The sequence below is a fragment of the Hellea balneolensis DSM 19091 genome, assembly GCF_000428525.1.
Lineage (GTDB): Bacteria > Pseudomonadota > Alphaproteobacteria > Caulobacterales > Maricaulaceae > Hellea > Hellea balneolensis.
This window is the reverse complement of record NZ_AUAC01000009.1, coordinates 1-96,720: the sequence shown is the minus strand read 5'-3', so window position 1 is coordinate 96,720 and position 96,720 is coordinate 1. Positions and strand designations below refer to the sequence as shown.

Genomic DNA, 96,720 nt, shown 5'->3' with positions numbered 1-96,720 from the left:
CGCTTGGGAACGAGCCTGTCGTCCTAAATTGTGTAAGCTGCACGTAGCGCCTTCCTCAGGCAGACTGTTGCCCGTAAACTGCAAAAGAAATGGTCACCGCAGCAGATAGCAGGATGGTTAAAGAGAACGTATCCAGGAGAGACGCCAAAGCACGTATCGCATGAGACTATATATCGAAGTCTATATGTACAGGCACGCGGTGTACTAAAGAAAGAACTCATGGCTCACTTACGCGCTAGCCGCCGGACCATCAGGCGTTCACGCCACGCCAGCCTCAAGCGAGATAGCTTAGGCCAGATAACCGAAGCTGTCTCCATACGTGAACGGCCAGCAGAAGTAGAAGGCCGAACTGTTCCAGGGCATTGGGAAGGCGACCTGATTGCAGGGTCAAAACAGAACTTTATCGCGACACTTGTAGAGCGTCATTCTCGCTATGTCATGCTCGTTAAAGTCCCAGGCAAAGAAACAGCCAAGGTGACTGCGGCCCTCACCAAGCACGCAAAGAAATCACCCAAGGAACTCTACAAATCACTGACATGGGATCGAGGCATGGAGATGTCTTCCCATAAAGTGTTTACGGTAGCGACAGATATCTACCTCTTCTTTTGCGATCCATATAGTCCGTGGCAACGTGGTGGCAATGAGAACACCAATCGCCTCATCAGACAATACCTTCTCAAAGGCATCGATCTCTCCGTCTATAGCCAAGCTAAATTAAATGGGATAGCTAGAGCTCTCAACGAGCGTCCCCGAAAGACCCTCGACTACGAAACACCGGCCGAGCGGTTTGGCCAATGTGTTGCGGCGACCCGTTGAACTCACAGGGCAAACTGCAGAAGCGTCCTTTAACGCCACATTGGTTTGGGTGGGTAAATTAAAGGCATGCCGCCCCGACTTTTTCTAATTTACCCCGAAGGCAATTTTATAGAAGCCGAAACGGACACGCCCTTTTTCCAAATCGGTGAAACCAAATATGGGCGTCCTATATTAGTGCGTGCCCAAGACCCCGAAATGAGTTTTGAGGATGCGGTTAAGTTGTTGTTGGTCTCATTTGACTCTACGATTAAAGCCAATTTGTCAGTGGGCTTACCGCTCGACCTTATGGTTTATGAAACAGACAGTCTTAAAATCGGGCATAAGCAGAGGATCAAGCGCGATGATAAATATTTTCGGCATATTTCCACAGGATGGGGAAAGGCCCTGAAAAAAGCGTTTAAGGCTTTGCCCGATTACACATTTGGCTCTAATTAAAGCCAGAAATTAAGCACTCTCTAAAACGGGTCGTCCTGCTCAGGGAGGAAAATTTCGCGCTTGCCGCCTGACATGGCTTCACCAATCATACCTTCTGTTTCCATGCGTTCAATCAAATCCGCCGCGCGGTTATAGCCGATGCTTAGCTTGCGCTGAATATAGCTGGTGGAAGCTTTACGGTCTCTGGCCACAATAGCGACGGCCTGATCAAAGAGAGAGTTGCCCTCGCTTCCGCCGCCCGCTTTTGTGGGATCGCTTGGGCCTTCTTCGCGTTCCGTTGTGATGTCCTCAAGGTAACTTGGCGCGCCTTGGGCTTTGACAAAGTTTGCAATTTGCTCAACTTCGCCGTCACTGACAAATGGCCCGTGGAGGCGGCGCGGTCGGCCCGTACCCATAAAGAGCATATCACCATTTCCGAGCAATTGCTCTGCGCCTTGTTCGCCCAAAATGGTGCGGCTATCTATTTTTGAACCAACACGGAATGAGATACGGGTGGGGAAATTGGCTTTGATCGTACCTGTAATCACATCCACAGAGGGGCGCTGAGTCGCCATAATCATGTGAATACCAGCGGCCCGCGCCATTTGCGCAAGGCGCTGTACGCTGCCTTCAATATCTTTTTTCGCGACCATCATCAGATCAGCCATCTCGTCAATAATGACGACGATAAAGGGCATCGGTTCAAAGTTTAACTCTTCGGTCTCATATTCCGGCTCACCTGTTTCTTTATTATAACCCGTCATGACAGTCCGCGTCATGACCTCGCCGCTTGCTTTGGCCTCAGCAACCTTTTCATTATAACCGGCCATATTGCGAACGCCCATTTTAGACATTTTCCGGTAGCGGTCTTCCATCTCGCGCACCGTCCATTTCAGGGCCACAACCGCTTTTTTAGGCTCGGTAACAACAGGCGCGAGCAAATGCGGCGCGCCATCATAAACTGACAGCTCAAGCATTTTCGGATCAATCATGATGAACTTACACTGCTCCGGCGTGAGAGTGTACATGAGCGAGAGGATCATTGCATTCACACCGACCGACTTACCCGAGCCCGTCGTACCCGCAATCAGCAAGTGGGGCATTTTTGATAGATCTGTGATGAACGGAGCACCGCCAATATCTTCTCCGAGGATAAGCGGCAGAGCCATATCAGTTGTTTTGAACAATTCTGAATCAAGCATGTCCCGTAGCCAGACGGTTTCGCGGCGCCGATTTGGCATTTCTACGCCCATGGCATTCCGCCCCGGTACGACAGCGATACGGGCGGATTGTGCGGACATATTGCGCGCGATATCATCGGACAGATTGATCACACGTTGGGATTTAACACCGGGAGCAGGTTCAAATTCAAAAAGCGTTACAACGGGTCCCGGACGCACGGCGCCCATTTCGCCTTCAATGCCGTAATCCGCCATGACCTTGTGAAGTTGATCAGAGGAGCGGCGCAGGGCACCTTCATCAGTTATCGCCGAGCGGGGCGGCGGGACCTTTAACAGACCAAGGCCTGGCAACACAAAGTCAGAGCCTTCGGGGAAATTAAATTGCGGCTTTTTGGGTTTGGCTTTCGGCTTTGGTTTAGCCGAGGCTTTAGCTTTTGTGGGTTGAGGCGCAACGGTTTTAGCTTTGCGGACGCGTTTTGTTTTGGGCTTCGCCGCTTGGGGCGTGTCGGGAATCGTTCTGTAAAGATTATCAATAGAGTCAGACGCTCCCAGAGGTTCAACATAATTTTTCTTAAATAATTTGGTCACGAATAGCGCCATCTTATCGATACCTATCCGAATATAGGCCCAGACCAATCCTGCGGCGTCCCAAATATCTATGAGGTCTTTGGCGACGATATTGAGAAACCGTCCCAGACAAAATCCAGCGGCCATAAATGTCAGAAAAGCAACGACGAGTCCTGAGATCGGAAGATTGAAATGATCCAAAACACCTTTGATATTGAGATAAATGCTATCACCGACCCAACCGCCCAAACCTCCGGCCATGGGCCAGCTTTGCGGGATTGGAAAAGCTGATAAGGTTGCCGTACCGAAGATCACAGCGCCCAGGAAAAGAAAGCTATTCCGTGCTGTCTCTAATTTGGTTATTTGTGTTTTAGGACGGAAAATTCCGCGAATACCAGCAAAAAGCGTCAGCACGGCTGCCAATATGCTACCCCATCCTAATATCTGTAAAAGGATATTGGATAGCTTTGCGCCCGGTCCGCCCAAAAGGTTTTGCACGCGGCCAATACCTGCTGTGTCACCTGTTGAATCAAAAGGGTTATAGGACAAAATAGCGAGTAAGACAGTTCCCCCGACAGCGCAGAGCAAGAGAGCGATTATAGCGCGCTTAAATGCACTGCCCGTTGACATGTTCAGGTCTTCCATCAGTTGATGGGCATATCCTGCGTCATAATCAGTTGCGCTAGCGCTTGGCGGCATTGTTAAACCTCTTTAAATTTATCCTAACAAAGTCTGAAGGCGGGACGTAAATATGAGGTTAAGAAGGGAAGGGTTTTGTGTGGCGGGGTGGGTGCTTTATCCTGAAAGGGGGTATTGGTAAAAGCTACTAATCCCTGATTTTTTTTGTATCGTTGACAATATTCATACCTGCCATGGCACCGTGACCGAGTTCGATAGACGCGAAGGGGCCACCATGACAATAATCCCCAACATCCAGCGAGTTGAGCGGAGGATTGGACGCATAAACCTCTTTGGCAAATTGTTCGGCGTTATCTTTGGGACGGTAGCCCAAATGGCTTGCCTTGGCATTATCCACTGGCGTGCGGTCATTGTTGGAAACACCGTAAATAATGCTAAACCCTGTCACAGGTGTGGTGATAGATTTTTCGACAAGCTGGATTAGATCATCATATGATAGCCATGAGCCGACTGCACGCGGGTTGGTGACTTGGGCGCAAGACAGAATGCGCATATGCACGCTTTCAAGCCCGCGCTTATCCCAATACAGACTTCCTAAATCTTCGGCGAAACATTTTGCCAATCCATAAAAAGTATCAGGGCGATGAGGCACGTCAGTGCCAATAAACTCATTTTTGGGATACATGCCAACGGCGTGGATCGAGCTGGCGTAAACCACGCGCTTCAACCCATTTTGAAAAGCTGCTTCCCAGATATTATAGGCCCCGATGAAATTCGGGCCGAGTAATTTTTCAAATGGACCTTCGTCAACATAAGCGCCGAAATGAACGACTATATCTGCGTCTTTAAGCAGGGGCATGATATCATCCATCTCAGCCACATCAGCCTTTTGATATCGTTCATTAGGATAGAGGCTGCCGATATCATCAACGATATCCGAAGAGATTAGTTCCGCTGCTAATTGACTTAGGGGTTCACGCAAATAAGATCCAAGGCGTCCGGCGGCTCCCGTTAAAACTATACGTTTCATAATATTCTCATCTATGCGATTTGAGCCTCAAATAACGGCTTTTTCAATTATTGGCGTGTTAGTTGAAATACGGTTATAATTAAAAGGCGATAAATCCAAACTCTTATATTCGCCATAAATCAGCATCTCTGCGCTCCCACGCCCCATTGCCGGCGATTGCTGTAAGCCATGTCCAGAAAAACCATTGAGGAAATAGAAATTCGTAATGTTATTATGCGGCCCCATAATAGCATTATGGTCAAATGTATTATAGGCGTAATGTCCCGCCCATTCACTTTGGATTTTTATCGCTTCAAATTGCGGAATACGCGTGGCGAGGATGGGCCAGACATGGCTTTCCCAAATGTCGAAATCCATCGTAAAGTCATCATAGGCAACGGCAGGGTCAATGTCAGAATGCGCACCACATTGATACGTCCCGCCGCCATTTTCGCGCACATGTACGCCTGACGGATCAATGGTTAGTGGTAGGTCTTGGTCGAGTGGTTGTTCAGCGGCGAATATCCAGCTGTAACGCTTACGGGGCTCAACGGGGACTTCGATACCGGCCATTTTGGCTGTACGAGCCGCGCGCGGGCCAGAGGCATTAAGCATCTTGCCACAGGCTATGACCTCACCGGATTTAAGGGTGACGCTTTCCACTTTCGTGCCATTTGCACTTTTCGTCATGCTGACAACTTCATTTGCGATATACTCGACACCAGCTTTGCGTGATTGACGCCGCCACGCATCAAAGACTGCCGTGCCGTCCCAATACCCTTCATCACGTAAATTGATTGAACCAAGAACAATATCATCAACATTATAAAATGGATATTTTAGTTTAATTTGGTCAGGGCTTAAAAGTTGCGTTTCAGCACCTGCATTGAGTTGAACTTGCTGGCTCTCTCGCAAGACATCGGCAAAGTTGTCATTGTCAGCAAGATACATATAACCAAAGTTTTGAATAGAAAGTTCAGGCACCAGATCATCTGCGTCCATGTGGTCTCTGATATTTTTGACAAAATCCGCAGCAAATTGTGAAATGTGAACATTCAGCTCTGTAGAAAACTGCTGCCGCATGCAAGAATTCGTGTGCATAGTCGAAGAATTTACATAAGTCGGGTCGCGCTCAACAACTAAGACAGAGCCTCTAAAGTCCTTATTCTTAGACAAAAACCAGGCTGTGGATGCGCCCATAATTGCCCCGCCTATGATGATAATGTCATAGCTCTTATGCTGTGGGTTCTGTAACTCTAATGTCATAACCAAGTCAGATATTCTTTAATTAAAATACTACAAAATTAAATCGACATCATAACACATACTTATTTTAATTTCCGCTATCCCCATTCCTCCCCTTAGCCAAAACGCCCCATAGCAAAAGCTTCTGCTCCGCGTTAAGTTCACCTTATGAATGCTGATTTTGACATTATTGTTGTCGGCGCGGGTCTCGTTGGGCTTAGCTCTGCTTTGGCCTGTGCGCATAAAGGCGCGAAGGTTTGCCTTCTGGATGCGGCTTCGCCTGAAACATCACAGGACGAACGGGCCTCTGCTGTTGCGGCGAGTAGTTTTGCTATGTTTGAGCATTTGGGTATTGCTGAAACGCTTGGCGGCTATGTTCAGCCCATTTCGGATATGTTGATTGCAGACGGTGCTGTGGGTGAGGTCTCGCCTTTGACTCTGCACTTTGACAGTACGGATGTGGGCGGCCCTACAGGTCATATGGTGGAGAATAACCGCTTAAGACCGGCTCTCTTGCGAAAGGTTCAAGATAGCAAAAATATTAGGCTGCTTGCCCCCGTAGAAATTCTTAAAACAGTGCGAACCCCTAAAGGCGTAACGGTTACGCTGAAAGACAAAACTAACTTCACTGCATCTTTGCTTGTTGCGGCGGACGGACGTAACTCGAATCTTCGCCAACAAGCGGGGATTGATGTGCAGCGTTTTGCCTATGAGCAGAAAGCAATTGTCACAACGTTCAAGCATGAGCTGACGCATGATGGCGTGGCGCATCAGATTTTTTTCGCGGGAGGCCCTTTGGCGCTATTACCGTTGACGGGACAGCGCTGTTCAATCGTTTGGTCAGATGCAGCGCGGGCTGTAGATGCGGCTATGGGGTTGGACGAAGCTGCTTTTACGGCGGAGCTGGCGAGGCGTATTGGTGGCTTTCTAGGGGAGATAAAGCTCTCTGCGCCGCGGCAGGCTTTTCCGCTCAGCTTGCAGATGGCGGAGCGTTACACGGATGAGCGTCTTGTGTTAGTTGGGGACGCGGCCCATTCCATCCATCCGATAGCCGGGCAGGGCCTGAATATGGGATTGCGCGACGCGGCGGCGCTAGCCGATGTTGTTGAGAGCAGTTTATCAACAGGTCTTGACTTGGGCGGCGCAGCCATTGGCGATTATGAAGCGTGGCGAAATTTTGACAATAAAATGCTGGGTATGACGACGGATATGCTCAACCGTCTCTTTACAAGCCGCTTGGGGCCGCTGCGTCATGCAAGGCGTGTGGGTCTGGCGGCGGTGAACCGTTTTAAACCGGCTCAGGCCTTTTTCATGAAAGAAGCGGCAGGACAATCAGGAGATTTGCCGAGTTTGTTACAGCGTTGATTATTCCGCCGGATCCAAGACAGTGTCTTTGGGCTGAGGATGTTTGCGCACGACAGGCCAAATGAGTTGCTCCAACAGCGATGTTTCTGGCAGGTTTTCAACGCCATATTCGGGCGGGTAACGACGCGTGATTTTGGCGGTGCCAAAGATGATATCCCAGAGAAACAGCATATTGCCAAAGTTACCTTTATAATGGGTCACGCCATCAGCTTTGTGGCGGCCGTGATGGGCGTGATGCGTGGCAGGAGTGCTGATGGTGCGCTCAACGACCCACATAAGAGGCGAGAGCCATTTTGACTTATATAGAGCTTTGTCCCATGGCAGATCTGAATGAGCGCCAAAAATAATTGTCATTTTCATTATTATGTAAACGGCATAAACCCACCCCAGTCCAAGATAGATCAAAGCGCCTGAAAACCATAATCCCGGCATCATGGCATAGTAAAACGTATTATTCCGATAGACGAGACGAATGCTCATATACTCCGCATTATGATGCGGACGGTGTAGTTTATAAAGCCACGGAACAGAATGCGAGAGGCGGTGCCACCAATATTGTGTTAGATCGTCAAAGATCAGGAATAAGCCAAACCCTGCAAGAAAATGCAAGCCGGATAGCTTGTCTTGAAGTTCCGGAAAAAACATCAGGCCAAGGGCATAGCTGGTTCCCATGATTAAAGGCTGGGTCAGGAGGAGAAGCGTACCCGTGCTGAAAAACTCCACAGCGCCATCACTAGACTTCTGGTCCTTTTTCTTAAAGAAATTGGTAAACAAAATTTCAGCGACAATAAATGCTAAAAAAATTCCCAATATTGCAACTATTTCTGGTTTCATAGCGTTCTCCCTAGGTAAGTTTAATGCAAATGACCCTTAGGGGAAAGGTTGAAAACGTATGAACAGAGTTATGTGAGTGCCGTGAAAATAGGTACGAAAAATTTGTTCAAGATACATTCATGTAGCGAGGCATAGTAACCTGCTACGCATTGGAATACTGAACACTAGGGCTCTGGGGGCTCTATTTCGGTACCGGACATTGCGCCCCGTTTCGGTATCGTCGGTCCGTTACTTTCGAGTAACGGACCATTTCTATTTTAGGGGCCTGTTTTTTCAGACACGGACCCTTCGCGCACTTCGAACATTTGGGCGCGGCCATTAAACGCCTCGAAAAGCGACGCATCCGTCCCCGTCATAAATATTTGCGTGCCCAGCGCGATAAGCTCTTCAATCAGCGCGGCGCGGCGGTCTATGTCCAGATGCGCGGCGACTTCATCTAGCAGCAGAATAGGTTTTTTATCCGATTGCGCGCGGGCATGGGCGAGGGTCAGGCCAATCAGCAGCGCTTTCTGCTCCCCCGTCGAGCAATCCTCGGCAGGCATATTTTTCTCAGCATGACGTACCCGCAAGTCTGATTTATGCACCCCGCGCAAGGTCCGCCCCGCGCGTTGATCAAGGGGACGGTCAGCAGCAAGCGTTTCGCAGATATAGTTTTCCACATCCTCAAAGCTCAGGCCGCTTTGAAACTGCTCTTCGGCTTCGCCTTCTAGCGCGAGGATGGCCTTTGGGAAGACGTCATCTTCTTTCGCGGCAGCACGCGCTTCGATTTCGTCCACGAGCCGCGTGACCGTCATCGCGCGGGCCTGAGCGACATGCGCGCCTTGTGTGGCCATGTCGGCTTCAAGGGCTTCATACCATCCTCTGTCAGTGATGCCGTCCGAAAGCAGGCGGTTACGTTCAGAGCGCGTCTTCTCATATCGCAGGCTCGCCATGCCATGAGAGGGGGCATGCACCAGAGAGAAACGGTCCATGAATTTGCGGCGATCCGACGCCGGTCCGGTAAAGAGCCTGTCTTGGGCAGGGGTGAGCCACATCAGCGTTAAGAGCTGTGCAAGCTGTGTTCCGCTCGCATTTTTTCCGTCGAGCCGTACAATGCGCCGCTTGGGATATTCCGGGACTTGCCCGACTGAGACGCGCGTATCATCGACCTCAGCATTTATCCCCCAAGCCGCGGCGGCAGTGTCTCCAGACCTCCGCGCAAGGTCTTCCATCTTGGCGCGGCGTAATCCACGTCCGGGCGAGAGGAAAGAGACGGCCTCTAAAAGGTTTGTTTTCCCCGCGCCGTTCGGGCCGTATAGCACAACGGGTGCGCCCGAAAGCGCAATATCAAGCGAGGCGTAAGAGCGAAAATCCGTCAGGCGCAGTGAGGCTATATGGGACACACCACGCCCGAATTTTAGACGCGCAGCGGCATCAGCACAAAGAGCGCGCCGGGATCTTCTGCGTCTTTGACCAAAGCGGGAGAGGCGGGACTATCAAGGAAGAAGGTCGCGTCGCGACCCTCAATCTGGTTCGCTACATCGAGCAAATATTTCGCGTTAAAGCCAATCTCTAGCGGGTCGGCGCTGTAATCCACCATCAATTCTTCATGGGCGTTTCCGCTCTCAGGATTATTCACCGTCAGCGCCAAATTATCTTGGGACAGCGTGACTTTGACCGAGCGAGATTTCTCGGCGGAAATCGTGGCCACGCGGTCCACCGCATCGGCAAAGACTTTGTTGTCGATGGTTAGCTCTTTCTCATTTCCTTTAGGAATGACGCGCTCATAATCGGGGAAGGTTCCGTCAATCAGCTTGGAAGTCAGCACCGCTGAGCCATAATGGAAACGAATTTTCGCCTCAGAAACAGAAATCGCAACATCAGCCTCACCGCCATCGATTAAGCGGCGAATTTCCGCCACAGTTTTACGCGGGATAATCACGCCGGGCAGGCCTTCGGCCCCCGCAGGGAGGTCCATCTCGGCCAGCGCCAAGCGGTGCCCATCTGTGGCAACCGCGCGCAACGCCCCATCATGGGCATGGCAATAAATTCCGTTCAAATAATAGCGCGTTTCCTCGGTCGAAATTGCAAAGCGGGTTTTGTCGATTAAGCGGCGCAGCTCTGGCGCTTTCAGCACGAAATTATGCGTAAAACCATCCGCTGTCATTTTCGGAAAATCCCCAGACGGCAGTAGCGGGAGCGTAAAATGCGAGCGGCCCGCATCGACATCCAAGCGGTCATCGGCGTTAATCTGCAAAGACACTTGCGCCCCATCGGGGAGCTTTCGCGCAATATCATAAAGCGTATGAGCGGGGGCCGTAATCTGCCCCGGCGCGCCGACATCTGCGGCGGTGTCTTCGGATATTTCAATATCCAAATCCGTTGCGACCAAAGTGACCTTGCCGCCCTCGGCACTCATCAACACATTGGACAGGATCGGAATCGTATTGCGGCGCTCCACAACATTTTGCACATGTCCGAGCGCTTTTAAAAGCGCGGCGCGTTCAATAGAAAGTCTCATCTTTTCAGCCTGCTTATAATCTGTAGAAAAAGGCCCCTCACGCGGAGCGGCCAGTTTGAACGCATAACATAACGTAATCGGGGTAAATGCCAAGGCCTATTCAACCCATAGAGAGCCTCTGATTTTGGGGCGCGAAATGCCCGTAATCAATGCAGAGCCTCGATTGCAATGAAGTACCGACCAAACGACGTGAGTGAGGGTCGTGCATATTTGCTTTTGTCCCACGCGAATGTTGCGGCTGCCCATCGAGGGGTCAGCTAAGTCTAACCTGCCACAAAATGTGGGACGGTCCGCGCGGCTTTGACGGCGAAGGAAAAACCTCAGACGTCAAAAATATATGTTTTACGCGGCCAAAAACCGCGCGGCGATGTCTTTATGCGAAGGGCCGAGCGGACCATAGTCCCGCAGCTCACCTTCGGCAGGCTGTCCTAGGGCGTTACGCCTAGAACGTTATGTATTCTGCCATAGGCAAAACACAAACCTACAAACACCGTCCTCTCCCAAGCCAGCCAACGTACGCTTGCCTGTCCCAAGAAGAGGAACGAGTCTGAATATAGGGGCAAAGCGGGAGGGGGAGCATACATCTCTGACGATTGCAGTAATCGTGGAGGTTTTGGGGGTTATTCTTTAGGATTGACCTCCCTTCTCATCATTCCCGCCTTCTTCTCCATTCATCCCCGCCGAGCGTTTTGAAAAAACGCATTAGCGGGGACCCAGCAGTGAACGAACTTATCGAGGAACAGCCGTAGCCAGGGCATTATCCCAAATCTCAGGATAAACCCGCTTGTCAGGCAAAGGCCACATCGGACATAGCCCCAAATCCAACCACAAAGGATTAACCGCCTCTATCATGGATAGCTTCCACGCCCGCTCCCATTTCTTAATCCGCCGCTCACGGATAAAGGCGGCTTGGCGCGTAGGGTGCTCTTCATACCAAACCAGATAGATACAATGATGCTCTTGCGGGAACCCCGGAAATATCCCCAAGCGATGTTCTTCGGCACGGCGGCAAATATCATTCGTCTGCCCCGTATAGAGGGTGCCATTACGTTTGCTGGCGACAATGTAGGTGTAGAACATTAAGTGAACATATATTGCAATAATCGCGATTACAAGCCCCCCTTTCTCCCGTCATCCCCGCCCCTCCTTCTCCTATCACCCCCGCTTCTTTTTCTCCTATCATCCCCGCGTAGGCGGGGACCCAGCAGAGAACCAACCTCCCGCCACAGAGCTGTAAAAACCAAAGGCCATGACCATCGCAATGACAAGCTCTCCCCCGATAAGAAAGCCCATAACTGGGTCCCCGCCTACGCGGGGATGATTGGGGAGGGGGAGGCTTTAGAAAATGAGAGCCAGTAATCTGGCTCTCAAAATTAATTAAGATGAGTGCATTAGCGTTCTTAAATCTAATGAAGTTTCACTGCGATTGTTTGCAAGTATAATTTGTTTTTGGCTATCTGGCTCTGATTTTAGTTCCGCATTTGCGAGTGCGAATATATAGTAACAGATCGGATGGACGATATCTGGATCGTCGCTGTAGGCTGAAATGACTTGCTGATAAAATGGATGGTCTTCATTCCAGATAATAACAACCGTTTTCCCGTCAACCGTGCAGTCATAAAGCGGTGCAAAGTCACTATTATTCTCAGTCTCGAATCGAACCGCTTTCGCTTTAACTGTTGCGTCCGATTCTGATGGTGGCCATGTAATTAAGTTACCCCGCTTTTCGATATTTTTTCCAGCCTTGGAAAAATGACCTACATCTGCTCGGTTTTTACGGCGTTTAAGTTTTGCCTTTTTTTTCAATGAATTAAGTTGAGGGTTGAGGAATTTTTTGATTTTATCACTGAGACTTTGATCACCAATTGCCTCTATACGTTGCTTTGTAAAACCTGAATTGAAAAATTCATCTAAAGAACCTGGATATGAGAACTCTGCACGAAAACGGTTATAATCATTGTGCTTAGCGAATAGTTTCAAGTGAACACCTGCTGCGATTTCACGGTTGTTACGGAGCACATAAAAGCCTTGATTGGGAATATTTAATTGGCGGTCTCTGTTCCCTGTTCGACCATAGTCTTCCAACTCAAAAAGCCGCATGGTTACTTCCTCCCCATGGACTTCAAAGGTTTCCTCATCGAGAAGTTGAGGGTTGTGGTCGAAAATTGGGTCAATAGGCACGATCAATTCGCCGTTAACGTAAATTTTTACGCGAGCTTCATTTCCACCTTGAATAAATTTGCGGAAAGTTTGCCCAAGGACTTTTACAAGATTATCTTCACTTGCACTAAGGCGTGTCCATGCCCAGCGGTCAACCTTATCAATGGTAACGATAGTACCTGATTCAGCATCGGGGAAAGCGTTATGAAAGTCATCAAGAAATTCTTTAGCGTTTGTTCCGCGAATTACTTTCAATGGAATAACAAACTTATTGCTTTCCAAAACGGCTTCATAGTCAAGAATTGCCTGATGTATAGTTTCGTTCTGCAGCGATTCAACTGTCAACTCACGTCCAATTGACAATGGGGCCGTTATCATGCCCATACCATAACGACCAAGATACATGTGATGGTCATGATCTTTTTCGGAGGCTGAGCCTAATTTCATAGATTCAGCTAATTTAGGTCCAGACATCCCCGAGCCATTATCAGCAACTTGAATTTGACATATATTAGTTTTGCCTTCAGCAAATACATCTACATGTATGGATGAAGCTCCCGCATCAATTGAATTATCTACCAAATCGCAGATTGCTGTGGTGCTAGTGTAATCCAACTGTCGCAACGAGCTATAAAGCTTAGCGGCATTAGGAGTAATGTCTGCCGATTTAGTCGGCATAGTGGTTTCAGTGTTAGTCATTTTGATTTTTCCTCAAAAAAGTTTTAAGTAAATCAAATCGACACTACTGGTGCAGTAGGCACTAATTTATCAATGTAACTGCAGACCAATAGGATCGATTTGCGTAATCAATATAGAAACCCTCAAAATCAAATACAAGTGCCTCGGGTGAAAATTTTGAACTACTCATATTGGTTTCTCATAAATTGGCGCAACAAACCCACCCCATTGACCCCACCCGCCGCACCGACTACATCCCGCGCATAAACTCAATGCGGATATTCCCATGCCCAACGACACATATATGAGCGCGAAAGCTTGGCCTTTTGAACAGGCGCGGCAGATTCTCAAACGGCTCGATATTGAGAAGAAACGCGGCATAGAGCGCGGGGAGGCTCCTGTGGTGTTTGAGACGGGTTATGGGCCGTCGGGCTTGCCGCATATTGGCACCTTTGGCGAGGTGGTGCGCACGACGATGGTGATGAATGCCTTTATCGCCCTGACCGAGGGGAAAGTGCCGACCAAACTTATCTGTGTGTCCGATGATATGGACGGGATGCGCAAAGTGCCGCCGACTGTGCCCAACCCTGAGAGCCTTGAGGAATATCTGCAAAAGCCGCTCACCGATGTGCCCGACCCTTTTGGCACACACGCAAGTTACGGCGCGCATATGAATGCACGGCTCTGTGCCTTTTTGGATAGTTTCGGTTTTGATTATGAATTTGCCTCGGCGACGGAGCTTTACCGCTCGGGGCGTTATGATCCGTGGCTCTTAAAGGCGCTGGAGACATTTGATGACATCATGGCGGTGATGCTCCCGACACTCGGTGAGGAACGCCGCGCGACTTACTCGCCATTTTTGCCGATCTCGCCAAGCTCTGGCCGGGTGCTTTATGTGCCGATGACATCCGTTGATGCTAAGGCCGGGACGATTACATTTGATGATGAGGATGGCTCCGAGGTCACGCTCCCCGTCACGGGCGGACATGTGAAGCTGCAATGGAAGCCGGATTTTGGCATGCGCTGGGCAGCCCTCGGTGTGGACTTTGAAATGTTTGGCAAAGACCATCAGGACAATGCGCCGATCTATTCGCGGATTTGTAAGATTTTGGGCGGGCAACAACCTGTGCAATATGTCTATGAGCTGTTCCTCGATGAAAAAGGCGAGAAGATTTCTAAGTCCAAAGGCAATGGGATTGCGGTGGAAGATTGGCTGAAATACGCCCCGCAAGAGAGCTTATCGCTGTTTAATTTCGCCAAGCCTCGCGCGGCCAAGAAGCTCTATTTCGATGTCATTCCGAAAAATGTCGATGAGTATTTTCAGCATCTCGCGGCGTGGGACAAACAGGACGAGAAAGCGCGGGCCAATAATCCCGTTTGGCATATCCATAATGGTAACCCGCCGAGCTTTATTCCGCCTGTGTCCTTTGCGCTGCTGCTGAATTTGGTGAGCGCGGCCAATGCGTCGGATAAGGATATTCTCTGGGGCTTTATTCAGCGCTATGCGCCTGAGGCGAACCCTGCGGATAATCCAGCGCTAGATGATTTGGCGGGCTATGCCGTGCGCTATTATCAGGACTTTGTGAAACCTAATAAGGAGTATCGCGAGCCAACCGATCAGGAACGCGCGGCGCTGACCGATTTGGTCGGGCGGTTGAAAGCGGTGGACGACGCCGAGAAAGCGGATGGCGAAGCGCTGCAAACGCTGATTTTCTCAGTCGGTAAAGACCACGAATTTGAGAACCTACGCAATTGGTTCAAAGCGATTTACGAGGTCTGTTTGGGCCAAAGCCAAGGCCCGCGCTTCGGGTCATTCGTCGCCATTTACGGGCCCGACGAAACGGCGGCACTGATTGAAGACGCGCTTGACGGGAATATGGGTTAGCGGGCTCTCCTAATTGTTGTCATCACCGCACTTATTGCGGTGACCCATGTGACAGCGGTGCAACATTTTAAGGCTTTCACATGGGTAACCCGGACAAGCCGGGTGATAATAATTCTGTGCATGTCATTTTAATTTCCCGAAACCGCGTCATGTGATACACTTTGCCTATGTGGAAAGCGTTTCTCATTGCGGCCCTGTTATTCGCGTCTCCCGCTTGGGGTAATTCCGCCGACGAAGTGCGCGATCTTATCACTGCGGGTGACTATGAAACCGCCCGCCAAATCGCGCAAAACCTCGATACGGCGGAAGGCTATGCCCTCGCGGCGGAAAGCCTCTCGGCGCAAATCCTCTTGGGGGAAGTCAGTAAATTAAATAAAAAGTCCAAAGAGGCGCGGGAGCTGTCAGAGAAGGCCCTCGCGCTCGACCCGTCGCTTTATAATGCGAAATTGCAATATGCGCTCGCCGATGGGTTTGTGACGCGCACCAGCGGGGATATCACGGCGTGGCGTAAGAAGCTGCCGAGCAAAACCCTCGCTAAGATACAAGGCTTTCGCGCAGCCTATCCTGAAGACCCGAAGGGCTTAGCGCTGGAGGGTGCATGGCATCTGGGCGTTATCCGAAAGACGGGCGAAAAGAATGGCGGTAAATGGTTCGGCGCGTCTCTGGCGGAAGGCGAACGGCTCTATGCCGAGGCTCGGGCGGCGGCCCCCAATGATGTGCTGATTGAGACGAATTACGCGCTCTCACTCTTAGTCCTCGACGTGGAGGCTTATGGCCCGCAGGTGGCGCCGATATTAGAAGCGGTCGCCACCATGCCCGCTAATGATGACCTCTACCGTAAGGTACAAAGCAAAGCCGCAAAAGTGCTAGCAGCCTATGTTGATGATAAGCGGGTGAAGAAATTAGCGGAGTGGTTTCTGGATGGGGAACCGTTGGAGTGACGGCTATTCCTTATCCCTCCATTCATCCCCGCGCAGGCGGGGACCCAGTTAAAAACTGCAAGCTTTTACGATTTGCTTTAATTGCAAATGGTTATGACCCTAGCCAATTTCAGTTTGTCCCTCATTAACTCTTTCTCCACTGGGTCCCCGCCTACGCGGGGATGAACGGGTTTGGGGGAGGTAGCCAGTAGTATGACAATCAATGGAGTGAGGTGTTAGGGGCCGTTAAATGAACCGCCCTCAAAGGAGCCATCTGTAATATCGAGTTGAAAATCATGATGGCAGTCATCTATTGGAGAATAGGACGCCCCATGAATTTTCTTTCCATCAAAGGAGAGGTCAGTAAAACCATCCCACGAAATTCGGTCTGAAACCCAAATACGTCCATTTTTATCAATCGCCTCAAAATCAACACCATGGGAAATCACCAAGATTGATTGATTTGGGATAGCTAAGCACCAATCAATAGCGGCTCCAGTTTCATCCAAGCATTTTCTTGAGTTGATATCTATTGTGTAACCAGTGCCACCCGCTACGACGAATACGATGCCGTCTCCTAATTCGCCAAATGTATCACAATAAGAGGTGAAGCCTTTTTGAAAGTTGCCGACCCAACTATTCCCCTCTTGGTCTTTGAACTCAACTACATAACCTTCTTTATGATGTCCATCTCCATCTGATGGAAAAGGAACAGCAGAAGGGCTATAAGATGGAAGATGCGGCAATACTTTAAAGATGAAAAATCCCCCTACTGCGACACCCAAACAATTCGTGCCATCCAATGCACATCCTTCTTCGATAGCACCCTGTCATCATATTCAGGATTAAGCGAGATGAGTTCAATCTTATGCGCGGTCTGTTTATAGAGCTCTTTGGCCATGACTTCGCCGTCAATAGTCTTGACGACGACGCGGTCGCCTTTACGCACAGACTCGTTTGGTGCGACTAAGATGCGGTCGCCTGCGCGCAGGACAGGGGCCATGCTATCGCCGGCTATTTGCAGGGCATAGACGCCGCCGCTTTGCAGGCCCGGCACACGCACATCATCCCATCCGCCGCCTTTGGGAAAGCCGCTATCGTCAAAGAAGCCTTCATCCCCCGCTTGTGCCAAACCGATGACGGGAATGGCGGGGCCATTATTGGGCGCGTTATCGGCAAAGCGGGCAAAGTCTTCAAAACTCATCCCGACAACGCCGAGGACTTTGGACAGGCTCTCGGTTGAAGGCCAGCGATCTTTGGAACCTGATGTGCGTTTGGACTTATTAAAGGTCGTCGGGTCAAGTCCCGCTTGTTTGGCGAGGCCCGAGGGTGAAGTGGACAAATGCACAGCCAAGCGGTCCAATGCGGCCCAGATATCTCGATGCGAAAACATGTTGGAAATTACTTAGGTAAATATTCCTAATGCGTCAAATGAAATGTTCTCAGAATTTGGCGGTGCCAAATATCCGGGATCTCCCGCGTTTAAGAGCAAGTGTGCCGTAGGAGATCCCGGATAAGCCTTAGGCTTTCCGGGAACACCTCATCTAATTATAAGCGCTTTCACCGTGAAGGCTGATGTCGAGACCTTCATATTCCTGCTCTTCAGTGACGCGTAGGCCGAGCGTGAATTTTAGAATGGCAAGAATGATCGCACTGGCAATAGCTGACCATGCGACAACTGCGGCTGTGCCTGTGAGCTGAACCATAAAGTCGCCATCACCCGTTCCGCCAAGCGCAGTGCTGGATAGAAATGGCAACAGCAAAATGCCGAGAATGCCGCCCACGCCGTGGACTGCAAAGACGTCAAGACTGTCATCAATTTTCAGCTTCACACGGATAAGGTGAACGGCTGCATAGCATAGCACGCCGCCGGCAAAGCCGATAAGCAAGGCACCGCCGGGGCCGAGCACGCCTGCCGCAGGGGTTACAGTCGCAAGGCCCGCAATCGTGCCTGTAGCTGCGCCAACAAGTGTCGGTTTCTTATTCGTGATCGCTTCAATAGCGACCCAGACTAATGTGCCGACTGAGGCTGAAATATGCGTGACAAGCAGCGCCATGCCCGCCCCGCCATCAGCTGCGAGCTGTGAGCCGCCATTAAAGCCGAACCACCCGACCCAGAGCATAGAGGCACCAATCATGACGACAGCCGGACGGTGAGGCACGGCGAGCTCATGTGGAAAGCCTTTGCGTTTGCCAAGCATGATAACATAGACCAGCGCTGAAATACCGGCTGTGGCGTGAACGACCAGGCCGCCCGCGAAGTCTACAAGGCCTTTTTCAGCAAGCCATCCGCCGCCCCAAATCCAATTTGTAACAGGCGCATAGACAATTAACAGCCAAAGCGCCGTAAATAACAGTACGGGCAGAAATTTCACGCGCTCAACAAAAGCCCCAACAATAAGGCCCGGCGTGATCACCGCAAATGTCATTTGAAAGGCGAGGAAAACGGATTCAGGAATTGTGCCGCTAACTGCGTCGCGTCCGAGGCTTTTGAGGAACAGATTATCCAATCCGCCCCACCAGCCATTTCCTGACCCGAAGGCGATAGAATAGCCTGCAATGACCCAAATGATCGAGGCAAGTGCTGCAATGGCGTAGATTTTCATCAATACAGAAAGATAGTTTTTGGCGCGTACAAGACCGCCATAAAATAGAGCCAAACCAGGCAGAGACATGAACAGCACAAGGGCTGTGGCGGTTAAAATCCAAGCTGTGTCGCCTGAGTTAACAGCTGCGTCTTGCGCAAAGGCTGTGGATGATGCGGCCATGGCCGCTGTTAAGCCGAATACGGCTCTAGATAGTCTTTTCATAGCGATTCCCCTCGCGATTATTTATGTGCATCGCGCTAATACATGGGGGGCAGAGGCGGGAGTCAGCGTTGTATTGCATTTGGGGATGAATAAGCCGCGCCTAAATATTGAACGAAAAAACCCCGACTTTGCACATATGATGTGCATCGCCGGGGGAGTTATTCGCATCTATCCGCGTTTGTTTTATTCAAAACAGAACGCTCTAAGCGCGAGGGGAAAGATTGTGCGGTGGGCGCTTTTTAGCGCCTCACCAAATCTTGTCGTGTACGGCTTAGCCGTTCACAAATTCTGGGTAAGACGCGATGCCAACTTCGTGGCTATCCAATCCGTCATATTCTTCTTCGTCACTGACGCGGATGCCCATTATAACTTTCAGAGCTGTCCAAATAATCGCCGAGACAACTGAGACAAAGACACCGACCATAATAACGCCGACTAGCTGCCCAACGAATGACGCATCGCCATTTGTCGCCGGAACAATCAAGGTGCCGAAGATACCGGCGACCAAGTGAACTGGAATTGCGCCAACCACGTCATCGATCTTAAGCTTGTCAAGAAGCGGTACGGTTAAGCAAGCCAGAAGTGACCCTGCGCCGCCAATCAGAAGGGCTGCGGGTACGCTAGGCGTTAGGGGCTCGGCCGTGATAGCGACGAGGCCAGCAAGTGCGCCGTTAAGCGCCATCGTCAGATCAATCTTCTTGTAACGTAGCTGTGTGTAAATGATGGCAACCAAGACACCAGCGACAGCCGCCATATTTGTGTTTACAAAGATTTTTGCAATAGAGTCTGAGTCAGCAATTGTACCCATAGCGAGTTGTGACGCGCCGTTAAAGCCGAACCAACCAAGCCATAGAATAAAGACGCCGAGCGTTGCCAAAGGCATATTTGAACCTGGGATAGGATTCACTTTGCCGTCTACATATTTGCCTTTACGAGCTCTGAGGATGATAGCGCCAATTAAAGCCGCCCAACCCCCTGTTGAGTGAACGAGTGTTGATCCCGCAAAATCAGAGAAGCCCCATTTGCTGTCGAGATAGCCGCCGCCCCATTCCCATGAGCCGACGATAGGATAGATAATACCTGTCAAAAAGACCGTGAAGATGATGAAAGGCCAGAATTTAATACGCTCAGCCACCGTACCGGATACGATAGAGGCTGTTGTGGCACAGAAGACCATTTGGAAGAACCAATCAGAATAGGATGAGTATCCTGTTGCAGCATCTTCTGGAGTGAAGCTCATGACGCTAATGGTTCCGAAGAATGTTCCGCCGCCATACATTAGATTATAACCGACAACCCAAAACATGAGGCCCGCTACTGAATAAAGGCTGATATTCTTAAGACACTGCATGGACACATTTTTAGTGCGCACGAGACCTGCTTCGAGCATGGCAAAGCCGGCGGCCATCCACATGACCAAAAATCCGCCTATTAAAAAGAGCAGTGTATTAAAGACAAAGGCGTCATTAGCTGCCAAACTTTCAAGCGTAGGGGCATCTTGTCCCCAAGCCATCATTGGGAGTGCACTCAAAAGTGCCGCTCCGCCCATTATTTTTGCGATTTTACGCATAGGATTTCCCTTCCTTAAATTATTCGTATGGGTGTATTGAGAGCACGGCCAATTTTCCGCGAGTCGGGAGAGGGCTTGTTCGTAAAAACATGGGGTAAAGGTCATTTTATGTGCGCGATAAAATCGAATCTGCTCTATTGTTGTGCAATAGGTTAAAAGATGAGAACAAGATGCAAGACGTCATAATTTATAAAGTACTGCGCCAGTCCGAATGGGCCCAGCTTCAGCAGGACGGTCATTTTAATGGAAGCGTTCATGACCAACGCGACGGATTTATCCATATGTCTACCGCAGATCAATTACAGGGCACGCTGAACAAACATTATACACAGGGTGATGTTGTCATATTGGCGGCTATAAAATTGGCGCATATATCCGATAATGTGAAATGGGAAGTCTCCCGAGGGGGCGCGGAGTTCCCCCATATTTACGGGACGCTGCCGCTCAGCGCAGTGGCGCAACACTGGCTCTTGTCACCAGATGCCAACGGACGATATGCGGTAGCAGATTTAATAACGGAATAAGGCCAGCCCTTTCATGTCACTTTTTTACAAAATGGGAACAGCCGGGATGCGCATGCTTCCCGCCGAAGCCGCGCATAAAACAACGATTAAAGCGCTAAGGGCCGGATTGGGGCCTGTTGCTGTTAAGACGGCCTCACCTGCCTTAATTACCCATGTGGGTGGCCTCACCTTACCCAACCCTGTAGGTCTGGCCGCAGGATTTGATAAGGATTGCCATGTGCCGGATGCGATGCTCGCGGCAGGATTTGGATATGTTGAATGCGGGACAGTCACGCCGCGCCCTCAAACGGGGAACCCCAAACCGCGTCTCTTTCGCCTCACGGAAGACGCCGCTGTGATAAATCGTATGGGCTTTAATAATGGCGGCTTGGATGATTTTAAATCGCGCCTGACCGCAAGGCAGGGTAAAACGGGTATTGTCGGCGCTAATTTGGGCGCAAATAAGGATAGTGCTGACCGTGTTGAAGATTACGTGAAAGGTCTAAAGGCGCTCTGGGGTTTATCTGATTATTTCACGATTAATATTAGCTCGCCAAACACACCGGGACTGCGGGATCTCCAAAATGAAAGTGCCATGGATGAGCTTTTGGGCCGCATTGCCGAAGCGCGGGCGGAGCTGACAGGGGATAAACCTAGCTATCCGATATTTCTGAAAGTTGCCCCCGATGTTGATATGGGCGAGATCGAGCGCATCGTCGAGCAAGCGCGGACATACGGTATGAATGCGATTATCGTCTCGAACACAACATTGGCCCGTCCTGAAAGCCTTACAAGCCTACATAAAACTGAAACAGGCGGTTTATCTGGCGCCCCGCTTTTCGAAAAATCCACCGAAGTACTGAAAGAGTTTTACGGGGCAGCGGAAGGGAAAATCGATCTTATCGGCGTCGGCGGGATCAGTAATGGGGCGCAGGCCTATGCTAAAATCCGCGCTGGAGCTAAAGCGGTTCAACTCTATTCTGCGCTCATTTTTCAAGGGCCGGGATTAGTGACCGAGATAAACCGGGATTTGAAAGCGCGTTTGAAGGCGGATGGGTTTGCATCTATTGGCGATGCCGTTGGGCAGGGCTAAGTGATTAAATCTCTTTCGTCATGAAGACGGAATATTCGCTGTCTTCATAATTACCGAACGGGCCGCATTCTTCGAACCCGAAGCGTTCATAGAGCTTAATCGCGGGTGTGAAATATTGCCCGGGATGCGTCTCAAGAGACAAGCGTTCATAGCCGCGTTGCTCAGCATATTTTGTTATGTGATATAATAAAGCGGCGCTGACGCCTCGGCGGCGAAAGCGGCGATCTGTATGCATGGATTTGATTTCGCCATGAGTCGCGTCGAGTTCCCGAACGGCGCCGCAACCTGTCAAAGTTTCACCTTCCCAAACGGAAAAGAATGTTACGTCTTCACTTTGAAGCCCTTCTAGATCCAGGGCGTTGGAAAGATTTATGTTATCATTCGCCACCATTTCATTATGGTGGGTCACGACAAGCGCGCGCACATCGGGATGTGTCAGATTATCAACTTTAATATCCATTTTCGTCGTCCATCTGCTTTCGAATCTTCGGAACGTATAAACAAAGTGTTACAGCTCTTGCTATATAATAAGTTAAGAAAGCAATCCAAATACCATCTTTATCAAATTTTGGTGTGAATAAGTGATGGGCGGCGATGTAGATAGCCACAGCCGCTATGCCCGCATTGCGCATTTCCCGTGTATGTGTCGTGCCAATAAAAATTCCATCGAGCTGCCAAGCTGCGAAACCAACGATAGGCGCGAGGGCGCAATAGGGTAGATATCGTGTCGCGCTGGCGATGACATCGGGGTCTTTGGAAAGCATGGATATGAAGAATGGTCCTCCAAAGAAGATGAGCGCTCCGATCATAACAGCAAATATGGCAGAGAACTCCGTTGTTAATTTTACGGCTTTGTCAAAGCGCGCTCTATTCTTTGCCCCGTAAGCCGCGCCTGTTACCGCTTCTGCGGTATGTGCAAAAGCATCCAGAACCAGCGCAACCATGGTGATGAATTGCATGAGAATGTGATATCCTGCCAAGAAGATGACGCCCTCAGCGGCGGCGGCATTGCCAAAGAAACTAAAGCCCAGGGTCAAGCACAGGGTGCGGATAAAAATATTGCTGTTTGTAATACCAAGTTTTCGCAGGGCAGACGGGTCTAGCAGGGCGGATTTTGATAGAGCTTTGCGCTGTAAGCCTCCCCGCTGCTTGATGGCAGAAAAGGCGAGATAAAGCCCTGCTGCTAAGCCGCCCCATTCAGCAAGAGCTGAGGCTATCCCCACGCCCCAAAGTCCCCATCCAAACTGAATAACAAAAAGCGGAGATAAAATAATATTGATAAAATTCAGAACAATTTGCATTTTCAGGGCAAGGCCCGAACGGCTAATTCCGACAAACCATCCCATTAAAGCGATAGAGGCCAGTGTTGCAGGCAGGCCCCAAAGCCTTGCACCGATATAGGTCGCCGCCGCGCTTTCGACATCGGGCGTGCCCGTGAAGACTTTAAACGCCCCTGCCAAAAGTGGAATCTGTGCGCTGAAAATAAATAGGCCTATGAAAAACCCTAGGGGAACTGCGCGGGCTAAATGAGCCTGCACACCGCCTTCATTTTGCGCCCCGTCACTTTGTGCGGCCAGGCCCGCCGTGCTCATGCGCAGAAAGCCAAAGCCCCAATAGGCAATGGCATATATTACAGCGCCTAGACCTATTCCGGCCAGAGCTGTTGTCGTCGCGAAACGTCCAATAACAAAGGTATCGACAAGACCGACAATAGGTGCCGCCGCATTTGCGAGCATAATTGGCCAGCTTTGAGAAAATATATTTTTACGGGAGAGGACCAGCCCCCCAGCAGCGCCGCCGGCGGAAGACATCAGCCTTTTTTAGCCATTAAATAATGACCATGCATAGCGGCTATGGGTTTTTCATAATCCTCTTGCCAAGCTCGGACACGAACGTTGGCCACACGGCTGCCCTGCTTGAAAATGATAGCGCGGGCATAGGTGTCTTTGGGATTACCCTTGCGCAAGTAATCAACATTTATACCGATAGGTTTGGGAAGCTTACCGCCGTCTTGTTCTTTCATTAGTTGAACGATAGCCGCAATTTCCATTAGCCCGCTAATAGAGCCGCCATGCAGAGCGGGGAGCATAGGATTACCAATATTGCTTTCTATATACGGCATAATGAGCGTGAGTTCGTCGCCTATAAACAGGTGCTTCACACCTAATGTTTGGGCGTATGGAATTCGGGCAATGGCCTTTTCGATGTTTTCATGGCTTACCATGACATGCTTTCTACATTGCGAAGGCCTGTCGCCATGAATGTTGCTTGTGCTGTCGCGATAGGGTCTGTTTCGTCCCCATCATGTGCGACAGCGCGCAAAAAAGCGACGTGCTTGGTCGCTTTATAACAATGGGCTTGGGCAATGATAGTTTCTCCCGGTGTGGCCGCCCGCATGTAATCAATCGATAAGTTGAGCGTTGCGCAAGCGCTCGGCTCACTAAAACCTGCAATTGCCGCGAGGCCGCAAGCTTGGTCTAGCAATGTTGTGACCGCGCCGCCATGAAGAACTCTTGTATCAGGGTCGCCAATAAGCTCTGGATTATATGGTAAGCTCATTGTTGCGCGGCCTTTATCAACAGCCACAAATTTAATACCAAGTTTTTTGCCATGAGGCGTATGCTCGGCAAGGGTGGGGCCCAATTCCCAAAGTTTTTGTATGAAATCACTATTCGGCATGACGTGTCCTTAAAGGCAATTATAAAGCGCGTCTATGAGGCGTCTTGGCCGCTTATCCCCCAAAAGCGTATTGTCTTGCCGGTTCATGACATAAGCGCCGTGCAGCCCGCTTATGGGGTCGGCAAAAACGCAGGATCCGCCCCAACCACTATGACCGACTGTTTCGGCATTCGGTCCGTAAAAATAATTAGGGGCATTACGCATAACGCCTGCTGCGAAATCAATGTCAAAAGGAAGAACCAAATTTGGCCCTAAAATACGCGATTCGCGTAAGCTCAAGACAATATCCTCTGATAAATATTTGGTTTGTCCAATATTGCCGTTCACGGCCATCTGCATAACACGCGCCAATCCTTTGGCCGTGGCTTGACAATTACTGCCGGCAAATTCAGCTTTCCGCCAGTCGCTCTCAGGCCGCCCGCCCGGTGCCGCGCTCTTGCTCATAAAGGCGGCTTTAGTCGCCGCATTCATCTCTCCGAGATCTGCCATGGCTTTGGGTTTTATCATCGAGGCACAGCGAGCATGCTCGGATTCAGGCAGGCCAATCCAGACATCAATATTTTGGGGGCTGCAAATATCTTCGCGCAGAATACGCCCTAAACTTCGCATGTCCTTATCCGTGCGGCGTGCGATCTCGCCCGCTAAAAATCCATAAGTCACAGGGTGATAGCCACTGGCTGAAGCGGGCGAGAAAATTGGCTTTTGCGCGGCAAGTACAGCGCAGGTTTTATCCCAATCATACCAATCTTCTTTAGTCCAATCAGGGTGCGTAATCCCTGAAAGCCCGGCTTGATGGGACATGATCTGCGCGACTGAGAGATCGCCTTTGCCGTTTGCAGCGAATTCTGGCCAAATCGTCGCCACAAGCTGATTATAGCCTAATCGGTCTTGATCGGCGAGATGGGCAATCACCATAGCCGCCATAGCTTTGCCTGAGGAGTAAACCGAGAATAGCGTGTCGCCGCTCACGGCTTGTGTTTTTTTACGGTCTGTCCAACCGCCTTTCAAATCCAGAATAAGTTCGCCATTGCGGTAGGCACAAAATTGCGCGCCATATTCTAGGCCGTCTTGGAAGTTGGCTTTAAAGGCATCAGCAACGGGCTCTAAGCCAGAGGCTACGAAAATATCAAAAGGTATAGAGGTCATAAAATATTTATCGGTAAAGGTTTGGCAATAATCAGCGCGTCTTGCTCTTTAACAAGGGGGAGCTCTGAACAGTTTTCAGAGACAGCGGTGGATAAAATACTAAAAACACTGGCCACGGATTTAGCCAGCGCATCACGCCTCAGGTCTCCAAGGAGAATGTGGGCTAGAAAGGTCCCCGCAAGACTGTCCCCGCCGCCATGGGGAACAGAAGGAAAAATATCATGATAGACGAAGTAACGCGCTGTGCCGTCAACAAAAAGGGCTCCGATTTTATCTTTTTGCGGGACAGAGGTCACAAGGCAAGCCGCAGGAATATCAGCAGCATGATCCAATATGACCTCTACGGATCCTGCGGGATGGCCTGTGATATAAGACATCTCCCAGATATTCGGGGTTATAAGGGTCGCGATTGAAAATAAATGCTGTTTAATAGCTTTAGCCCGGCTAGCAGGAATGTATAAGGCGCCATTGTCTCCCATCACGGGATCTACCAATATAATCGCATCGGAATTGATACTCTTGACATCTTTTATAATGTCAGCCGCAATCTCTATATGCGCGTCATCCGCGAAATAGCCTGTCATCACAGCATCAAATTTTATATTTTGGGCTTTTATAGCGCTCCACATATCGCGCAAATGTTCTGCGGGCAGGGCGCTTCCGCCCGGCGGCCCCCATCCAGGATGACGTCCTAAGACTGTTGTGGGAATCACGACCGTTTCTATGCCTAACCTACGCAAGCAAAAGGCACTTGCCGTCGCGCCGACTTGGCTAGAGGCGACTAGTGAGGATATGACCAAGGCGGTTTTCATATGAGTTATGTGACGATATAGACCGCTCAAATCAATCGGAGTTTCCTATGTCTTTGAAAATTTATCACAATCCACGCTGTTCAAAGTCTCGCCAGACCTTGAATATGATTGAAGAGGCAGGATCTCCTGTTGAAGTTAGATTATATCTCGATGAGCCTCTCTCCGCCGCCGAGATAAAAGAATTGCTCGAAAAATTGAACCTAACGGATGCTCGGGCGCTGATGAGACGAACAGAAGCTATATATAAAGAGCTCGGCCTTAAATCAGAGACGGATCAAGCCGCCTTGATTAAAGCCATGGCGAAGCACCCCAAACTTATAGAGCGCCCCATTGTGGTTAAAGGAAATGCCGCAATTTTGGGCCGACCCCCCGAAAATGTGCAAAAATTCCTCTAAATCTTAAAAAAAACCAACATATAAACACCTTGTTAAGCAAACCGCGTCATTCCTCTCGTTAACCATAGTTTTCCTGTGTTTTGCAGGATGGCTTTATCGGAGGGACGAGATGCGCTTAGCTGTGTGCACTTTATCGGCGGTATTATTATCAGGCTGTTCTTGGCTTGGGGGCGCTGGCAATGTCTTTAATGGTGGCCAAGGCCACCATGCCAAATCTTCTCAGTATCAATATGGCGGTGGTCATCATGGTCAGCACCAATATCAAGCTCAGCGTGACCCTTGCCAGGTTTTCTCTCCCAAAGCGCCAATTCCGCGGGGTTGTCATCCGTCACAAGTGACGCTTGGAACGGCTGGCGGTTTCCCACAGCAGCCTAATTTCGGCGCTCCATCACATGGTAATAGTCAATATGCTAACCAAGGATATGGCTCTCATGCCGGCGTTGCGCACAAACAAGCTGCAAATTACGGACCGCGTAAAAGCAAAAAGCGTAAGCCGCGTTTTCGTGGGGCTCTATCTTTAGGGGCAGAGAAAAGCATCTCGGGTGCTCTTTTAGATTATACGAAGCTCCCGACCATTGATCCTGTTGCTGGATATAACCCTCAGGACTACCGCGAAATGAGAACAACCGGAAGTGAGGCCAGCGGGAACATTACAGATGTCACTTGGACGGCTAACCAGCAGGATTTATCAGGAACAGCCGTCTTAACGCCTCCGGGCGCAGGCTTTTTGGGTTATGAAAGATCAAATAATCCTGAGATCTCCTTTGATGACGTTTACAGTACACCTACCCGCATCGCGGGCGGATTTGAATATATTGTAAATCCAAAAACAACCTTCTTTGCTAATGCGGGATATTCTCAAGCCGAGGGCAAGAGCGGGCAAGTTGCCTCAATTGACGCAACACTTTACCGTTTGACGGAGTCGCAAGATTATCAGCCAGAAGACCCAGGCGTGGATGCCATGGGTAATGCTAATCCCGCGACTGGAAATTTTGTAACCGCCGGCGCTTTGCAACGATCAACGTCCTTCATTCCTAATGAGGAAATTGCGCGGTTTAATTACGACTTTACTGATATGAAGCGACTCGATCTAGAAGCCGGAGGGCGCTATTATTTTAATCCGGTTGTCAAAAGCCAAGGTTATAAAACTCTAACGCCTTTCGTTGGGGCTGCGGTTGGTGCGTCTCATTATAATGCGGTTTCATACGATTCGACTCAAACACAGCGTTTTTACGAGCGTGCCTTTGAGGACGGCGAAAATGACTATTACGAAATCGTTGGACCCAACACACGTGTTGACCTTTATGACAGCCAATGGGTTCCATCCGGTCAGTTAAATGCCGGCATGGAGTGGCAAGTAACTCCCAAAACGGCTCTCGCATTTGAAACCGGCGTCCGCGTAGAAGGCGCCCGCAAATATAGCAACGGTGAAAAAGGCGATAACAATATAGCAATTCCGATGACGATCAGAGGAAGTTACAACTTTTAACTAAATATCTGGAAAACTTAAGGTTTTGTTTCCGATTTAGAAACGAAATTTTAAGCATACAGTGTTTTAAATTGAGACAGTTAGTCTTTTAACGAAGAAAAGGGAGGCCGATATGCGGCTTGCAGTTTGCGCTTTATCAGCGGTTTTGTTGTCAGGATGTTCCTGGCTAGGTATGGGCGGACACGGATCTGCAGGCGGAGCGTATGGTGTTAACTGTGCTCCTACAGGAACAGGATATTACGCTGGCGGCGGAAGCGCTGGTGCATGTGGTGTTGGCGGCGGATATGGTGTCGCCGGGAATGGATATGGCGCAGGCTACGGTGCCGGACAAGGCGCAGGATTTGGTGCAGCTGGTTACGGCTCAAGCGCAGGATATGGCGCTGCAGGGTATGGTACAGGCGCGGGCTACGGTTCGAGTGCGGGATATGTCGCCGCCGGAAATGGGTATGGCGCAGGTGCCGGTTACGGAGCTGCAGGCTTCGGAGCTACAGGTTACGGATCAGGCGCGTATGGCGGTGCTGCTGGTATGGGCGGTGTAGGCGCTGGCCTCGCAGCAAATGGCGTTGGTACGGGGTATAATGGGTATACACTCCAGGGTTTCCAAGGAGCTTATGGCGCTGGCGGCGGCGTTACAACTTTAGGCTCAAATGCAGCTTATGGCTCAGCGGTTTACGGACAAAACGTAGTCGGGACGCAATATGCTAATGGTCAATATGTCCAAGGCGCAGGCGTACAAACAATTCAAGGCGCACCTTATTATGTTCCGCAGCCTTATCCGGCATATTACGGCGTTCCGCAATTACGCGGTGTCGGCGCCGCTTTACCTTTCGCGATCGAAACAGGTGTCGGTACAGAATTTGATATTGGCGGCGATGTCTTTGGCGGCAAAGAGGAAAGCCCGAACGGCGCTGACTTTGCAAGTTCAACAGCCCGCATTGGCGAGCTGGACTCCATTAGCTACGATGATGCCTTCAAAAAAGGCGTCAGCCTAGGCGGAAACCTCGCTTATGATGTGTCTCGTAATACAACATTGATTGGCGGCCTAGGTTACTCCAAGCGTAATGGCCAAACCCTTGAAAACGGGACATTCGAGCCAGGCACATATGACTCTGCAGGTAACTTCACATCCAGCGGTCCTGTTGAAACAGTGACCGCGGAATATTCAGATCTCGAAGAGTGGAGACTGGAGGGCGGCTTGCGTCAATATATGGGTCACAATCAAGTGTTCCGTCCTTATGTCGGCGCAACAGGCGGCTTTACACATAATAACAGCGTAGATGTGACGCAAACATCATCTGGTGGCTCGCTTACAGCGGCTGCGAATACGCAAGAATTCATTGATGCAGGTTGGCGTCCAACAGCGTCAGGTGTTATCGGTGCGGAAATGGCCGTCGGGCCACGCGCAGCTCTAGGCGTTGAGACAGGTATTCGCTGGCGCGATAATCTGGATACAAATACCAAGTCCGAAGACCGTTGGTCTATCCCGGTCTCACTCCGTGGACGTGTCGCCTTTTAATTAACCCGATACTAACCATGAATACAAAAGCCTGGGTCAATCACCTGGGCTTTTTGCATTTTCTTTAAGACTCTTCCTTAGAGAGCCCTCCCATAAATATGAATTGGCCTTTTCTTTGCAACGTTTCGTTTCAAATCTGAAGTTCAAGGCAATTGTGCCAATTCGTAACAACAGGGAATGGATTTATGCGTATTTTTTTAGCAGGTGCGGCAGCTATCGCACTTTCAGGGTGTTCTTTTTTAGGCTTGGGCGGAAATAAAGACTACAAAGATTATGGTTACAATGCACAGACAGGCAATTATGGCTATCAAGCTGACAAAGCTGCGCCCAAAGCATGTCACAGTGGCCAATGTTTGAGCCGTTGGAACCTCGAAGGCGCCATCGGGCCATCATTTGCCGTAGGCGGCACAGCTGTCACAGGCGATAAAATGAATGCGGCGCCGCGTACTTCAGTGCGTAACCTCGACAATAGTGATATCTTTGATACCGGTTACCGCGCAGAACTCGGTGGATCTTATGCTTTAAATCCAAACCGTAAGATCACGGGTAACGCCTTCGTAGAACATGCAAATGGCGGTGATGTTGCTGATTGGGGCACGCTTAACGGCGCATCACTCCAAGGCGGATTGTCTGACTACCAAACATATGGTGCTGAAATTGGCCTTCGTCAGTATTTTGCTCCGCGTAAAGGTCTTATCCTGAAATCTGTTCGTCCTTATGTCGAAGGAAAACTTGGTGCGGCACATTTGGATGATATCACATTGAATAATGTGACCACGTCAGCCGGCACAACAGTCAATAATGTTGCCGACCTTCCCTTTTATGAAGGCGGCTGGGTTCCAACAGCGGCAGGTATGATCGGATTTGAAACGCCTGTGGCTAAATACACAACTATCGGCCTTGAAACTGGTCTGCGTTACACGGGCGTTCCGAAAACAGATAAGTCTGCTATTCGTCCGGGTACAGCCCTGTCCGGGGCCAATAATGGCGGTGCCCGTTATTCTATTCCTGTCATGCTTCGCGGCAGATACCGCTTCTAGTTAGCCTAAGGGTAATTGCGAAGGCATAGTCTTCGCAATGGGGCACAACCCCGGCAGGAAGCTGCCGGGGTTCTGTTGTTTTGGTTTAATCTTCTTCTGGGCGAGATTTTTCTGCAAATATCCAGCGGTCGATTTTACGTTCCAACACGTCAAGTGGCATGCCGCCATCCAGTAAAATGGCATCGTGGAATTTACGGATATCAAACGCCTCACCTAATTGAGTTTCGGCGCGCTTACGCAGTTCTAATATTTTCAGCTCCCCGATTTTATAGGCGAGCGCTTGGCCGGGCCAACTAATATAGCGGTCCACTTCGGTTTTAATATTATGCGGGGCGAGCGCAGAGTTTTCAAAAAAACAATTTTCAGCCTGTTCACGTGTCCAGCCTTTCCAATGCATGCCTGTATCTACAACAAGGCGGCAAGCCCGCCACATCTCATAAGTAAGGCGGCCAAAATTCTCATAAGGCGTTTTGTAAAGCCCCATTTCCTTGGCGAGCTTTTCTGAATAGAGGCCCCAACCTTCCCCGAAAGCATTTGGGTAAAGGCTCTGGCGGAAGGGCGGAACATCTTCAAGCTCCTGTCCTAAGGCTATTTGATGATGGTGACCGGGAACGCCTTCATGAGCTGTCAGGGCCGGGAGATTGTATAGCGGACGCTGTTTCAGGTCATAAGTATTGACAACATAGTTTCCTGCACGATGCTGTTCAGGATTACCGCCCCAATAGCGCCCGGTCGTATAATTGGGCGCGATTTCTGCTGGAACGGGGATAACGCCATAAGATAAGCGCGGCAGAGTTTCGAAAAATTCCGGCATTTTCCCGTCGAGTTGTTTGGCCATCCATGCGGCCTCTTTTAAGAGCTGGTCTTCTGAGGTCGCGTAAAATTGCGGGTCCGTTCGCAAGAAATTCAGGAACTCCGCAAAGCTACCTTTAAAGTCAAGGTCTTCGATAATGGTGTCCATTTCAGCGCGGATGCGGGCGACTTCTTTTAGTCCGATTTCATGGACCTCATCGGGGCTCATATCGAGCGTCGTAAAGTAACGCACAAGAGCGCGGTAATATTCCCGTCCTTCTTCGGTCGTTCCAATTCCCACGACAGAGCGAGCTTTGGGTAAATATTCTTCTTCCAAAAACTCCGCAAGATCACGATAGGCGGGCATGACCGCGTTCATAATAGCAGCTTCTCCCAATGAGGTCAGGCGGGCTTGTTCCTCCTCCGGGATTGTATCGGGATAAACGGTGAAAGGCTTGAAGAAGCTGTGCTCCTTGGTATTACCCTCTCCCAGATTTTGAACCATCTTAATAATGCCGGGCATTATGTCTGCGGCGGCTGTCATATTGGTTTGAATGCCGCGCCGTAGATTGGCTTTGTGTTGTCCGAAATAGCGCGGGATTTCTGTAAGCCGTGCCGCATAGGCTTCATAATCATCTATTTTAGCAAAGGTTGTCTGCCGCGATATATAGCTCATTTGGTTGAAAAATCCGCTATCATTCGTGAAAGGAATACGCGCTTGATCAAAGGGTATCAGGCGTTGACGCTGTTCCAAAACAAAGCCAAGCAAGTCGTAATTAAGGCGTTTTTCCTGTGACATTGGCCGAACTGAGAGAGCGGCATGGCGCTTAATAAACTCTGTCGTGATGCGTTTGTAATTTTCGGCAGCTTCGGGACTGACATCGGGAAGTTTGCGCAAGGCCTCACGGTCTCCCTCTTGCCCTGCGGCTATGGGGTTACCGGTGATTTCCATTTTTTCAAAGTCAGCGATTAGTGTCTCAAGACTGTCATTAATGCGACATTCTCTGAGACCATCGACAATAATGACAGTTCCGCCTTTGCAAAATTCTGCAGGCTGACTTGCCGGGGGTGTTGAGGCGTTACTGGTGACTTGTGCCATGGCCGATATCGGCAAAGCTGTGGAAATTGCCAAAATGGCTAAGCGGGAGATCATTGTCATTTTTTCACCTAAATACGCAATGCTGTGTGCTTTAGTCCTCGAAAGCGATAACAACAAGCTTAATTCGCAAAGGCCTCTAAGCGTTACGAAGAGTTCACAAAAGGCGCAACGCTCTCTTAGGACTTATAGGTTAGGGCGAAGTCATGTTTTTACGGGCGGCCATTACTGTATTTCTAATTATTGGGGTGTCTGCTTGCGGTTCAACACCCCTGCCGCCCGGCGCAGAGAGAGCGGCTTCAAGCCTTCCGCAAATGACGCCTATTCCCAAAGGTAGTCTTGCATTGCCGGACAGAGCGGCCTTTTTGCAAAAAGATCCCCGTTGGGGTCAACAACGCCTTGGAAATACATCTGATTCAATGGCCAGTGATGGCTGCCTTGTGACTGCGGCGGCTATGGCGCTCGCAAATCTCGGATTTGCAACAGATCCGTCAGATTTAAATGCAAGGCTTACATCGACGCAAAGTTTCACGCCGCGGGGATGGCTTATATGGGACGGTATTCGCAAAGTTACCGAAGGCCGCGCTCAAGCTATATACCATGATAAAGTTTCAGAAGAGATCATTGATAGCTGTATGTTGGACGGACAATATCCGCTTGTGCAGTTCTATCTTAAAAACGGGCGTTCCCATTGGGCTATGATCGTAAAACATGATGCAAGGGGATACCATATGCGCGATCCTCTAAGGCCATCAAAAAGCCCGCTCATTTTCCCGCGCAGCAGCGAGTCTTTCAGAGCTGTGAGATGTATCGGTCTGAACGACTAAATTTAAGTTCTTGATTTGTTCTAATTCTTCGTGATAGATAAATTTATCTTGGAGGGTATTATGGTTGCGCGTATTTACACGGTTGCATTTGAAGGCGCAGAAGCGCGCCGTGTTGATGTGCAGGTCCAGGTCACGTCATCTGGTAAGAATATTTTCAACATAGTGGGACTTGCCGATAAAGCCGTAGCCGAATCGCGCGAGCGGGTTCGGGCTGCTTTTGCTTCACTGGGGATTGCTTTGCCGGGAAAGCGTATCATTATCAATCTTGCCCCTGCGGATTTACCCAAAGAAGGAGCGCATTATGATCTGCCCATTGCGCTTGGGCTTATGGCTGCGATCGGCGTTATTCCCGTTGATGCAATTGAGAGCTTTGCGGCGATCGGGGAATTATCATTGGACGGCACAATCTCTGCGGTTCCAGGAGCTTTACCGGCCGCAGTCTTGGCAAATTCAGAAGGGTTGGGCCTGATCTGTCCGCAGCCTAATGGCGCTGAGGCCGCTTGGGCAGGGGATTTACCCTTGCTTGCACCGCAAAACCTTATTCAGTTGATGAACCACTTTAAAGGCAGTCAAATATTAGCGCGTCCTGAACCTGGCCAGATGATTGAGGATAAGAGTTCAATCGATTTGCGGGATGTTCGGGGACAGGAAACGGCTAAACGGGCCTTGGAGGTAGCTGCGGCCGGAGGACATAATCTGCTAATGGTCGGGCCGCCGGGGTCGGGTAAATCCATGCTCGCGGCACGAATGGCGGGATTACTACCTCCGCTGACGGCTAAAGAATTGCTTGACGTATCTATGGTTCATTCTGTTGCAGGGCTGCTTGAGCGCGGACAACTCTCGCGCGTGCGCCCCTTTCGAGCGCCCCATCATTCGGCTTCAATGGCGGCTATGGTGGGCGGAGGCACGAAGGCCAAACCCGGCGAAGCGTCACTGGCGCATCGCGGCGTGTTATTCCTAGATGAACTGCCCGAATTTACGCCGCAAGTGCTGGATAGCCTGCGCCAACCCCTAGAGACCGGGGAAATTGCCGTTGCCCGTGTTAATGCTCATGTCACCTATCCGGCGCGTTTCCAGCTTATTGCCGCCATGAATCCTTGCCGCTGCGGAAGCGGAGGAGCAGATGGAATAGCCTGCCGCCGTGGTGAGCGCTGCGCTGCGGATTATCAAGCTCGTGTTTCAGGACCATTTATGGACAGGCTGGATATCCAAATTGATGTCCCGGCGGTAACGCCCGCTGATCTTGCGCTACCGCCTAGCAAAGAAGGCACAGCAGACGTTGCTGCAAGAGTCGCGCGTGCCAGGGCTTTGCAGCTAGAGCGCAATGGCGGACGCACGAATGCCGAGCTCTCGCAAGATATGCTTGATCATGTTGCCGCGCCCGATAAGGACGGCCAAAAACTGTTAATACAGGCCGCTGAAACTTTGGGCTTAACAGCGCGGGGGTATCACCGCGTTCTGAAAGTAGCGCGAACACTGGCTGATTTAGCCGGATCCGATAGCATACACAGATTACATATTGCGGAAAGTTTATCCCATCGCCGTGCACGTAAGGGAATCGCGCAACATAAAAAGCTGCACGCTTCACCCCGGCAACGTCAATATTAGCCCTTATATTAGGCTTAACAGATAAAGCTTAAGCGCGAAGTTTTTAAAAAATAAATCTAATAAACTCAGATTTTTGCCGTTTTGGTAAGACATTTTTTAGATTAAGTGTTCACAAACAAGGTTAAGATTCACCCGATTGCGGGATTTGAGGGGATATGCATGTCACCTGACGACATTTTTGCGGCACAGATATGGCCATGGCCAGATCCCGCGCTCAAGCGTGACCCTATGGGTCGCGTGCTTTTTGTCAATGCGGCTTTCCTTCAAATGTATGGCGGACAAGTTGATGATTGGCGCGGAAATGCCGTTACAGGTTGGCCCGCTCCGCAGCCTCCAGGTTTACCTTATCGGTTTGAGACGCGTTTGCCTTCAGATGATGGAGAACAAGTCTTTGATTGGATGGAATATACAATGGCTGACGGCAATGCCTTTGCCATGGCGAGAAACGTGACCTATCTTACCCAAACGCCTGACCCGGATCCTGGGACCATGCAGCAACCAGCTGAAACTCATACTGCGCCGGCCGAGAGCCATGAGAACAGCTTCATGCCCACGACGCAAAGTCAGGCGGGAGACGCTCCGCTTCCGGCCTTTGCTCAAAATACAGAAGTAGCTCCTGCGGCTCCGCTCGCCGCGCCACCGAGTTATCAACAACAACCGTCCCAAGAGCAGGCTGCTGAGACGGCAAATGTTGAGTCTTATGTTTCCGAAAGTCATCAAGCCGCAGAGTCTATCATTGCAGATGTGGCAACAGATCCGGCATTTGAATCGTCCTCTTATGATAACCTAACAGGCGTGCAGCCGGCTGACGATCAAGAGCCGCCCGCATCAGAGCCTGAACCCGCCTTAACACATGAAGCGCCGCCCGCCGTACAAGCGGCTGAGCCTCAAGAGCGCGAGTATGAACGCCGCGCTTTACCGCTAGAAAATGAAAATGCTGTTCTAGGAAATAATTGGCGGGATGCGGTTATAGCGAAAGCCGTCGGAGCAGAAGTCGAAGAAGAAGCTCCACAGGTTGAAACTGTTGAACCGTCCGTAGAAAATCAAGTTTCAGGCGATGGGCCGATAAGAATTTTACTTGCAGAAGATAATGCCATCAACGCTTTATTGACTCGCACGCTTTTAGAAGCGGAAGGCCATACTGTTGAAACTGTCGAAGACGGGGCGTTAGCTGTAGAGGCTATGAAGTCATCTTCATATGATTTGATCTTTATGGATATGAGAATGCCGAATATGGACGGCCTCGAAGCCACGCGTAAAATACGTGCTATGGGTAATGTGTCCAAGGGTCTGCCCATTATTGCGCTCACGGCAAATGCTTTTGATGATGATCGTAATGCCTGTTTTGATAGTGGCATGAATGACTTCATGACTAAGCCAGTCTCGGCGGAAGAACTCTCTGAGATGGTACGGACCTGGACAAAAAATAAGGCTCAGCGCGACGCCGCATAAAGACCTTGCTTTTGCCATGAAAAAGCACTGAAAGATTTGCCCTATATATTTACACAGGGCCCCAAATCAGCGCACGGTGTTTTCATATGAGCGATATCAAAACAGAAAAGACACTTATCCAAAAACTGGATGATGCTTTTTTGATTTCAGAAATTTTTGCGAGCCGCAAAATGGCAGCGATGCTGGCCTTGGGGTTTAGCGCGGGTCTGCCTATCATGTTGGTCTACACAACGCTTTCGGCATGGCTTCGTGAGGTCGGTGTAGATCGCGCCACAATTGGTTTCTTTATTTGGGCAAGTTTTGCTTATTCCCTGAAGTTTCTTTGGGCGCCACTTACAGACCGCATAAAAATTCCGGTGCTAGCGAATAAAATCGGCAATCGCTTGGCTTGGACATTTCTGGCTATTATAGGGGTCACAGGTGCAATGATTGCGATGGGTTTCCAAGACCCTGCAGAAAACCTGCGTAATGTTGCCATCTGCGCTGTCATGATTGGTTTTTTCTCAGCTACACTTGATATTTGTGTTGATGCATGGCGCATTGATGCATCTGACGATAAAGAACAAGCCATGATGGCGGCCGTTTATCAGCTAGGCTATCGCTTCGGGATGATCATCGCGATTTCAGGTGTTCTTTGGGTGGCTGAATTAAGTTCATGGCCAATTGCTTATTGGACTGTTGCCTTTATTGCCTTTTTGGGCGCCATCACGCCATTTTGGGCAAGCCGTCCTGTTGAGGCAAAACCCAAGCCGGTCTCGGAAATAAAGTGGTCGCGATTTATGTTTATCGTGCCCATTATCGCTCTTGTTGTGGGGTTTAAAAAATATGGGGGTGTCGGTGAGCTGTTCTATATTATTTTATTTATTTTATCTCTCCCCTATTTATTTGCCCTCGGGCTACTAACCTTGGGCCGCGAGACGTTACAGGGGCATGCCATTTATGATATTCCTATTGTCGGTGATTTTGCAGATATTGTCCGCCGCTTTGGATGGCTTTCATTGCTGCTCCTCCTTATCGTTATGACCTATCGATTTAGTGATTATACAATGGGCGTTATGGCTATGCCGCTTTATATTGATTTAGGATATAGTAAGGGCACGATAGGACTCGTCAAAGGCGCTTTTGGAGTGACCATGCTATTAGTTGGCTCTTTCGCGGGCGGATGGTCTGCACTTAAATTTGGTCTTCCCAAGACACTTATCGTAGGCGCAATATTGACGATTATTACAAATATGGCTTTTGCTTGGCTCGCTCAAGTCGAGGCGCCTTTGGCTCAATATTTATTTGTAACCATTGGTGCGGATAATTTGGCGGCAGGGTTTGCGGGCACCGCAATCATCGCGTTTATGTCGCTACTGGTGAACAAGGCGTTTACAGCAACCCAATACGCATTATTTTCTTCAATCGTTGCGTTTTCAGGGAAATCCATTGCAGGGTTTTCCGGTGTTTTAGCTGACATGATTGATTATCAAAACTTCTTTATCGTCACGGCTCTTTTTGGTATTCCGCCCCTTTTGGCAGTGATTGTCAGTTGGAAGATAAAATTGCTCGAAAGAGGAAAAACTAAAACCATATAGGATTAAAGTAGTTAAAGCTTGCGACTCGCTACCTTTTTCGCCAATTTGCGTCCCTGATGAACGCCCCTGTTAATACCGATAAAAAGGCCCATAAGGTGACGCCGATGATGGCGCAGTTTTTGGGAATTAAGGCCGAAGCTGGGCCTGATGTCTTGTTGTTTTACCGCATGGGCGATTTCTATGAGCTGTTCTTTGAGGATGCCGTAAAGGCGGCTGAGGCGCTTGATATTGCGCTCACCAAACGCGGCAAACATAAGGGCGAGGATATCGCGATGTGCGGCGTTCCCGTCCATTCCTCAGAAACTTATTTACAACGGTTGATCAAAAAAGGGTTTCGCGTCGCGGTGTGCGAGCAAACAGAAAGCCCTGCCGAAGCGAAAAAGCGGGGTTACAAATCTGTCGTCAACCGCGCCATTGTCCGAGTCGTTACGCCCGGAACTCTGACTGAGGATACATTGCTGGATGCCAGAGGCCGAAACCTTATTCTTGCGATATCCAAAACACTGGCCGGAGATTATGCGCTCGCTTGGGCTGATATCTCTGATGGACTATTTCATGTTTGCGATGTCCCCGAGACTCGTCTCGCCAGTGAGGTGTCAGCCCTATCTCCGCGCGAGATTGTCTTGCCTGAAAGCCTCTATCAATTGCCGGAGTTTATGGCGGGATTGCCCTTATCAGGCACCGCTTTGACGCCGCAGCCATCAACTAAATTTGATGTGCGTTCCGGTGAGCGCCGTTTGAAAGACCGTTTTGATGTCAAAAGCCTGGACGGGTTTGGCCATTTTTCAAAAGCCGAGATTTCTGCAGCGGGCGCACTGCTTGATTATCTGGAGCTCACCCAAGCGGGTAACCCTGTTCAGCTCTCCCCGCCGCAGCGCCGCGTGGCAAGTGGTTTCATGGCGATTGACCCTGCAACGCGGATGAGCCTCGAAATTGACCGCACGCAAAAAGGTAAAAAGGCGGGATCGCTGCTCTCTGTGATCGATAAAACTGTAACAGGTCCTGGCGCAAGGCTACTTTCAGACCGTCTGGCCCGTCCTCTTGTTGACGTAATTGAGATAAACCGACGGCTTGAGGCTGTCAGCTTTTTTGAAACCGAGACTGAACTGCGCTCACAATTAAGGCGGCACCTTAAAGAAATTGGTGATATGGCCCGGGCCATAAGCCGCATTGCGCTAGGACGCGGCGGACCAAGAGATCTATCAACATTGGGCCGTGGATTAAAACAAGGGGAACAGCTTTGTGCTGTTTTTGCCCGTTCTCCTGATTTGGATATCCCGCGCAATGTGAGCCTAGCTTTAAAGCAGCTCAGCCTTTCGGATAAAGGTGATCTTGCAAGCTTTGCATCTGATATTTCCAAAGCCTTTCTGCCGGACGTCCCAATGATGGCGCGTGATGGTAATTTTATTGCGGCGGGCTGGCGAGCAGATTTGGACGAACTAAAAAAGCTACGTGATGATAGCCGCCGCATAGTGGCAGGCCTCCAAGCCGAATATTCGAAAGCCGCTGATGTTCCGACACTGAAAATAAAACATAATAATGTGCTCGGTTATTTTGTCGAAGTGACGCCTAAACATGCTGATACTGTTTTAAGTCAGGGGGCTGAAAGCCAATTCATTCACCGCCAAACATTGGGTAGCTGCGTTAGGTTTACCACCACTGAGCTTGCGGAGTTGGACGCTAAAATTTCGGGGGCGGGTGATAAGGCGCTCGCTCTGGAGCTAGAGATATTTGCCGAATTTGCTGTCCGTGCGAGCGCTTTTTCAGAAGCCATTCGCGCGGCGGCGAGCGCTTTGGCCCAATTAGATGTGCAAACGGGGCTAGGGGAATGGGCTGCGCAGTATCAAGCCGTAAGGCCTCTTGTCGATGATAGTCTGGCCTTTGATATTAAAGGCGGACGTCATCCTGTTGTGGAAGCGGCGCTTAAAAAAGCGGGCGATGCCGGATTTACGGCAAATGATTGTAGCTTGGATGCGAGCCTTAAATCCGCGCCGCGTTTGACCTTAATCACTGGCCCGAACATGGCGGGTAAATCAACCTATCTTCGCCAAAATGCGCTGATGTTTATTTTGGCTCAAGCGGGTAGTTTTGTACCTGCGGAGTCTGCGCACATAGGCGCGGCTGATAGTCTCTTCTCGCGGGTCGGAGCGTCTGATGATCTGTCCCAAGGCCGTTCAACCTTTATGATAGAAATGATCGAAACCGCGGCCATATTGAACCAAGCGACAGAGCGCACATTTGTCATTCTGGATGAGATCGGACGCGGCACAGCAACCTTTGACGGTTTGTCAATTGCCTGGGCCGCGGCTGAGCATCTACATGCGGTCAATAAATCACGCGCGCTTTTCGCAACGCATTATCATGAGCTTACGGATTTGATCGAAAACCTTGATGGGGCAAGTAACGCCAGTCTACGGGCAAAAGAATGGGACGGGGATTTAGTCTTCTTGCATGATGTGCGGCCTGGCGCTGCCGATAAATCTTATGGCGTTCAAGTTGCCAAGCTTGCGGGACTACCTCCCGCCGCTGTGGCGCGAGCGCGTGAGGTGCTTAATAAATTAGAAGCCGACCATGATGGCCAGAAAGACAGCTTGGGCGCCTTGCCTTTATTCACAGCGGCTTCTGCGCCTAGTAAAGCCAAGCCTTCAGAGGTGGAATTAGCGATTAAAGCGCTTAATGCCGATGAGCTTTCCCCGCGTGCGGCGCTTGACCTTATTTACGATCTAAAAGCAAAGCTGACCTAGATGGCCCGTAGATCCAAAGTTATAGAGATACCAGCCCGCCGGCAATCACCGGACAGTAAAATTGATGGTCAGTCATTAAAGGCGAAATTAACGAACGCGGCTGAAAGTGCCAAAGATATTCGGCCCGCTATTCTGGACATCCTAAAATCAACCTTAGAGGCCGCGAAACAATCGGCTCAAGATCATTTTGAGGCCGGGCGGCTGGGCGGTCTTGAAACGGCGCGGCTGATCGCCTCCATTCATGATGATATTATTGTTGGCCTTTTTGACTTCACAACTACCCATATTGTTCGCTCTTCAAATCCGACAAAATCTGAACGCATATCCTTATGTGCTGTAGGCGGATATGGACGCGGCGAAATGGCGCCTCAGTCAGATGTGGATTTGCTCTTTTTAACCGCGGATAAAAAAGGCTCACCCTTTGTCGAGCAGGTTACGGAATATATGCTTTATATGCTCTGGGACCTTGGCTTGAAAGTTGGTCATTCTGTCAGAACTTCTGAACAATCGATTAAGCTGGCAAAAGAGGATCAGACAATCCTGACGTCATTGCTCGACCTGCGTTATTTGTGCGGTGATAAATCTCTTGCAAATGATCTTTATACGAGGTTCCGCAAAGATATCACAAAGGGAAAAGGGCGAGCCTATATTGCAGCAAAATTGGCGGAACGGGATGCCCGGCATGAACGTGAGGGGAACTCCCGATACGTCATTGAACCCAATGTGAAAGAGGGTAAAGGTGGCCTTCGGGATCTGCATGCGCTTTATTGGATTGCTCGTTTTCTGGATAAGGATGGAAAAATTAATGATGCACAACAGCCGCAAAGTTATGTGGAAATGGGGCTTTTTGATAAAGCTGCGGCCACACGATTTGTCCGTGCGGCGGACTTCCTTTGGCGGACGCGTATCTGGCTCCATTATGTCTCGTCCCGTCCCACAGAAAGCCTCAGTTTTGACAAACAAACTGTTTTGGCGCGGAAAATGGGATATGCCTCAGGCGCGATAGAAGTCGCTGTTGAAAAATTCATGCGGGAATATTTCACTAATGCTAAAGAGGTTGGGGCGCTGACCCGTATCGCTTGTGCTAAATTGGAAGCTGAAAAAGCTATTTTACTTCCCAAAGGATTGGATGTCTTTCTTCCTAATTCCCGGCGAAATATTAAGAATACGGATTTTTTCTTGGATCATGGGCGTCTTATGTTTTCCGACCCGCTAAAGATTAAAGAAAAACCGTCTATGATCTTACAGCTTTTTGAAACAGCGGGACGGCGAAATCTCGATATTCATCCTAATGCGTTTAGCGCCATAGATTTCCGCCGCAATCTCATGGATAATGATTTTCGGCGGAGCGCAGAGAACTCGGCCATTTTCCAAAAAATACTGCTTGGGGCCCGGGCCCCTTATGCGACATTGAAAGCCATGAATGAGGCCGGCGTCTTGGGGCGGTATCTCATTGAGTTTGGCGGCATCGTTGCGCGCACACAATTTAATATGCACCATGCCTATACGGTTGATGAGCATACATTAAGGCTTGTGGATAATTTTCATAATATTCTCAGCGGAGACATGGAAAAAGAACATCCAATTTCCACTGGGATTGTGAAGGGGTTTACAACTGAACAAAAGCTCATCCTTTATTTGGCTTGTCTTCTTCATGATACGGGGAAGGGGCAGGGTGACCAATGTATTGAAGGGGCGCAACTAGGCCGCCGGGCGTGCCGCCGCTTAGGTGTAAACCAAAATGTGACTGACACAGTGGCTTGGCTTATTCGCCGGCATTTGGACATGAGCGAAACGGCGCAACGCCGCGATATATCTGATCCGGAAACCATAAAAGAATTTGCTGAATTGGTCGGCTCTCAGGATCGTTTGGATATGCTGACGGTCTTGACTACGGTTGATATTCGCGCCGTGGGGCCAGGTATATGGAATGACTGGAAAGGTGTTTTACTACGTAACCTTTATCAATCCACATCGGCCTATTTGGACGGCCATGCAGAGCTTGCCCCCATGTCGCGGGCCAAAGCCGCCCAAGAACAATTGCGCGAAAAGCTGTCTCCCGAAATGGCGGAACGCATCACACAGATTACGGCTGATCTGGACACAAATTATTGGCTGAATTTTGATATGGCCGACCTTGTGCGACATGCGCGTTTCTTTGACCAGAGTCTGGCGGCGGGTCATGACACGGCGGTTCAAACGCGCCGCGATAGAACACGGGACATCACAGAACTTTGGGTCATGACACGCGACCGCGCGCAGCTATTTGCGGATATTACGCGCGCAATTTCGGCATCCGGAGCTTCCATTATCGGGGCGCGTCTGCATACGGGTCATAATCGCCGGGTGATGAATGTATTCTATTTACAAAATCCTGATGGTCATGCCTTTGGCCGTCAAAGCGATCACGCTCTTGAGACCCTGCGTCGTCGCGCCCGGAAAGCTGTTGAAGGTGACGTCGAAGGATTGAAAATTCCTACGCCGATTAAATCCCGCCGTGCGGGGGCAATTCCGATAAAGGCGAGAATAAAATATCTCGACTCTGCCTCGGGGGACACAATTATAATAGAGATGTCAGGACGCGACCGTCCCGGTCTTCTCTATAATCTCGCAGAGACTTTGCGAGATGAGAATTTGGATGTCCTTTCGGCTCATATCGAAGTGGTCGGCATAGAAGCTATTGATACATTTTATGTGAGATGCCGCGGAAGCGACGGAAATTTGCCTGAAAAGCGCCGCAAAGCCTTGCGTAAAGTTCTTCTCAACGTGTTAGATAAAAGACGTTCAGAGAAAAAAGCAGCTTAAAATGAGACTTTTAAAATCAACGGCAATTATCGGCTCATTGACTTTATTGAGCCGGATATTAGGGCTTGTGCGTGATGTTTTAATCGCAAGGTTTTTAGGGGCAGGTTTGGTCTCTGACGCTTTCTTCACCGCCTTTAAGCTGCCTAATGTCTTTCGCCGTATGTTTGCCGAAGGCGCTTTCAATGCCGCCTTTGTGCCGCTTTACGCCCGCCGTATTGAAGAAGAGGGTGAGGCGGCGGCGGATGAATTTGCCAAAGAAGCTATGGCCGCGCTTTTTGTTTTGGTGGCCGGGATTGTTATTTTATTTGAGCTAACCATGCCGTGGTCGCTTTCAATTATCGGCTATGGTTTGGATAGGGCCGTAGATACCCAGACGGGGATCAGCCCTTATTACCTTGCGGTCGTCTATGCGCAGATCACAATGCCATATCTAATTTTTATGTCGATGACGGCTTTGTTTTCGGGCGTTTTAAATACGCGCAATCATTTTGCTTTAGCGGCGGCGGTTCCGATCGTCTTAAATATCTTTATGATTTCAGCGCTCTTTGCCGCCGGACTGGCTGAGTGGAGCCAAAAGCTTATCGGATATTTTCTGGCGCTCGCTATTACCTTGTCAGGCATCGTGCAAATGGGCCTTGTGATATGGGGATGCCGCAAAGCGGGTGTGAAGGTAGGGTTTAAACGCCCGCGTTTGACTCCCGGGGTGAAACGTCTCGTCGTTCTTGGCGTTCCAGGATTGCTCTCGGCGGGTATTACGCAAATCAATCTGCTCGTAAGCCATTCAATTGCGACCATGCAAAAGGGCGCGGCATCTTGGCTGACTTATGCAGACAGGCTTTATCAATTGCCTTTAGGTATGATTGGAATTGCTATGGGCGTGGCTTTACTCCCAGCATTATCTCGTCGCTTAAGAGCCGGCGATCAGACCGGAGCAAAAACCACATTGAACCGTGCGATAGAGATAGCCGCTTTCCTCACCCTGCCAGCCGCTTTTGCGTTAGCTGTTATTCCTCAGTTTTTAATCAGCGGCTTATTTGAACGGGGCGCCTTTACAGCGCAGACAACCGCGCAAGTTGCTTTGGCGCTGCGTATGTTTGCTTATGGCTTACCCGCCTTTGTGCTGCTTAAAATTCTTACCCCTGCTTTTTTCGCCCGCGAAGACACAAAAACGCCAATGATATTTGCGGCTGTTTCCGCTTTTATCAATGTGACTCTGGGAGTTTATCTTTTCTTCTCAATCGGGTTTTATGGCCTCGCCCTTGCGACTTCTGTTGCGGCTTGGGTCAATGTTATCTGTTTGGGGTGGCTGTTATTACGAGATAAAAGATTTGTGCCTGATGCTAGGCTTCACTCCCGTGTGCCGCGCATTGCTTTGGCAAGTGGTGTCATGGCGGCAACGTTAGCCGCGATAGTGCCAGTCATGACGAAATATCTGACAGGTCATTTTGGAAAAGATTTCCTCGTTCTAGGCATAGCTTGCGGCGCGGGCTTTGTCATCTATGCCGCAGCCGCCGCCCTCTTGCGGGCCTTTAACATGAGTGATATTCGCGATGCCCTAAAACGGAGCTAGGTAATAGTGTCAGACCAAACAAAATATGAAGGTCCCAAGCGGGTTTTTTCAGGTATTCAGCCTTCTGGCGACATGCATCTGGGAAATTATCTCGGCGCGATTAAAAAATTCGTTGACCTGCAAGAAGACAATGAATGTCTTTATTGTATTGTAGATCTACATGCGATCACAGTTTGGCAGGACCCAAAGTTACTGCCCGAGCAAACACGTCATATCGCTGCGGCCTATCTGGCCTCAGGTGTCGATCCGTCAAAGGCCATAGTGTATAACCAATCGGCTGTGCGTGCCCATACGGAGCTGGCGTGGTATTTTAATTGTGTCGCGCGAGTGGGATGGTTAAATCGCATGACGCAGTTCAAAGATAAAGCCGGTAAAAATTCCGAGAAAATGTCGGTTGGCCTTTATGATTACCCTGTCCTGCAAGCGGCCGATATTCTGGCCTTTAAAGCGACCCATGTTCCCGTGGGAGAAGATCAGAAACAACATCTAGAGCTCTCGCGTGATATTGCAGCCAAGTTTAATCATGACTTTAATGTGCCCCATTTTTTCCCATCTCCTGAACCCATGATTAAAGGCCCGGGCGCGCGAGTCATGTCTCTACGTGACGGCACAGCAAAGATGTCAAAATCTGATCCGTCAGATAATTCACGAATTAACCTGACCGATGATGCGGATAAAATTGCAAAGAAAATTCGCAAGGCCAAAACGGATGCGGGTGTTATTCCTGAAAGTCTCAAAGAGCTTGAAGAGCGCCCAGAGGTCGCGAATCTTGTGAGTATTTATGCGGCTTTGTCCGGCATGACGGATGAGCAAGTTTTGACGCAGTATTCTGGTCAAGGCTTTGGTGTCTTTAAGCCAGCTTTAGCGGACCTTACTGTTGAGAAAATGAGCCCAATTACGGACCTTATGAACCGTTACTTGTCAGACCCTGAAGAGCTGAACCGTATTTTGGCTAAAGCTGCGGATAAAGCGGCTGAAATAGCTGATCCTATTGTCAGTGATGTGCGTAAAATTATCGGATTTTGTGGAGCTTAAGATGAAGAAAATTATGATTAGCCTTGGGGCGCTCACTGTAGCGGCTTGTTCAGGCGAAATGAAGCACGGCGAAAGCGGCATGTCCCATGCGGCTCACCAGATGGATGAGGGCATTGTAATTTCTTCTGCGCGTGTTCTTCCTCCCTTTCCGGGCCGGGACACTGCGGCGGGATATATGTCTATTACTAATAACAGTGATGTTGACGATAAACTTCTCTCTGTCACAAGTCCGATAAGCGGCGCTGTTGAGATTCATAATCATATCGAAGAAAATGGCGTCATGAAAATGCGCCAAGTCCAAGGCATTGAGCTTAAAGCCGGCGAAACTGTGGAGCTTAAACCTGGGAGTTATCACCTGATGATGTTCAAAGCCAATCTGCCTGATGGACAAGAAGATGTGTCCCTGACGCTAAATTATGAAAATGCTGCTTCAGTGACAATGATTGTTCCCGTCGAGGGTCGCGGAGAGAGTTCGAAAATGGATGACCATTCAGGACATTAAAACGTCAGAGGCTTCTTTGCCGCTATCAGTTTTTTAATACGCGCTTGTTCCTGCCTGAAATTTTCATAACGCTCGGCTATGCTCGGATGCGTTTTTGAGCTTTTTTGAAATTCGGTGTGGGGATGGGCGGCGTCTTTCCAATAGGTGATAGCACGATCAATATCAAAACCCGCTCGTGTCATGAGGACGAGTGCCATGCGGTCAGCTTTTAATTCGAGAGTTTTACTTTTGCGCTGATGACCTTCGATTGCGTGGGCCATTTCATGCGCGATTATAAGGGCAAGGTTCACATCATCGGGCACGGTTTTCATCAGCTCTGAGGTGATAATAATTTGTTGGCCATCCGTATGGCCATTAGCTCTCTGATTAAAGAAAACATTTGCCGGATAATCACAAACCGTTTCTGGTTTAACCTCAACCGTCAGACGCTTTTCCCCGCGCTTTATATTAAGGGCGACTTTTTCGCGCTTAAAGGCATTTTGCGTCGCGGCCTTAAAGAAACGTTGGACCGTAAATCCGCCTGGCATATAGGCACCCTCTATACCGACAATCATATCGCCTTGCTGCACCCCGCTTTTATATGCGGGTGAGCCGTTTCGCACTGTCCGAACAGACAGACGGTCTGAGGCCCCGAGTAAAACTTCAGCAAAGGGCTGTAAATTAGGCTGATAATCAGAGAGCGTATGAACACTTATGCCGATATCTCGCTTGGTTTTCGGGCAGAGCGCTACATTGGTTTTCAGAATGGGCGCAGCGACATTTTTAAGCCGTGTGTTATAGTTTTGGTGCTCTTCCAAGATAGCGGCAAAGGCCAGCTCATTCTTAGTGCGCGGACTGTAATCCGCGGCCATGACGGGAGCGCTCAACATTAAAGCCGCGAGGGCAAAGACCGCGCGTCTCATGACTTTTTATCTTTTGTTTTAAAGTTGGGAATCAGCGGCTTACCTGCCGCTTGCTTGGCTTTAATCTCTTCTCGTGCTGCCGCGATGGAGAGGTATCTATTAGGATAAGTCGGATGGGTTTTCGCCCGCGCCACGTGTTTGGGGTTTGTCACGGCTAATCTGCGCCAAAACTCTTCAACGCCGTCAGGGTTATAACCCGCCCGCACCATATAATAGAGACCGACATAATCAGATTCAGATTCAAAAGGCCGCGTATAGCGAGTCCCGCCCAGTGAAAGGATGATGTTACTTACGACTTTGCGGATATGACCCATCGTGTTATGGCCGAGTTCATGCCCGACAATCAGGGCGAGCTCATCATCATTTTTGACAAAATTCATCATCCCTGTTGTCATGGTGATGTTTCGGCCATCGGCATAAGCATTGATAGTCGAGGTCTGAGAAAGCCTAACGGTATAACCGCAAATCGTTTCAGATTTTATGGAAAAGTCCATCTTTTTACCGCCGCGTCTAATTTGAATATCCTCACCAGCCTTCAAGCTGTCTTGAATGACTTTTGCTGTGGGTGTCGTAATTTTGTCTTTAGCCGTTAAAAATTGATCTCCAGCTTTCAGGCCTGCCATTTCCGCAGGTGAACCCGTCACAACCAATCTTACCGAGGGTTCCTCCTTTGCGCCCAGTTCCCTCATAGCGGCGGGCCGCAGATCCTTGGGATAGGTTTTTAAATTATGCATGACCACACCTATGTCCTCGCGTGTCTTGGGACAGAGTTCTGTATTAGCTTTGAGAACAGGCAAGGCGACCTGCATCAGGCGGTGTTGTTGCTGGCCAAGATCCTCAAAGGCCAAAACTTCCTGGCGGGCCTGTTCATCGGATAATTGAGGCGCGGTAATATCAGGCAGCTGGGTGGAGACACTGGCGCATCCTCCTAAAACCAATGCTGATAATATAATTCTCATACGGCATGATGCAAATCATGGTGCCGCACGTCAATGCACCTCTTGCACACAGAGCCGTGAAAGCCCATATGGGCGAGGCAATAGGAGACAGATATGTTTATCCAGACAGAAGACACCCCAAATCCCGCTACGCTGAAATTTCTGCCCGGCAAAGATGTAACAGGTGAGGGACAACCGCCTGTTGAAATCGCGCGCGGCGGTGATGTGAGCGGCGCGCCCCTGGCTGAAATGTTATTTATGATTCCGGATGTTACGCGCGTCTTTTTTGGCGCGGATTATATCTCTGTGACCAAAGGTGACGACGCGCAGTGGAAGCACCTTAAACCCGCTGTGCTTGGCGCGATAATGGATTTCTATGTCGCGGGTGGTCAGCCCCTAATTGATCAATTGCAAGCGGGGGATGTTGAGGAACGCGTCTATGAAGGCGAGACTTTAGAGATTGTAGAGCAAATTAAAGAATTGATTGAACTGCGCGTACGTCCCGCCGTGGCCCAGGATGGCGGCGATATTGTCTTTAAGCATTTTGATGATGAAGACGGGTCGGTTTACCTTGAAATGCGCGGCGCCTGTGCGGGCTGTCCAAGTTCGACCATGACGCTGAAATCAGGCATTGAAAACCTACTCAAACATTATGTCCCCGAAGTTACCCGCGTGGAACAATACGCTCACTAATGATAATTTTAGGCTTGGATACAACGGGGCCTAATTGCTCTGTGGCTTCGGTCGATACGGCTAAAGTGCTGGCCTATAAATCCGAAAAAATTGGTCGTGGTCATGCAGAGCGTCTGGCGCCAATGGTGGCCGAGGTTCTGGCTGATGCGGGCCTGAGCGCCATAGATGTTGATAAGCTCGCCGTCTGTACAGGGCCGGGGAGTTTTACGGGTCTGCGTGTGGCCCTCGCCTTTGCAAAAGGTTTTGCCTTGCCGCGAAAATTGCCAGTTGTGGGCTTATCATCATTGGCAGTCTGGGCGGCGCAAGCTGACCCTATGGGCCAAAAAAAAGTGATCTCTATCGCGGATGTACGTCGAGGGGAATTATGTTGGAGCGCTATCTTTCATGGCCAGGCCTTCGAAGGGTGTGTCACGCAAAAAGCGGAAGCGGCGCGCGCAACAATCGCCACATTAAAGCCCGACCTTATTCTTGAGGACGAAATTGTCGATACGCGAAAGCTCGCCTGGCTTGCCGCTGATCTCTCCGCCGCCGATTATCCTGCCACGCCGCTTTATTCGCGTGGGCCGGATGCCAAGCTGCCGGGCGGCCTCGAACCAAATTTATGATACGCGCCTTAAATGCAAAAGACGCCGAACGTATGGCAGAGATTCATGCAGGATGCTTTTTCAAGGGCTGGGACGAGGCTGATATGTGGGCGCATATTCACAAGGATCTTTGCTTTGGATTTGGGCGTCCGCTTGACGGATTTATCATTATCAAGTCCGCTGCCGATCAAGCTGAAATTTTGACCGTTGCGACTGATCCGTCAGAACGGCGGCGGGGTATCGCGCGGGCGTTGCTTGAAATTAGTGAAACAGAATTGGCTGAGAATGGTGTCGATACGCTCTTTTTAGAAGTTGCAGAGGATAATAAGGCGGCCATATCATTTTATAATGGGATGGGATTTGAACCGATCGGCCGCCGCCTCGGATATTATAAACGGGAAATGGGCCGGGTCGCCGCGATTACTTATCGCAAACGTCTTGCCGCCAATGACCGACTCGGCTAGGTAAAGTCTATGGGAAGTTGGATTGCTAAAAAATGCGCCGAACGCGGCCTCAGAATGACAGATCAACGCAAGGTGATTGCGAAGGTCTTATCGGATGCGGATGACCATCCCGATGCCGAAGAGCTTTATGCGCGCGCCTCTGCCATGGATCCGAAAATTTCTCTCGCCACAGTGTACCGGACGGTAAGACTTTTTTCCGAAGCGGGCATTATCGAAACCCATGACTTCCGCGATGGCCGTGCGCGTTATGAGACAGCTGATGACGACCACCACGATCACCTCATTGACGTCACCACAGGCGACGTCATTGAATTCGTCGATGAAGAGATTGAAGAGCTACAGCATAAGATAGCCAAAAAGCTCGGCTATGAGTTAGTGGATCACCGGCTTGAACTTTATGGGAAGAAGATAAAAAAATAGGCATGTCTGATTTAGATGATCAGTTTTATGACCGAGCGGATGCTCATATTAATCTGTCCAATAAGCAAATCAATGAGGGCATAACCCGAGGAAAGGTTAGTGCATCATTTATGTATAGTGTCGCCCGATTTAATGCGTGGGTGAGTGCTACTGGTTTTGAAAATGGTCAGGATATGTCGTCCGCTAAAGATGAAACAATCGAGTATTTCTGTGAGCAATACAAAAAAATGCTTATTGAAAATCTGGATGACTATATCAAAAACTTCGATACTTATTTTAAAAAGGAATAGTAACTTCTAATTCTATTCAGCAGGTACCAAACTCGGAATCTTAAGCTCTGCATCTTCTGCTATCTCATGCACCCCATGCGGCTGCGTGTGCACAATCTCCCACCGCCCGTCATGATGCTCGACCAGCGCGGTGCAGCTCTCCACCCAATCGCCGTCATTCATATAGGTAACGCCGTTAATCTCACGCATTTCGGCGACATGGATATGGCCGCATATCGCGCCGTCATAGCCTTTGCGTTTGCAGTAATCTGCCACCTGTTCTTCAAAACTATGAATGAAATTCATGGCACGCTTGGTACGTTTCTTGAGCGATTTAGAGAGCGACCAATAGGGTAAGCCGAGTTTACGCCGTATAAAATTCAGCTTCGTATTGATCCAGAGCAGCAGATTATAGGCATTATCGCCAAGATGCATAATCCATTTGCGGTCGGGGCGCATTAAGCCGTCAAACATATCGCCATGCACGACCAGATAGCGCTTACCGTCCTTGCCAAGATGCACAGCGCGATTACAAAGCTTCACTTCGCCGAAATTGACCTTAAAGCGCAAAAACCCGCGAATAAACTCGTCATGATTGCCAGCAATATAATGGACATCCGTGCCGCGTTTAGACGCGGTGAGTATGCGGCGTATCACATTGGTATGGGCTTGGGGCCAATACCATTTCTTTTTCAGTCGCCAGCCATCGATAATATCCCCGACCAGATAAAGCGTCTCGCATGTATTAACTTTGAGAAACCCGCAAAGTGCCTCGGCTTGACAGCCTTTGGAGCCCAAATGTACATCAGAGATGAAAATAGCGCGATATTTCGGGGTCGGGCGATGTCTCATAATCTGACGCATAGGGGGATTTTGTGACAGGGCTATGACGAAACGTCTTACGCTTTGTGACAAAGTTTGGGGAAGCTATCGCTGGATTTTCCCCTCTCGCGCTAATGTGGCATCCGTCTTGCATCGCTAACCTCCTATTAACCAGGAGGGATGGACAATGTCTCAACTTAAGAAAACAGTCCTGAAAATGGGCGTGCTTGGCCTTGTTTTATGGGGCGGATATAGCTGGATAAATCAGTCGCCGGAGCGCGCTGAAATGACAGCTGTTACAACAGATAAAGTCATTGAAACCACGCTTGATAAGTCTGATCTGGCATTGGACGCATCGGGCGAGTGGATTGACGATAAAGTTGTCTTGGCCAGTGATGCGTGGGATCGCGTGGATATCAAGGGTAAAGTCAGTGACCTCCAAAGTGAGGCCAAGCCTATTGGCAAAATAATCAAGCAAAAAGTTGATCCAAATAATATACCTGGCGTGAAAGCGGCAGGTTGGATGGATAATAAAACCTCTTTTCCCGCCATGCTTTTGTTATTGGTCGCGGGCGTGATGCTTTCCATGATGGCGCTCGCAAGTCCGTCATCACTCAGCGGTGGGCGTCACTAGGTTTTAATCCTTTGGCCAATTCTGCGGCGTCCAATTTTGGGCGCTGTGGATGACGCGGATTATGTTTATCTCTTCATCCGTGACTTCATAGGCCAAAATATAGGATGTTTTAAGAACTGTTTTCTCATAGACATTCAGCATGCGTCCGGGGCGCCCGATGGGGCGGCGTCCCAATAGATTTGCGGTCTCTATTATCCGTTGCCTTACGGCTTCTGCTGCATTCGGATTGTCATCTGAAATATAATCAATAGCCTCAAGGAATTCGGCCTCGGCTTTTTCAGCCCATTTTACGCGTCGCATATTTACTATCTATAATGGCTTTGGCTTTGGCCATAACCTCTTCATGGGGAACGGTGCGTCCGGCCTTTATATCATCAAGGCCTTCTTGGAGCTTACGGCATATATCAAGCTCGCGATTAACATAGAGTTCAATCGCATGAGCGGCTAGGGCAGATTGCGAGCGGCCCGTTAATTGAGACAATTCCGCTAAATCTTCTTTGACAGAAACGGGAATACGAATAGATAATGTAGTGCTTTGTGTTGACATGTGTACAAGCTAACACAAATTCAAACAAAGCGCAATTCTATATTGCGCGGGGGGCGAAGGGGTTTTATAGGCCGCCTTACAAAAACAGAGAGTATCACTATGACCGTCCTGTTACCGCGCGATGAAAACGCGTCCCGTAACAGTGAGGCCTCCAAAGCGGCGAAAGCCGTCACAGGCGACACTGTTACGCAAAAGCCCCGCAACATTGATGAAGCGCATATTGCGTCTTCTCCTGCATCTGGCCAAAATACCAAAAAGGTCTTCATCAAGACCTATGGTTGCCAGATGAATGTTTATGATAGTGAGCGCATGGCCGATGTGCTTTCGCCCATAGGCTATGCCCCTGTCGATGCGCCGGATGAAGCCGACCTCGTTATTCTCAATACCTGCCATATCCGCGAAAAAGCGGCCGAGAAAGTCTATTCAGAGCTCGGCCGTATTCGCCAGCATAAAGAAAAAAACAAACCTGAGATGAAAGTCGCCGTGGCGGGCTGTGTCGCGCAAGCCGAAGGCGAAGAGATTATGCGCCGTGCGCCTGTCGTCGATATGGTGCTCGGCCCGCAGACTTATCACAAGCTCCCTGAAATGATTGCCAAAGTGCATCGCGGGACGGGTGATGTTCTTGAGACCGAATTTGATACGCTAGAAAAATTCGATCAACTGCCCGAGACGCGACAAGCGAAAGGCTTCTCATCTTTCCTCACTATCCAAGAGGGCTGCGATAAATTCTGCACATTTTGTGTCGTGCCTTATACGCGCGGCGCAGAAGTCTCCCGCCCCGTCAGCCAGATTGTGGCTGAGGCCCGTTCATTGGCGTCTCAAGGCGTAAGAGAGATTACGCTGATTGGACAGAATGTGGATGCTTATCACGCTGACGGACCAGATGGATCTGAGTGGGGGTTAGGAGAACTCATCGAACACGTCGCGCTAATCGGCGGGATTGACCGTTTGCGTTTCACCACCTCTCACCCGCGCGATATGGATGATGAGCTCATTGCGGTTTTGGGCCGTGAGAAAAAGCTCATGCCCTATCTGCATCTGCCCATTCAGGCGGGCAGCAACAAAGTGCTCCATGCGATGAATCGGGGTCACACTTATGATGACTATAAAACGCTCATCGCGAAAATCCGCGCCGCGCGTCCTGATATTGCATTATCTGGCGACTTCATTGTCGGATTCCCCGGTGAGACAGAGGCTGATTTCGAGCAGACGATGAAATGCGTTGAAGAGATTGGCTATGCCTCAAGCTTTAGTTTCAAATATTCCATCCGCCCCGGAACACCTGGGGCAAGCCTGCCGCGCCAAGTGCCGGAAGACGTAAAATCCGAGCGCCTGAAACGCTTACAAGATTTGCTCTACACGCAGCAATTAGCCTTCAACAAATCCCTCATTGGGCGGACATTAGATGTGCTCGTCGAAAATGGCGGCCGTGATGACGGACAGTTGTTTGGGAGAAGTCCTTATTTGCAAGGCACACATTTTGACGGGCCAGAGGATTTGGTTGGACAAAACGTGCCAGTGCTGATTACAGGCGCAGGCCGGAACTCACTTACGGGTGAGTTCGCGAAATGAGTAAGAGTCGGCATGGGACAGTGAAAGGAGTGTTTGGTGGCAAGTCTGTTAAACAGATAAGAGACATGATTGATGAGAATGACTATGATGTTGAGTTACTTAGGGAGAAGAAGCGGTTGAAACTTGAATCGCAGATCAAGAAGCAAACTCTCAGCAAGTCGGATAAGTATTAAGATTTATTCTTCTACTAACCCCAGTTCCTTAGCCACTTCCGCCAACCTCTTATCCCGCGTCACCAATCTCGCGCCCGTCAATCTCGCCGAGACGAGCAGATGTGTATCGACCCAGCCTATGCCGCGTCCATAGACTTTGGCCGTATTAATAAAGAACATCACTTCTTTATCGCTGGCCACTAGAGCTTGAGGCATTTCGCTGAGGGCGGTTTCGATGATGGTGCGGTTAGATAGCGAGCCTAAGAGAATTTCACCCATAATGGCGGGGTGCATGACGATCTGACCTGCGTTTAATTGATCAGCGAAATCAGGGTCGGCTTTGCGTAGATGATCTATCCAAATGGATGTATCTGCTAATATCATGCAGGTCGACGGCGCGGCGCGGCTTTGGCTTTAGGCTCGCTCCCGCCTAAAAGCGCAAGCCGTTTAGAGGCTTCCCGCGCGATAAGGGAATCGAGCGCGGCGTTTAAAAGTTCGGTTCGGCTTTTAATGCCTGTTAATTTCACAGCGCGGGCTAAGCGTTTTTCATCTAATGTCACAGTTGTTCTCATGCACCATATATGACATCATTTGATGTATATTTCAATGCTTAAAATAGTGCCGTATTACCCCTCGCTTTTCAGAAGATTAGTCACTATTTACGGGTCTATGTCTAAACAAACAGAAATTTTTGAATTCGCCGATGCTGATTTGGTGCGAAAGCTTTGCGGCCCTAATCATGCCAACCTTGCCCTTATTGAAGATGCTTTTGGTGTTTACATCGAAGCACCAGGAAATGCCGTCCATATTAATGGCGATACGCCGAGCCGTGCGCGGGCGGGGGAATTGATTAAAGAGATTTATCAGCGGCTTGAGCGTGGCTGGCCTTGCGGGATTTCTGATATTCGCGCGCTGATTAAGGCCATGGGCAAAGGTAAGGTTAAAGCCGCCGCTGTGGACGCGATTATTCCGTTTCCGCGCCGTTCGCCCATCGTGCCGAAAACTCCGCGCCAAGAAAAATTTATTCACGCTATGCGCGACGAAACGATTTGTTTTGGCGTTGGCCCTGCGGGGACGGGTAAGACATTCCTTGCCACGGCTTATGGGGCGTCACTATTGGCACGCGGCGAAGTCGCTCGTTTCATCGCTTGCCGCCCTGCGGTGGAAGCAGGAGAGCGTTTGGGCTTTCTCCCAGGTGATTTGAACGAGAAAGTTGACCCTTACATGCAGCCTATTTGGGACGCGCTTCATATGGTGCTCGGCCGTGATGAGGTGGATCGTCGCCGCGCGGCTGGTGATATCGAAGTCGCCCCGCTCGCCTTTATGCGCGGACGGACTCTCTCGGATGCTTTTGTTGTTATTGACGAGGCGCAAAACGCGACTATTCCGCAAATGAAGATGGTGCTGACGCGCTTGGGTGAACGCGCGAAATATGCGGTCACAGGCGATCCGAGCCAATCCGATTTGCCCCATAGCGTGACCTCCGGCCTGGCCCATGCGCTTAAAATTCTCAAAGGCATTCGCGGTATTGAGCAAATTGTCTTTGAAGCCTCCGATGTCGTGCGTCATCCACTCGTCGGCCGTATCGTCAATGCTTATGAGAAGGACGCGAAGCGTCTCTGATATTCGGTCCAGTGGACCGAATATAGCGGAGCGCCTAAACCGCAAGGTTTCGGTTGCAGAATTAGATTATGAAAAACTTACCTTTTGATATGGATATAGGCGTTCAGTTTGAGAGCTGGGCGGAAAGCCTCACGGATATTAAAAGCGTGGCTGAAACCGCCATTGCGCAAATTCTTGAAATTCTAGAGACTCCAAAATTGGGAGAGCTGAGCTTGGCATTCGTTAGCGATGCAAAGATTCATGTCTTGAACCGTGATTATCGTCATAAGGACACGCCAACCAATGTGCTCTCCTTTCCAGATGAGGGCCCTGCGCCACTGCTGGGCGATATTGTTTTAGCCTTTGAAACGGTTACGCGTGAGGCAGATGAAAAATCCATCTCGTTAGAGCATCATATTGCGCATTTATTGATTCACGGTTTCTTACACTTACAGGGCTATGACCATGAAACTGAGGCGGATGCTGCAGAAATGGAAGCCTTGGAAATAACAGCCCTCGCGTCTTTGAATATTGACAATCCTTAGTGAAATTCAGGACTGATAAATCATCATGAGTACAGATGACAATTCGCCGGGACTGCTGGGTAAATTATTTGGCCGAGGCGCAGAAAATGCTTCACAAGAGGACGGCACAAAAGCCTCCGACAAGGATAATGAGCTTTCCAAAGAAGAAATGGTGGATGCGGCTGAGCGTTTTCATCTCATAACCGTTGAAGATGTCATGGTACCGCGTGCCGATATTGTGGCGGTGGACAGTTCGGCAACACTAACCGAACTCTCCTCGACGTTTAAAGAAGCGGGCCATTCTCGGCTGCCAGTTTATAAAGAGACGTTAGATGAGCCCGTTGGTATGGTGCATATTAAAGATGTGCTGCCATATCTTATGTTCGACGCCAAAGGCCGTAACGGAAAAACTTATCCGAATAAAAAAGTCATTCAATATATTCGCCGTCCCGTGCTCTTCGTGCCGCCCTCAATGCTAGCGCAAGATTTATTAAAACGTATGCAAGCTAGGCGCTCCCATATGGCTATTGTGGTCGATGAATATGGCGGGACAGATGGTATTGTGACGATTGAGGATCTCATTGAAGAGATTGTCGGCGAAATTGACGATGAACATGATGATATTGATCCGGAAATTCAAATTGTGACCAGTACAAATGGGCGCACAGTTTGGGAGGCTGATGCTCGCACCGATATTGATGATTTTGAAAAAGCTTTGGGGCGGGATTTTGCAACGCCTGATGAAGAAGAAGACGTTGATACGCTGGGCGGCCTTGTTTTCACATTGGCGGGCCGCGTGCCTGAACGCGGTGAAATCATCCGCCATCCCGACGGTATCGAATTTGAAGTGATTGATGCAGACCCGCGCCGCTTAAAGCGTTTGCGTATCAATGATACGCTAAAACGTAACACCCCTGCGTCTTAATGAGCCCTGCGTCTCCTCCGACACGCCTTTTGAAAACAACAGGCTGGGGCGGCCGTGCAATTGGATTATTATTAGGTGCTCTCGCGGTGACGGGACAAGCACCTCTGCACTTCTGGCCAATAACGCTTATCTGCCTGTCTGTTTTATTGGCACGTTTGAAATGGGCCGCCGGAGCAGAAAAGCGGATTCGCGCAGGCTTCAGCGCGGGGTTTTGGTTTGGCTTTGGTTACTTTATGGCGGGAACCTACTGGATTGGCTCTGCTTTTATTGCGCGCGGACCAGAATTTATTCCGATTATGCCGCCTATGATATTAGCCCTCGGATGTGTATTGGCGTTTTTTTGGGGCGTAGCGGGGGCGGCATTCTCGGCGCTTCGGGTGAAAGGAGTCACTTCACTCTTGGCCTTTATCTCATTTTTCTTTTTGGCTGAATTCGCGCGGGGGCATTTATTTGGTGGTTTCCCTTGGAATCTGCCAGGCTATATTTTTGAGGGCGGTAAAGCCATGTCGCAGGCTGCCTCTATTGCCGGGGTTTATGGATTGACGCTTTATGTGTTTATCCTCGCGTCATTACTTTATCTCATTCTTTTTTCTGAAAAACGTCTTGAGCCTCTTTTAGTTTTGATCATCGCAATTGGGGGCGTGTTTAGTTACGGCACTTTGCGGATTAAACATGCGGATGTTACCTATGCCGAGGCTGTAAAACTTCGCCTCGTTCAAGTCAGGTTCTCGCAGAAAGATAAATTTGATCCGGATAAATCGATTGATATCGTCAATCAGTTTTTGACAGCCTCCGTCTCGCCGGGTGTTGATGACGTGACCCATATTATCTGGCCGGAAGGCGCGATAAATGGCTTGGCTATTGAAAGTGAAGCTCTGCTCAATGCAATGGGGCGTGAGCTGGCCCTAGAGACCGAAACGCCTCCAGTTTGGCTATTGAATTCTTTAAGACATGAAAGCCGCCCGCATCCCAAAACCGGCCAAGTTATTGACGACTATTTCAATACCTCGGCGGCTGTCACCTTTAATGCGGACGGTGTTCCTGCCATTGCCGCTTATAATGACAAAAAACATCTTGTGCCTTTTGGTGAATTTATTCCGGGCGGTAAGTGGATGGAAATGAAGAATGTGCCGGTTATCTCAACATCATTATTGTCTATTTCTGCAGCCCCGGAAAAATATAATGCGCAGTTTCCGGGCTTACCCCGCCTAAGCCCGCAAATTTGTTATGAGATTATCTTTTCCGGTTTTACCCCGCGTCCTGAAAATGAAACACCCCCTGAATGGATATTAAATCAGTCCAATGATGCCTGGTATGGAGACAGTTTTGGCCCGTTGCAGCATTCAAATATGGCAACATACCGCGCGATTGAGGAAGGGCTGCCCATTATAAGAGCCGCGTCAAACGGGATAACCGGTATTATAAATCCTTATGGTGTTTATGAAGAAAAGCTGAGCCCTAAAACCTCAGGCATTATCGATGCGAAGTTACCGGAACCATTAAAATCGACATTTTTTTCAAGGTGGGTAAATTTGCTTCTGCTCTTGATAAATTTATTAACAGCTTTATGGTGTACGACAGTATATGGTATGCGAAAGCTGCCGTTTAGGATAAATAGTTCGACCTGATACTTTAGTGGGGGCACCACTGGTACTGAACACACAGGAAAATATTATGAGTAAACACGCACCGCGGTCACCAAACCCGATAGATGTACATGTTGGCACGCGAGTACGCTTGCGCCGGCAAGTTATGAAAATGAGCCAAGAAAAATTAGGTGACCAATTAGGCGTCACATTCCAACAAGTGCAAAAATATGAGCGCGGCGCCAATCGTGTCGGGGCCAGCCGTCTTTGGAAAATGTCACAAGTTATGGATGTGCCTGTGGGTTTCTTTTTTGATGGTCTTGGAGAAGTTGGTGCGGTGACTGAATTTGCAGAAGATGATCAGCTTCCCATCGTCTATGACTTTATCAACAGTACGGATGGTGTAAATCTGGCTAAAGCCGTGTCTCAGATTAAGAATAAGGCTGTTCGCCGCCAAATTCTTGAGCTTGCACGCTCTTTGGCAAAAGATTCTTCTGACGAAAGCTAGCGTAGCAGCCGCTCGCGCGGCGGCGCATTAAGCATTTAAGACTGGAAAATTGCGGCAGAGCTTTTTAAAGGCGGCCTATGTTTAACCGCGAGACAAATTCATTCCGCACATTTGGTAGGGCTAAGGGTAAACCCTTGAGTCCAGCACAAAAGGCATTGATGGAAAATGAGTTTCCCCGCCTTGATATAGTGCCGTATATAAAAGCGGGAAAAAACCCTATTGCTGATATAAAAGGGGACATCTGGCTTGAGATTGGCTTTGGCGGCGCGGAGCATTTACTCTGGCAAGCTGAACACAATCCGAATGTTACGCTTTTAGGGGTAGAGCCATTTTTAAATGGCGTGGCCAAAGCCGTGCGCGGCGTCTCTGATAAAGGCCTTTCAAATATAAGGCTTCACCGTGGGGATGCGCGTGATGTTTTGGCTCTTCTACCAGATAATAGTGTATCTTGTGTTTTTGTCCTCTTCCCCGACCCTTGGCACAAGGCGCGTCACAACAAGCGCCGCATTATCAATGAAGACTTTCTTGAGGTCCTTCATCGCGTGATTGTGCCGGGTGGACGTTTCCGCTTTGGCAGTGACATCATTGATTATGTGGACTGGACGCTAACGCGCATTAAGCGTCACGGTGGATTTGACTGGCCTGTTACGGGGCAGGAAAATTGGCGCATCCGACCGGATGATTGGCCATCCACCCGCTATCTCGAGAAAGCCCTGCGCGAGGGCCGCCACGGGCATTTCTTTGAGTTTGTGACACGTTAGAAGCAAAGTTTTGGATTCTGCGGAAACTTAAAACAAGACTTGCCAAAGCGTGAATCCGCGCCTATATCGCTCTCAGACATACACCTCTGGCACAGGATGCCAGTAGGGTGACCCCGCCGGGGTCGCCTTTTTTATTGGCTAGTCCTCATCTTTCTGGGGCAGAGGTTTAAAGATTGGAATGAAGACGTCTATATGAAAACGAAAACACATACCGATGAGCGTATATTGGCTATCGCTGAACCTATTGCGAAAGATATGGGGCTAAATATCGTGCGTGTACGTGTGCAATCCGGCCGGCGTAAAACGGTTCAGATCATGGCTGAGCGTATATCTGATGGATTGCTCGGCATTACGGAATGCGAGGCTCTCTCGCGGGAATTGACAGCGACACTGGATGTCGAGGACCCGATACATGATCCGTTTATTCTCGAAGTCTCGTCTCCGGGATTGGAGCGCCCTTTGACCTCGCTTGAGGATTTTAAACATTATGCCGGCTATGAAGCGCGTGTTGATCTTGACCGCATGGTTGAAGGTCGCAAACGCTTTCGCGGAACCCTTGTGGGGATTGACGGCACCAATATCGATATTGACCTGGAAGGCGAAAAAGAAACGGCTCAAATCCCGTTTGATTGGATTTCAGAGGCGAAGTTGCGCCTCACGGATGAGCTGATAAAGGCGGGTCAAGCTGCCAAAGACGCAGCCTATCAGGCCCAAGAAAATTTGACCCAAGATACACCGGAAAAAGAATAGGAGACCCTTATGTCCACTGCCGGAATTAGCGCCAATAAATTAGAGCTTTTGCAAATTGCCAAAGCTGTGGCGGATGAAAAGTCGATTGATAAAGAGATTGTTTTGGAGGCTATTGAAGAGGCCATTCAAAAAGCCGCGCGCATGCGTTATGGCGCTGAGCTGGATATTCGGGCTAAGCTTGACCCTATGACGGGTGAGCAGTCATTGCGCCGGGTTGTGACCGTCATGGAAGACGAAGAAATTGAAAACGACGCGACCCAGACAAATTTAGCGACGGCAAAGTTAGATCACCCTGAAGCTGAAATTGGTTATGAAATCTCAACGACGCTCCCGCCTTTGGAATTTGGCCGTGTTCAGGCACAAATGTCCAAGCAAATCATTATGGGCAAAATTCGCGACGCCGAGCGCGCCCGTCAATATGAAGAATATAAAGACCGTGTCGGCGAGATCATCAATGGTATTGTTAAGCGCGTTGAATATGGTCACATCATCGTTGATCTGGGCCGCGCCGAAGGTGTTATTCGCCGCGACCAAGCCTTGCCACGTGAAAATGTAAAAGGTGGTGACCGCATTCGTGCCTATATTATGGATGTTCGTGAAGAGCCGCGAGGTTCGCAAATTTTCCTCTCACGTGCACATCCGCAATTCATGGCGCAACTCTTTGCGCAAGAAGTCCCAGAAGTTTATGAAGGTATCATCCAAATCGTCGCTGTTGCCCGTGATCCGGGGTCACGTGCTAAGATCGCTGTTTATTCCAATGATGGCTCTATTGACCCTGTAGGCGCCTGTGTCGGTATGCGCGGCTCTCGTGTTCAGGCTGTTGTCAATGAGCTTCAAGGTGAACGCATTGATATCATTCCATTTACTGAAGATGCTGCGACATTTATTGTTAATGCGCTGCAGCCTGCCGAAGTGGCCAAAGTTGTTATCGACGAAGCCAATGACCGTATCGAAGTTGTTGTCCCGGACGAGCAACTCTCCCTCGCCATTGGCCGCCGCGGCCAAAATGTGCGCCTTGCGTCACAGCTCTCCGGTTGGGCGATTGATATCCTGACTGAAGAGCAGGAATCCGAACGTCGTCAAATCGAGTTTAAAGAGCGCTCTGAGCTATTTATGACAGGTCTTGATGTTGATGAAATGATTGCGCAGTTGCTCGTTTCTGAAGGCTTCCAGACTATGGAAGAAGTCGGCTATGTCGCGATTGACGACCTGACATCTATTGAAGGTTTCGATGAGGAAACAGCGGAAGAGCTGCAAACACGTGCGCGTGAGTATCTTGAGAAGCTTGCCCAGGAGCAAGACGAAACGCGTAAAGCTGCCGGTGTTCATGATGACGTTCTTGACATCGAAGGCGTCACTCTGCCTATGGCCGTTGAGTTTGGTAAAAATGAAGTGCTCTCTGTCGAAGACGTTGCCGGCCTCGTGCCGGATGACCTTCGCGGTTACACGGAAATCAAGAACGGCGAAAAGGTTCACGAAGAGGGCATGCTTGAAGGCTTCAAACTCACGGAAGAGGCCGCGACCATGCTGATTATGCAAGCCCGCGTCAAAGCGGGCTGGATTGATGAAAGCGCTCTCATTGTTGAAGAAGAGGAAGCTGAGGCGGCTGAAGTCGATGCTGATGCCGCGCCAACAGCTGAAGATGTTTTCGGATAGGCTCTTTTAATTGACGATCGCCCCCACCATATCGCCTGATGAGGCCGAGTTTGGCCCTGACCGCCGAGGTCATAAGCCTCTTGAACGGCGCTGCCTGGCGAGCGGTGAGAGCCGTGACCCTGTCGATATGGTGCGTTTTGTGCTGAACCCTGAGGGTGTGGTGACACCTGATATTCAAGGCAAACTGCCGGGCCGGGGCGCTTGGGTCAGCAGCGATAGACAATCGCTCGAAAAAGTGATCGCGCAAAAAGGCTTTAACCGCGGCTTTAAGGGGGCGGCAAAGATTGAGGGTGACTTGGCCGCTTTAACGGAGAGGCTTCTGTCCCGGCGCGTTTTGGGGCTTATCACAATGGCCCGCAAAGCTAGTGTGATTGCCATGGGGTTTGACCAAGTGCAGTCAATGGCCCGTGAGGCGGCAATCGCTCTTCGTATTGAGGCCTCTGACGGGTCTAAGGACGGGCGTAGTAAAATACGGACTTTGGCCAAGGCCATGAACCGCGAGCAAGAGCTGCCGGATCCAATTGTTGTTGGCTGTTTTACGGCAGACGATATTGGCTGCGCTTTGGGGCGAGAGTCGATTGTGCATGCGGCGATAAGGCCAGGTAAGCTTGCAAAGTCGATGAAAATCGATGTGCGGCGGTTGTCGGGTTTTCGGGATCTTGTCCCGATGAATTGGCCTGACAGGGCACATGAAATACGGGAAAAATAAAGCGTTTTTCCCTGTTGAATATGGGCGTAAGGTCGTTAGGTTACGCGGCCAAGCGCGAGAATGAATAAATAGCGTTGATCAGCAGGACTTATGACCCTGCTATCTGAAAGATGAAAATGACTGATAAGACAGATAAAAAACCCGGCGCTCGTAAGCCACTCTCCTTGAGTACTTCAGGTAAGGGCTCCGTACGCCAATCTCTCTCGGGCGGCCGTTCAAAGGCGGTCGTGGTCGAGAAGAAGAAAAAAGTTATTATACGTCCGGGATCGGGGGCAGCGCCAAAGGTCAAGGTTGCGCCAAAGATTACTGTTCCGGCGGCGAAGCCAAAGGTTGATGAAGTCGCCTTGGCCGCGAAAAAACTGGGTCTTTCAAAAGCCGAATATGAAAAGCGCCAAGCCGCTCTCAGCACCGCTCAGGCACAAGCTGACGAGCGCGAGGCGAAAAAAGCTGCGGAACAGGCCGAGCGTGAAAAGCGCATGGCCGAGGAAAAAGCGGCTTTGGAAGCCAAGAAAAAAGAAGAAGAGGCTGCAGAGCTTCGGCGTCTTGAGGCTGAAGAAGAAAAGCGGCAAAAAGAAGAGGCTGAAAAGCTCGCTGCGCGTAAGCCCGTTGGAGCGGCTGCGGCTTTGAAGAAAGAAGAAGATACACGGTCTGAAATCGAAAAGGCAGGTGGCCGCGTTAAGAAAAAACGTGCTGCACCGCCTCCGACGCGTTCTAAAGGTGAAACAAAGCGCCGACGTGGTAAGCTTACAATTGTATCGGCATTGGCTGGTAATGATGAGCGCCAACGTTCATTGGCGTCTGTTAAACGGGCCCGTGAGCGCGAAAAGCAACGCCAGCGCGGCGGAAGTGGTGATCGTGAGAAGGTTCAGCGAGAAGTCGTTATACCTGAAGCTATTACAGTTTCTGAGCTGTCAAACCGTATGGCTGAACGCGCGCGTGACGTCGTAAAATATCTAATGCAGCAAGGCACAATGGCAACAATGAACGACGTGCTTGATGCCGATACAGCTCAGCTTATTGTTGAAGACTTTGGGCATACTGTTAAGCGGGTTTCGGAGTCAGATGTTGAAGAGAATTTCATCATCGATGATACACCGTCTGATGAAAAAGATCGAAAGCCACGCTCTCCTGTTATTGCGGTGATGGGCCATGTTGATCATGGTAAAACGTCATTGCTTGACGCATTGCGGACCACAGATGTGGCGTCAGGCGAAGCCGGCGGTATCACGCAACATATTGGTGCCTATCAGCTTAAACTAAAATCAGGCGAGCAAATAACCGTTCTTGATACGCCGGGTCACGCGGCTTTTTCTGAAATGAGAACACGCGGTGCACAGGCGGTTGATATTGTAGTTTTGGTTGTGGCCGCAGATGATGGCGTCATGCCGCAAACGATTGAGTCCATTAAATATGCGCAAGAAGCAGAGACGCCTCTTATTATCGCAATCAATAAAATGGATAGCTATGATGCGAACCCGCAAAAGGTTGAAACTGACCTTTTGCAGCATAATGTTATAACCGAATCTATGTCGGGCGATGTACAGGCGATCCCTGTTTCAGCCAAAGAGAAGACAGGTCTTGATGACTTAGCTGAAGCTATTGCTAACCAAGCGGAGTTGATGGAGCTTAAAGCAAACCCAACGCGCAATGCTGATGGGCTTGTTATCGAATCCAAAATCGAAAAAGGTCGCGGCGCTGTTGCAACCTTGCTTGTCAAGCGCGGCACCCTTGAGCGTGGGCAAATTGTTGTGGCTGGCGAATATTGGGGTAAGGTTAAAGCTATGATGGATGAGCGTAATGCTCAGCTTAAGAAAGCTGGACCTTCGACTCCAGTCGAAGTTATGGGGCTAGACGGTGCGCCTGCACCGGGCGAGCCATTTGCTGTTGTGGAAACAGAACAGCGCGCGCGCGAGTTGACAGAATACCGTATTCGTAAGCGCAAAGAAAATCAGAGCATAGCTGCGTCCGGCATGGCTAATATGGAACAGATGATGGCCAAACTGGCCAATAAGACATCTTCCGAGATGACGCTTTTGGTTAAGGCGGATGTTGAAGGCTCTGCTCAGGCTATCAAGACATCACTTGAAGAGCTAGGCAATGATGAAGTTAAAGCGCGTGTCGTCTATTCGGCTGCAGGGGGTATCTCTGAGTCTGATGTTCAGCTCGCGGCGTCATCAAACGCGCCGATCATCGCCTTTAACGTTCGCGCTAACCGCCAAGCTAAAGAGCTGGCAGAAAAAGAAGGCGTTGAAATTCGGTATTACTCCATTATTTATGGCCTAATTGATGAGATCAAAGGCGCGCTTGAAGGTATGTTAGAACCTGAGCGCAAAGAAACATTTATCGGTTACGCCGAAGTGCTCGAAGTCTTTGATATTTCCAAATTGGGTAAGGTCGCGGGTGCGAAAGTCACCGAAGGCCGCGTTGAGCGTGGGTCTGGCGTGCGCTTACTTCGCGATGATGTCGTCATTCATGAGGGCGAGCTCTCAACGTTGAAGCGCTTTAAGGACGAAGTCCCGAAAGTCCAAGCCGGTATGGAATGTGGTATGGGCTTCCTCAATTATCATGACCTGCGTAAGGGTGATCAGATTGAGTGTTTCACAGTTGAGATGCTAGATCGTAAATTAGATTAGTTACTACGCTAAATTTGAAAGTGAAAGCCCTCCGCTTTGAGGGCTTTTATTTTGCCTTAATGGCTTGCACTGCAAGAAATGCAAGAACGGCACCCGCAACAATCGCAACGCCTGCTTTTTGAAGGTCAGCTTTATTTTGCGTCGTGTAAGGTTCAATGATTTTTATGCCTTCGAGCTTAGCTTTTTGTTCGACTTGAAAGGCTTCATTTAAAACATCCATTACGCCGATATTTGCTTGCTTTTCGATGATGCGGAGGTCTTCAATATCAAAACGAGTCTGACCTCTTGCTAGTCTCGACCATGAAGGCTGACTAATGCCTGTTGAGTTATAGAAAATCATCATGGACTGTCCCGATAATTTCCATTTTTCAGTAATTACATGTGCAACAATCATTGAGAATGTAGCGGCTGGAGTATTTTCAGATTTAGTCATAAATGAATAATTATGCAATTATTGTATTTTATTGACAAAAATTAGCATTCCTTTATTGATTCGAGTTAAGGCAAGCTAACACGAAAGTTATAATTATGCTCTGGTACAATGTGGGAATAGTGTGGGTTGATTTTAAAAGGCATGAGATTTTACGTTTGGATGATACTGAAATTATACACCTGACGGGCAATGACGGGATAAAAATTGAGCCATTGCTTAGTATTCAAGAACGCGGTCAAATTATATGGGTTAGACGTCTGGGCGTTAGTCAATCGAAAGCGCAAATAATTGAAAGAGCGAAACGCATTAGCAAATATCGCAAGTATTCAATCGTAAAATATGACTGTGTAGACTTTATAACTGAGTTACTTGTAGCTAAACCGAAATTACGTTTGCGGCATCTGATTATCGGTAGCGCTGCCATAGGCGTAGGTGCATTTCTGTTTAGAAACAAATTCTCATGAATACTGAATTATTCGTTCGATCTGTATGGGAAAGTAGCCTTCCTGGGGAGCAGAAAAGAATCGATAGTGAAATTGAACTCGAAGAAGCTCAATGGGAATTTGCCGTTATGCAAGCGGAGAGGATAGGCTTGCCTAGTGGAGAAGCTTATATTGAAGCTGTAATCGACATGGTCTATTGGAAAGCCTGGCTAAACGGATTTCGACCATAATGACAAAAAACAGACCCCCATCACAGCGGCAATTAAAAGCGGGCGAGCTTATCCGCCGCGCCTTGGCAGATATTTTGGCGAAAGAAAATATTCGTGATGCCGATCTGCAAGGTGTCTCTGTGACAATTTCCGAAGTTCGGGCCTCGCCTGATCTCAAACATGCGCTTGTTTATGCGGCGCCTCTGGGCGGGGGGGATATGGATAAGGTGATTGCGGGATTGCAGCGCTGTAGCTCTTTTCTTCGCGGGCGATTGGGAAAGGAAATGGAAATGAAATCCACGCCTCGTTTGAAGTTTGTGGCCGATAGAAGTTTTGATACCGCAGAAGATATGGCGAAATTGTTGGACCAGCCGCAAGTGAAGCAAGATTTAGATTAGCGCATAAAAAAAGCCGCCTTAAATGGCGGCTTCTCGATCAAATATGAAATAGTAGATGACTACTTAGCCATTGGCTCTTCAGCCGCCATTCCATTAGGTGTCATTGGAATCATAACTGTTCCGGGATATTTGTATATTGCGCCTGTTAGAGCATCTACACCGACACCTATACCGCCACCCGCGATGATGTTACCAGCCGTAGAGCCTTCGACTTTACCGGTTACAGTTTTCGTCGCAGTTTGATATCCAGCTTTATTGCATTCAAATTTCAATGCTTTTTTACTGCGCGGAAACTTGACTTCTGCGGGAGTCACAAAGCTCTCATTAACAGCAAATTCAGAACCGCCCGTTGCGGTGCAGTCTGCGCCGGTTACATCACCTGTATTGACGGCAACAAGTTGATTAGAGCCGTTTATAATAGTCGAGCATGCGCTTAGTGATATTGCGGCTGCGGCTGCCAAAAGTAGTTTGAAGTTCATGAATTTTCTCTCTTTAGTTTCATAGTAATAGCACCCTTAAAGGTAGTGCTTATGTTTTCAAGAGTTAATTGATATTTATGCCTAAAACAGGCATGGCACATGAAATTTACAGGAGGCGAGTCTGGCTCGTAAACGCAAAGGTAATCCCGTTCATGGATGGGTCGTATTGGATAAGCCTTATGCGCTTGGCTCAACCTCGGCTGTGGGCAAGGTGCGCTGGCTGTTTACCGCGCAAAAGGCAGGGCATGCGGGTACGCTCGACCCGCTCGCGACGGGCATATTACCAATAGCGCTCGGTGAGGCGACGAAGACTGTGCCTTTTATGGTAGACGCTAAGAAGGCGTATCAATTTACCCTGACCTTTGGCGAGAATACTGATACGTGGGATACTGAAGGGGAGGTGACGGAAACCTCTGATGTTCGTCCTGCTGAGGCTGATATTCTCAAAGCCCTCCCGCAATTTATTGGCGATATAGAGCAAGTACCACCGCGTTTTTCCGCGATTAAAGTTAAGGGTAAGCGCTCCTATGATTTAGCCCGCTCTGGAGAAGTGGTAGAGCTGAAACCCCGCCGCGTGTCCGTGACTAGATTTGAGTTACTTGAATATAACGAGGAGGCTGCCACCTTTGAGGTTGATTGCGGAAAAGGGACTTATATCCGTTCTCTGGCGCGGGACTTAGCGGCAGCGCTCGGCACTTGCGGGCATGTGACCATGCTGCGCCGCACGCGCGTCGGCCCGTTCACTTTGGCGCATGCATTTACACTGGACGCGCTGGAAAATCTCTGCCATATGGGCGGCGTTTCAGAAGCCTTGCGGCCTGTAGAGACTGCGCTGGACGACATCCCGGTGTTAGCCCTTACAGAACAAGAGGCGAATGAGCTGAAACACGGACGGGCAATTGTCCTTACCCCTTCTTTCACAGCCGAAAAATCTGAATGGATTTTGGCTATGTTAGAGGACAAGGCGGTCGCTCTTTGTAACACCTCGGACGGTCAGTTAAGGCCCAAAAAGGTGTTTAATCTATAACCGTAACGGAGACTTACGATGTCGATCACACCAGAGCGCAAATCAGCGCTGATCAATGAATACGCTACGAAACCTGGTGATACAGGTTCACCCGAAGTCCAAGTCGCGATCCTCACGGACCGCATCAAAACACTGACGGAACATTTTCAAACCAATAAGAAAGACAACCATTCACGCCGCGGGCTTTTGGCCATGGTCGCGAAACGTCGTCGTCTTTTGGCTTATTTGAAGAAAAAAGATGAGGGTCGTTATAAGACACTTATCGAAAAGCTGGGTCTGCGCCACTAAAGGTTATTTGCGCCAGCAAATCACCGGCAAGGCGACAGTGAAAACCACGGGTTTTCATGTGCCGTTTGACCCCAAAATTGAAACCAAAATGAATTGGTTTTCTCTCAACTTATTATGGCTCGGTTTATCGGGTCATAGCTGACAACAGACACTCAATTCGGAGCGTCTGAAATTATACGAAAAGAAAAAGTACGATATGTTTGATAAACACACAGTAGAAATCGATTGGGCGGGACGTCCTCTCAAATTAGAAACAGGCGGCATGGCACGCCAAGCTGATGGGGCCGTCCTCGTCACTTATGGGGAAACTATTCTCCTTGCCACAGTTTGTGCGGCAAAATCTGAAAAGCCGGGACAGAGTTTCTTCCCGCTAACCGTAAATTATATGGAAAAGTTTTACGCCGCCGGCAAAGTGCCGGGCGGATACTTTAAACGTGAAGGCCGTCCAACAGAGCGCGAAACACTTATCGCGCGCCTGACTGACCGTCCTATACGTCCGCTCTTTCCGAAGGGCTTTAAAAACGAAGTACAGGTCGTCATCACCGTTCTGCAACATGATCTCGAAAACGAGCCTGATATCCTTGGTATGATCGGCGCCTCTGCCGCTCTGACAATTTCAGGCGTACCGTTCCAAGGCCCCATCGCGGCGGCCCGTATTGGTCTTATTGATGGTGACTATGTCTTGAACCCCACAATTGACGAAATGGCTGACTCAGAGCTCGACCTCGTTGTCTCCGGAACATCTGACGCGGTCATGATGGTTGAATCAGAAGCCAAAGAATTAACCGAAGAGCAAATGCTCGGCGCGGTTATGTATGCTCATGAATCTTGCCAAGACGTGATCAAAGCGATTGAGAAACTTGCAAAATCCGCCGCTAAACCGGCTTGGGAATTTACAGCGCCAGATCTCTCTGAAGAGAAGAAAGCCATGAAGAAAGTTGCCGAGAAAGGCATCAAAGCGGCTTATAAGCTGACAGATAAAATGGAGCGTCAAGACGCGCTTCGTGAAACTCGTAGCGCGGCATGGGACGCGCTTGGACGTAGTGATGAGAATGAAGACGGCATGAGAGAAAATGTTTTCTCTGACGTGTTCAAATCCATTGAATCCGCCACAGTCCGCACAACCGTTATTAAAACGAAAAAGCGTATTGATGGCCGTAAGCTAGATCAGGTTCGCCCGATCGTTTCCGAAGCCGGAATGCTTCCACGTACACATGGCTCAGCGCTCTTTACACGCGGCGAAACACAAGCGCTTTGCGTCGCAACGCTTGGGACGTCCGATGATGAGCAATTTGTTGATCAGCTTACAGGCACGATTAAAAACAAGTTCCTTTTGCATTATAACTTCCCGCCTTATTCAGTCGGTGAAGCCGGACGTATGGGCGGCACATCGCGCCGCGAACACGGTCATGGTAAGCTCGCCTGGCGCGCGCTTCAGGCGGTTCTCCCCACACCGGAAGATTTCCCTTACACCATCCGCCTGGTCTCTGAAATTATGGAATCTAACGGGTCGTCTTCTATGGCGACAGTTTGCGGTTGCTCTCTTGCGATGATGGATGCGGGCGTGCCGATTAAGCGCCCTGTCTCTGGTATCGCTATGGGTCTTATCAAAGAAGGCGACGACACAGCCGTTCTCTCTGATATCCTTGGCGACGAAGACCACCTTGGCGATATGGACTTTAAAGTGGCGGGTACTTCCGAAGGAATTACGTCACTGCAAATGGACATCAAAATCGCAGGGATTTCTGAGGAAATCATGACAACAGCTTTGGAACAAGCCAATGCCGGACGTCTACATATCTTGGGTGAAATGAACAAGGCCCTCGAAGTCTCCCGTGAAGAAGTTGGTGAATTTGCGCCGCGCATTGAAACGATGAAAATCCCGGTTGATAAAATCCGCGACGTCATCGGCACAGGCGGTAAGGTCATCCGCGAAATCGTTGATACAACAGGCGCCCGCGTCTCTGTCGAAGATGACGGCACCATCAAAATCGCGTCCACAGATAAAAAGTCTATCGAAGCGGCGAAAGAGTGGATTACAGGCCTGACGGCTGAGCCGGAAGTTGGCGTTATCTATAAAGGTAAAGTCGTGAAAGTTGTCGATTTCGGCGCATTCGTAAACTTCTTTGGTCCGAAAGATGGCCTTGTCCATGTCTCTCAAATCCTGCCGGAACGTGTCAACCACCCGTCAGACCATCTGAAAGAAGGCCAAGAAGTTTATGTCAAACTGATGGGCTTTGACGACCGCGGTAAAGTCCGCCTCGCCATGAAATATGTGGATCAAGAAACAGGTCTCGAAATCCCGCGTGAACCACGTGAAGATAATAAGGACGACAAAAAATCTGGCGGTGACAAACCAAAGCGCAAACGCCGCAACCGCAAAAAAGCTGAAGAAGAGTAGACGGCTCTCCTAAGGATAAATACGAAAAGCCGCTCTTTATGGGCGGCTTTTTATGGGTGCAACTCTACAATTTCTACCTCATCACAAGGCTTGTCCTTGTAACCCATCTCCCGTGCTCATAACGCGTAAAACGTTACGGTTAATCGTGATAATCCAAAACAAGTTCATCCCAATGTGGATTATCGCGCTCAATCACGTTTTTCTTCCACTGCCGCGGCCAGTCCTTCATCGTTTTTTCTTGAGCAATGGCCTCAGCGACAAGGTCATTCCGCTCAAACCAAACAAGACGGGTGGCATTATGCTGAGCTGTGAAACTCTTAGGATTAAAGTGAGATCTATGTTGCTGTAGCCGCCCATAAAGATCGGCCGTTACGCCCAGATACAACGTTCCGTTTTTGCGGTTGCAGAGTAAGTAAACATAACCGTAGCTCATAATCGTTACTTGCAGGAGATGGGTTGCAAGAACAAGTCTTGCAATGAGGTAAATAGTGGAGCCTAACCCCGCGCGGCTTTTACCTCTGCTCTCAGGCTTTCGAGCAATATCTCGGCATCGTCTGACTTCGCCGCTTCTTCCCGAGCGGTTATCTCCGCCTCCAGCCTCGGCTTTGTAATGTCTAAAAAAGGATGGGTCTTAGATGTTCTAAACTGCGTAGAAGAAATTGATCAGGCTGAGTTTACGTTAGATGATGTTTATAAATTCGAGAATTATTTAAGTGAGCTTCATCCAGAAAATAATCACGCGAAACCCAAAATTCGGCAACAGTTGCAGGTTTTGAGGGATTCGGGAATATTAGAGTTTTTAGGGCGCGGACATTACCGAGTGACTTGACTCCCCCTTCACCGTTCATCCCCGCGAAAGCGGGGACCCAGTTGAGAGCCTAGTTCATTTCTGGATCCCCGCCCTCGCGGGGATGATAGGAAGAGAGAATGTCAGGGAGAGTGGCGGCGAGGAGGTAGTTGTCGTTCCTTTAGCTCCCAGATTCTCGGAACTATCCCGCCTCCCTATGCGTTTGCTAATTCACCAACCATAAGGAAAATTATTTATGACGCCTCTCAAGACCGAGAACCTGGACTTAACTTTTAATAACAATGTTGCGCACATCACTGTCAAAGGCGCGATGGCGAAGGATTCGCTGGAGGCAGGCCTCGAGTGGATTGATCAGGTTGTAGAGGCGAATGATAATTTTTCTATCCGCGTGGATATGGCCAAAGATGACTTTGCCGATCTAAGCGAGATAAGCGGCGAGTTTAAACAGGTTGGGCGGATGCTGCGCCATGCCTCTCTGGAGGAAAATTTGGGCGCGGATAAATGTGCCGTTCTCACCGACTCTATGTTTTTGCGTAATTCGGCCAAGGTCGAAGGCGCAGTTATTCCGGGGCTAGAGCTGAACACATTCGGGCTGGACGCCGATGATGTGGCCGAGAAGTGGTTGCGCGATCAACCACTCACACAGGATAAGGCCCCACGCGAGACAGCTTCAAACGAAACGGCTGAGACCATTCATGCTTCCGCAGGTCCCGCTCCAACGGAGCTAACCCTCGTCAGTCCTTCGGAAATGAAAACGATAGAGGCCGCAAGCACGAAACGCGAAGCAAGTGAGAGCAAAAACCCTTGGGGTGATTTCCGCGCGATTTAATCGTAGTTAATTCCCTAATTTTAAAACAAAGAAAAACCGCCTCGAATGGGGCGGTTTTTTAATTTTTGGAGAGCCCCGCTCAAGGCGGGGATAAACAACGGATCAGCGCAAAGCGCTTTCCCTGTTGCTTATTTTTCCATAACAACGCGTGTTGCCGGATAAGGTGTTGTCATGCCGGCTTTACCAAGAGCCGTAAGAATTTGTTGCGGCACAGTGTAACGCACATCAAAGTAATGCTCACCATTTGTAAATGGACGTGCTAGGATTTCAGCAGAGCGCTCTGTGAGGGTCTCGACTTCCACGAAAGGCGCAGGATCTGAAACAATATGCGGATGAGCCGCAAGCGTTTTCAGGATGACCTGACGGGCCTTTTCAATATCATCATCATAAGCGATGTTGAATTTCATCTCGACACCACGGACAGGGTGATGGCTGTGATTGATGATTTTTTCGCCCCAGATTTTACCATTCGGGATGATGATCTTTTGATTATCGAATGTCTGCATATCTGTTGTGAACAATGTGATATCTTCGACATTACCAAAGTGACCGCCTGCATCAACGAAATCACCGATTTTGTAAGGGCGGAAGATCATAAGCATCACGCCAGCCGCAAGATTCGACATCGCGCCTTGAAGGGCAAGACCGACCGCAAGACCAGCGGCACCGAGTAGAGCAACGATGGATGTTGTTTCAACGCCAAATTGACCCAGAATTGCGATAAAGACGAAGGCCATAATGACCCAGCGCGCAATAGAACCGAGGAAGTTAAAGAGTGTTTCGTCAAGCTGTGGGCTCTTCTGTGCAAGCTTCATAATGCCGTTTTTGACTTTCTTGGCGATCCAAGAGCCAATGATAAATATCACAAGCGCGATAAGAACTTTTGTCCCCATAGCTATGCCTGTGCTCATATATTCATCCAGCCGTTCTGGATTTAAAAATTTAGTGACATCTTCCATTGGGAACTCCCCCGTAATTTAAACAATGTGGCATAATTAAGGCGCGGAAGATGAATGGATGTTGAATAAGCTTAATGCGGGGTAAACGCGGCTTTCATCTGACATTCACCTTGGATGGAGGGATATGAAAAAGCCGCCCATTGCGAGCTCCCATAAGGGGGCTTTCAAGGGCGGCCAGGAAGATAATTCAATGCGTGTAAAATTACCTTATAGCGGGCTCTAAGCAAGGTTATATGAACCGAAGTTGAATGGGTGTTAGAGTTTTATTAACCATGTTTTTTGCGCAGATTTCATACGAAAAAAGCCGCTCCAGAGAGCGGCTTTGACTGTTTTGACCTAGAAGTCGGGTGGTTTGTGGATCCCCGATCAAGTCGGGGATAAGTTCGCGAGGCCGCTTAACGGCCTAATGAGCGCGGCAAGCCGCGCATCATCGCTTACTTACATCATGCCTCCCATTCCACCCATTCCGCCCATGCCGCCCATATCAGGCATGGCTGGGGCGTCCGCTTTAGGCGCTTCGACGATAGCAGCTTCTGTTGTCAGGATAAGTGACGCGACAGAGGCAGCATCCATCAAGGCTGTACGGACAACCTTAACAGGGTCGATGATGCCTTTTTTGACCATATCGACATATTTGTCATTTTGCGCATCATAACCATAATTGGCTTTGTTTTCAGCCAAGACGTTACCAACAACAACAGCGCCTTCAACGCCGGCATTATCTGCGATTTGACGTAGTGGGTATTGAAGCGCCGCTTTGACGATTTCGATACCGGATTGCTCGTCATCATTTGCGCCTTTGACGTTGATAAAGCGTGATGCGCGAAGCAGGGCTGTGCCGCCGCCTGGGACGATGCCTTCTTCAACGGCTGCGCGCGTGGCGTTCAGCGCGTCATCTACACGGTCTTTACGTTCTTTCACTTCGATCTCAGTGCTGCCGCCGACTTTGATAACAGCCACGCCGCCTGCGAGTTTCGCAAGACGCTCTTGGAGCTTTTCTTTGTCATAGTCAGAAGATGTTGCTTCGGCCTGTGCGCGGATTTGCTCAACGCGGGCTTTGATGTCTTTCTTCTTACCTGCGCCATCAACAACAACTGTGTCGTCCTTTGTGATGTGAACATGCTTGGCACGGCCCAAATCTTTCAGTGAGACGTTTTCGAGCTTAATGCCGAGGTCTTCCGAAATCACTGTCCCGTTTGTGAGGATAGCGATGTCTTGGAGCATCGCTTTACGGCGATCACCAAACCCAGGCGCCTTAACAGCTGCGATTTTCAAACCGCCGCGAAGCTTGTTGACGACGAGTGTCGCAAGCGCTTCGCCTTCAATGTCTTCTGCAATGATTAAAAGCGGCTTGCCTGTTTGGACAACAGCTTCGAGGATTGGAAGCATCGCTTGAAGGGAGGAGAGCTTGCCTTCGTTAAGAAGGATATATGGATCGTCTAGCTCACAGCGCATTTTCTCTGCATCTGTGATGAAATATGGCGAGAGGTAACCACGGTCAAACTGCATGCCTTCAACAACGTCGAGCTCAGTTTCGGCTGTTTTGCCTTCTTCAACTGTGATGACGCCTTCATTGCCGACTTTGCCCATAGCGTCAGCAATCATCTTACCGATAGAGGCTTCGCCATTGGCAGAGATTGTACCGACCTGCGCGATTTCAGATGACTTGGTGATCTTTGTCGCTTTCTTGAGAAGATCTCCAGCGATTTCTGATGATGCCTTATCGATGCCGCGCTTAAGATCCATTGGGTTCATGCCAGCGGCAACGCGCTTGAGGCCTTCACGGACAATAGCTTGAGCCAGAACAGTCGCTGTTGTTGTACCGTCACCCGCTTTGTCATTTGTTTTTGACGCAACTTCGCGGAGCATCATAGCGCCGAGATTCTGATAACGATCTTCGAGTTCGATTTCTTTGGCGACAGAGACGCCGTCTTTAGTAGAGCGAGGCGCGCCGAAGCTGCGCTCGATAACAACGTTACGGCCTTTTGGACCGAGTGTTGTTTTAACTGCATTTGCGAGGATATCGACACCCTCAAGCATTTTGGCTCGTGCATCTGAGCCGAATTTGACGTCTTTAGCCGCCATAGTAAAATCTCCTAATTGGGATTAAATTTAAGTTTTAGTTTTCAGTGGTGAGTTCTGGCCGGTGCTCGAGCCGCGTTTTTTCTTCGAAAAAGACGCTTTTCGCTCCGCCCGGTTGTCCGAATTTTGGTCGTGTAAGGCTTTAGCCTATCACGCCCATAATATCGGACTCCTTCATGATCAGCAGATCCTTGCCATCAATTTTCACCTCTGTGCCGCCCCATTTGCCAAATAAGACACGGTCGCCTTTTTTGACGTCAAGCGCTGTGAATTTGCCGTCATCGCCGCGCGTGCCGGGGCCTACGGCAACAACTTTGCCTTCGGAGGGTTTTTCAGTTGCCGTATCCGGAATAATAATCCCGCCGGCTGTCTTAGTATCTTCTGCGACGCGCTGAACAACAACGCGGTCATGTAGAGGACGAAATTTCATAAATCTCTCTTACGTTTAAGGTTTATACACTTTAGCACTCACCAAAGGCGAGTGCTAACACGACGTCATGTAGGGGGCAGCGAGCAGACTCGCAAGGGGAGTCTGTAAAGAAAAATTTTATATCAAACCAACCTGTCTAAATTGTTAGGCTGTGGCCCCAATCATGCCTTATTTCACCGAAATTCTGTGGAACTTCACATCTGCGCTCCGCGTTAGTGAGGAGTTAGAATTTTGAAAGGACATGATATGTCGAAACGAATTTATACAGCGGGTCTCTCAACACTGACCCTTATTGCAGGCCTAGCTATCGCTGCACCTGCCAGTGCGCAATTGGGCGGATTGACAGGTTCTGTTGGCGGAACCATTGACGGCTCTGTGCGCAGCTCTACGGATATTTCCACGCGAACACGCGCAACCGTTAGAACGCCCAAGGCTAAAGTCCCGAAACCGCAGACACGCGTAAGAGTCCGCGCAGGCAGCCCAGCCACCGTAAGATATGGCACGACGCGCTCAGGCGGTTATCACTCGCATGGCGGATATCACTATCATACGCATACCCATGGATATGATCATTTTTACGACGATCATCACCATGGCCATAGCACCCATGTGCATATTCATGGTGAGGGTAAGACTAATAAAAAGGCAGAAGTGGTTTACACCAAAGCTGATTTGCTAACTTTTGGCACACCCATTCGCACTCAAAGCGGCGCGTCTATGGGCACAATCACGACGCTTCAACGCGCGGAGGATGGCGACATCATCGGAATCACAGCGGGCAGCACGTTAAATCTTATTCCGGTTAGCGAACTCACTGTAGACGGCAATATCCTCATTCACACACTTCCGCCAAGAGAAGCGTCAACAAAAACCAAAGGCGAAATCGCCTTTGAAGCTGAAGTCGAAATGGTAAGGTAGTTTTACTTCATCTTAATAAAATCAATTGCGCTCGGATTAGTTCGAGCGCGTAACTATTCTCTCAATGTCTTCGAACAAAATTTTGCTTCGCAAATTGCTATGGTGCCCTGGAGAAGACTCGAACTTCCACTTCTTTACAGAAACTAGCACCTGAAGCTAGCGCGTCTACCAATTCCGCCACCAGGGCACGTTATGCGGTGAGTGCGTGGATTTAGGTGAGTGTGATAGCGGCGTCAACACCAACTTATCAGCCGCTGGTGATGAGCATAGGGTAGCTTGCTTCTTCGCGGTAAAGATTGCCGCCTCTAGCTTTGCGGTGGCTAGAGAAAAGTATCATTTCATCCACTAAAAACGGGGCGCAATTAAAGCGTGAGAGCCTTTTTTCGAAAGCGATGACACGCTCTAATGGCGTAGTGGATTTGAGATAGGCGAGCGTCAAATGCGGATGATATTTGCGCTTATCCATTTTTACCCCCGCGCGCCGCGCAGCGTGTTTGCAATGCTCATGCAGCCTAAGTAAGGCGGGACTCTCTTTAACGCCGAGCCACAAGGCATGAGGCTCCATATGACCGAAATGTCCGGCGCCTTCAAGCTGAAGCTCAAAGCCGGGCAGGGGATGACGTGCGAGTTCAAAATCGAGCGCTTCGGCATGATCATCGTCAACTTCGCCGTAATAAGCCGTTGTGATATGGAGTTTTTCGGGAGGCGACCATCGCGCGCCGGAAACGCCGCGCTGCACATCAGTAATCTGCTGTGTAAGTCTGGATGGAAGCTGCAAGGCTGTAAAAAGGATCATGTAAAAAAAGAGCTGTAAAGGTTTGGCGTTTTAGGCGCTGATCTCTTCTGATCCTCTTTAACGTATCTGGAGAATTATGCAATCCTCACCTGCCAACAGGACAACGGTAAGTTTTGTGAAGGCGGTGGGCTTCTTTTTCCATTTCATCCGTCCATGTGATGTGATGAGCGTCAATATTCTCTTTGAGCTGTGCCATTGAGGTCGCGCCAATAATATTTGAGGTCAAGAATTCGCGGCTCTCGACAAATTTCAGGGCAAATTGTGTTGGCGTCAGGCCGAGTGCTATTGCTGTTCTGTTGCAATCCCGCCAAGCGTCTTCTGCGGTCCAATAGCCGCCCATAAAATCACTGAAAAGACTCCCGCGCGAGCCCTTAGGTTTTTCGCCGTCGTCATATTTCCCAGTTAGAACACCCATGCCAAGCGGCGAATAGGCAAGAAGGCCAATCTGCTCGCGCATGGCGACTTCGGCGAGGCCATAATCGAAACGGCGGGCGATTAAATTATAAACGCATTGGTTTGATACCATGCGGGGCCAATTATTTTTCTCGGCAAGTTGAATAAATTTCATTGCGCCCCAAGGCGTCTCATTGGAAATGCCAAGATGACGGATGTTGCCCTTTTCAATATGACGGTTAAGCGCACCAAGAATGTCCTCTAAAGGTGTCATGTCACTTTCGTCGTAATCCTGATAGCTGTGAAAGCCAAAGCCCGGCATATCGCGGTCTGGCCAATGGAGCTGATAAAGGTCGATATAATCAGTTTGCAATCGGCGCAGGGATTTCTCCACCGCCTCGTCAATTTGCGCTGGGGTGTGACGGGTTTGATCTTCCTTATCACGCGCCCAATGGATAGCGGCGCGGCCCGTCACTTTGCTCGCGAGAATATATTTATCTCGGTTCTTACGAGAGGCAATCCAAGTGCCGATATAGCTTTCAGTGCGGCCCTGAGTTTTGGGGTTCGCGGGGACGGGATACATCTCCGCCGTATCTATGAAGTTGATGCCGCGCTCTATGGCATAGTCGAGCTGTTCATGGGCCTGTTTTTCCGTGTTTTGTTCACCCCAAGTCATTGTGCCCAGGCATATAGAGGTGACCTTAATGTCCGTGCGGCCGAGCTGTCTGAATTCCATAGTCTAATCCTATTGAAACCATAAGAATCTTTTAATGAACTTATGGCGAGTAAGTCTTGGTATTTGCGTGAAAATGCACTATATAGAGAGTAACGACCTCGCAAGAGGACATTTAGTAATGGAGCGTTTTAATGAACGAACAGTATAATCAGTCTGTAGGCGCAGGCGCCGAAACAGATATCGGCCTTAAGAGCTTCATGCTCGGCACTTACCGCTACATGGCCATGGCGATGGGCGTGACCGCAACTGTGGCTTTCCTCGTGGGACAGGCTATTTTGGCGAATCCAGCCCTTATCGGCTTTATATATAACCCGATCGTTGCGATCGCCTCTATCGGTATCATCATGTTTGGCTTTGGCGCCGTTGGTAAGAAGTTACCGTCAATGAGCCTTGGGGGCGTATTGACATTCCTCTTTGGCTTTGCAGCCTTTATGGGTGTGTTAATGTCGGCCTATGCCTCGCTTTATAACCCGATGATTGTCGCGAAAATCTTCTTTATGACGGTTGCGATGTTTGCGGGTTTATCGCTCTTTGGTTACACGACGGGCTTTAATCTTAGCTCTATCATCAAATATGCGGCAGCGGCCTTTATGGGATATATCCTAATCGCAGTTGTTGGTATGTTTATCCCGGCGCTTAGCGTCACAGCAGGCGGCACATTTGGTATCGTTATCAATGTTATCGCCTTGGCAGCCATTGCGGTGATTACGGCTTGGGAAACACAGATGCTTAAGCGTATTTATTACGGCTCTGTCGGAAACCCGGCTATGATGAAAAAGCTTTCAGCCTTTGGCGCAGCGTCGCTTTTATTGGCTTTCATTAATATGTTCCAGATTTTGATGAGCCTCTTTGGCCGCGAATAGTCTGAACGAATATCACGATTAAGAACCCCGCTTGTGAGAACGAGCGGGGTTTTTTGATGGGCGGAGCGGTGTGTGCGCTATTTAATCTTAAAGCGCTGCTTATCAAAGACGCGCAAAACGGTCTTCAAGTCATGACCACGTTTTAAGATCAAACCGCCCGGCGCAATGACGCTATATTCACCCTGCTTACCGCGCAGTGCCGGGGTCTTTTCAATGCGGTAAAGCGGATGCTCCGAGGCTTTGCGGTAAACGGCAAAAACGGCGCGATCTTTTAAGAAAGACATGCCATAATCTTTCCACTCTCCATTGGACACCATCTGTCCATAGACGTTTAAAATTAAAGATAATTCTTGCCTTTGAAACGCGACTTGCGACGGTGGCCGCTGAGGTCGCGCAGAGGATGAATTGGGCCAATTGACAATATTAGACGTCATTTCAACACCTTAGCTGTATTAGTCGTTTGCGCAAGCAAGAGATATCTTAACAGGCGTTAAGACACCTCTACGCTTTGTAATACGCTGCCTTATTTTTGCCTTATTTGCGTCTTGTTTCGGACACGGGGCTAAAGCATTTAGAGAGTGTTGATTGACGGGACACAGGACACGGTTTTCTTACAGCCCCCCAGCCCCCGGGTTTTGAACAGCGTCAATCAACACGACATATCCCACGTTCCCTTGTGGTTGTTTACGAATAACCACAAGAAGGCTTTGTTGCTATCAGCCCAGCAACAAAGCCTTTTTGGTTATAGAATACCGTAACAAACCGATTTGAAGACGGCTTCCGTTGTTGTTCTAGATTTCAGCTTTTTTCGCGCGGCGCTAAGGCGCATTTCTATAGTCCGCGGCGTGAGGCCCAATTCCTGAGCAACGTCCTGTGCGGTTTTGCCGTCCGCCATACGCTGCAAAGCTTGCTGTTCTTTTTCATTCACGCCGAGATGCCGCATGATGTGCCCATTATGCATGACCAGAAGGTGAAAATAAAAAGCGATTTGAGCGTAACGCTTTGGCGGATAAGCGAGACTGGCTTCAGGAGTTTCTTCTAAAACTGTAAAGCCGCCATAACCTCGAGAATTATCAGGCAGGAACTTATAAACAGTCATCGTTTGAATGCCTAACTCTGCCATAGCCTTGAAGAATTTGGTTTTATATTTGGCTTGCGGTCCTTTTCTGATTGTCTCAAGTTTAACTGTTCGTCTGTCTTTAAGTCTGGAAATAATTTCAATAACCGGATCAGCATTCTGTCCGCCGCTAGGAACATAAAGGGATGTGACGGAATGAGGCAATGTCGTCACGGTTATCACATCGCCTCTCATAAACCCGTTTTCACGCACAAAATACTCATAAGTTATATTATTGCCCATAAATTCCGGGATATGATTTTTTAGAATAAAAAGTGCCCCGCGTAGGGAGCGAGCATTCTTTATGGCGTCTTCTATCTTGGGAAAATTGTCAGGTCTCATGCTTTATCAATACTTCGGAATACCGAAGTTGACAATAGTGGGCCGCTGTTCAAATCTAAGATCGAGGATAGGTAAGATGGAGGAGCGTGTCTCCATTTACCCATTACACCTAGCCCCCGCCCGCGTCTTTCTAATGTGGGGTAGAAAGATGCGGGCACCTTATAAAGCTTCGCTTGACGCGGGCCGCTGGGTTTAATCATATATCTTGATTTTAAAGACACTTGCTCTGTTTTGCGCAGCCCCATAGGACAAGGCATGTCTGATCTTTTTCAAACCGCTGGGCTTTCATCCTCAGCGCCGCGCCCATTGGCTGATCGTCTGCGCCCTCAAGTCATATCCGATGTCGAAGGGCAAGATCACCTTATCGGTCAAGATGGCCCAATTGGACGCATGTTGGAAAGTGGGCGCATCGCATCAATGATATTATGGGGGCCGCCTGGGGTTGGTAAAACAACCATAGCGAGGCTAATAGCTGATCATGCGGATTTAGAATTCGTTCAAATTTCGGCTGTTTTTTCCGGCGTTGCAGATTTACGCAAAGCTTTTGAGGCTGCGAAAGCCCGCCGTGAAACGGGCCGCGGCACACTTTTATTCGTAGACGAGATTCACCGCTTTAACCGAGCTCAACAAGATGGATTTCTGCCTTATGTCGAAGAAGGTATTGTTACGCTCATAGGCGCAACGACAGAGAACCCCAGCTTTGAACTTAACGGCGCGCTGCTCTCCCGCGCACAGGTCTTTGTCTTAAAACGCTTGGATGAAGTCGCCTTGTCTGGCTTGCTTAGGCGCGCTGAAGAAGAAATGGGGCGATCCTTGCCGCTAACGCCTGAAGGGCGAGAGGCCTTAATGGGCTTTTCAGATGGTGATGGCCGCTATTGTCTGACATTAGCCGAAGAAATATTTGCAGTGAACCCCAAGCAGCCTTTGGATGGTAAGGGCGTTGCCAAACTGCTTCAGAAACGTGCGCCGGCTTATGACAAGTCCCGTGATGAGCATTATAATATCATTTCGGCACTGCATAAATCCATGCGGGGCTCTGATCCGGATGCGGCGCTTTACTGGCTCGCCCGCATGTTGACGGGCGGAGAAGACCCGCTTTATATCGCGCGGCGCGTCGTGCGTTTTGCTTCTGAGGATATAGGCTTGGCGGACCCGACCGCGCTTATGATCGCGAACGAAGCGGAGAAGACATATCGGTTTTTAGGTTCGCCTGAAGGCGAGCTTGCTATCGCACATGCCGTTGTGCACATGGCCACTGCGCCAAAATCAAATGCGGTGTATGCTGGCTTTAAGGCGGCCATGAAAGCGGCCAAAGAGACAGGATCTTATTCCCCGCCAAAGCACATATTAAATGCCCCGACTAAGTTGATGAAAGAGATCGGCTATGGTGAGGGTTATGCTTATGACCATAACACCAATACCGGTTTTTCAGGACAGAATTATTTCCCGGAAGAGATGGACCGCCAAAAGTTTTACGATCCAAAAGGAAGAGGGCGCGAGGCGGTTATTAAAGAACGGCTTGAGCGTTGGGAGGCCCTACGAAAGGGGGCTGGGACCTAAAACTCGCCTTCTGCGTGAAGCGGTTTACATTTTATGCATGTTTAGACTAAGAGGTGCTTCATTAGGGGCAGCCATATTAGGGAGGTTATTATGGCCGATAAGAATTTAGACGAATATGAGTCTTTGGCGTTCTACAAAAAGCACAGCAAAGCGCGTAAGAACGGCTTTGCCAAATTTACAGAAGACGGGTCTTATTATTTCGCTCTGTTTAAGGACGAAGATATCGTCATGTTAAGCCAAGCCTATGTCAATCAAGCGGGACGTGACAATGGCATTGAATCAGTTAGGAAAAACTCAAAGCTTGTAAAGCGCTATGTCTTTGACGAACGCTCAGGCGGCAAATTTGGATTTGCGCTTAAGGCAGGAAATGGCCAAGAGATTGCAATCAGCCCGGATTATGCCGCGCAGAGTAAAGCCGAAGCTGTAGCAGGACGCCTGAACGGTTCCGCGAAGAAGAAGGTGGCTCCGGCCAAAGCAAAAGCGGGGCCTCAAACTAAAGCTTCTGCAAAATCAAAAACTTCTGCTGCGAAGACAGATGGGCAGATAGAAAACTATCATCCTCTCGCATTTTACCAAAAACATGGCTCCAGCGTAAAAGACGGATTTGATAGTTTCTCCGAAGGAGACGCGCATTATTTCACCTATAAACAGGATGGGGCTATCGCTCTTATTTCAGAAAGCTATACCTCCAAAGCTGGTCGGGATAACGGTATAGCGTCTGTTAAAAAGAACATGCCGGATGAAAAACGTTATCAGGCACATGTTCACAAAAATGGAAAACATTATTTCGACTTAAATGCGGCCAATGGTCAAGAGATTGCCACGTCTATTTGGTACGGTTCTGCGGCGGCAGCTCGTGCGGGTGCTGCGGCATTGCGCGGAGAAAAGGCACCTAAAAAGGCTAATGATGAAGATGATTATCGTCCTTTGGCATTTTATAATAAGCACACTAAGGGCCGTAAATCCGGTATTGAAAGCTTCAAGGGCGATGACGGCCTTTATTATTTTGCCTATTTCGAAAATGGTAAAATTCGCCTTCTCTCGGAAGGTTACCCAACGACAACGGCTCGCGACACAGGGGTGGCTTCAGTTGAGAAGAATATCAAATTAGAAAAGCGCTATGAATACCGCGGACCGTTTAAGAACGGAAAATATGATTACCGCCTGAAAGCGGGTAACGGCAAAGAAATCGCGCGTTCCGTTTGGTATGGTTCTGCAGCCGCTGCGGCCACTGGCGCGGCTTATCTTATGGGCACGCGTAAACGCGCTGCCCCTAAAGCGGCCCCCGCGAAAGCCGCTCCCGTTAAAACAGCATCTACGCCAAAGCCTATTTCTAAGCCGAAGGTTACGCCTAAAGCGGCAGGAGTCGCGGCCGTCGCCGCAACAGCGGCTACGGCTTCAGCTATTCCCGCTATGGCCAAAGCGGCCAAGCCCGTGGCCCCTTATGACAAAGACGATGATTATCTTAAATGCGAAGCTTATCATGGTCATAAGGTGACGGATGAGCGCAATAATGTCGCTTTCTTTAGTCATTCTGACAATAAAGAATATTTCGTTGTTTATGATGATAATGGCGATGTTCTCATTCGTTCGGAAGGTTTTAACTCAATCTCCAAACGCAGTTCCGAACTTGCGGCTGTTCTTCGTCTTAAGAATAATCCTGATACTTTCACCCGTATTGAAAAAGACGGCTACTTCATGGACATCCTCAAAGATGAATCCGGCCGGGAAGTTGGGCGATCCTGCTTACGTAAAATAGTTCCGCTTGCTGCCATCGCTCCGGCTGCGGTCGCTGCACCCCTTGCAGCAGGTGCTCCGGCGGCAGCTGTGGTTGCGGCGCAAAGCGCTACTGCGACAGGCGGCGGCTTTGCATGGGGATGGCTGAAATGGCTATTACCCTTATTATTACTGCTTTTGTTAGCCTTCTTCGGGCTTAAAGCCTGTAACGGAAATAAAGCCGACATAGCGGCTAAAGCTGCGGCGGCGCAAAAGGTTGCCGCTGAAAAGGCTGAGGTTGCTAAGGTGGCCGCTGCGAAAGAAGCCGCAGCCGCTAAAAAATTAGCGGCTGAAAAGGCTGAAGCTGCAAAAAAAATGGCTGATGAAAAAGCTGCCGCCGCTGCTGCAGCTTTGGCCGCTACCGCGGAAAAAGTCGCTGCAGAGACAGTAGCCAAGGAAGTCCCTACGCCAGAGCCCGTAGCAGTAACGGACAATATGAGCCGCCTATGCGGGCCCTCTGGGACAGCGATTTTCAATGTACCGACCTTCTCGACACCTGTCAGTGTCGGACGCCTTGGAACCTATCCGCAATTCGGAGACAGTCATGGCCTGACCCCAACTGAGTTTTATAATAAGTTGGACGCGCGTCATGCGGCGAGTGAATATGACAGACAATATCTGGATTATCTGGCGCGTTCATTGGGTTATAAAGGCGGCTTTGGCGATATGTCAGCGGCTGATTTCTCCAATGATCAAGTTGCGCAAGGCGCGAAAGGTTTGCTGGGATATGGCGAGTTTCACGGAACAGCCTATTCACAGCTAAATGTAAGCTCATCGCGTGATCTTGAGGCGTTTCGCCTTCGCGCCGCCAATGGCACAGATGTTCACTTCATGAAGAGCTGCGGGAATTACATGTATGTGTGCCAATAGCGTAGGATAATATATCCAAGAGAAAGCCTCGCTAATGCTTAAACGCATAGCGGGGCTTTTTTACGCGCTGCTTTACTTCGGCCCTTTGCGGTGAGCGGGTTTTCCGCCTCCACTTTTATTGGGTCGCTTGCCATACCTTTGAGGAGACTTTGGTCCGTCAGATCCAGACTTGCCGTCACGCCGGGGTTTACGGCTATGTTGCTTGGCGTGGGCGTGTTGATTTTTTGCCTTACGCTCTGCCTGGGACTCCCCGTTAGGGTTCTTCCCGGAGGTTTTATCAGAAGATGTTTTTGATGAATCGCGTGTAGGCGCTTTACGGCGGCGCTCCGGTGCATGGGCGTCACTTCCCCAGCTTTTTTTATGAGAGGAATTATCACCTTTCGAACGATTATCCTTGGGCTTATCGCTGTGAGGCTTATGGTCTCGTTTTTCCCGTGAGGGGTTTCGTGATTTTTCTGAGGCTTTGCCTCTGGCCTCATGAGGCGCGCTACGGGATCTGTCATTTTGGTTTCGACTGCCGCGTCCGCTACTGGGTGTCTTATCTCTGTCTTTTGAGACACGGGCTTTTTTCCTCGATTTACCCCGTCCTTTTCGAGGCTCTTGCTTGGGCTGAACGGGCCGCACAATTGGTTTGCGAGTTTTAAGGGCGCGTGCTTTTTGAACAAAATCCTCCGGCAAGTCCACAACAGGGATTGTGGTTTTAAGAAGCTTTTGAATATCTTTCAGATAAGCCCGTTCGTCCTTATCCACAAAGGCATGGGCGATACCCGAACGATTGGCCCGGGCAGTCCGTCCAATTCTGTGAACATATTGCTCAGGCACATTCGGAATCTCAAAATTAAAGACATGGGTGATGCCCGGAATATCTATACCTCGCGCGGCAACATCTGTTGCCACGAGGACTTTAATTTGATCTTCGCGAAAGGCGAGCAGGGCCCGCTGTCTTTGGGCTTGGGATTTATTGCCATGGATCGCCATGGAGTCGATACCAATTTGGGCGAGACGTTTCACGACGCGGTCTGCCCCGTGTTTCGTGCGAGTAAAGACAAGGGCACGATCCACATCAGGATCCAAGAGCGAGAGGCCGAGCAGGTTTTGCTTTTCGGCCTTATCGACAAATGTAATACGCTGTTCGACTTTTTCAGCCGTGGAATTGGGAGGAGTCACGGAAACCGTAACAGGGTCATTTGTAAATTGACGGGCGAGTTTTTTAATCGCGGGTACCATGGTCGCTGAGAAAAAGAGCGTTTGACGCTCTTTTGGTAGAAGCGGCACGATTTTTTTCAGCGCATGAATAAAGCCCATATCCATCATCTGATCAGCTTCATCGAGAATGAGAAACTCAATATCTTTCAGCGTTACAGAGCGGCGGTCAAGCAAATCGATCAAGCGTCCAGGCGTCGCGACAATAATATCATTCCCGCCAGAAAGCCTCTTAATCTGGCGCTGAATGGGTACGCCGCCAAAGACAACCGTAACAGAGAGAAACTCCATATTTTTTCCATATTCGCGAATGGATTCTGCGATTTGCGAGGCCAGCTCTCGCGTTGGCGCAAGAATGAGGGCTCGCGCACCTTTCTTGGGCGGCTCAAAATCATTGACAAGAATGTGGTTGAGAAGCGGGAGCGAGAAGGCGGCCGTTTTTCCCGTGCCGGTCTGGGCAATCCCCATTAAGTCGCGTCCTTTCAGAACGTCAGGAATGGCTTGTTCTTGAATGGGTGTGGGTGTGGTGTAGCCAAGCTCTTCAAGCGCCGCGTTAATAGGCGCGGCAAGCTTAAGCGATTTAAAATCAGACATATATCAGGACTCTTTCGGAGGGTCATTTATAAGGGACCCATGCGAGCAATTGCGCTCCAAGAGTCGTGGCCCATCATTGAGCCAATAGCGGCAATGACATATTTTTGTCTTGCACAGGCCGCCCCTAGGCCTGTTAGTGAGCAATGTCAAATACTGTCCTCAGGCTCTAAAAGTCAGCCTCACGAATAAGCACGCGCATGACGGAGCGCCATAACTTCGAAGCCGGACTTTGCGGCTTAGCTTTTAAGGTTACTACGCCGCGTTGTGCCTTATTTAAATACAGACCCTTATCAGTTTCCCCGTGAAGCCGAAAAACGGGTATATGAGGAATAAGTTGCCCTTGGGCATCAGTGTTCACAGCTACAGCTCCGCCCACTACAGAGGTCAAAATTCTATCTTTAATCACGTTTTCACTTGTCGGGGCTAGGGCTGTGAGGCGGCCCATCATTTTTCGGGCGGAGGCATCTGAGCTAATGAAAACGAAACGGCTATCTGTAACGATGCGACCGACATGCTCTTCCTTGGGCAGAGCTATAAGCTTTTCGGCCTTTGCGGAAGATAGGCGCAGTAATCTGTCTGACGTCTTGATATAACGTTTGGGATGCAGAGCCCCATTTAGACCGCTGACAACTCCGTCATGCTGCGCGTAAATCATTAAGTTTTCAATGTCTGTGTCAATGGCGCCCAAGCGCAGAAGCTCAGCGGCGTAGTCCTCGCGTAATGTAAGCTCTTCTCGCCGGGTTTTCAGAGTGGCGGCTTGCCGGTTTAAATGTGCTTTTAACAGTGACAAGCGTTCTCGTGATTGATCTCGCCTGAATGTGAGCCGCTCAGAGCTCAAGGTAAAAAGCTTATCACCTTTGCCTACTTTTTCTCCATTTCTGACATGGATATGTTCGATATAAGCGGCTGTGAGAGGGTATATATCTGTTCGAACAGTAGGTTGAATTAGCGCAGGTGCCGTGATTGAGTTTTGCCAGGGTATGAAGAACCATAAGAGAGAGAAGCCTCCAACGATCAGAGTAAGGCGGGCGCGGGGGGCGGCGAACAAGACACGGCCAATTCCGCGCAAATGTTTTAACTCGCGCAAGATGGGACCGAAGAGGAAGGTTGAGATGACAAACCCAAAAAAAACAAGTCCAAAAGGTTTGGGTAACAAATTATAGGCCAGACTGCCAATCGCGATAAAGAGAAAAAATCTGTAAACCCATGTCGCATAGGCATAGGTGAGCAGGATGCGAGTCTTTCGCCTCGCCATGCCCAGTGGATTGGGCCTGTCTAAACCCCATAATAGTTTTCGCATTTTCCATCGTCCAAGGGCAAAGCCACTGTCTTGCATATTTTGAAACCCGCAGACATCTGACAGTAAGTAATAGCCATCAAAACGCATACAGGGATTTAAATTGACGATAAGGCTAAGCCCCCAACTGGTAGTCGCCGTAAAGAAAGCGACTGATCGCGCGGGGCCATCTGGTAAAAAACTCCACAAAAATATTGCTGCGCAGGCGATAGCAAATTCTGCCAAGAGGCCGCCGGCATCTATTAGGGCACGCTCCCTACGGGAGGGTAGCCGCCATGCATCTGTGGTATCCGTGTAAAGTACCGGAAATAGTAATAGAAAGGCCACCCCCATTATCGGCACGCGGGCCCCAAAATGATGGGCTGTGTAAGCATGTCCTAATTCATGTAAAACTTTAATAACCGTCAGAGCCAGGACGTAAAAAACAAGGCCTTCTGGCGTGAAAAAATAAATAAAGGTCGCCAGAAACTCATCCCATTGCCGCGCTGTAAACAGAACCCCGATAACGCCTAAAAGCGCAATAAAGAGCCAGCTATGTGTCCTGAAAAACACCGCTGTAAAGGGTGAGGTTGCGCTCAGGAATTTATGCGGCGAAAAGATAGGAATACGGAAAAAGAGCGAAGATTGCATGACTCTGTCTAAAATGGGTTTGCGCGTTTTTTTATCTTGCCGCGAAAAGACATCCGCATGACCCGATGGCGGCGTAACCGTCAGGTTTTGTTGATAGAGAAAAGCCGTTATATCTTTCAAATGCGCCTCATCTATGTGCCAGTCAGGATGCTTTTGACGTAGTCGCAATAGAGCTGCTTTGGGCGTTTCCGCTCTCCATTGGCGCAATATCTCTACGGCTTGCCGTGTTAAAACATGGAACGCATTCTTAACCGGATCAAACAGGAACCATCGTGGCCGCCCATCATCTCCTTTAGGCGCAGGGAGCAAAGTTAGCTCTTTACGTAATTCGGGTAAGAGGACGGATGTAGAGGTCATGTTACACCCCAAAAGTCTGTCGCAGCATGGTGATAGGACGCCTTAGAAGCCAATAGCCAAGAGGGGCCGGGCTCCCATAAATTTTCGCAACGCCGCGCGTTCCAATACGGGGGAGGGTCGAACCGTTTTTGTGGTCAGGGACAAATACGGCGTAAGCTTCATAAGCCATCTGTCCACCGGGCAGCGATTTGGCATAATAATCAGCAGATTCAAGTTCGGCCTCTAAGGAGGTGAGTGGGGTGCTGTCCAAAAATAGCTTTATGCGTGAACCCGTCTTAAGGCTTTCGCCAATATTGAGCGGGGCTTCAATTCTTATCTTTACGCTCGTGGGGTCGGCTATTTCAATTATAGCCTCACCCGTTTTTACGTGGCGGCCCGTCCATTCCGCTTTGCTTGTATAAATGGCGAGGCCTTCCTTCGGGGCTTGCAGGACCGTTTTGTTCAGCTGATTTTGTGCATAGTCTTTACGGGATTTAGCGAGTGCTTTTTCCGCATTTAATGCGGCGATATCCGATTTCGTGCCGTCTATGATAAAGGATTTCAAAGAGGCTTCACGAAGCGCGGCTTCGGCCCTCAACTGACCTTGTTCGGCCAGAATAAAGTCATTCCGATAAGATGTATCTACAAATTTTATAAGGGGCGCACCTCTTGTGATCTGTGTATTGGGCGGCACTAAAAGCGTTTCTATGACGCCGTCAAAAGGCGCAGTCACATAAAAGGGGCTGTCTGAAATAATTTCGGCAGGAGCTAAGCTTGTCATGGAAACGGGGATAAATGACGCGGCTATTAGCGTAGTCAAAGCAGAATACAGCCAAGCGCGCTTGCTGAGATTTATCTTGGGGCGCGCGGTAAGTTTTAAGGCCATAGCACTGGTCCCAAATATTTGCGCCAACCGCATAAGAAGCTGAAGCTCAGACTCTGTAAAATCGTGATCTCGCGTAAATAAAAGACCGCCTAGTCGTGGTTCCGGCGAAAACGGCGCATATAGCGCATAGCGAAAGGGATAAGTGAATGATGTCTCTTGTGACATGTCATCAAAATCCCATTGCTCAATCTCTCTTGAGGCCTTTTTCACGATACGCCGCCGTAAGCCTTGTTTCATCCATTGCGCAAAAGGCGTCGTTTTATCTAGGGTGAGCTGGGACGACATTGCGCTCAATGTGAAGCTACCGCCGCGCCGCGATACCCATATGATATGTCCCATTCTCAAAAGCTGCCGCGGATGGTTGACTGCGATATGCCTTAACCGTGTGAGGTCACGCGCTTGTAGCGCTTCACCTTCCAAGGCGATTAAGTTTTGCAGGGCCTCTAAATGTGTTTTGGGTAATGTATGAGCTGCTGCGGATCTCATGGCGCGTTTCTAATCCGGGCGATACCGCTCATTCCGCTTAAGGCTTTAGGCGTTATTTGAGGGCGAGCCGTGATTTCAAAAGTTTGGCTGACAGGGTCGATATGTTTGCTTATGCGCAAGACTTTGGCTTCAAAGCTTTCGCCTGTGTCATCTACGGTAAAGCTAAAAACTTGTCCGTATTTTATCTTTTGAGTCCAAGTGGCCGGCAAGATAACTGAGAGCTCCGGTGTTCCGGCGCGCTCTATAGAATATATAATATGCCCTGCCTGAGGCATCTCATAGGCATTGGCGTGCCGCGCGATTACAAAGCCATTAAACGGGGCATGAACAGTACAATCCTCACGTTTTGTTTTCGTCATGTCGAGCTCTGCTGCGGCCCGTTCCATTTCAGATTTAGCCAATAATACTTCTAATTTACCTGCCGCTCCGTGTTTGCGAAGCTCTGCCATCGCTTCATATTTAAGACTTTGAGTCTCATGGGCTTGGCTCAGCATTTTAAATTTTCCATCTATATGCCGGCAATCAAAGGCGGCTAAGACGTCTCCGGCTTTAAAATATTGTCCCATTTTATAGGGTGCTTTGAGTAACGTCCCAAAGACAGGCGCTGAAATTTCAGCGCGTTGCCGCGCTCTTAATATTCCCCTGGCCGTGATAGCTTGGGACGCTTCTGTGTCGGGGAGGCTGACTGTGGCTGTCCGAGCAACAGAAAAATAAGACGTGCAAAAGAAGAGCGTTAGAATGAGATAAACCATATAGCGAGCAGGAGTCATAACGCTTTATAGAGTAAAGCACTAATAAGTTGCAATTATAAATTATACATTTAACTGCACTTGGCCTGTGACTGTAATTGACAGTGTTGTGACTGACCCGCCATAAGCTGCATGTTAGAACGCAGTGGAGGCGGGATCATGAAATGGCTATTACGGGGGATATTTGCCATCTTCTTGATATTCGGGATTCTTATAGGCGTAGGCTTCTTTATGCCTGCCACTCAGTCGATTGAACGTTCCATAGAAGTTGAGGCCTATCCTGAGGATGTTTTCCCATTTTTGAATAACCTGCAAGCCTATAGCCAGTGGTCACCACTTTATGCGCAAATTGCGGACGCCCAAATTATTTATGGCGGGGCCGAAGTGGGCATAGGGCAGACTATGGCCTGGCAAGGAAGCGCAGGGAACTACCCCTTTGGCTCACAGGAAATCATTCAAAGCCAAGCCGGTGAATTTGTGCAGGTCAAAGTGAATTTATCAGGCCAAGAAGCAACGGCCACACATGCTATTTTACCTCTTGCCGATGGAGATGGCGTAACCGTTCTGACAAAATCGGAAATTGCCTTGGGCGGCTTTCCCTATCTTGATCGTGTTCGCAGTAGATTACGTCAAGGGTGGTTTGATGACCAATTTGATCAATCTCTTATGCGCCTAAAAACAATTTCAGAAAATTACGCAGGCGGGTAGAGAGTGAGCGAAGTTTAAGGCTATGACGAAAACCTAAAGATATGACGTAAAAGGAGAATAGCGTGAAATAACTAAACTCGGATTTAGCGGACGGTTCTTGAGCATCGATCCGGTGACTTTTATGGACACGGGAGAACCTAGCTTCTTCAACAGATATGCTTACGCATTTAACGACCCTGTAAACCTCATTGACCCGACGGGTATGGCACCCGGAGATAGATTCGATACTATTGACGAGGCAGCCGAAGATTTATTGAAGTTCGCCGCCGAACAAGTTCAGAATGAAGATAGCCCTAACTCCATGCTTGAGCGAGGGGGTGATATTGTTCCTACCGAAGATGGTGAGGGTTATACGTATAATGACGTTGAAACTGGAGAAACTGACAGGGTAGATTTCCCGGTGGCCTCCAATGCTGTTGCGGACGCACATTTACATACGCCAGACTCAGAGCTTAATCCTTACAAGGAGTCTAATGATGCCGAAAACGAAACTTTGAGCAAAGGAGACGTCAGAAATTTTGAGGGATTAGTGGAGCACACTGGCAATAAAGACTTTAGGCGATATGTTGGCACTCCAAAGGGGGCAATAAAATACCGAACAAAATCGAAAAGAAAGTATACAATAATTGCACCAGCTGGAACCCTGCAATTTAAGAAACCTAAAGGGTAAATTGCGATGAAAAAATTAAAGATAACATTTTTTGTGTTACTAGCAGGTCTCGCGAGTGGTGCTTGTGCATTTTCAGAAGATTCTCCAGACTTTGAGATAATTATAAGCAATAGACATCTCAAATCTCAACCTTGGAGTAGTAGCCGTATTTGCTTGGCTAAGGATCAAAATAGTAATCAAGTTTGTATTGAAGTTTCCTCGGAACTTCAGGCTAATAATGAAACATTCACGCCTAATCATTTGGATGCAATTTTTGTATACTATTCTGGTGACAGAGTTTTGTCTCTTAGCAAAAAAGATTTTGATGAAGTTCATTCACCAATTTTACATTTAGTAAAAATGAAACCCTCTTGGAAAAGACTCAAGTTTGATGACACCAAAGATTATTTGGACTTGGAAATCCCTTACGGGTTTATTAAAAACAGAGAAATATGCTTTTCTAAAAATAATGAGAATCCAACCTTTTCAGATTCAACAAGCGCCGTTCATATCAGAGTTTTCTTTAACGGGAATTATAAGATTGATACTTATGGGCCTAACTGCTTGCTTTGAATTGAATCAGAAAAAGGGACAGATTAGGCGTAGAGCCGGAGTAATCGCTCTGCCTTCCGAAACCTCACCCCCAATTTTACCAAACGGCCTTGATAGTCCACATTCTCCTTTTTCAAAGGAGGGTGAGTAATGGATTATTTTGTCGGATTAGATGTTGGTGTTGAAGACACGGCATTATGTGTTGTCGATGTTGACGGAACGGTCTTGCTTCAAACGGAAGTGCCGACCGACCCGCAAGTGATAGCAAATAGTCTTAAACCTTACCGCAGAACGCTGCGCCGTGCAGGGCACGAGGCGGGGGCTTTGTCCCCTTGGCTGCAGTCCGAATTACTCGCCCTTGGCTTGCCTGTGATCTGTGTTGAGGCGCGTCATGCGCGGGCGGCGATGTCGGCGCAGCGCAATAAAACGGATGCGGCGGATGCTTTGGGTCTGGCCCATATTATGCGTACGGGTTGGTTTAAACGGGCGCATATGAAGGCGGAAGGCACATACCGTCTGCGGCTACTTTTGACTCACCGCCGCAACCTCAAACGTAAGTTCCTCGATATTGAAAACGCCATCCGGCACTCGCTCAAGGCGTTTGGCATCCGTATAAAGGGGACAGGCCGTGCGGGCTTTGACAAGCGCATTCGCGAGTTGACAGATGATGAGCCCTTTACGCGCGACCTCATCGGCACGATGCTGGATGCGCGCGCCGGGCTTTGGGAGCAGTTCAAAAAACTGGACACGCAAGTGGTCAAGATCACGCGCGAGACGGAGCTAACGCGCCGTTTTATGGAGATACCCGGCGTCGGGCCTGTGACGGCTTTGTCCTTTATGGCGGGGGTGGATGACCCGGCCCGGTTCAAACGCTCACGCGATGTCGGGGCCTATTTTGGCCTGACGACAAAATGTTGGCAGTCCGGGAGTTCAATAGACATTAAAGGCCGCATCTCAAAGGCAGGCGATAGTGATGTCCGCAGGGCGCTGTATACGGCGGCAAGCGCCATGCTGTCGCGTTATAAGGGCCGCTTGGCGCTCAAGAACTGGGGCTTATCGATTGAAAAAAGACGCGGGCATAAGAAAGCCCTTGTTGCTGTGGCGCGTAAGCTGGCGGTTATCATGCATGCGATGTGGCGGGACGGAACCTTCTTTGATGACCCGTTGATGGTGACATAAAGGAGACGCATTGAAAGAAACAACTGACTTAAATGATTTTGTGAGACACCGCGAAAGCGGATGTGAGGAGATGGTGTAGACTTTGAATTATGGGAAGCCCGATATCTTGCTTGTGAGCATGCCGCTTGGCATGGACCACGACGTTTAGCCTGTACTGTTGCCCCATTTAACCGAAGCCGGATTGCACCCTTGCGGAGAGACACAGCGCCGAAAGACGAGCGCTTTGGCCGCCGGGAAGTGCGCAGGAGAGCACGGCGCACCTGATCTTCAAAGAAGAGCTGACAAATTAATTAGATACATCTACGAGAAACACAGGAGATACCGATGATGTGCACGCAAACGAGAGAAACGATTAGGAGAGCAAGATAA

The 96,720-nt window shown here is 49.4% G+C and carries 91 protein-coding genes, 1 tRNA gene and 2 pseudogenes; 53 read left to right on the top strand and 41 right to left on the bottom strand.

The window, feature by feature from the left end:
* Together F569_RS18255 and F569_RS18250 are read left to right on the top strand one after the other, a co-directional pair.
* Nucleotides 1-816: pseudogene (locus tag F569_RS18255) on the top strand (IS30 family transposase); the annotation flags it as partial.
* 7 nt (nucleotides 817-823) lie between these two features.
* A pseudogene (locus tag F569_RS18250) lies at nucleotides 824-1,251 on the top strand (peptidase); the annotation flags it as partial.
* A gap of 20 nt (nucleotides 1,252-1,271) precedes the next feature.
* Here the strand turns inward: F569_RS18250 and F569_RS0114005 are convergent.
* The 3 genes from F569_RS0114005 to F569_RS0113995 all read right to left on the bottom strand — a co-directional run bounded on the left by F569_RS0114005 (nucleotide 1,272) and on the right by F569_RS0113995 (nucleotide 5,892).
* Nucleotides 1,272-3,677, bottom strand: coding sequence for an FtsK/SpoIIIE family DNA translocase (locus tag F569_RS0114005; protein WP_026942717.1), 2,406 nt, complete (start codon nucleotides 3,675-3,677; stop codon nucleotides 1,272-1,274).
* A gap of 127 nt (nucleotides 3,678-3,804) precedes the next feature.
* Complete coding sequence (locus tag F569_RS0114000; protein WP_026942716.1) at nucleotides 3,805-4,647, bottom strand: NAD-dependent epimerase/dehydratase family protein; 843 nt, start codon at nucleotides 4,645-4,647, stop codon at nucleotides 3,805-3,807.
* A 27-nt stretch (nucleotides 4,648-4,674) separates the two neighbouring features.
* Nucleotides 4,675-5,892, bottom strand: a complete 1,218-nt coding sequence (locus F569_RS0113995; RefSeq protein WP_026942715.1) for an NAD(P)/FAD-dependent oxidoreductase — start codon at nucleotides 5,890-5,892, stop codon at nucleotides 4,675-4,677.
* 147 nt (nucleotides 5,893-6,039) lie between these two features.
* On the opposite strand from F569_RS0113995, the gene F569_RS0113990 reads away from it, so the two are divergent.
* A complete protein-coding gene (locus F569_RS0113990; RefSeq protein ID WP_026942714.1) occupies nucleotides 6,040-7,236 on the top strand; it encodes a UbiH/UbiF/VisC/COQ6 family ubiquinone biosynthesis hydroxylase in 1,197 nt (398 codons plus the stop codon).
* Here F569_RS0113990 and F569_RS0113985 read toward each other — a convergent pair whose 3' ends face one another.
* The 5 genes from F569_RS0113985 to F569_RS0113960 all read right to left on the bottom strand — a co-directional run bounded on the left by F569_RS0113985 (nucleotide 7,237) and on the right by F569_RS0113960 (nucleotide 13,429).
* Nucleotides 7,237-8,070 carry a sterol desaturase family protein gene (locus tag F569_RS0113985; protein WP_026942713.1) on the bottom strand — a complete coding sequence of 278 codons (834 nt, stop codon included), beginning with the start codon at nucleotides 8,068-8,070 and terminating at the stop codon, nucleotides 7,237-7,239. It abuts the gene before it with no gap.
* Between the two features lie 257 nt (nucleotides 8,071-8,327).
* Complete coding sequence (gene recF, locus F569_RS0113980) at nucleotides 8,328-9,452, bottom strand: DNA replication/repair protein RecF (protein ID WP_026942712.1); 1,125 nt, start codon at nucleotides 9,450-9,452, stop codon at nucleotides 8,328-8,330.
* Nucleotides 9,453-9,466: 14 nt separating this feature from the next.
* The gene (dnaN, locus tag F569_RS0113975; RefSeq protein ID WP_026942711.1) at nucleotides 9,467-10,570 is read right to left on the bottom strand and encodes a DNA polymerase III subunit beta; all 1,104 of its coding nucleotides are present in this window, start codon (nucleotides 10,568-10,570) and stop codon (nucleotides 9,467-9,469) included.
* A 729-nt stretch (nucleotides 10,571-11,299) separates the two neighbouring features.
* Nucleotides 11,300-11,650, bottom strand: coding sequence for a GIY-YIG nuclease family protein (locus tag F569_RS18245; RefSeq protein WP_084169039.1), 351 nt, complete (start codon nucleotides 11,648-11,650; stop codon nucleotides 11,300-11,302).
* A 297-nt stretch (nucleotides 11,651-11,947) separates the two neighbouring features.
* Nucleotides 11,948-13,429, bottom strand: coding sequence for an ATP-binding protein (locus F569_RS0113960; RefSeq protein WP_026942710.1), 1,482 nt, complete (start codon nucleotides 13,427-13,429; stop codon nucleotides 11,948-11,950).
* 265 nt (nucleotides 13,430-13,694) lie between these two features.
* On the opposite strand from F569_RS0113960, the gene F569_RS0113955 reads away from it, so the two are divergent.
* On the top strand, nucleotides 13,695-15,293 hold the full coding sequence (locus F569_RS0113955) for a lysine--tRNA ligase (RefSeq protein ID WP_051279912.1): 1,599 nt from the start codon (nucleotides 13,695-13,697) through the stop codon (nucleotides 15,291-15,293).
* Nucleotides 15,294-15,460: 167 nt separating this feature from the next.
* Entirely contained in the window at nucleotides 15,461-16,234 is a 774-nt protein-coding gene (locus F569_RS0113950; RefSeq protein ID WP_026942708.1) for a hypothetical protein, read from the top strand.
* 215 nt (nucleotides 16,235-16,449) lie between these two features.
* Here F569_RS0113950 and F569_RS0113945 read toward each other — a convergent pair whose 3' ends face one another.
* The 4 genes from F569_RS0113945 to F569_RS0113930 form a co-directional block, all read right to left on the bottom strand.
* Entirely contained in the window at nucleotides 16,450-17,016 is a 567-nt protein-coding gene (locus F569_RS0113945; protein WP_154813756.1) for a hypothetical protein, read from the bottom strand.
* Nucleotides 16,983-17,606 carry a S24 family peptidase gene (locus F569_RS0113940; RefSeq protein ID WP_026942706.1) on the bottom strand — a complete coding sequence of 208 codons (624 nt, stop codon included), beginning with the start codon at nucleotides 17,604-17,606 and terminating at the stop codon, nucleotides 16,983-16,985. The genes F569_RS0113945 and F569_RS0113940 overlap by 34 nt, the downstream gene beginning before the upstream one ends.
* Nucleotides 17,607-17,757: 151 nt before the next feature.
* Nucleotides 17,758-19,023, bottom strand: coding sequence for an ammonium transporter (locus tag F569_RS0113935; RefSeq protein WP_026942705.1), 1,266 nt, complete (start codon nucleotides 19,021-19,023; stop codon nucleotides 17,758-17,760).
* A gap of 271 nt (nucleotides 19,024-19,294) precedes the next feature.
* A complete protein-coding gene (locus F569_RS0113930) occupies nucleotides 19,295-20,593 on the bottom strand; it encodes an ammonium transporter family protein (protein WP_026942704.1) in 1,299 nt (432 codons plus the stop codon).
* A gap of 170 nt (nucleotides 20,594-20,763) precedes the next feature.
* On the opposite strand from F569_RS0113930, the gene F569_RS0113925 reads away from it, so the two are divergent.
* Nucleotides 20,764-21,117 (top strand): DUF952 domain-containing protein, encoded by a 354-nt coding sequence (locus F569_RS0113925; RefSeq protein ID WP_026942703.1) that lies wholly within the window; start codon nucleotides 20,764-20,766, stop codon nucleotides 21,115-21,117.
* Nucleotides 21,118-21,130: 13 nt separating this feature from the next.
* The gene (locus F569_RS0113920) at nucleotides 21,131-22,189 is read left to right on the top strand and encodes a quinone-dependent dihydroorotate dehydrogenase (RefSeq protein ID WP_026942702.1); all 1,059 of its coding nucleotides are present in this window, start codon (nucleotides 21,131-21,133) and stop codon (nucleotides 22,187-22,189) included.
* Nucleotides 22,190-22,193: 4 nt separating this feature from the next.
* On the opposite strand, the gene F569_RS0113915 is transcribed toward F569_RS0113920, so the two are convergent.
* The 6 genes from F569_RS0113915 to F569_RS0113890 are packed head-to-tail and all read right to left on the bottom strand — an operon-like array spanning nucleotide 22,194 to nucleotide 26,826.
* Complete coding sequence (locus F569_RS0113915; protein WP_026942701.1) at nucleotides 22,194-22,649, bottom strand: GNAT family N-acetyltransferase; 456 nt, start codon at nucleotides 22,647-22,649, stop codon at nucleotides 22,194-22,196.
* Complete coding sequence (locus tag F569_RS0113910; RefSeq protein ID WP_034389044.1) at nucleotides 22,639-24,000, bottom strand: MATE family efflux transporter; 1,362 nt, start codon at nucleotides 23,998-24,000, stop codon at nucleotides 22,639-22,641. The genes F569_RS0113915 and F569_RS0113910 overlap by 11 nt, the downstream gene beginning before the upstream one ends.
* Nucleotides 24,000-24,413: a PaaI family thioesterase gene (locus F569_RS0113905; RefSeq protein WP_026942699.1), complete on the bottom strand. Its 414-nt coding sequence runs from the start codon at nucleotides 24,411-24,413 to the stop codon at nucleotides 24,000-24,002. The genes F569_RS0113910 and F569_RS0113905 overlap by 1 nt, the downstream gene beginning before the upstream one ends.
* Complete coding sequence (locus tag F569_RS18240; RefSeq protein WP_084169038.1) at nucleotides 24,407-24,868, bottom strand: PaaI family thioesterase; 462 nt, start codon at nucleotides 24,866-24,868, stop codon at nucleotides 24,407-24,409. The genes F569_RS0113905 and F569_RS18240 overlap by 7 nt, the downstream gene beginning before the upstream one ends.
* 9 nt (nucleotides 24,869-24,877) lie before the next feature.
* Nucleotides 24,878-26,014: a serine hydrolase domain-containing protein gene (locus F569_RS0113895; RefSeq protein ID WP_051279911.1), complete on the bottom strand. Its 1,137-nt coding sequence runs from the start codon at nucleotides 26,012-26,014 to the stop codon at nucleotides 24,878-24,880.
* Nucleotides 26,011-26,826, bottom strand: coding sequence for a bifunctional hydroxymethylpyrimidine kinase/phosphomethylpyrimidine kinase (locus F569_RS0113890; RefSeq protein WP_026942697.1), 816 nt, complete (start codon nucleotides 26,824-26,826; stop codon nucleotides 26,011-26,013). The genes F569_RS0113895 and F569_RS0113890 overlap by 4 nt, the downstream gene beginning before the upstream one ends.
* A 47-nt stretch (nucleotides 26,827-26,873) precedes the next feature.
* On the opposite strand from F569_RS0113890, the gene arsC reads away from it, so the two are divergent.
* From arsC to F569_RS0113870, 4 genes are all read left to right on the top strand, one after another.
* Complete coding sequence (gene arsC, locus F569_RS0113885) at nucleotides 26,874-27,221, top strand: arsenate reductase (glutaredoxin) (protein WP_026942696.1); 348 nt, start codon at nucleotides 26,874-26,876, stop codon at nucleotides 27,219-27,221.
* Nucleotides 27,222-27,330: 109 nt separating this feature from the next.
* Nucleotides 27,331-28,710: a hypothetical protein gene (locus F569_RS0113880; RefSeq protein ID WP_026942695.1), complete on the top strand. Its 1,380-nt coding sequence runs from the start codon at nucleotides 27,331-27,333 to the stop codon at nucleotides 28,708-28,710.
* 112 nt (nucleotides 28,711-28,822) lie between these two features.
* Entirely contained in the window at nucleotides 28,823-30,226 is a 1,404-nt protein-coding gene (locus tag F569_RS19130) for a hypothetical protein (protein WP_051279910.1), read from the top strand.
* A 185-nt stretch (nucleotides 30,227-30,411) separates the two neighbouring features.
* Nucleotides 30,412-31,266, top strand: coding sequence for a hypothetical protein (locus F569_RS0113870; protein WP_026942694.1), 855 nt, complete (start codon nucleotides 30,412-30,414; stop codon nucleotides 31,264-31,266).
* Nucleotides 31,267-31,351: 85 nt separating this feature from the next.
* On the opposite strand, the gene F569_RS0113865 is transcribed toward F569_RS0113870, so the two are convergent.
* Complete coding sequence (locus F569_RS0113865; RefSeq protein ID WP_034389040.1) at nucleotides 31,352-33,217, bottom strand: DUF885 domain-containing protein; 1,866 nt, start codon at nucleotides 33,215-33,217, stop codon at nucleotides 31,352-31,354.
* Nucleotides 33,218-33,360: 143 nt separating this feature from the next.
* On the opposite strand from F569_RS0113865, the gene F569_RS0113860 reads away from it, so the two are divergent.
* The 9 genes from F569_RS0113860 (at nucleotide 33,361) to F569_RS18230 (ending at nucleotide 47,274) form a co-directional block, all read left to right on the top strand.
* Nucleotides 33,361-33,981: a hypothetical protein gene (locus F569_RS0113860; protein ID WP_026942692.1), complete on the top strand. Its 621-nt coding sequence runs from the start codon at nucleotides 33,361-33,363 to the stop codon at nucleotides 33,979-33,981.
* Nucleotides 33,982-34,041: 60 nt separating this feature from the next.
* Nucleotides 34,042-35,589: a YifB family Mg chelatase-like AAA ATPase gene (locus tag F569_RS0113855; protein WP_026942691.1), complete on the top strand. Its 1,548-nt coding sequence runs from the start codon at nucleotides 34,042-34,044 to the stop codon at nucleotides 35,587-35,589.
* 159 nt (nucleotides 35,590-35,748) lie between these two features.
* The gene (locus tag F569_RS0113850) at nucleotides 35,749-37,041 is read left to right on the top strand and encodes a response regulator (RefSeq protein ID WP_026942690.1); all 1,293 of its coding nucleotides are present in this window, start codon (nucleotides 35,749-35,751) and stop codon (nucleotides 37,039-37,041) included.
* An 86-nt stretch (nucleotides 37,042-37,127) separates the two neighbouring features.
* A complete protein-coding gene (locus tag F569_RS0113845) occupies nucleotides 37,128-38,618 on the top strand; it encodes an AmpG family muropeptide MFS transporter (RefSeq protein ID WP_026942689.1) in 1,491 nt (496 codons plus the stop codon).
* A 56-nt stretch (nucleotides 38,619-38,674) separates the two neighbouring features.
* A complete protein-coding gene (gene mutS / locus F569_RS0113840; protein ID WP_026942688.1) occupies nucleotides 38,675-41,362 on the top strand; it encodes a DNA mismatch repair protein MutS in 2,688 nt (895 codons plus the stop codon).
* Nucleotides 41,363-44,167: a [protein-PII] uridylyltransferase gene (locus tag F569_RS0113835; RefSeq protein ID WP_051279909.1), complete on the top strand. Its 2,805-nt coding sequence runs from the start codon at nucleotides 41,363-41,365 to the stop codon at nucleotides 44,165-44,167. It begins immediately after the preceding gene.
* A 1-nt stretch (nucleotide 44,168) separates the two neighbouring features.
* Nucleotides 44,169-45,737: a murein biosynthesis integral membrane protein MurJ gene (gene murJ / locus F569_RS0113830; RefSeq protein WP_026942686.1), complete on the top strand. Its 1,569-nt coding sequence runs from the start codon at nucleotides 44,169-44,171 to the stop codon at nucleotides 45,735-45,737.
* A gap of 6 nt (nucleotides 45,738-45,743) precedes the next feature.
* Nucleotides 45,744-46,772 (top strand): tryptophan--tRNA ligase, encoded by a 1,029-nt coding sequence (trpS, locus tag F569_RS0113825; RefSeq protein WP_026942685.1) that lies wholly within the window; start codon nucleotides 45,744-45,746, stop codon nucleotides 46,770-46,772.
* Between the two features lies 1 nt (nucleotide 46,773).
* The gene (locus F569_RS18230; RefSeq protein ID WP_051279908.1) at nucleotides 46,774-47,274 is read left to right on the top strand and encodes a copper chaperone PCu(A)C; all 501 of its coding nucleotides are present in this window, start codon (nucleotides 46,774-46,776) and stop codon (nucleotides 47,272-47,274) included.
* Here the strand turns inward: F569_RS18230 and F569_RS0113815 are convergent.
* Nucleotides 47,271-48,176 carry a M48 family metalloprotease gene (locus F569_RS0113815; protein ID WP_026942684.1) on the bottom strand — a complete coding sequence of 302 codons (906 nt, stop codon included), beginning with the start codon at nucleotides 48,174-48,176 and terminating at the stop codon, nucleotides 47,271-47,273. The genes F569_RS18230 and F569_RS0113815 overlap by 4 nt on opposite strands.
* Nucleotides 48,173-49,135 (bottom strand): M48 family metallopeptidase, encoded by a 963-nt coding sequence (locus tag F569_RS0113810; RefSeq protein WP_026942683.1) that lies wholly within the window; start codon nucleotides 49,133-49,135, stop codon nucleotides 48,173-48,175. Before F569_RS0113810 ends, F569_RS0113815 begins: the two co-directional genes overlap by 4 nt.
* 93 nt (nucleotides 49,136-49,228) lie before the next feature.
* Here F569_RS0113810 and F569_RS20020 point away from each other — a divergent pair, with 93 nt between their 5' ends.
* From F569_RS20020 to F569_RS0113785, 5 genes are read left to right on the top strand one after another with little or no spacing between them, the layout of a single operon-like run.
* Nucleotides 49,229-49,807, top strand: coding sequence for a NifU family protein (locus tag F569_RS20020; RefSeq protein WP_026942682.1), 579 nt, complete (start codon nucleotides 49,229-49,231; stop codon nucleotides 49,805-49,807).
* Nucleotides 49,807-50,412, top strand: a complete 606-nt coding sequence (gene tsaB / locus F569_RS0113800) for a tRNA (adenosine(37)-N6)-threonylcarbamoyltransferase complex dimerization subunit type 1 TsaB (protein WP_026942681.1) — start codon at nucleotides 49,807-49,809, stop codon at nucleotides 50,410-50,412. The genes F569_RS20020 and tsaB overlap by 1 nt, the downstream gene beginning before the upstream one ends.
* A complete protein-coding gene (locus F569_RS18225; RefSeq protein ID WP_051279907.1) occupies nucleotides 50,409-50,855 on the top strand; it encodes a GNAT family N-acetyltransferase in 447 nt (148 codons plus the stop codon). The genes tsaB and F569_RS18225 overlap by 4 nt, the downstream gene beginning before the upstream one ends.
* A 9-nt stretch (nucleotides 50,856-50,864) precedes the next feature.
* Nucleotides 50,865-51,275: a Fur family transcriptional regulator gene (locus F569_RS0113790; protein WP_026942680.1), complete on the top strand. Its 411-nt coding sequence runs from the start codon at nucleotides 50,865-50,867 to the stop codon at nucleotides 51,273-51,275.
* Between the two features lie 2 nt (nucleotides 51,276-51,277).
* A complete protein-coding gene (locus F569_RS0113785; RefSeq protein ID WP_026942679.1) occupies nucleotides 51,278-51,565 on the top strand; it encodes a DUF3144 domain-containing protein in 288 nt (95 codons plus the stop codon).
* A 12-nt stretch (nucleotides 51,566-51,577) separates the two neighbouring features.
* On the opposite strand, the gene F569_RS18220 is transcribed toward F569_RS0113785, so the two are convergent.
* Complete coding sequence (locus F569_RS18220; RefSeq protein ID WP_154813754.1) at nucleotides 51,578-52,396, bottom strand: UDP-2,3-diacylglucosamine diphosphatase; 819 nt, start codon at nucleotides 52,394-52,396, stop codon at nucleotides 51,578-51,580.
* Between the two features lie 157 nt (nucleotides 52,397-52,553).
* On the opposite strand from F569_RS18220, the gene F569_RS0113775 reads away from it, so the two are divergent.
* On the top strand, nucleotides 52,554-53,000 hold the full coding sequence (locus tag F569_RS0113775) for a hypothetical protein (protein ID WP_034389037.1): 447 nt from the start codon (nucleotides 52,554-52,556) through the stop codon (nucleotides 52,998-53,000).
* A gap of 3 nt (nucleotides 53,001-53,003) precedes the next feature.
* On the opposite strand, the gene F569_RS0113770 is transcribed toward F569_RS0113775, so the two are convergent.
* On the bottom strand, nucleotides 53,004-53,300 hold the full coding sequence (locus tag F569_RS0113770) for a type II toxin-antitoxin system RelE/ParE family toxin (protein ID WP_026942677.1): 297 nt from the start codon (nucleotides 53,298-53,300) through the stop codon (nucleotides 53,004-53,006).
* Nucleotides 53,278-53,547 (bottom strand): CopG family ribbon-helix-helix protein, encoded by a 270-nt coding sequence (locus F569_RS0113765; protein ID WP_026942676.1) that lies wholly within the window; start codon nucleotides 53,545-53,547, stop codon nucleotides 53,278-53,280. The genes F569_RS0113770 and F569_RS0113765 overlap by 23 nt, the downstream gene beginning before the upstream one ends.
* A 99-nt stretch (nucleotides 53,548-53,646) precedes the next feature.
* Between F569_RS0113765 and miaB the strand changes: the two genes are divergently transcribed.
* Nucleotides 53,647-55,119, top strand: a complete 1,473-nt coding sequence (gene miaB, locus F569_RS0113760; RefSeq protein WP_084169040.1) for a tRNA (N6-isopentenyl adenosine(37)-C2)-methylthiotransferase MiaB — start codon at nucleotides 53,647-53,649, stop codon at nucleotides 55,117-55,119.
* Between the two features lie 176 nt (nucleotides 55,120-55,295).
* Here miaB and F569_RS0113750 read toward each other — a convergent pair whose 3' ends face one another.
* Both F569_RS0113750 and F569_RS0113745 read right to left on the bottom strand, forming a co-directional pair.
* On the bottom strand, nucleotides 55,296-55,655 hold the full coding sequence (locus tag F569_RS0113750) for a type II toxin-antitoxin system VapC family toxin (RefSeq protein WP_026942674.1): 360 nt from the start codon (nucleotides 55,653-55,655) through the stop codon (nucleotides 55,296-55,298).
* The gene (locus tag F569_RS0113745) at nucleotides 55,652-55,843 is read right to left on the bottom strand and encodes a type II toxin-antitoxin system VapB family antitoxin (RefSeq protein WP_026942673.1); all 192 of its coding nucleotides are present in this window, start codon (nucleotides 55,841-55,843) and stop codon (nucleotides 55,652-55,654) included. Before F569_RS0113745 ends, F569_RS0113750 begins: the two co-directional genes overlap by 4 nt.
* A gap of 97 nt (nucleotides 55,844-55,940) precedes the next feature.
* On the opposite strand from F569_RS0113745, the gene F569_RS0113740 reads away from it, so the two are divergent.
* The 10 genes from F569_RS0113740 to infB all read left to right on the top strand — a co-directional run bounded on the left by F569_RS0113740 (nucleotide 55,941) and on the right by infB (nucleotide 66,925).
* Nucleotides 55,941-56,894, top strand: coding sequence for a PhoH family protein (locus F569_RS0113740; protein WP_026942672.1), 954 nt, complete (start codon nucleotides 55,941-55,943; stop codon nucleotides 56,892-56,894).
* A gap of 68 nt (nucleotides 56,895-56,962) precedes the next feature.
* The gene (gene ybeY, locus F569_RS0113735) at nucleotides 56,963-57,418 is read left to right on the top strand and encodes an rRNA maturation RNase YbeY (RefSeq protein ID WP_034389035.1); all 456 of its coding nucleotides are present in this window, start codon (nucleotides 56,963-56,965) and stop codon (nucleotides 57,416-57,418) included.
* A gap of 25 nt (nucleotides 57,419-57,443) precedes the next feature.
* Nucleotides 57,444-58,322 (top strand): hemolysin family protein, encoded by an 879-nt coding sequence (locus F569_RS18215; protein ID WP_051279906.1) that lies wholly within the window; start codon nucleotides 57,444-57,446, stop codon nucleotides 58,320-58,322.
* Complete coding sequence (lnt, locus tag F569_RS0113725; protein WP_026942670.1) at nucleotides 58,322-59,950, top strand: apolipoprotein N-acyltransferase; 1,629 nt, start codon at nucleotides 58,322-58,324, stop codon at nucleotides 59,948-59,950. Before F569_RS18215 ends, lnt begins: the two co-directional genes overlap by 1 nt.
* A 46-nt stretch (nucleotides 59,951-59,996) precedes the next feature.
* On the top strand, nucleotides 59,997-60,416 hold the full coding sequence (locus tag F569_RS0113720) for a helix-turn-helix domain-containing protein (RefSeq protein WP_026942669.1): 420 nt from the start codon (nucleotides 59,997-59,999) through the stop codon (nucleotides 60,414-60,416).
* Nucleotides 60,417-60,550: 134 nt separating this feature from the next.
* A complete protein-coding gene (gene trmB / locus F569_RS0113715; RefSeq protein WP_233353679.1) occupies nucleotides 60,551-61,177 on the top strand; it encodes a tRNA (guanosine(46)-N7)-methyltransferase TrmB in 627 nt (208 codons plus the stop codon).
* A gap of 192 nt (nucleotides 61,178-61,369) precedes the next feature.
* The gene (gene rimP, locus F569_RS0113710) at nucleotides 61,370-61,927 is read left to right on the top strand and encodes a ribosome maturation factor RimP (RefSeq protein WP_026942667.1); all 558 of its coding nucleotides are present in this window, start codon (nucleotides 61,370-61,372) and stop codon (nucleotides 61,925-61,927) included.
* 9 nt (nucleotides 61,928-61,936) lie between these two features.
* Entirely contained in the window at nucleotides 61,937-63,583 is a 1,647-nt protein-coding gene (gene nusA / locus F569_RS0113705; RefSeq protein ID WP_026942666.1) for a transcription termination factor NusA, read from the top strand.
* 10 nt (nucleotides 63,584-63,593) lie between these two features.
* The gene (locus F569_RS18210; RefSeq protein WP_051279905.1) at nucleotides 63,594-64,292 is read left to right on the top strand and encodes an RNA-binding protein; all 699 of its coding nucleotides are present in this window, start codon (nucleotides 63,594-63,596) and stop codon (nucleotides 64,290-64,292) included.
* Between the two features lie 116 nt (nucleotides 64,293-64,408).
* Nucleotides 64,409-66,925: a translation initiation factor IF-2 gene (gene infB / locus F569_RS0113695; RefSeq protein ID WP_026942665.1), complete on the top strand. Its 2,517-nt coding sequence runs from the start codon at nucleotides 64,409-64,411 to the stop codon at nucleotides 66,923-66,925.
* Between the two features lie 46 nt (nucleotides 66,926-66,971).
* Here the strand turns inward: infB and F569_RS0113690 are convergent, their stop codons facing one another.
* On the bottom strand, nucleotides 66,972-67,358 hold the full coding sequence (locus tag F569_RS0113690) for a hypothetical protein (RefSeq protein WP_026942664.1): 387 nt from the start codon (nucleotides 67,356-67,358) through the stop codon (nucleotides 66,972-66,974).
* A 155-nt stretch (nucleotides 67,359-67,513) separates the two neighbouring features.
* Between F569_RS0113690 and F569_RS0113685 the strand changes: the two genes are divergently transcribed.
* From F569_RS0113685 to rbfA, 3 genes are read left to right on the top strand one after another with little or no spacing between them, the layout of a single operon-like run.
* Nucleotides 67,514-67,822, top strand: a complete 309-nt coding sequence (locus F569_RS0113685) for a hypothetical protein (RefSeq protein WP_154813753.1) — start codon at nucleotides 67,514-67,516, stop codon at nucleotides 67,820-67,822.
* On the top strand, nucleotides 67,819-68,031 hold the full coding sequence (locus F569_RS0113680) for a hypothetical protein (protein ID WP_026942662.1): 213 nt from the start codon (nucleotides 67,819-67,821) through the stop codon (nucleotides 68,029-68,031). Before F569_RS0113685 ends, F569_RS0113680 begins: the two co-directional genes overlap by 4 nt.
* A complete protein-coding gene (gene rbfA / locus F569_RS0113675; RefSeq protein ID WP_026942661.1) occupies nucleotides 68,031-68,408 on the top strand; it encodes a 30S ribosome-binding factor RbfA in 378 nt (125 codons plus the stop codon). The genes F569_RS0113680 and rbfA overlap by 1 nt, the downstream gene beginning before the upstream one ends.
* Before the next feature lie 59 nt (nucleotides 68,409-68,467).
* On the opposite strand, the gene F569_RS0113670 is transcribed toward rbfA, so the two are convergent.
* Nucleotides 68,468-68,887 carry a hypothetical protein gene (locus tag F569_RS0113670; protein ID WP_026942660.1) on the bottom strand — a complete coding sequence of 140 codons (420 nt, stop codon included), beginning with the start codon at nucleotides 68,885-68,887 and terminating at the stop codon, nucleotides 68,468-68,470.
* Nucleotides 68,888-69,008: 121 nt separating this feature from the next.
* On the opposite strand from F569_RS0113670, the gene truB reads away from it, so the two are divergent.
* The 3 genes from truB to pnp all read left to right on the top strand — a co-directional run bounded on the left by truB (nucleotide 69,009) and on the right by pnp (nucleotide 72,603).
* The gene (gene truB / locus F569_RS0113665) at nucleotides 69,009-69,914 is read left to right on the top strand and encodes a tRNA pseudouridine(55) synthase TruB (RefSeq protein WP_026942659.1); all 906 of its coding nucleotides are present in this window, start codon (nucleotides 69,009-69,011) and stop codon (nucleotides 69,912-69,914) included.
* A gap of 18 nt (nucleotides 69,915-69,932) precedes the next feature.
* Nucleotides 69,933-70,202, top strand: coding sequence for a 30S ribosomal protein S15 (rpsO, locus tag F569_RS0113660; protein WP_026942658.1), 270 nt, complete (start codon nucleotides 69,933-69,935; stop codon nucleotides 70,200-70,202).
* 196 nt (nucleotides 70,203-70,398) lie between these two features.
* Nucleotides 70,399-72,603 carry a polyribonucleotide nucleotidyltransferase gene (gene pnp / locus F569_RS0113655; protein ID WP_026942657.1) on the top strand — a complete coding sequence of 735 codons (2,205 nt, stop codon included), beginning with the start codon at nucleotides 70,399-70,401 and terminating at the stop codon, nucleotides 72,601-72,603.
* A 139-nt stretch (nucleotides 72,604-72,742) separates the two neighbouring features.
* Here pnp and F569_RS0113650 read toward each other — a convergent pair whose 3' ends face one another.
* The gene (locus F569_RS0113650; protein ID WP_026942656.1) at nucleotides 72,743-73,036 is read right to left on the bottom strand and encodes a GIY-YIG nuclease family protein; all 294 of its coding nucleotides are present in this window, start codon (nucleotides 73,034-73,036) and stop codon (nucleotides 72,743-72,745) included.
* Nucleotides 73,037-73,213: 177 nt separating this feature from the next.
* On the opposite strand from F569_RS0113650, the gene F569_RS19430 reads away from it, so the two are divergent.
* Together F569_RS19430 and F569_RS18205 are read left to right on the top strand one after the other, a co-directional pair.
* Complete coding sequence (locus F569_RS19430) at nucleotides 73,214-73,432, top strand: hypothetical protein (protein ID WP_084169035.1); 219 nt, start codon at nucleotides 73,214-73,216, stop codon at nucleotides 73,430-73,432.
* 214 nt (nucleotides 73,433-73,646) lie between these two features.
* A complete protein-coding gene (locus F569_RS18205) occupies nucleotides 73,647-74,240 on the top strand; it encodes a SpoIIAA family protein (RefSeq protein WP_034389033.1) in 594 nt (197 codons plus the stop codon).
* A 128-nt stretch (nucleotides 74,241-74,368) separates the two neighbouring features.
* On the opposite strand, the gene F569_RS0113640 is transcribed toward F569_RS18205, so the two are convergent.
* From F569_RS0113640 to F569_RS0113630, 3 genes are all read right to left on the bottom strand, one after another.
* Entirely contained in the window at nucleotides 74,369-75,199 is an 831-nt protein-coding gene (locus F569_RS0113640) for a mechanosensitive ion channel family protein (RefSeq protein WP_026942655.1), read from the bottom strand.
* 438 nt (nucleotides 75,200-75,637) lie between these two features.
* Nucleotides 75,638-77,284: a chaperonin GroEL gene (groL, locus tag F569_RS0113635; protein ID WP_026942654.1), complete on the bottom strand. Its 1,647-nt coding sequence runs from the start codon at nucleotides 77,282-77,284 to the stop codon at nucleotides 75,638-75,640.
* 139 nt (nucleotides 77,285-77,423) lie between these two features.
* Nucleotides 77,424-77,711, bottom strand: a complete 288-nt coding sequence (locus tag F569_RS0113630) for a co-chaperone GroES (RefSeq protein WP_026942653.1) — start codon at nucleotides 77,709-77,711, stop codon at nucleotides 77,424-77,426.
* Between the two features lie 246 nt (nucleotides 77,712-77,957).
* On the opposite strand from F569_RS0113630, the gene F569_RS0113625 reads away from it, so the two are divergent.
* Nucleotides 77,958-78,629 (top strand): hypothetical protein, encoded by a 672-nt coding sequence (locus tag F569_RS0113625; RefSeq protein WP_026942652.1) that lies wholly within the window; start codon nucleotides 77,958-77,960, stop codon nucleotides 78,627-78,629.
* Between the two features lie 100 nt (nucleotides 78,630-78,729).
* Here the strand turns inward: F569_RS0113625 and F569_RS0113620 are convergent.
* The 3 genes from F569_RS0113620 to F569_RS0113610 all read right to left on the bottom strand — a co-directional run bounded on the left by F569_RS0113620 (nucleotide 78,730) and on the right by F569_RS0113610 (nucleotide 80,554).
* A tRNA-Leu gene (locus F569_RS0113620) sits at nucleotides 78,730-78,816 on the bottom strand.
* Between the two features lie 60 nt (nucleotides 78,817-78,876).
* Nucleotides 78,877-79,425, bottom strand: a complete 549-nt coding sequence (gene thpR / locus F569_RS0113615; RefSeq protein ID WP_026942651.1) for an RNA 2',3'-cyclic phosphodiesterase — start codon at nucleotides 79,423-79,425, stop codon at nucleotides 78,877-78,879.
* Between the two features lie 85 nt (nucleotides 79,426-79,510).
* Nucleotides 79,511-80,554, bottom strand: coding sequence for an aldo/keto reductase (locus F569_RS0113610; RefSeq protein ID WP_026942650.1), 1,044 nt, complete (start codon nucleotides 80,552-80,554; stop codon nucleotides 79,511-79,513).
* Nucleotides 80,555-80,685: 131 nt separating this feature from the next.
* Between F569_RS0113610 and F569_RS0113605 the strand changes: the two genes are divergently transcribed.
* Nucleotides 80,686-81,417 (top strand): Bax inhibitor-1/YccA family protein, encoded by a 732-nt coding sequence (locus F569_RS0113605; RefSeq protein WP_026942649.1) that lies wholly within the window; start codon nucleotides 80,686-80,688, stop codon nucleotides 81,415-81,417.
* 77 nt (nucleotides 81,418-81,494) lie between these two features.
* On the opposite strand, the gene F569_RS0113600 is transcribed toward F569_RS0113605, so the two are convergent.
* On the bottom strand, nucleotides 81,495-81,851 hold the full coding sequence (locus F569_RS0113600) for a DUF2794 domain-containing protein (RefSeq protein WP_026942648.1): 357 nt from the start codon (nucleotides 81,849-81,851) through the stop codon (nucleotides 81,495-81,497).
* A 308-nt stretch (nucleotides 81,852-82,159) separates the two neighbouring features.
* Nucleotides 82,160-82,876, bottom strand: coding sequence for a helix-turn-helix transcriptional regulator (locus F569_RS0113595; RefSeq protein WP_026942647.1), 717 nt, complete (start codon nucleotides 82,874-82,876; stop codon nucleotides 82,160-82,162).
* 255 nt (nucleotides 82,877-83,131) lie between these two features.
* On the opposite strand from F569_RS0113595, the gene F569_RS0113585 reads away from it, so the two are divergent.
* Entirely contained in the window at nucleotides 83,132-84,436 is a 1,305-nt protein-coding gene (locus tag F569_RS0113585; RefSeq protein ID WP_026942645.1) for a replication-associated recombination protein A, read from the top strand.
* A 90-nt stretch (nucleotides 84,437-84,526) separates the two neighbouring features.
* The gene (locus F569_RS19125) at nucleotides 84,527-87,082 is read left to right on the top strand and encodes a DUF1508 domain-containing protein (protein ID WP_051279904.1); all 2,556 of its coding nucleotides are present in this window, start codon (nucleotides 84,527-84,529) and stop codon (nucleotides 87,080-87,082) included.
* Nucleotides 87,083-87,154: 72 nt separating this feature from the next.
* On the opposite strand, the gene F569_RS18190 is transcribed toward F569_RS19125, so the two are convergent.
* The 4 genes from F569_RS18190 to F569_RS0113560 all read right to left on the bottom strand — a co-directional run bounded on the left by F569_RS18190 (nucleotide 87,155) and on the right by F569_RS0113560 (nucleotide 93,284).
* Complete coding sequence (locus tag F569_RS18190) at nucleotides 87,155-88,879, bottom strand: DEAD/DEAH box helicase (protein WP_051279903.1); 1,725 nt, start codon at nucleotides 88,877-88,879, stop codon at nucleotides 87,155-87,157.
* Nucleotides 88,880-89,045: 166 nt separating this feature from the next.
* Nucleotides 89,046-91,163, bottom strand: coding sequence for a site-2 protease family protein (locus F569_RS0113570; RefSeq protein WP_026942644.1), 2,118 nt, complete (start codon nucleotides 91,161-91,163; stop codon nucleotides 89,046-89,048).
* 1 nt (nucleotide 91,164) lies between these two features.
* Nucleotides 91,165-92,514 (bottom strand): RND family efflux transporter, encoded by a 1,350-nt coding sequence (locus F569_RS0113565; RefSeq protein WP_026942643.1) that lies wholly within the window; start codon nucleotides 92,512-92,514, stop codon nucleotides 91,165-91,167.
* Nucleotides 92,511-93,284: an HlyD family efflux transporter periplasmic adaptor subunit gene (locus F569_RS0113560; RefSeq protein ID WP_084169034.1), complete on the bottom strand. Its 774-nt coding sequence runs from the start codon at nucleotides 93,282-93,284 to the stop codon at nucleotides 92,511-92,513. The genes F569_RS0113565 and F569_RS0113560 overlap by 4 nt, the downstream gene beginning before the upstream one ends.
* 138 nt (nucleotides 93,285-93,422) lie before the next feature.
* On the opposite strand from F569_RS0113560, the gene F569_RS0113555 reads away from it, so the two are divergent.
* The 4 genes from F569_RS0113555 to F569_RS18185 all read left to right on the top strand — a co-directional run bounded on the left by F569_RS0113555 (nucleotide 93,423) and on the right by F569_RS18185 (nucleotide 96,351).
* Nucleotides 93,423-93,971, top strand: coding sequence for an SRPBCC family protein (locus F569_RS0113555; RefSeq protein WP_162143787.1), 549 nt, complete (start codon nucleotides 93,423-93,425; stop codon nucleotides 93,969-93,971).
* A 97-nt stretch (nucleotides 93,972-94,068) separates the two neighbouring features.
* The gene (locus tag F569_RS0113550; protein ID WP_267879457.1) at nucleotides 94,069-94,641 is read left to right on the top strand and encodes a DUF4329 domain-containing protein; all 573 of its coding nucleotides are present in this window, start codon (nucleotides 94,069-94,071) and stop codon (nucleotides 94,639-94,641) included.
* A gap of 6 nt (nucleotides 94,642-94,647) precedes the next feature.
* Nucleotides 94,648-95,193, top strand: coding sequence for a hypothetical protein (locus tag F569_RS0113545; protein ID WP_026942639.1), 546 nt, complete (start codon nucleotides 94,648-94,650; stop codon nucleotides 95,191-95,193).
* Nucleotides 95,194-95,322: 129 nt separating this feature from the next.
* Nucleotides 95,323-96,351: an IS110 family RNA-guided transposase gene (locus F569_RS18185; RefSeq protein ID WP_051279389.1), complete on the top strand. Its 1,029-nt coding sequence runs from the start codon at nucleotides 95,323-95,325 to the stop codon at nucleotides 96,349-96,351.
* Nucleotides 96,352-96,720 lie beyond the last annotated feature (369 nt).

Excerpts from the sequence above, each read along its gene's own strand:
- F569_RS0113570 (WP_026942644.1), bottom strand. The coding sequence starts at position 91,163 with ATGACCTCTACATCCGTCCTCTTACCCGAATTACGTAAAGAGCTAACT.
- rpsO (WP_026942658.1), top strand. The coding sequence starts at position 69,933 with ATGTCGATCACACCAGAGCGCAAATCAGCGCTGATCAATGAATACGCT.
- F569_RS0113750 (WP_026942674.1), bottom strand. The coding sequence starts at position 55,655 with ATGATATTAGCAGATACATCCATTTGGATAGATCATCTACGCAAAGCC.
- F569_RS0113915 (WP_026942701.1), bottom strand. The coding sequence starts at position 22,649 with ATGGATATTAAAGTTGATAATCTGACACATCCCGATGTGCGCGCGCTT.
- F569_RS0113785 (WP_026942679.1), top strand. The coding sequence starts at position 51,278 with ATGTCTGATTTAGATGATCAGTTTTATGACCGAGCGGATGCTCATATT.
- F569_RS0113765 (WP_026942676.1), bottom strand. The coding sequence starts at position 53,547 with ATGTCAACACAAAGCACTACATTATCTATTCGTATTCCCGTTTCTGTC.
- F569_RS19125 (WP_051279904.1), top strand. The coding sequence starts at position 84,527 with ATGGCCGATAAGAATTTAGACGAATATGAGTCTTTGGCGTTCTACAAA.
- F569_RS0113935 (WP_026942705.1), bottom strand. The coding sequence starts at position 19,023 with ATGAAAAGACTATCTAGAGCCGTATTCGGCTTAACAGCGGCCATGGCC.
- F569_RS0113775 (WP_034389037.1), top strand. The coding sequence starts at position 52,554 with ATGTCTCAACTTAAGAAAACAGTCCTGAAAATGGGCGTGCTTGGCCTT.
- F569_RS0113925 (WP_026942703.1), top strand. The coding sequence starts at position 20,764 with ATGCAAGACGTCATAATTTATAAAGTACTGCGCCAGTCCGAATGGGCC.
- F569_RS18245 (WP_084169039.1), bottom strand. The coding sequence starts at position 11,650 with ATGTTCTACACCTACATTGTCGCCAGCAAACGTAATGGCACCCTCTAT.
- F569_RS0113950 (WP_026942708.1), top strand. The coding sequence starts at position 15,461 with ATGTGGAAAGCGTTTCTCATTGCGGCCCTGTTATTCGCGTCTCCCGCT.
- rbfA (WP_026942661.1), top strand. The coding sequence starts at position 68,031 with ATGACAAAAAACAGACCCCCATCACAGCGGCAATTAAAAGCGGGCGAG.
- F569_RS0113605 (WP_026942649.1), top strand. The coding sequence starts at position 80,686 with ATGAACGAACAGTATAATCAGTCTGTAGGCGCAGGCGCCGAAACAGAT.
- F569_RS0113930 (WP_026942704.1), bottom strand. The coding sequence starts at position 20,593 with ATGCGTAAAATCGCAAAAATAATGGGCGGAGCGGCACTTTTGAGTGCA.
- F569_RS0113585 (WP_026942645.1), top strand. The coding sequence starts at position 83,132 with ATGTCTGATCTTTTTCAAACCGCTGGGCTTTCATCCTCAGCGCCGCGC.
- F569_RS0113835 (WP_051279909.1), top strand. The coding sequence starts at position 41,363 with ATGGCCCGTAGATCCAAAGTTATAGAGATACCAGCCCGCCGGCAATCA.
- F569_RS0113680 (WP_026942662.1), top strand. The coding sequence starts at position 67,819 with ATGAATACTGAATTATTCGTTCGATCTGTATGGGAAAGTAGCCTTCCT.
- F569_RS0113920 (WP_026942702.1), top strand. The coding sequence starts at position 21,131 with ATGTCACTTTTTTACAAAATGGGAACAGCCGGGATGCGCATGCTTCCC.
- rimP (WP_026942667.1), top strand. The coding sequence starts at position 61,370 with ATGAAAACGAAAACACATACCGATGAGCGTATATTGGCTATCGCTGAA.
- F569_RS0113790 (WP_026942680.1), top strand. The coding sequence starts at position 50,865 with ATGGGAAGTTGGATTGCTAAAAAATGCGCCGAACGCGGCCTCAGAATG.
- F569_RS0113855 (WP_026942691.1), top strand. The coding sequence starts at position 34,042 with ATGGTTGCGCGTATTTACACGGTTGCATTTGAAGGCGCAGAAGCGCGC.
- F569_RS0113595 (WP_026942647.1), bottom strand. The coding sequence starts at position 82,876 with ATGAGACCTGACAATTTTCCCAAGATAGAAGACGCCATAAAGAATGCT.
- F569_RS0113720 (WP_026942669.1), top strand. The coding sequence starts at position 59,997 with ATGAGTAAACACGCACCGCGGTCACCAAACCCGATAGATGTACATGTT.
- F569_RS0113815 (WP_026942684.1), bottom strand. The coding sequence starts at position 48,176 with ATGAGACGCGCGGTCTTTGCCCTCGCGGCTTTAATGTTGAGCGCTCCC.
- F569_RS0113845 (WP_026942689.1), top strand. The coding sequence starts at position 37,128 with ATGAGCGATATCAAAACAGAAAAGACACTTATCCAAAAACTGGATGAT.
- F569_RS18240 (WP_084169038.1), bottom strand. The coding sequence starts at position 24,868 with ATGCCGAATAGTGATTTCATACAAAAACTTTGGGAATTGGGCCCCACC.
- F569_RS0113810 (WP_026942683.1), bottom strand. The coding sequence starts at position 49,135 with ATGAGAATTATATTATCAGCATTGGTTTTAGGAGGATGCGCCAGTGTC.
- F569_RS0113555 (WP_162143787.1), top strand. The coding sequence starts at position 93,423 with ATGAAATGGCTATTACGGGGGATATTTGCCATCTTCTTGATATTCGGG.
- F569_RS0113955 (WP_051279912.1), top strand. The coding sequence starts at position 13,695 with ATGCCCAACGACACATATATGAGCGCGAAAGCTTGGCCTTTTGAACAG.
- F569_RS18190 (WP_051279903.1), bottom strand. The coding sequence starts at position 88,879 with ATGTCTGATTTTAAATCGCTTAAGCTTGCCGCGCCTATTAACGCGGCG.
- murJ (WP_026942686.1), top strand. The coding sequence starts at position 44,169 with ATGAGACTTTTAAAATCAACGGCAATTATCGGCTCATTGACTTTATTG.
- F569_RS0113745 (WP_026942673.1), bottom strand. The coding sequence starts at position 55,843 with ATGAGAACAACTGTGACATTAGATGAAAAACGCTTAGCCCGCGCTGTG.
- F569_RS18215 (WP_051279906.1), top strand. The coding sequence starts at position 57,444 with ATGAGTACAGATGACAATTCGCCGGGACTGCTGGGTAAATTATTTGGC.
- F569_RS0113905 (WP_026942699.1), bottom strand. The coding sequence starts at position 24,413 with ATGGTAAGCCATGAAAACATCGAAAAGGCCATTGCCCGAATTCCATAC.
- F569_RS0113565 (WP_026942643.1), bottom strand. The coding sequence starts at position 92,514 with ATGAGATCCGCAGCAGCTCATACATTACCCAAAACACATTTAGAGGCC.
- arsC (WP_026942696.1), top strand. The coding sequence starts at position 26,874 with ATGTCTTTGAAAATTTATCACAATCCACGCTGTTCAAAGTCTCGCCAG.
- dnaN (WP_026942711.1), bottom strand. The coding sequence starts at position 10,570 with ATGAGACTTTCTATTGAACGCGCCGCGCTTTTAAAAGCGCTCGGACAT.
- F569_RS20020 (WP_026942682.1), top strand. The coding sequence starts at position 49,229 with ATGTTTATCCAGACAGAAGACACCCCAAATCCCGCTACGCTGAAATTT.
- infB (WP_026942665.1), top strand. The coding sequence starts at position 64,409 with ATGACTGATAAGACAGATAAAAAACCCGGCGCTCGTAAGCCACTCTCC.
- F569_RS0113625 (WP_026942652.1), top strand. The coding sequence starts at position 77,958 with ATGTCGAAACGAATTTATACAGCGGGTCTCTCAACACTGACCCTTATT.
- lnt (WP_026942670.1), top strand. The coding sequence starts at position 58,322 with ATGAGCCCTGCGTCTCCTCCGACACGCCTTTTGAAAACAACAGGCTGG.
- F569_RS0113895 (WP_051279911.1), bottom strand. The coding sequence starts at position 26,014 with ATGACCTCTATACCTTTTGATATTTTCGTAGCCTCTGGCTTAGAGCCC.
- F569_RS0113870 (WP_026942694.1), top strand. The coding sequence starts at position 30,412 with ATGCGTATTTTTTTAGCAGGTGCGGCAGCTATCGCACTTTCAGGGTGT.
- F569_RS0113610 (WP_026942650.1), bottom strand. The coding sequence starts at position 80,554 with ATGGAATTCAGACAGCTCGGCCGCACGGACATTAAGGTCACCTCTATA.
- F569_RS0113545 (WP_026942639.1), top strand. The coding sequence starts at position 94,648 with ATGAAAAAATTAAAGATAACATTTTTTGTGTTACTAGCAGGTCTCGCG.
- F569_RS0113890 (WP_026942697.1), bottom strand. The coding sequence starts at position 26,826 with ATGAAAACCGCCTTGGTCATATCCTCACTAGTCGCCTCTAGCCAAGTC.
- F569_RS0113740 (WP_026942672.1), top strand. The coding sequence starts at position 55,941 with ATGTCTAAACAAACAGAAATTTTTGAATTCGCCGATGCTGATTTGGTG.
- F569_RS0113985 (WP_026942713.1), bottom strand. The coding sequence starts at position 8,070 with ATGAAACCAGAAATAGTTGCAATATTGGGAATTTTTTTAGCATTTATT.
- F569_RS19130 (WP_051279910.1), top strand. The coding sequence starts at position 28,823 with ATGCGGCTTGCAGTTTGCGCTTTATCAGCGGTTTTGTTGTCAGGATGT.
- miaB (WP_084169040.1), top strand. The coding sequence starts at position 53,647 with ATGACCGTCCTGTTACCGCGCGATGAAAACGCGTCCCGTAACAGTGAG.
- F569_RS18220 (WP_154813754.1), bottom strand. The coding sequence starts at position 52,396 with ATGAGACATCGCCCGACCCCGAAATATCGCGCTATTTTCATCTCTGAT.
- F569_RS0113560 (WP_084169034.1), bottom strand. The coding sequence starts at position 93,284 with ATGACTCCTGCTCGCTATATGGTTTATCTCATTCTAACGCTCTTCTTT.
- F569_RS0114000 (WP_026942716.1), bottom strand. The coding sequence starts at position 4,647 with ATGAAACGTATAGTTTTAACGGGAGCCGCCGGACGCCTTGGATCTTAT.
- F569_RS0113865 (WP_034389040.1), bottom strand. The coding sequence starts at position 33,217 with ATGACAATGATCTCCCGCTTAGCCATTTTGGCAATTTCCACAGCTTTG.
- F569_RS0113650 (WP_026942656.1), bottom strand. The coding sequence starts at position 73,036 with ATGAGCTACGGTTATGTTTACTTACTCTGCAACCGCAAAAACGGAACG.
- F569_RS18230 (WP_051279908.1), top strand. The coding sequence starts at position 46,774 with ATGAAGAAAATTATGATTAGCCTTGGGGCGCTCACTGTAGCGGCTTGT.
- F569_RS0114005 (WP_026942717.1), bottom strand. The coding sequence starts at position 3,677 with ATGCCGCCAAGCGCTAGCGCAACTGATTATGACGCAGGATATGCCCAT.
- pnp (WP_026942657.1), top strand. The coding sequence starts at position 70,399 with ATGTTTGATAAACACACAGTAGAAATCGATTGGGCGGGACGTCCTCTC.
- F569_RS0113640 (WP_026942655.1), bottom strand. The coding sequence starts at position 75,199 with ATGGAAGATGTCACTAAATTTTTAAATCCAGAACGGCTGGATGAATAT.
- F569_RS0113960 (WP_026942710.1), bottom strand. The coding sequence starts at position 13,429 with ATGACTAACACTGAAACCACTATGCCGACTAAATCGGCAGACATTACT.
- nusA (WP_026942666.1), top strand. The coding sequence starts at position 61,937 with ATGTCCACTGCCGGAATTAGCGCCAATAAATTAGAGCTTTTGCAAATT.
- thpR (WP_026942651.1), bottom strand. The coding sequence starts at position 79,425 with ATGATCCTTTTTACAGCCTTGCAGCTTCCATCCAGACTTACACAGCAG.
- groL (WP_026942654.1), bottom strand. The coding sequence starts at position 77,284 with ATGGCGGCTAAAGACGTCAAATTCGGCTCAGATGCACGAGCCAAAATG.
- F569_RS18225 (WP_051279907.1), top strand. The coding sequence starts at position 50,409 with ATGATACGCGCCTTAAATGCAAAAGACGCCGAACGTATGGCAGAGATT.
- F569_RS0113995 (WP_026942715.1), bottom strand. The coding sequence starts at position 5,892 with ATGACATTAGAGTTACAGAACCCACAGCATAAGAGCTATGACATTATC.
- F569_RS0113990 (WP_026942714.1), top strand. The coding sequence starts at position 6,040 with ATGAATGCTGATTTTGACATTATTGTTGTCGGCGCGGGTCTCGTTGGG.
- F569_RS18185 (WP_051279389.1), top strand. The coding sequence starts at position 95,323 with ATGGATTATTTTGTCGGATTAGATGTTGGTGTTGAAGACACGGCATTA.
- F569_RS0113690 (WP_026942664.1), bottom strand. The coding sequence starts at position 67,358 with ATGACTAAATCTGAAAATACTCCAGCCGCTACATTCTCAATGATTGTT.
- F569_RS0113850 (WP_026942690.1), top strand. The coding sequence starts at position 35,749 with ATGTCACCTGACGACATTTTTGCGGCACAGATATGGCCATGGCCAGAT.
- tsaB (WP_026942681.1), top strand. The coding sequence starts at position 49,807 with ATGATAATTTTAGGCTTGGATACAACGGGGCCTAATTGCTCTGTGGCT.
- F569_RS0113770 (WP_026942677.1), bottom strand. The coding sequence starts at position 53,300 with ATGCGACGCGTAAAATGGGCTGAAAAAGCCGAGGCCGAATTCCTTGAG.
- F569_RS0113940 (WP_026942706.1), bottom strand. The coding sequence starts at position 17,606 with ATGTTTTCGCATCGAGATATCTGGGCCGCATTGGACCGCTTGGCTGTG.
- F569_RS0113630 (WP_026942653.1), bottom strand. The coding sequence starts at position 77,711 with ATGAAATTTCGTCCTCTACATGACCGCGTTGTTGTTCAGCGCGTCGCA.
- F569_RS0113670 (WP_026942660.1), bottom strand. The coding sequence starts at position 68,887 with ATGAACTTCAAACTACTTTTGGCAGCCGCAGCCGCAATATCACTAAGC.
- mutS (WP_026942688.1), top strand. The coding sequence starts at position 38,675 with ATGAACGCCCCTGTTAATACCGATAAAAAGGCCCATAAGGTGACGCCG.
- F569_RS0113910 (WP_034389044.1), bottom strand. The coding sequence starts at position 24,000 with ATGTCTTCCGCCGGCGGCGCTGCTGGGGGGCTGGTCCTCTCCCGTAAA.
- F569_RS0113600 (WP_026942648.1), bottom strand. The coding sequence starts at position 81,851 with ATGACGTCTAATATTGTCAATTGGCCCAATTCATCCTCTGCGCGACCT.
- F569_RS0113860 (WP_026942692.1), top strand. The coding sequence starts at position 33,361 with ATGTTTTTACGGGCGGCCATTACTGTATTTCTAATTATTGGGGTGTCT.
- ybeY (WP_034389035.1), top strand. The coding sequence starts at position 56,963 with ATGAAAAACTTACCTTTTGATATGGATATAGGCGTTCAGTTTGAGAGC.
- F569_RS19430 (WP_084169035.1), top strand. The coding sequence starts at position 73,214 with ATGTCTAAAAAAGGATGGGTCTTAGATGTTCTAAACTGCGTAGAAGAA.
- F569_RS18205 (WP_034389033.1), top strand. The coding sequence starts at position 73,647 with ATGACGCCTCTCAAGACCGAGAACCTGGACTTAACTTTTAATAACAAT.
- F569_RS0113880 (WP_026942695.1), top strand. The coding sequence starts at position 27,331 with ATGCGCTTAGCTGTGTGCACTTTATCGGCGGTATTATTATCAGGCTGT.